The 115,343-nt window shown below is 34.8% G+C and carries 112 protein-coding genes, 4 pseudogenes and 2 riboswitches (2 of these 118 cut by a window edge); of the genes and pseudogenes, 82 read left to right on the top strand and 34 right to left on the bottom strand.

From position 1 onward, the window contains the following. On the bottom strand, positions 1 to 1,339 hold the 5' portion of the coding sequence (locus ACZ76X_RS03940) for a YfcC family protein (protein WP_479849614.1). The gene continues 92 nt to the left of window position 1, outside the view; the window shows 1,339 of its 1,431 coding nt (coding positions 1-1,339); it begins with the start codon at positions 1,337 to 1,339; the stop codon falls past the left edge of the window. A 200-nt stretch (positions 1,340 to 1,539) separates the two neighbouring features. On the opposite strand from ACZ76X_RS03940, the gene rraA reads away from it, so the two are divergent. The 7 genes from rraA to ACZ76X_RS03905 all read left to right on the top strand — a co-directional run bounded on the left by rraA (position 1,540) and on the right by ACZ76X_RS03905 (position 9,154). Then, positions 1,540 to 2,019, top strand: coding sequence for a ribonuclease E activity regulator RraA (gene rraA / locus ACZ76X_RS03935; RefSeq protein ID WP_088609512.1), 480 nt, complete (start codon positions 1,540 to 1,542; stop codon positions 2,017 to 2,019). Positions 2,020 to 2,357: 338 nt separating this feature from the next. After that, complete coding sequence (locus ACZ76X_RS03930; protein ID WP_479849613.1) at positions 2,358 to 4,145, top strand: DUF4430 domain-containing protein; 1,788 nt, start codon at positions 2,358 to 2,360, stop codon at positions 4,143 to 4,145. A 57-nt stretch (positions 4,146 to 4,202) separates the two neighbouring features. Further along, positions 4,203 to 5,033: a DUF4430 domain-containing protein gene (locus tag ACZ76X_RS03925; protein WP_479849612.1), complete on the top strand. Its 831-nt coding sequence runs from the start codon at positions 4,203 to 4,205 to the stop codon at positions 5,031 to 5,033. A 27-nt stretch (positions 5,034 to 5,060) separates the two neighbouring features. After that, positions 5,061 to 5,939 carry an energy-coupling factor transporter transmembrane component T gene (locus ACZ76X_RS03920; RefSeq protein WP_479849611.1) on the top strand — a complete coding sequence of 293 codons (879 nt, stop codon included), beginning with the start codon at positions 5,061 to 5,063 and terminating at the stop codon, positions 5,937 to 5,939. Further along, positions 5,912 to 7,573, top strand: a complete 1,662-nt coding sequence (locus tag ACZ76X_RS03915) for an ABC transporter ATP-binding protein (RefSeq protein WP_479849610.1) — start codon at positions 5,912 to 5,914, stop codon at positions 7,571 to 7,573. Before ACZ76X_RS03920 ends, ACZ76X_RS03915 begins: the two co-directional genes overlap by 28 nt. Beyond that, positions 7,546 to 8,247 (top strand): ECF transporter S component, encoded by a 702-nt coding sequence (locus tag ACZ76X_RS03910; protein ID WP_479849609.1) that lies wholly within the window; start codon positions 7,546 to 7,548, stop codon positions 8,245 to 8,247. Before ACZ76X_RS03915 ends, ACZ76X_RS03910 begins: the two co-directional genes overlap by 28 nt. A 184-nt stretch (positions 8,248 to 8,431) precedes the next feature. Then, complete coding sequence (locus tag ACZ76X_RS03905; protein WP_479849608.1) at positions 8,432 to 9,154, top strand: YwiC-like family protein; 723 nt, start codon at positions 8,432 to 8,434, stop codon at positions 9,152 to 9,154. A gap of 32 nt (positions 9,155 to 9,186) precedes the next feature. Here ACZ76X_RS03905 and ACZ76X_RS03900 read toward each other — a convergent pair whose 3' ends face one another. Then, entirely contained in the window at positions 9,187 to 9,378 is a 192-nt protein-coding gene (locus ACZ76X_RS03900; protein WP_000544998.1) for a hypothetical protein, read from the bottom strand. Positions 9,379 to 9,500: 122 nt separating this feature from the next. Further along, a riboswitch (SAM riboswitch) is annotated at positions 9,501 to 9,599 on the top strand. 102 nt (positions 9,600 to 9,701) lie between these two features. Between ACZ76X_RS03900 and ACZ76X_RS03895 the strand changes: the two genes are divergently transcribed. The 4 genes from ACZ76X_RS03895 (at position 9,702) to ACZ76X_RS03880 (ending at position 11,551) form a co-directional block, all read left to right on the top strand. Next, entirely contained in the window at positions 9,702 to 9,959 is a 258-nt protein-coding gene (locus ACZ76X_RS03895; RefSeq protein WP_479849607.1) for a hypothetical protein, read from the top strand. 253 nt (positions 9,960 to 10,212) lie between these two features. Beyond that, positions 10,213 to 10,602, top strand: a complete 390-nt coding sequence (locus tag ACZ76X_RS03890) for an SWIM zinc finger family protein (protein ID WP_479849606.1) — start codon at positions 10,213 to 10,215, stop codon at positions 10,600 to 10,602. Positions 10,603 to 10,625: 23 nt separating this feature from the next. Continuing rightward, positions 10,626 to 11,201 (top strand): NAD(P)H-dependent oxidoreductase, encoded by a 576-nt coding sequence (locus ACZ76X_RS03885; RefSeq protein WP_001101667.1) that lies wholly within the window; start codon positions 10,626 to 10,628, stop codon positions 11,199 to 11,201. Beyond that, a complete protein-coding gene (locus ACZ76X_RS03880) occupies positions 11,198 to 11,551 on the top strand; it encodes a group-specific protein (protein WP_479849605.1) in 354 nt (117 codons plus the stop codon). The genes ACZ76X_RS03885 and ACZ76X_RS03880 overlap by 4 nt, the downstream gene beginning before the upstream one ends. Before the next feature lie 40 nt (positions 11,552 to 11,591). On the opposite strand, the gene ACZ76X_RS03875 is transcribed toward ACZ76X_RS03880, so the two are convergent. Next, the gene (locus ACZ76X_RS03875) at positions 11,592 to 12,938 is read right to left on the bottom strand and encodes a short-chain fatty acid transporter (protein WP_479849604.1); all 1,347 of its coding nucleotides are present in this window, start codon (positions 12,936 to 12,938) and stop codon (positions 11,592 to 11,594) included. A gap of 405 nt (positions 12,939 to 13,343) precedes the next feature. Between ACZ76X_RS03875 and alo the strand changes: the two genes are divergently transcribed. The 5 genes from alo to ACZ76X_RS03850 all read left to right on the top strand — a co-directional run bounded on the left by alo (position 13,344) and on the right by ACZ76X_RS03850 (position 17,670). After that, entirely contained in the window at positions 13,344 to 14,882 is a 1,539-nt protein-coding gene (alo, locus tag ACZ76X_RS03870; RefSeq protein WP_479849603.1) for an anthrolysin O/cereolysin O family cholesterol-dependent cytolysin Alo, read from the top strand. 240 nt (positions 14,883 to 15,122) lie between these two features. Beyond that, positions 15,123 to 15,875 carry a DUF7225 domain-containing protein gene (locus tag ACZ76X_RS03865; RefSeq protein WP_479849602.1) on the top strand — a complete coding sequence of 251 codons (753 nt, stop codon included), beginning with the start codon at positions 15,123 to 15,125 and terminating at the stop codon, positions 15,873 to 15,875. A gap of 435 nt (positions 15,876 to 16,310) precedes the next feature. Then, positions 16,311 to 16,868, top strand: coding sequence for a TetR/AcrR family transcriptional regulator (locus ACZ76X_RS03860; RefSeq protein ID WP_479849601.1), 558 nt, complete (start codon positions 16,311 to 16,313; stop codon positions 16,866 to 16,868). A 14-nt stretch (positions 16,869 to 16,882) separates the two neighbouring features. Beyond that, a complete protein-coding gene (locus ACZ76X_RS03855) occupies positions 16,883 to 17,245 on the top strand; it encodes a DMT family transporter (protein ID WP_479849600.1) in 363 nt (120 codons plus the stop codon). Next, positions 17,242 to 17,670, top strand: coding sequence for a YvaD family protein (locus tag ACZ76X_RS03850; RefSeq protein ID WP_479849599.1), 429 nt, complete (start codon positions 17,242 to 17,244; stop codon positions 17,668 to 17,670). The genes ACZ76X_RS03855 and ACZ76X_RS03850 overlap by 4 nt, the downstream gene beginning before the upstream one ends. A gap of 155 nt (positions 17,671 to 17,825) precedes the next feature. Here the strand turns inward: ACZ76X_RS03850 and ACZ76X_RS03845 are convergent, their stop codons facing one another. Further along, positions 17,826 to 18,371: a transcriptional regulator gene (locus ACZ76X_RS03845; RefSeq protein ID WP_000066854.1), complete on the bottom strand. Its 546-nt coding sequence runs from the start codon at positions 18,369 to 18,371 to the stop codon at positions 17,826 to 17,828. A 122-nt stretch (positions 18,372 to 18,493) separates the two neighbouring features. Between ACZ76X_RS03845 and ACZ76X_RS03840 the strand changes: the two genes are divergently transcribed. The 3 genes from ACZ76X_RS03840 to ACZ76X_RS03830 are packed head-to-tail and all read left to right on the top strand — an operon-like array spanning position 18,494 to position 20,420. Beyond that, positions 18,494 to 18,733: a PLD nuclease N-terminal domain-containing protein gene (locus ACZ76X_RS03840; RefSeq protein WP_087958979.1), complete on the top strand. Its 240-nt coding sequence runs from the start codon at positions 18,494 to 18,496 to the stop codon at positions 18,731 to 18,733. Continuing rightward, on the top strand, positions 18,730 to 19,635 hold the full coding sequence (locus tag ACZ76X_RS03835; protein WP_479849598.1) for an ABC transporter ATP-binding protein: 906 nt from the start codon (positions 18,730 to 18,732) through the stop codon (positions 19,633 to 19,635). Before ACZ76X_RS03840 ends, ACZ76X_RS03835 begins: the two co-directional genes overlap by 4 nt. Then, the gene (locus ACZ76X_RS03830; protein ID WP_479849597.1) at positions 19,632 to 20,420 is read left to right on the top strand and encodes an ABC transporter permease subunit; all 789 of its coding nucleotides are present in this window, start codon (positions 19,632 to 19,634) and stop codon (positions 20,418 to 20,420) included. The genes ACZ76X_RS03835 and ACZ76X_RS03830 overlap by 4 nt, the downstream gene beginning before the upstream one ends. Positions 20,421 to 20,841: 421 nt before the next feature. On the opposite strand, the gene ACZ76X_RS03825 is transcribed toward ACZ76X_RS03830, so the two are convergent. The 3 genes from ACZ76X_RS03825 to ACZ76X_RS03815 form a co-directional block, all read right to left on the bottom strand. Next, complete coding sequence (locus tag ACZ76X_RS03825) at positions 20,842 to 22,101, bottom strand: serine hydrolase domain-containing protein (RefSeq protein WP_479849596.1); 1,260 nt, start codon at positions 22,099 to 22,101, stop codon at positions 20,842 to 20,844. A 100-nt stretch (positions 22,102 to 22,201) separates the two neighbouring features. Then, entirely contained in the window at positions 22,202 to 23,401 is a 1,200-nt protein-coding gene (locus ACZ76X_RS03820; RefSeq protein WP_048525207.1) for an MFS transporter, read from the bottom strand. Between the two features lie 15 nt (positions 23,402 to 23,416). Next, positions 23,417 to 23,833 carry a MarR family winged helix-turn-helix transcriptional regulator gene (locus ACZ76X_RS03815; RefSeq protein ID WP_139365427.1) on the bottom strand — a complete coding sequence of 139 codons (417 nt, stop codon included), beginning with the start codon at positions 23,831 to 23,833 and terminating at the stop codon, positions 23,417 to 23,419. Positions 23,834 to 24,007: 174 nt separating this feature from the next. On the opposite strand from ACZ76X_RS03815, the gene phaZ reads away from it, so the two are divergent. The 7 genes from phaZ to ACZ76X_RS03780 all read left to right on the top strand — a co-directional run bounded on the left by phaZ (position 24,008) and on the right by ACZ76X_RS03780 (position 29,266). Then, entirely contained in the window at positions 24,008 to 24,925 is a 918-nt protein-coding gene (gene phaZ / locus ACZ76X_RS03810) for an intracellular short-chain-length polyhydroxyalkanoate depolymerase (protein WP_142337414.1), read from the top strand. Positions 24,926 to 24,985: 60 nt separating this feature from the next. Beyond that, the gene (locus ACZ76X_RS03805; protein WP_479849595.1) at positions 24,986 to 25,219 is read left to right on the top strand and encodes a hypothetical protein; all 234 of its coding nucleotides are present in this window, start codon (positions 24,986 to 24,988) and stop codon (positions 25,217 to 25,219) included. A gap of 113 nt (positions 25,220 to 25,332) precedes the next feature. Then, positions 25,333 to 26,529 carry an MFS transporter gene (locus ACZ76X_RS03800; protein ID WP_098668448.1) on the top strand — a complete coding sequence of 399 codons (1,197 nt, stop codon included), beginning with the start codon at positions 25,333 to 25,335 and terminating at the stop codon, positions 26,527 to 26,529. After that, a complete protein-coding gene (locus tag ACZ76X_RS03795; RefSeq protein WP_098668447.1) occupies positions 26,513 to 26,713 on the top strand; it encodes an NETI motif-containing protein in 201 nt (66 codons plus the stop codon). The genes ACZ76X_RS03800 and ACZ76X_RS03795 overlap by 17 nt, the downstream gene beginning before the upstream one ends. An 83-nt stretch (positions 26,714 to 26,796) precedes the next feature. Continuing rightward, positions 26,797 to 26,955 carry a hypothetical protein gene (locus ACZ76X_RS03790; protein WP_479849594.1) on the top strand — a complete coding sequence of 53 codons (159 nt, stop codon included), beginning with the start codon at positions 26,797 to 26,799 and terminating at the stop codon, positions 26,953 to 26,955. 295 nt (positions 26,956 to 27,250) lie between these two features. Then, the gene (locus ACZ76X_RS03785) at positions 27,251 to 28,486 is read left to right on the top strand and encodes a CapA family protein (RefSeq protein ID WP_479849593.1); all 1,236 of its coding nucleotides are present in this window, start codon (positions 27,251 to 27,253) and stop codon (positions 28,484 to 28,486) included. A 48-nt stretch (positions 28,487 to 28,534) separates the two neighbouring features. Beyond that, a complete protein-coding gene (locus ACZ76X_RS03780) occupies positions 28,535 to 29,266 on the top strand; it encodes a M15 family metallopeptidase (RefSeq protein WP_098668445.1) in 732 nt (243 codons plus the stop codon). A gap of 356 nt (positions 29,267 to 29,622) precedes the next feature. Here ACZ76X_RS03780 and ACZ76X_RS03775 read toward each other — a convergent pair. Beyond that, positions 29,623 to 29,910: pseudogene (locus ACZ76X_RS03775) on the bottom strand (S-layer homology domain-containing protein); the annotation flags it as partial. Between the two features lie 194 nt (positions 29,911 to 30,104). On the opposite strand from ACZ76X_RS03775, the gene ACZ76X_RS03770 reads away from it, so the two are divergent. Further along, positions 30,105 to 30,437, top strand: a complete 333-nt coding sequence (locus ACZ76X_RS03770; RefSeq protein ID WP_098668444.1) for a DUF3895 domain-containing protein — start codon at positions 30,105 to 30,107, stop codon at positions 30,435 to 30,437. A gap of 97 nt (positions 30,438 to 30,534) precedes the next feature. Here ACZ76X_RS03770 and ACZ76X_RS03765 read toward each other — a convergent pair whose 3' ends face one another. Further along, positions 30,535 to 31,242, bottom strand: coding sequence for a DNA alkylation repair protein (locus tag ACZ76X_RS03765; protein WP_479849592.1), 708 nt, complete (start codon positions 31,240 to 31,242; stop codon positions 30,535 to 30,537). 469 nt (positions 31,243 to 31,711) lie between these two features. Between ACZ76X_RS03765 and ACZ76X_RS03760 the strand changes: the two genes are divergently transcribed. From ACZ76X_RS03760 to ACZ76X_RS03745, 4 genes are all read left to right on the top strand, one after another. Continuing rightward, entirely contained in the window at positions 31,712 to 32,170 is a 459-nt protein-coding gene (locus ACZ76X_RS03760; RefSeq protein ID WP_479849591.1) for a hypothetical protein, read from the top strand. A gap of 365 nt (positions 32,171 to 32,535) precedes the next feature. Next, a complete protein-coding gene (locus ACZ76X_RS03755) occupies positions 32,536 to 34,311 on the top strand; it encodes an S-layer homology domain-containing protein (RefSeq protein WP_479849590.1) in 1,776 nt (591 codons plus the stop codon). A gap of 302 nt (positions 34,312 to 34,613) precedes the next feature. After that, entirely contained in the window at positions 34,614 to 35,363 is a 750-nt protein-coding gene (locus ACZ76X_RS03750) for a DnaD domain-containing protein (RefSeq protein ID WP_479849589.1), read from the top strand. Between the two features lie 72 nt (positions 35,364 to 35,435). Next, positions 35,436 to 37,829, top strand: coding sequence for a penicillin acylase family protein (locus ACZ76X_RS03745; protein WP_479849588.1), 2,394 nt, complete (start codon positions 35,436 to 35,438; stop codon positions 37,827 to 37,829). Positions 37,830 to 38,228: 399 nt separating this feature from the next. On the opposite strand, the gene ACZ76X_RS03740 is transcribed toward ACZ76X_RS03745, so the two are convergent. The 3 genes from ACZ76X_RS03740 to ACZ76X_RS03730 all read right to left on the bottom strand — a co-directional run bounded on the left by ACZ76X_RS03740 (position 38,229) and on the right by ACZ76X_RS03730 (position 42,238). Continuing rightward, positions 38,229 to 40,016 (bottom strand): response regulator, encoded by a 1,788-nt coding sequence (locus ACZ76X_RS03740; protein WP_479849587.1) that lies wholly within the window; start codon positions 40,014 to 40,016, stop codon positions 38,229 to 38,231. Between the two features lie 114 nt (positions 40,017 to 40,130). Then, complete coding sequence (locus tag ACZ76X_RS03735) at positions 40,131 to 40,709, bottom strand: sensor domain-containing protein (RefSeq protein ID WP_479849586.1); 579 nt, start codon at positions 40,707 to 40,709, stop codon at positions 40,131 to 40,133. Between the two features lie 203 nt (positions 40,710 to 40,912). Further along, entirely contained in the window at positions 40,913 to 42,238 is a 1,326-nt protein-coding gene (locus tag ACZ76X_RS03730; protein WP_479849585.1) for an erythromycin esterase family protein, read from the bottom strand. 343 nt (positions 42,239 to 42,581) lie between these two features. Here ACZ76X_RS03730 and ACZ76X_RS03725 point away from each other — a divergent pair, with 343 nt between their 5' ends. The 7 genes from ACZ76X_RS03725 to ACZ76X_RS03695 all read left to right on the top strand — a co-directional run bounded on the left by ACZ76X_RS03725 (position 42,582) and on the right by ACZ76X_RS03695 (position 49,470). After that, positions 42,582 to 43,463 carry a CPBP family intramembrane glutamic endopeptidase gene (locus tag ACZ76X_RS03725; RefSeq protein ID WP_479849584.1) on the top strand — a complete coding sequence of 294 codons (882 nt, stop codon included), beginning with the start codon at positions 42,582 to 42,584 and terminating at the stop codon, positions 43,461 to 43,463. 455 nt (positions 43,464 to 43,918) lie between these two features. After that, positions 43,919 to 44,986 (top strand): glycoside hydrolase family 113, encoded by a 1,068-nt coding sequence (locus tag ACZ76X_RS03720; protein ID WP_479849583.1) that lies wholly within the window; start codon positions 43,919 to 43,921, stop codon positions 44,984 to 44,986. A gap of 89 nt (positions 44,987 to 45,075) precedes the next feature. Then, positions 45,076 to 45,267: a DUF378 domain-containing protein gene (locus ACZ76X_RS03715; RefSeq protein WP_000670803.1), complete on the top strand. Its 192-nt coding sequence runs from the start codon at positions 45,076 to 45,078 to the stop codon at positions 45,265 to 45,267. A 210-nt stretch (positions 45,268 to 45,477) separates the two neighbouring features. Further along, a complete protein-coding gene (serC, locus tag ACZ76X_RS03710; protein ID WP_479849582.1) occupies positions 45,478 to 46,560 on the top strand; it encodes a 3-phosphoserine/phosphohydroxythreonine transaminase in 1,083 nt (360 codons plus the stop codon). Positions 46,561 to 46,572: 12 nt separating this feature from the next. Continuing rightward, positions 46,573 to 47,745, top strand: a complete 1,173-nt coding sequence (locus ACZ76X_RS03705; RefSeq protein ID WP_098524122.1) for a 3-phosphoglycerate dehydrogenase family protein — start codon at positions 46,573 to 46,575, stop codon at positions 47,743 to 47,745. Positions 47,746 to 47,758: 13 nt separating this feature from the next. After that, positions 47,759 to 49,006 (top strand): DUF1015 domain-containing protein, encoded by a 1,248-nt coding sequence (locus ACZ76X_RS03700; RefSeq protein WP_479849581.1) that lies wholly within the window; start codon positions 47,759 to 47,761, stop codon positions 49,004 to 49,006. 86 nt (positions 49,007 to 49,092) lie between these two features. Next, complete coding sequence (locus ACZ76X_RS03695; RefSeq protein WP_479849580.1) at positions 49,093 to 49,470, top strand: hotdog family protein; 378 nt, start codon at positions 49,093 to 49,095, stop codon at positions 49,468 to 49,470. 200 nt (positions 49,471 to 49,670) lie between these two features. On the opposite strand, the gene ACZ76X_RS03690 is transcribed toward ACZ76X_RS03695, so the two are convergent. The 3 genes from ACZ76X_RS03690 to ACZ76X_RS03680 form a co-directional block, all read right to left on the bottom strand. Next, positions 49,671 to 50,066: a DUF3224 domain-containing protein gene (locus tag ACZ76X_RS03690; RefSeq protein ID WP_479849579.1), complete on the bottom strand. Its 396-nt coding sequence runs from the start codon at positions 50,064 to 50,066 to the stop codon at positions 49,671 to 49,673. Positions 50,067 to 50,195: 129 nt separating this feature from the next. Next, positions 50,196 to 51,227 carry a S66 family peptidase gene (locus ACZ76X_RS03685; RefSeq protein WP_479849578.1) on the bottom strand — a complete coding sequence of 344 codons (1,032 nt, stop codon included), beginning with the start codon at positions 51,225 to 51,227 and terminating at the stop codon, positions 50,196 to 50,198. 625 nt (positions 51,228 to 51,852) lie between these two features. Next, positions 51,853 to 52,326, bottom strand: coding sequence for a hypothetical protein (locus ACZ76X_RS03680; protein ID WP_479849577.1), 474 nt, complete (start codon positions 52,324 to 52,326; stop codon positions 51,853 to 51,855). 450 nt (positions 52,327 to 52,776) lie between these two features. On the opposite strand from ACZ76X_RS03680, the gene ACZ76X_RS03675 reads away from it, so the two are divergent. Beyond that, positions 52,777 to 53,418, top strand: a complete 642-nt coding sequence (locus ACZ76X_RS03675) for a hypothetical protein (protein ID WP_479849576.1) — start codon at positions 52,777 to 52,779, stop codon at positions 53,416 to 53,418. Between the two features lie 175 nt (positions 53,419 to 53,593). Here the strand turns inward: ACZ76X_RS03675 and ACZ76X_RS03670 are convergent, their stop codons facing one another. After that, positions 53,594 to 53,848: a SunI/YnzG family protein gene (locus ACZ76X_RS03670; protein ID WP_479849575.1), complete on the bottom strand. Its 255-nt coding sequence runs from the start codon at positions 53,846 to 53,848 to the stop codon at positions 53,594 to 53,596. A 273-nt stretch (positions 53,849 to 54,121) separates the two neighbouring features. Here ACZ76X_RS03670 and ACZ76X_RS03665 point away from each other — a divergent pair, with 273 nt between their 5' ends. Continuing rightward, entirely contained in the window at positions 54,122 to 54,391 is a 270-nt protein-coding gene (locus ACZ76X_RS03665; protein WP_479849574.1) for a 2TM domain-containing protein, read from the top strand. Positions 54,392 to 54,742: 351 nt separating this feature from the next. Further along, a complete protein-coding gene (locus tag ACZ76X_RS03660; RefSeq protein WP_001968754.1) occupies positions 54,743 to 55,582 on the top strand; it encodes a YitT family protein in 840 nt (279 codons plus the stop codon). A 195-nt stretch (positions 55,583 to 55,777) separates the two neighbouring features. On the opposite strand, the gene paiB is transcribed toward ACZ76X_RS03660, so the two are convergent. From paiB to ACZ76X_RS03645, 3 genes are read right to left on the bottom strand one after another with little or no spacing between them, the layout of a single operon-like run. Further along, the gene (gene paiB, locus ACZ76X_RS03655; protein ID WP_479849573.1) at positions 55,778 to 56,401 is read right to left on the bottom strand and encodes a protease synthase/sporulation negative transcriptional regulator PaiB; all 624 of its coding nucleotides are present in this window, start codon (positions 56,399 to 56,401) and stop codon (positions 55,778 to 55,780) included. A gap of 23 nt (positions 56,402 to 56,424) precedes the next feature. Next, positions 56,425 to 56,943: a spermidine/spermine N(1)-acetyltransferase gene (gene paiA / locus ACZ76X_RS03650; RefSeq protein ID WP_479849572.1), complete on the bottom strand. Its 519-nt coding sequence runs from the start codon at positions 56,941 to 56,943 to the stop codon at positions 56,425 to 56,427. Between the two features lie 25 nt (positions 56,944 to 56,968). Next, positions 56,969 to 57,421: a MarR family winged helix-turn-helix transcriptional regulator gene (locus tag ACZ76X_RS03645; RefSeq protein ID WP_098253956.1), complete on the bottom strand. Its 453-nt coding sequence runs from the start codon at positions 57,419 to 57,421 to the stop codon at positions 56,969 to 56,971. Positions 57,422 to 57,535: 114 nt separating this feature from the next. Between ACZ76X_RS03645 and ACZ76X_RS03640 the strand changes: the two genes are divergently transcribed. From ACZ76X_RS03640 to ACZ76X_RS03630, 3 genes are all read left to right on the top strand, one after another. Beyond that, complete coding sequence (locus tag ACZ76X_RS03640; RefSeq protein WP_479849571.1) at positions 57,536 to 58,201, top strand: YczE/YyaS/YitT family protein; 666 nt, start codon at positions 57,536 to 57,538, stop codon at positions 58,199 to 58,201. 80 nt (positions 58,202 to 58,281) lie between these two features. Further along, complete coding sequence (locus tag ACZ76X_RS03635; protein WP_479849570.1) at positions 58,282 to 58,959, top strand: response regulator transcription factor; 678 nt, start codon at positions 58,282 to 58,284, stop codon at positions 58,957 to 58,959. A gap of 1 nt (position 58,960) precedes the next feature. After that, entirely contained in the window at positions 58,961 to 60,337 is a 1,377-nt protein-coding gene (locus tag ACZ76X_RS03630; RefSeq protein ID WP_479849569.1) for a sensor histidine kinase, read from the top strand. A 136-nt stretch (positions 60,338 to 60,473) separates the two neighbouring features. Here ACZ76X_RS03630 and ACZ76X_RS03625 read toward each other — a convergent pair whose 3' ends face one another. After that, on the bottom strand, positions 60,474 to 61,733 hold the full coding sequence (locus ACZ76X_RS03625) for an MFS transporter (protein WP_479849568.1): 1,260 nt from the start codon (positions 61,731 to 61,733) through the stop codon (positions 60,474 to 60,476). 216 nt (positions 61,734 to 61,949) lie between these two features. Then, positions 61,950 to 62,573 (bottom strand): ArsR/SmtB family transcription factor, encoded by a 624-nt coding sequence (locus tag ACZ76X_RS03620; protein WP_479849567.1) that lies wholly within the window; start codon positions 62,571 to 62,573, stop codon positions 61,950 to 61,952. 185 nt (positions 62,574 to 62,758) lie between these two features. On the opposite strand from ACZ76X_RS03620, the gene ACZ76X_RS03615 reads away from it, so the two are divergent. Then, entirely contained in the window at positions 62,759 to 63,823 is a 1,065-nt protein-coding gene (locus ACZ76X_RS03615; RefSeq protein ID WP_479849566.1) for an ABC transporter permease, read from the top strand. Continuing rightward, positions 63,823 to 64,494: an ABC transporter ATP-binding protein gene (locus tag ACZ76X_RS03610; protein ID WP_000202604.1), complete on the top strand. Its 672-nt coding sequence runs from the start codon at positions 63,823 to 63,825 to the stop codon at positions 64,492 to 64,494. Before ACZ76X_RS03615 ends, ACZ76X_RS03610 begins: the two co-directional genes overlap by 1 nt. Before the next feature lie 46 nt (positions 64,495 to 64,540). Here ACZ76X_RS03610 and ACZ76X_RS03605 read toward each other — a convergent pair whose 3' ends face one another. Then, positions 64,541 to 65,659 (bottom strand): LPXTG cell wall anchor domain-containing protein, encoded by a 1,119-nt coding sequence (locus tag ACZ76X_RS03605; protein ID WP_479849565.1) that lies wholly within the window; start codon positions 65,657 to 65,659, stop codon positions 64,541 to 64,543. Between the two features lie 150 nt (positions 65,660 to 65,809). Beyond that, positions 65,810 to 66,403, bottom strand: a complete 594-nt coding sequence (locus ACZ76X_RS03600; protein ID WP_479849564.1) for an AAA family ATPase — start codon at positions 66,401 to 66,403, stop codon at positions 65,810 to 65,812. Positions 66,404 to 66,736: 333 nt separating this feature from the next. Here ACZ76X_RS03600 and ACZ76X_RS03595 point away from each other — a divergent pair, with 333 nt between their 5' ends. The 7 genes and pseudogenes from ACZ76X_RS03595 (at position 66,737) to cuyA (ending at position 74,872) form a co-directional block, all read left to right on the top strand. After that, positions 66,737 to 67,210 carry a DUF4188 domain-containing protein gene (locus tag ACZ76X_RS03595; protein ID WP_098669683.1) on the top strand — a complete coding sequence of 158 codons (474 nt, stop codon included), beginning with the start codon at positions 66,737 to 66,739 and terminating at the stop codon, positions 67,208 to 67,210. 194 nt (positions 67,211 to 67,404) lie between these two features. After that, positions 67,405 to 68,319, top strand: coding sequence for a class I SAM-dependent methyltransferase (locus ACZ76X_RS03590; RefSeq protein WP_479849563.1), 915 nt, complete (start codon positions 67,405 to 67,407; stop codon positions 68,317 to 68,319). Between the two features lie 146 nt (positions 68,320 to 68,465). Then, positions 68,466 to 69,260, top strand: a complete 795-nt coding sequence (locus ACZ76X_RS03585) for a MerR family transcriptional regulator (RefSeq protein ID WP_431070606.1) — start codon at positions 68,466 to 68,468, stop codon at positions 69,258 to 69,260. A gap of 109 nt (positions 69,261 to 69,369) precedes the next feature. Continuing rightward, on the top strand, positions 69,370 to 70,203 hold the full coding sequence (locus ACZ76X_RS03580; RefSeq protein WP_479849562.1) for a CPBP family intramembrane glutamic endopeptidase: 834 nt from the start codon (positions 69,370 to 69,372) through the stop codon (positions 70,201 to 70,203). Positions 70,204 to 70,531: 328 nt separating this feature from the next. Then, positions 70,532 to 72,070 (top strand): annotated as a pseudogene (locus ACZ76X_RS03575) (serine hydrolase domain-containing protein). Between the two features lie 196 nt (positions 72,071 to 72,266). Beyond that, positions 72,267 to 73,505, top strand: a complete 1,239-nt coding sequence (locus ACZ76X_RS03570; RefSeq protein ID WP_479849561.1) for a DUF4073 domain-containing protein — start codon at positions 72,267 to 72,269, stop codon at positions 73,503 to 73,505. A gap of 371 nt (positions 73,506 to 73,876) precedes the next feature. Beyond that, positions 73,877 to 74,872, top strand: a complete 996-nt coding sequence (gene cuyA / locus ACZ76X_RS03565) for a D-cysteate sulfo-lyase (protein WP_479849560.1) — start codon at positions 73,877 to 73,879, stop codon at positions 74,870 to 74,872. A 167-nt stretch (positions 74,873 to 75,039) separates the two neighbouring features. Here the strand turns inward: cuyA and ACZ76X_RS03560 are convergent, their stop codons facing one another. Beyond that, on the bottom strand, positions 75,040 to 75,330 hold the full coding sequence (locus ACZ76X_RS03560) for a hypothetical protein (RefSeq protein ID WP_479849559.1): 291 nt from the start codon (positions 75,328 to 75,330) through the stop codon (positions 75,040 to 75,042). A gap of 73 nt (positions 75,331 to 75,403) precedes the next feature. Between ACZ76X_RS03560 and ACZ76X_RS03555 the strand changes: the two genes are divergently transcribed. From ACZ76X_RS03555 to ACZ76X_RS03540, 4 genes are all read left to right on the top strand, one after another. Next, positions 75,404 to 75,826, top strand: a complete 423-nt coding sequence (locus ACZ76X_RS03555; RefSeq protein WP_479849558.1) for a hypothetical protein — start codon at positions 75,404 to 75,406, stop codon at positions 75,824 to 75,826. Positions 75,827 to 76,869: 1,043 nt separating this feature from the next. After that, a complete protein-coding gene (locus tag ACZ76X_RS03550; protein WP_479849557.1) occupies positions 76,870 to 78,315 on the top strand; it encodes a L,D-transpeptidase family protein in 1,446 nt (481 codons plus the stop codon). Positions 78,316 to 78,648: 333 nt separating this feature from the next. Continuing rightward, a complete protein-coding gene (locus tag ACZ76X_RS03545) occupies positions 78,649 to 78,864 on the top strand; it encodes a hypothetical protein (RefSeq protein ID WP_098671258.1) in 216 nt (71 codons plus the stop codon). A 203-nt stretch (positions 78,865 to 79,067) separates the two neighbouring features. Next, positions 79,068 to 79,697 carry a LysE family translocator gene (locus ACZ76X_RS03540; protein ID WP_479849556.1) on the top strand — a complete coding sequence of 210 codons (630 nt, stop codon included), beginning with the start codon at positions 79,068 to 79,070 and terminating at the stop codon, positions 79,695 to 79,697. A 390-nt stretch (positions 79,698 to 80,087) separates the two neighbouring features. Here ACZ76X_RS03540 and ACZ76X_RS03535 read toward each other — a convergent pair whose 3' ends face one another. Next, on the bottom strand, positions 80,088 to 80,420 hold the full coding sequence (locus ACZ76X_RS03535; RefSeq protein ID WP_461302001.1) for a DUF1904 family protein: 333 nt from the start codon (positions 80,418 to 80,420) through the stop codon (positions 80,088 to 80,090). Between the two features lie 933 nt (positions 80,421 to 81,353). On the opposite strand from ACZ76X_RS03535, the gene ACZ76X_RS03530 reads away from it, so the two are divergent. The 3 genes from ACZ76X_RS03530 to ACZ76X_RS03520 all read left to right on the top strand — a co-directional run bounded on the left by ACZ76X_RS03530 (position 81,354) and on the right by ACZ76X_RS03520 (position 83,763). Beyond that, positions 81,354 to 81,800 carry a MarR family winged helix-turn-helix transcriptional regulator gene (locus tag ACZ76X_RS03530; RefSeq protein ID WP_479849555.1) on the top strand — a complete coding sequence of 149 codons (447 nt, stop codon included), beginning with the start codon at positions 81,354 to 81,356 and terminating at the stop codon, positions 81,798 to 81,800. A 32-nt stretch (positions 81,801 to 81,832) separates the two neighbouring features. Next, a complete protein-coding gene (locus ACZ76X_RS03525; protein ID WP_479849554.1) occupies positions 81,833 to 82,777 on the top strand; it encodes an acetyl-CoA carboxylase carboxyltransferase subunit alpha in 945 nt (314 codons plus the stop codon). A 326-nt stretch (positions 82,778 to 83,103) separates the two neighbouring features. Next, positions 83,104 to 83,763: a protein kinase family protein gene (locus ACZ76X_RS03520; RefSeq protein WP_479849864.1), complete on the top strand. Its 660-nt coding sequence runs from the start codon at positions 83,104 to 83,106 to the stop codon at positions 83,761 to 83,763. A gap of 284 nt (positions 83,764 to 84,047) precedes the next feature. On the opposite strand, the gene ACZ76X_RS03515 is transcribed toward ACZ76X_RS03520, so the two are convergent. Then, on the bottom strand, positions 84,048 to 84,425 hold the full coding sequence (locus ACZ76X_RS03515) for a hypothetical protein (RefSeq protein ID WP_479849553.1): 378 nt from the start codon (positions 84,423 to 84,425) through the stop codon (positions 84,048 to 84,050). Between the two features lie 103 nt (positions 84,426 to 84,528). Next, positions 84,529 to 84,896, bottom strand: a pseudogene (locus ACZ76X_RS03510) (hypothetical protein). 356 nt (positions 84,897 to 85,252) lie between these two features. On the opposite strand from ACZ76X_RS03510, the gene ACZ76X_RS03505 reads away from it, so the two are divergent. The 3 genes from ACZ76X_RS03505 (at position 85,253) to ACZ76X_RS03495 (ending at position 87,089) form a co-directional block, all read left to right on the top strand. After that, positions 85,253 to 85,414, top strand: coding sequence for a hypothetical protein (locus ACZ76X_RS03505; protein ID WP_029442740.1), 162 nt, complete (start codon positions 85,253 to 85,255; stop codon positions 85,412 to 85,414). Between the two features lie 297 nt (positions 85,415 to 85,711). Beyond that, complete coding sequence (locus ACZ76X_RS03500; RefSeq protein WP_479849863.1) at positions 85,712 to 86,098, top strand: DUF1259 domain-containing protein; 387 nt, start codon at positions 85,712 to 85,714, stop codon at positions 86,096 to 86,098. Between the two features lie 286 nt (positions 86,099 to 86,384). Then, positions 86,385 to 87,089, top strand: a complete 705-nt coding sequence (locus ACZ76X_RS03495) for a YwbE family protein (protein WP_479849552.1) — start codon at positions 86,385 to 86,387, stop codon at positions 87,087 to 87,089. Between the two features lie 184 nt (positions 87,090 to 87,273). Here the strand turns inward: ACZ76X_RS03495 and ACZ76X_RS03490 are convergent, their stop codons facing one another. Then, positions 87,274 to 87,867, bottom strand: coding sequence for a hypothetical protein (locus tag ACZ76X_RS03490; RefSeq protein WP_479849551.1), 594 nt, complete (start codon positions 87,865 to 87,867; stop codon positions 87,274 to 87,276). Positions 87,868 to 88,247: 380 nt separating this feature from the next. Between ACZ76X_RS03490 and ACZ76X_RS03485 the strand changes: the two genes are divergently transcribed. The 3 genes from ACZ76X_RS03485 (at position 88,248) to ACZ76X_RS03475 (ending at position 94,098) form a co-directional block, all read left to right on the top strand. Beyond that, positions 88,248 to 89,726: an MDR family MFS transporter gene (locus ACZ76X_RS03485; RefSeq protein WP_479849550.1), complete on the top strand. Its 1,479-nt coding sequence runs from the start codon at positions 88,248 to 88,250 to the stop codon at positions 89,724 to 89,726. Between the two features lie 496 nt (positions 89,727 to 90,222). Continuing rightward, a complete protein-coding gene (gene cypD, locus ACZ76X_RS03480; RefSeq protein WP_479849549.1) occupies positions 90,223 to 93,420 on the top strand; it encodes a bifunctional P-450/NADPH--P450 reductase in 3,198 nt (1,065 codons plus the stop codon). A gap of 372 nt (positions 93,421 to 93,792) precedes the next feature. Continuing rightward, positions 93,793 to 94,098 (top strand): monooxygenase, encoded by a 306-nt coding sequence (locus ACZ76X_RS03475; RefSeq protein ID WP_479849548.1) that lies wholly within the window; start codon positions 93,793 to 93,795, stop codon positions 94,096 to 94,098. A 132-nt stretch (positions 94,099 to 94,230) separates the two neighbouring features. On the opposite strand, the gene ACZ76X_RS03470 is transcribed toward ACZ76X_RS03475, so the two are convergent. Further along, the gene (locus tag ACZ76X_RS03470; protein WP_479849547.1) at positions 94,231 to 94,713 is read right to left on the bottom strand and encodes a PRK06770 family protein; all 483 of its coding nucleotides are present in this window, start codon (positions 94,711 to 94,713) and stop codon (positions 94,231 to 94,233) included. 299 nt (positions 94,714 to 95,012) lie between these two features. Between ACZ76X_RS03470 and ACZ76X_RS03465 the strand changes: the two genes are divergently transcribed. The 4 genes from ACZ76X_RS03465 to ACZ76X_RS03450 all read left to right on the top strand — a co-directional run bounded on the left by ACZ76X_RS03465 (position 95,013) and on the right by ACZ76X_RS03450 (position 97,774). After that, the gene (locus tag ACZ76X_RS03465; RefSeq protein WP_479849546.1) at positions 95,013 to 95,342 is read left to right on the top strand and encodes a 6-aminohexanoate hydrolase; all 330 of its coding nucleotides are present in this window, start codon (positions 95,013 to 95,015) and stop codon (positions 95,340 to 95,342) included. A 526-nt stretch (positions 95,343 to 95,868) separates the two neighbouring features. Next, positions 95,869 to 96,729, top strand: a complete 861-nt coding sequence (locus ACZ76X_RS03460) for a hypothetical protein (RefSeq protein ID WP_479849545.1) — start codon at positions 95,869 to 95,871, stop codon at positions 96,727 to 96,729. A 355-nt stretch (positions 96,730 to 97,084) separates the two neighbouring features. After that, entirely contained in the window at positions 97,085 to 97,327 is a 243-nt protein-coding gene (locus ACZ76X_RS03455) for a hypothetical protein (protein ID WP_479849544.1), read from the top strand. Positions 97,328 to 97,372: 45 nt separating this feature from the next. Continuing rightward, positions 97,373 to 97,774: a hypothetical protein gene (locus tag ACZ76X_RS03450; protein ID WP_479849543.1), complete on the top strand. Its 402-nt coding sequence runs from the start codon at positions 97,373 to 97,375 to the stop codon at positions 97,772 to 97,774. Positions 97,775 to 98,044: 270 nt separating this feature from the next. On the opposite strand, the gene ACZ76X_RS03445 is transcribed toward ACZ76X_RS03450, so the two are convergent. Further along, on the bottom strand, positions 98,045 to 98,437 hold the full coding sequence (locus tag ACZ76X_RS03445; RefSeq protein WP_479849542.1) for a VOC family protein: 393 nt from the start codon (positions 98,435 to 98,437) through the stop codon (positions 98,045 to 98,047). A gap of 111 nt (positions 98,438 to 98,548) precedes the next feature. Between ACZ76X_RS03445 and ACZ76X_RS03440 the strand changes: the two genes are divergently transcribed. From ACZ76X_RS03440 to ACZ76X_RS03425, 4 genes are all read left to right on the top strand, one after another. Continuing rightward, positions 98,549 to 100,858 carry an AAA domain-containing protein gene (locus ACZ76X_RS03440; protein ID WP_479849541.1) on the top strand — a complete coding sequence of 770 codons (2,310 nt, stop codon included), beginning with the start codon at positions 98,549 to 98,551 and terminating at the stop codon, positions 100,856 to 100,858. Positions 100,859 to 100,933: 75 nt separating this feature from the next. Beyond that, a riboswitch (SAM riboswitch) is annotated at positions 100,934 to 101,035 on the top strand. A gap of 88 nt (positions 101,036 to 101,123) precedes the next feature. Further along, on the top strand, positions 101,124 to 102,329 hold the full coding sequence (locus ACZ76X_RS03435; protein WP_479849540.1) for a M20 family metallopeptidase: 1,206 nt from the start codon (positions 101,124 to 101,126) through the stop codon (positions 102,327 to 102,329). A 181-nt stretch (positions 102,330 to 102,510) separates the two neighbouring features. Next, positions 102,511 to 103,077 (top strand): TetR/AcrR family transcriptional regulator, encoded by a 567-nt coding sequence (locus tag ACZ76X_RS03430; protein WP_061657268.1) that lies wholly within the window; start codon positions 102,511 to 102,513, stop codon positions 103,075 to 103,077. Positions 103,078 to 103,135: 58 nt separating this feature from the next. Beyond that, on the top strand, positions 103,136 to 104,992 hold the full coding sequence (locus tag ACZ76X_RS03425) for an alpha/beta fold hydrolase (RefSeq protein WP_479849539.1): 1,857 nt from the start codon (positions 103,136 to 103,138) through the stop codon (positions 104,990 to 104,992). Positions 104,993 to 105,086: 94 nt separating this feature from the next. Here ACZ76X_RS03425 and ACZ76X_RS03420 read toward each other — a convergent pair whose 3' ends face one another. Continuing rightward, on the bottom strand, positions 105,087 to 105,632 hold the full coding sequence (locus ACZ76X_RS03420; protein WP_479849538.1) for a dihydrofolate reductase family protein: 546 nt from the start codon (positions 105,630 to 105,632) through the stop codon (positions 105,087 to 105,089). Positions 105,633 to 105,984: 352 nt separating this feature from the next. Here ACZ76X_RS03420 and ACZ76X_RS03415 point away from each other — a divergent pair, with 352 nt between their 5' ends. From ACZ76X_RS03415 to ACZ76X_RS03380, 8 genes and pseudogenes are all read left to right on the top strand, one after another. Further along, the gene (locus ACZ76X_RS03415; protein ID WP_479849537.1) at positions 105,985 to 106,494 is read left to right on the top strand and encodes a DinB family protein; all 510 of its coding nucleotides are present in this window, start codon (positions 105,985 to 105,987) and stop codon (positions 106,492 to 106,494) included. 490 nt (positions 106,495 to 106,984) lie between these two features. Then, a complete protein-coding gene (gene arsR, locus ACZ76X_RS03410) occupies positions 106,985 to 107,311 on the top strand; it encodes an arsenical resistance operon transcriptional regulator ArsR (protein ID WP_479849536.1) in 327 nt (108 codons plus the stop codon). A gap of 60 nt (positions 107,312 to 107,371) precedes the next feature. After that, the gene (locus ACZ76X_RS03405) at positions 107,372 to 107,809 is read left to right on the top strand and encodes an ArsI/CadI family heavy metal resistance metalloenzyme (protein WP_061656578.1); all 438 of its coding nucleotides are present in this window, start codon (positions 107,372 to 107,374) and stop codon (positions 107,807 to 107,809) included. Positions 107,810 to 107,827: 18 nt separating this feature from the next. Continuing rightward, positions 107,828 to 108,868: an ACR3 family arsenite efflux transporter gene (gene arsB / locus ACZ76X_RS03400; RefSeq protein WP_046954878.1), complete on the top strand. Its 1,041-nt coding sequence runs from the start codon at positions 107,828 to 107,830 to the stop codon at positions 108,866 to 108,868. A gap of 25 nt (positions 108,869 to 108,893) precedes the next feature. Then, positions 108,894 to 109,298, top strand: coding sequence for an arsenate reductase (thioredoxin) (arsC, locus tag ACZ76X_RS03395; RefSeq protein WP_479849535.1), 405 nt, complete (start codon positions 108,894 to 108,896; stop codon positions 109,296 to 109,298). A gap of 141 nt (positions 109,299 to 109,439) precedes the next feature. Further along, positions 109,440 to 110,270 carry a GNAT family N-acetyltransferase gene (locus tag ACZ76X_RS03390; protein ID WP_479849534.1) on the top strand — a complete coding sequence of 277 codons (831 nt, stop codon included), beginning with the start codon at positions 109,440 to 109,442 and terminating at the stop codon, positions 110,268 to 110,270. A gap of 56 nt (positions 110,271 to 110,326) precedes the next feature. Continuing rightward, entirely contained in the window at positions 110,327 to 111,310 is a 984-nt protein-coding gene (locus ACZ76X_RS03385; protein ID WP_479849533.1) for a phosphotransferase, read from the top strand. A 54-nt stretch (positions 111,311 to 111,364) separates the two neighbouring features. Further along, positions 111,365 to 111,964: pseudogene (locus ACZ76X_RS03380) on the top strand (DJ-1/PfpI family protein). 95 nt (positions 111,965 to 112,059) lie between these two features. Here ACZ76X_RS03380 and ACZ76X_RS03375 read toward each other — a convergent pair. The 3 genes in view from ACZ76X_RS03375 to ACZ76X_RS03365 are tightly spaced (at most 58 nt apart) and all read right to left on the bottom strand, a layout consistent with a single transcriptional unit that may run on beyond the window. After that, a complete protein-coding gene (locus ACZ76X_RS03375; protein ID WP_479849862.1) occupies positions 112,060 to 112,665 on the bottom strand; it encodes a response regulator transcription factor in 606 nt (201 codons plus the stop codon). Next, positions 112,643 to 114,232, bottom strand: coding sequence for an ATP-binding protein (locus ACZ76X_RS03370; RefSeq protein WP_479849532.1), 1,590 nt, complete (start codon positions 114,230 to 114,232; stop codon positions 112,643 to 112,645). The genes ACZ76X_RS03375 and ACZ76X_RS03370 overlap by 23 nt, the downstream gene beginning before the upstream one ends. 58 nt (positions 114,233 to 114,290) lie before the next feature. Further along, positions 114,291 to 115,343 carry the 3' portion of an FtsX-like permease family protein gene (locus ACZ76X_RS03365; RefSeq protein WP_479849531.1) on the bottom strand. Its footprint extends 924 nt past the window's final position, so only the last 1,053 of its 1,977 coding nucleotides appear in the window; its start codon lies off the right edge, out of view; its stop codon occupies positions 114,291 to 114,293.

Below are 115,343 nucleotides of genomic sequence, written 5' to 3'. Positions count from 1 at the left end.
TCCATTTTCCGTAAGAAATACCGCTCGCTGCGAGAACGCCCATTAAAACACCGGAAGTTGGATTAAGGCAGTTCACTACTCCTTCGCCAAGCATAACAGCTTGTACTGTAACTTGGCGTGTAATGTGCATGAAATCGGCAAGTGGAGCTAATATCGGAATGAAAATAACAGATTCTCCTGTCCCGGATGAAATGAGGAAATGTAATGCGGCACTACTTACATACATGCCAATAACGCCAAATACAGGGCTTTGTCCTTCGAGAGACTGTGCGAGCTGATTCACAATTGTATCAAGTAATTTGCCTTGTTCTAAAATGACTGAAATACAACGAGCCATTCCAACGATCAAAGCACCGTATATGAGATTTTGGCAGCCTGTTAGAAAAGTAGAAGCGATATCGTTTGCTTTCATGCCACCTATTATTCCCGCTGTAATTGCGATGAAAATAAAAGTAGCGGTCATTTCGGCATCTGTCCAATGTAGACGGAAAGCACCTATTAAAAATGCAATTAATGATAAAGCTGAAACGAGTAAAATTAATTTGTGACGTATTGTCCAAGGAACTTCAGTTTTCTCTATTTCTTTCTCGCTTGAAAGAGCATTACTTGGAAACCAGTTATCTCCGAGTATGCTTCCTTTAATCGATTTTTTTAATCGTTTTACATACCAATTAATATAAAGGATGGTAGCAAGTAAAAAGGATATATAGATTGCTGTGCGTAAACCAATTCCTGAAAACATTGGAAGTTCGGCGATTTTTTGTGAAATGCCTAAAGGTGAGGGAGATAATATAGTAGCATTAAAACCAGCATAAGTGCCTAAATAAATAATTGCTACGCCGACGATAGCATCCCATTTCAATGTGCGAGCAACGATGATGCCGATGGGGATAAAGCCGATAACTGAGTTAACGATAATGCCAGTCGTTCCGAGAATAGAAAAGAGTGCGGCGACAATACAAATGAAAAGTAATTGCTGATTACGAAATTTGTTAATAACATGATAGATTAAACCGTCAAGAGCGCCTGTTTTTTCAAGAATGGCAATGGCTCCACCTGTAAATAAAATTAAGAAGATGATAGGAGCAGCAAGTGTCATTCCTTTTTCAATAGCGGTAAAAAACGAAACAAATCCTACCGGCGATTGTGGAACAGAATGGTAACTTCCTGGTATTGTCGTTGTAACAGTACCGTTAGTAACTCTTTTAAACTCTCCAGCAGGAACGAAATAAGTAGCTATGGCACAAAGTAAAGCAATAAAAAATAATAGTACGTATGCGTCAGGCATTTTAAACTTTCGTTTACTTGGCTGCTTTTTTACCTCGGTATGTAATTGCATAAAAAACCTCCTTTTTCACTTAGTTATTTTTTAATATTCTGAAATTTATCTGTGGAATAGATTATAATAAAGGTAGCTTCCTAAGGCAATAGTTTTTCTATCCTTTTCCCGCAATACAAATTCTTGCAACATTAGACAGGGAAACGAAAAGAATCCAAGAATATGTTATATAGAAAGAATAAGGAAAAGAGGGGAAAAAGATGTGGAAAACTACGGATCTATGTGATGAGTTTGAAAAAGAATTACAAATATGTCGCCAGTCTTTTCGATCTTTTGGGAAGAAAGAACAATTTCACGGGAAAATTGCAACGGTGAAAGTGAAGGATGATAATGTACTAGTGAAAGAAGGATTGCAAACACTACCAGAAGGAACGGTATTAGTTGTTGATGGCGGTGCGTCTACGAATTGTGCGTTACTGGGCGATAATTTGGCAGCTATTGCGGAGGAAAGAAAGCTGGCAGGGATTATTGTGAATGGATATGTTCGTGATTCTAGTGAACTAAAGAATATTAACATTGGTATTTTAGCGTTAGGAACGATGCCAAATAGAAGTATAAAGGAAGGAAAAGGAGAGCGGAATATTTCGTTGCAATTTGGGCAAGTAGAATGGAAGCCGAATGAATACGTGTATGCGGATGAAGATGGCGTCATTATTAGCGAAAAGAGTTTGCATCGTTAAAGGCTAGTAAGTTACTATTCTTAGAAAATAAATCCGATAAAGCATGGACAAAATTCTTTGTCAATAGTAAAATAATACAGAAATTTATAATTAACAGAATGTATAGGTTTATCGTTTTACGATAACTGAAATGGAAGTAAGTAGTGCCTAGAAAAGTGAATGTTATCACAATGATACGTTCATAAACAAAATTATTTTTCCTATACAAATATAGCCGCGAATGATGCGGGTAGGAGGTGTTGCACAGTTTGTTCGACACTTACAAAAAAAGAGTGTCAATTGCACGCCCTTGAAGGGTCTTTTTTTGTGTGAATAGTAGTAAGGGAGGAAATTTTGGGATGGCAATGTTGAAAAAATGGCTGCTTACGTCGTTAATGGCAGTTACACTTGTATTTGTTTCTTTTGCGAATACAGTACATATTACGTTTGCTGAAGGAAATACAGCAAAACTTGCAATTATTGGTGAATCACAAAAGGGCATTATGTTATGTCCGAAAGAAGAGCAGATTACAGATGGGGAAACAGCTTTAAGTTTGCTGCAAAAAGTCATGGGGGACAAAGTAACAGCAGAGACGATGTCGTTTGGAACGTATGTCAAAGGCATTGACGGCTTAATGGCTGGAGACACAAGCGGCTGGACGTACGATGTAAATGATACATCTGCACAAGTTGGGGCAGATAGTTATAAATTAGAGTCTGGTGATGTTGTTGTTTTCCGCTTTGTTTCAGACTGGAGCAATATGAGCCAGGAAACATTACAGCAAACATTAGATAAATTTGGTACTTGTAAAACTGTAGAAGAACCAAAGACAGATGACCAAAAACAAGAAAAACCAGAAGAACCAAAAACGGATGATCCGAAACAAGAAAAACCAGAAGAACCGAAAACGGATGATCCAAAACAAGAAAAACCAGAAGAACCAAAGACAAATGATCCAAAATCAGATGGAACAAAAACAAATGATGAAAAGGTAGAACAACCAAAGCAAGAGAACATTCAAATTCCAGCAGCGCAAGTAAATGACGCAATCTCTAAGACATCTGAAAAAATGTTACAAGATGGAATTGAAAGTGATTGGGTAGCTTTAGGTCTTTCTCGTTCTGGAAAGAATGTTCCAATTGAGGCGAAATTAAACTATGTTAAGTCAGTAACTGAAAAAGTAGAAAAGCGCATTAACCGTTTTTCAGCGACAGATTTAGCTAGAACAATTATTATGATGAATGCAATGCAAGCAGACCCTACAAAGGTTGGCGAACATAATTTAGTTCAAAAATTGTACGAATCAGATAAAGTGAATTCTGTTACAGGTTATACATTTGCTTTACTTGCATTTGATACGAAGAAATATGAAGTGCCAGTGAATTCAAAATGGAATCGAGTTGCTTTAGTAGATGCGCTTTTAAACGCACAGCATACAGATGGCGGCTGGACTTATGATAGCGCAAGTAGTAAAGACAGTGCTAGTAGCGTTGATGTAACAGGTATGGTTTTATCAGCATTAGCTCCTTATCAAGATCGACCAGATGTGAAGCCAGCTGTAGAAAAAGCTGTTGCCTATTTATATAAAGAACAGTTAGACAATGGTGGTTTTTCTGCTGATGGACAAGAAAACTCTAATAGTGTTGCGCAAGCAATTATTGGATTATCACTTGTGAAAAATGTAGATCAAAACCGTCTACATAAGGCAGTGCAAAATCTATTGTCATATCAACTTCCAAATGGTGAATTTAAATGGTTACCAAGTGATCAAAACGGTAGCGGAATGGCTACAGAGCAAGCATTATTAGCTTTACTTCAGTTTAAAGATCTTGGGAAATCGATTTATGACTGGTCAAATGTATCTGTTCCTGAAATCGATACGAAACCAAATGTGGATGCAGAAAATGTTGTAGTAGAAAAAGAAGTTACTGAACAACCAGAAGAACAAAAACAAGTACAACAAGAAACGAAAGATGACACGCTAAAAGTTGTTGTTGATAACGAACCAGTTAAAAGCAAAAAGTCAGGAAACGGTAGCACGTTACCAAAAACAGGAGCCTCTTCTCATAGTGCAGCTACAGAAGTAGGTATGGGTGTATTATGTATTGCTTCTGCATATGTATTATGGAGACGTAAAGCAGCTTAACAAAAATTAGGAGCAATTATTTGCTCCTAATTTTTAATATGAAAGGTGAGAGACAACATGAGTAAGATGAAGTGGTTTATTTCTTTAATGCTTTCACTTGGGCTACTTGCCGGATGTGAAGAGGCAGCTGTAAAGCCTGAGAAAAAAGTAGAACCAAAGCAAGAAGAGGTAGCAAAACAAGAAGAGAAAAAAGTTGAAGCGAAACCGGAAGAAAAGCCGGAGGAAAAACAAGCTGAACAAGAGCAAAATAAGCAAGACGAACAGAAAGAGAAGCAAGAGCAAAAAGTAGAAGAGAAGCCGAAAGAAGAAAAGCCACAAGCACAACCGGAAGTAAAGAAAGAAGAAAAACCGCAGGAACAGCCTGTCGCTACTAAGCAACCAGAACAACAAAAAGCACAAGAAGAGAAACAACAAGAGCAGCAACCGAAAGCGCAAGAAGTAAAAGAAGAAGCAAAGGTTGTGAATCAGCCGAAGGAAACACCGAAGCAGGAGCAAAAGGTTGATCCGAATAAAGAGGAGAAAACGATACCAAATCCGGCCGTTCCAACTCCTGAACCAAAAAAACCAGATCCAGTACCACCAAAACCACAAGCAAAACAAGTCACGATCTCAGTAAAAGGTGATAAAGGCTACTTATTGGGTGCGAGAAAAATGGATATACAAGAAGGCGATACAGTTTATAAAGTATTGCAACGTACAGGTTTAGATGTGGATGCAATGGGTTCTAAAGGTGATATTTACGTAAAAGGTATTAATGATTTATATGAAAAAGATGTAAACGATAATAGCGGATGGAAATATCGTGTAAACGGTTCGTTTCCAAACTATAGTGCGGGTGTAGTTACAGTGAAGCCCGGAGATACAATCGAATGGGTGTATGTATACTAAATTAAGAAAGGCATTCGGTAAAGGACTATGAAAATAAGTTTTTCTTCTTTACATCCTTTTGTGAATTTTTTCTATTATATCGGGGTGATGATACTATGTATGATGTGTCTTCATCCTCTTTTTTTAATTGGGGCAATACTATTAATTGTCATAATCAATATAATGCAAGGGAATAGCGAAAAGATAAGAAAGTTGTTACCGAGCACATTTGTTTTCTTTTTTATGGTCATTTTATTTAATTCGTTATTAACACATAGAGGTCGAACTACATTATTTTGGTTAGGTGATAGCCGCATTAAGCTTGAGGCGATTATGTTTGGAGTAGTAATGGGATTATTACTAGTTGCGATTATGTTTACGTTTGCTTCGTATAATGATATTATTTCAAGTCATAAATTTTTATATTTGTTTTCTAGAATTTCACCGAAAGTAGCATTGTTAACGATGATTACGGTGAGGTTTGTTCCTTTGTTTATGAGGCGATTACAGAAAATAACACTCGTCCAAAAAACAAAAGGTGTACAAGTAGACGCAGGTTCCATTGTGGAACGGGTGAAAAATGGTATGCAATTGCTGCAAGTATTATTAATTTGTTCGTTAGAAGATGCACTGCAAACGGCAGATTCTATGCAAGCTCGTGGATTTGGTGTAACGAAGCGTACGACGTATATTCGGTATAGAATGGAAAGGCGAGATTGGTATACGCTCAGTTATTTAAGTATTCTACTTATCATTGCTATTATATGTAGTACGTATGGCGGAGGGAAGTTAATCATTTATCCGAAAGTCGAATCTATTTTGTTTCAGCAATACGATGGAATGATGTTTGTCGTACTTACGATGTTTATTAGTTTACCAATTATAATGGAAGGAAGGGAATGGATATGGTGGCGCATGCAGAAATAAACAATTTATCATTTGTATATGCTGATGAAAACGAATATGCGTTACAGCATATTTCTCTTTCTATTCAAAAAGGAGAGTTTATTGCACTTGCCGGCGGATCAGGCTCTGGGAAGACGACTTTATTGAAACATTTTAAAAAGGAATTACTTCCAATCGGTACACGTTCAGGAGAAATTTTTTATGATGACGTTTTATTAGAGGAAGTACCTGATTTATTATCTGCGCAAGAAATTGGCATGGTATTTCAAAATCCAGAAAATCAACTCGTAATGGATACAGTTATTCAAGAATTAGCATTTTCTTTAGAAAATATCGGATTACCATCACATATTATTCAAAAACGAATAGCAGAGCTTATTAGCTTCTTAGGATTTCAAGATTTATTGCACCAATCTGTTCATACGTTATCTGGCGGGCAAAAGCAGCTTGTCAATTTAGCTGCGGTATTAGTTATGCAGCCGAAATTATTATTATTAGATGAACCGACAGCACAATTAGATCCTATTGCTGCGAAAGAGTTTTTAGGATTGTTAAAACGTATTAACGAAGAACTTGGCATTACGATTGTGTTAAGTGAACATCGTTTAGATGAAGTAATACCACTTGCAACGCGCGTTATTTGTATGAATAACGGCAGAATCTTGTATGACGGTAGTCCGAAAACGGTTGTAGCGAACATGTGGGAAGTAGAAAAATTCCGTCCGTTTATTCCGCAAATTCCAAGATTGTTTTTAGAATGGAATGCGAAAGATATTCCGTTTACAGTGCGAGAAGCACAAATGAAAATGAATGATTTTTCAGCGATATCATATGTAAATAAGCCAATAGTACAAGGTGAAAAGCAAGAAGTCATTTTAAGTGCAGAGCATATTTCGTTCCAATATGAAAAAAATAGTCCGCTTATTTTACGAGATTTAACTGTATCGATTGAAAAAGGAAAATGGGTAGCTCTCGTTGGAAAGAATGGGACAGGGAAGTCTACGCTGTTAACGATATTAGCTGGGTTGCAAAAAGCGAGAAGAAGGAAAGTAAAGTGGAATGGGAAAGTGATATATAAAATTGATTCGAAAGAACGATTTAAAAGGATTGGGTATGTATCGCAGCATCCATATTATCATTTTACATTTGATACAGTGTGGGAAGAAGTGTATGAACGTGCACGTGAATTATACCGAGAACAAGGAAAAGAAATAGCAGAAGATATGCTAAAACAGTTTTGGTTGAGCTCGCTTAAAGAACGCCATCCGCATGATTGTAGCGGGGGTGAGCAACAACTACTCGCGTTATGTACGACGTTATTATCAAAGCCGACTTTATTATTACTGGATGAACCGACGAAGGGGTTAGATCCATGGAAGAAAGAACGAGTAGGAGAGCTATTTAGGAAATTGCAAAAAGAAGGTACAACAATTGTAATGGCAACGCATGATATTGAATTTGCAGCGAAATACGTTGATCAATGTATGATGTTATTTGACGGAGCAGTCATTATGAATGATGCACCGAAAGAATTTTTCAGTGGTAACTTCTTTTATACAACCTCTATCAATCGATTCATTCGAAAAGAGTTGCCATATGCATTAACGTGGGAGGATGTGTACGAAGCGTGTCCAAACGATATGTTGCATTCATAATATGTATTTTTGCAGTTATAATAGCCACCTTGCTCGTTACGACACTTATCATGGACGGTTATTACATGTTAAGTAGTTTGTTTTTATTAGTTGTTATTATGTTACCGTTCTATATCCGGTTTGAAAGAAAGGCGTTTGTTTCACGTGAAATTGTTCTCGTTGCTGTGTTAGCAGCAATTGCAGCAGTTAGTCGCGTACCATTTTCTCTTTTACCAAGTGTACAGCCGACTTCTTTTGTCATTATCGTTTCTGCAATTGTATTTGGAAGTGAAACTGGTTTTATGATCGGTGCAACAGCGGCTATCGTATCTAACATCTTTTTAGGACAAGGTCCGTGGACGCCGTGGCAAATGTTTTCGTGGGGGATGATTGGTTTTATAGCTGGGTTATTACGGAATACATTTTTAATGAAAAAGCTATGGGGAAGACTTCTATACGGATTGTTTGTTGGATTTTTATTTGGCTGGATTATGAACTTATGGGGGCTTCTCGGTTTTATACGTGAGGCAACGTGGGAAGCAGTCGTTTCATATTATATTGCAAGTTTTTATTTCGATTTGAGTCATGCCATTTCGAATGTTATTTTCTTACTACTATTTAGTACGTCTTGGATTACGATTCTTACAAGATTTAAAAAGAAATATGGCATATTAGATAAGCATAACATGGCATAGAAAAGCATACTCATATAAGGTAGGGTCGCGACTTACATATTCGTTTGCCTCATTCATGCTTCTTACATATTGTAAGGAGCATTTTTTATTGTCAAAAAATTGATCCAATATACTTCCGTTATTATATGAGATTATTTGTATAATAGTAGGTGAGAAATGTTTTCGAAGAGGAGGTGTATAGTTAATGAGGTTAGTTATTCCGAAGCAACACGGTGCATGGGCCATGCTCGTTATACCATTTCTATTAAGTGTCATACTTGGGAAACCTACTATGTATCATATTCCGTTGTTTTTAGCTTGGTTCTTTATCTATTTAGCTACGTATCCATTTCTTACGTACATAAAGCAAAGACGAAAAAAAGAGTATTTACATGCTACAATTGTATATTTGATCATTGCGTTCGTATTTGGAATGATTTCTCTATTATATGAATGGCGCATTCTTTTATTCGTAGTATTCATGATTCCATTATTTATAGTAAATATGTATTACGCTCATCAAAAAAATGAAAGAGCATTACTAAATGACATCAGTGCGATTATTGTTTTCTGTATTGGTGGTTTAGTTAGCTATTATTTTTCAATGAAACTTATAGATAAAACAGCATTATTTATTGCGCTTATTTCATTTTTATATTTTTTAGGAAGTACGTTTTATGTGAAAACGATGATACGCGAGAAAAATAACCCGAAGTATCGGCTTATATCATGGGGTTATCATATTCTATTAACAATCATTGTATTTGCTATCAATCCGTTGTGTTCTCTTATTTTTATACCGAGTGTCATTCGAGCAGTTATGTTATACGGTAAAAAGATTTCTATTATAAAAGTAGGGATTTTAGAAATTGCTAATTCTGTATATTTTTTAATCATAACGGTAATAATTATGAAGTATGCCATTTGAAAAAGCTTCCCACCTTATGATGGGAAGTTTTTTCAATCTTGTTCTAAAATGTGAACCGTGTAATCACAACGTTGAATAGCTTGTTCGATCGCATAAAGAGATTGTTCAATACGTGCGCGATTAAAATCTTTTTCAACAGTTTGTAGTGCAGCTTCTAAACAATGTTTTGCTTCTTGTAATGATTGAAATGAGTCTTGTACATATCCGCGAGCATTTTCGTGCATTTCATAATCCTCCTTGCATGTTCATATATGTATAGTATGAACAGTAAGAAGCAAAATATAATTTGTTATATTTGTTTGACAATTAAAATGAAATTACGTATAGTAAGAATTAAGTGAATATTTTCTTATCCAGAGAGGTGGAGGGACTGGCCCGATGAAACCCAGCAACCGCGATGCAGGTGCTAATTCCAGCAGAACATATTTGTTCTGGGAGATAAGACGAAGATATATACGTAACTTCTTCTTATCGGAGAGGTTTTTTTATTGCAAAAAAACCGATTACGAAAAAATTTATATTAAGAAGAAAGGGGTTGCGAGCTACTGTGATACTCGAAAAATACGTAAAACTGCGTAGTACAGTTTATGAATATATGATAGAGCAGGATAAGCCAATATCATTGTTAGATATTCAAGAACATATCGTTTCGCATCATGAAGGAAAATTCACGAAAAAGATGTTACATCAATTTTATTTATCAAGACTATTAGATGAACTGAAACTGGATGGGAAAATTACATTAGCTGATGAATATCTCTATACGGAAAAAGGGGTATTTTATAAGGCGGGAAAAGGGAGCTAAGCTCTCTTTTTTTTGAAGTATGTAGAGTAAAAGACTGCTTAAGCAGCCTGATACAGGGAATGGTGTTGAGTGTGTAGTGTCAAAGATTGAATGTGCCTGAAAGAGGCACTTCATATCGGCTGCAAATGAAAAGAGACACCTTCGCCGAATAGGTGTCAGTTGTTTTGTCATATAGACTTGCTATTTGACAGTTATTAGAATAACATACAGGGGTTGTGGAAGTCAAAAGGGAATTAAAGGAAGAGGTGTTGTTATGTACGCTTGTTTATTACATGATATAACGAAATGGATACCTAAGTACATTATGGATCAAGGGTATGAATATTATGAAGAAGGACATGTAGATGATGTTGAAATACAAGACAAGAAAATATTTGCTTTCGTTACTGGAAATGCAGGAAACTATGAAGTGATTATTGATCTTGAAGATTTTACAGAAAGTAGCTGTGAGTGTCCATATGAAAACTATTGTAAACATATGGCGGCAGTTGTTTATGATATTCAAGGTGCTGGTGAAAGTACGGTGAAAGAGAAACTGAAAGATTTAGACAAGGAAGAGTTGCTTACCGTATTAAACCGTTTATTACAAAGCTCAAAAAACGTACAAATTGTAGAGAAGATGTTAAAGAAGGGGAAACTTTAATTTATAGAGGGAGTTGTTATGTATTGAATGTACTAATTGTATACGCTCATCCTAGTCCTTCAAGTTTTAACGCGGCGATTTTAAAGCATGTACAAAAAGGATTACAAGAAACAAACCATTCGGTTACGGTACTTGATTTATATAAAGAACAATTTAATCCCGTCCTTGTATTTAATGAAGAGAAGAAAAGGCGTGATTTAGTAAATGAAGAAGAAACAGCTCGGTACAGAGCGTTAGTAGAAGAAGCGGATACTCTTCTCTTCATTTATCCAATATGGTGGTGGGGGATGCCAGCTATTTTAAAAGGATTTATTGATCGCATTTTCGTTGCTGGTTTTGCTTATAAATATGAAGGTGCCCTGCCGAAAGGGTTACTAAAAGGTAAGAAGGCATGGGTAATTAATACGTTAGACTCACCGTTATGGTACGTCGCACTACTATATCGATCAGCCGATTGGATTATAATGAAGAGAGGTGTTTTACGTTTTTGCGGCATTCGCGATATAAAACGATCTGTTTTTCAATCTGTGAAAACGAGTAAACGAGAGAAGCGGGAAAAGTGGTTATTACAAATAGAAGAAAAGGCTCGTACGTTATGAATGAAATGGAACGTATTATAAATTGTTGTCAGTATGATAATGAACTTTTTCGTACATATATGAATTGCTTAATTCAATTGAAGAAATGTAGTGAAACGTTTCAACAAATACAGATTCAATTAAGAAATGATTATTTAATAAGAGGAATTTGTGAAAGAGAAGTGGATGAGGTAGTAAGAGGAAGTAAAGAATATGAAACGTATTTTCTTCCTAAAGCGCTGCAGTGGAATTTCCTTAAAAACAATCCACATCTAATTGAAAAAGTATGTGGAGATTTTTTTGCATTTGAGGCATTACATCTTACGGAGATAGAGTGGAGAACTATTATAAATTGCGTGGGAAATAAATGATTTATTGTGTAAAAAAGCTAGTATAAAACTAGCTTTTCGTTTAAATAAATAAGAAACATAGACTAATGATAAATCCTGCATATAGTAAGTTAACAACGCAAAATCCCATAATGTCACGGGCACCTAAACTAGCTATCGCCAATGCAGGTAATGCCCAGAATGGTTGAATCAAATTCGTCCAAGCATCGCCCCACGCAATTGCCATTGCTGTTTTTGCAGCAGGTACACCAAGTTCAGCGCCAGCTGGAATCATAATGGGGGCTTGCACAGCCCATTGACCGCCACCAGATGGAACGAAAATATTAACGATGCCAGCACTTAAAAAAGTAAAGAGCGGGAAAGTCGTTTCGTTTGAAATGCTAATAAAGAAATTCGAAATAGCCCCTCCAAGTGAAAGTCCTTCACTATTTGCTCCAATCATCATTCCCATAATTCCAGCATAAAACGGAAACTGAAGTAAAATGCCAGAAGCACTTTTTGTAGAATCTGAAAAAGCGCGAATATATTGAATCGGAGTACGGTGGAAAATAAGCCCAGCAATTAATAACATAAAAATCACGATATCTAGCGTAAGGTTAAAGCCTTTCGTATAAAAGTAATTGAAAATATAAATAAGACCTAACAAGCCAACGCAAAGTGTAATAATGATGCTATTTTCCATTTTTTCAGCGAACGTATTGTTTCCTACTTCTTGAGCGGCAGCCTCTTCATGGAATACGCTAGGATCTACAGTTATCGTATGTTTTTCATCTGGATGCATCGCTTTATTAATGAGAGGCATCGTAACGAGAAAAATAATAACTGGTACAAGTGCGTATGGTGAGAATAACGTTTCTGTTATTGGAATCGCTTCTTTAATACTTCCAGCTGTCGTTTTAATTAACGTTTCACCGCCAGTTGCTAACGTAAGAGGAATAGAAGCAGAAAGCCCCGCATGCCAAATGAGAAATCCAGAATAGGAAGAGGCAATGGCTAGTCTATAATCTAATCCTTCCAGCTGCCTTGCTACTTCTTTTGCATATAAAACAGATACAACAATACCAAATCCCCAATTTATGTATGCCCCTAGTAAACTAACGATTGAAATGGCAATAATACCTTGTCCATTCGTTTTCGGTAACCTTGCAGCTTTCGTTAATCCTTTTTTAATGAGGGGAGCATTTGCTAAAGCCGATCCTGTCACGAGTACAAGCGCCATTTGCATAGAAAAGGCGAGAAGTCCCCAAATTCCATCACCCCAATGAGTGATCATTTCCACCGGCGTTTGGTGCGTTGCAAACATGCCGAAGAAGATAACAAAAACAGTTAATAAACATGATAAAATAAACGGCTCTGGCAAGAAACGTTGCACTAAGGCGACGCAACCATTGGTAAAGGAACGAAACAAAATAGATCAACCTCCTTATGTATGTTTATTACAATTATTCGAGGTTGATTCGTTCATAACCTTTTAGAATTAGAAAATTCTGATATTTATAGAGGGGTGAAATATTGTTAAGAAGAGTAGTATCCCATCACCCAGACAGAAAAAGTTGCTTTCCTCAATATGAAATATTGCATATAAAAATGAATTGATGCAAATGTAAAAGCTTATTATAATGAAAGCATAAATATACAACACATCTTAATACAGCAAAGAGGAGGAAGTAATATGGAAATCGCAATGGCAGTTTTAAAATTTTTAGGTGGAGTAATTCCTTTAGTCCAAGAACTTTTAAAAGCGTTTATGTAAGTGTATTAGTTAGCTATCGTGTATCAATCTATTATTATATCTTATTAAAAATAGAACGGGGTGATTTTTCTGAATAATAAGAAAAATACCAAGAAAAGAAAGTTCCTTGCATGTTTATTAGTTAGTCTATGCACGATTCATTATTCGTCTATTTCTTTTGCAGAAACACAAATCGGTAATGCAAATGATATAAATAAAAATGCTAGTAGCATCGATACTGGTATAGCAAACCTTACATATAATAATCAAGAGGTTTTAGCTGTAAATGGTGATAAAGTTGAGAGTTTTGTTCCGAAAGAAAGTATCAATTCAAATGGTAAATTTGTAGTAGTGGAACGCGAGAAAAAATCACTTACAACGTCACCAGTCGATATTTCGATTATTGATTCTGTAGCGAATCGCACGTATCCAGGAGCTGTACAACTTGCCAATAAAGCTTTTGCAGACAATCAACCGAGTTTATTAGTGGCTAAGAGAAAGCCTTTGAATATTAGTATAGATTTACCTGGCATGAGAAAAGAAAATACAATCACTGTCCAAAATCCGACATATGGTAATGTAGCTGGAGCAGTAGATGATTTAGTATCTACTTGGAATGAAAAGTATTCCGCAACACATACGTTACCTGCAAGAATGCAGTATACAGAATCTATGGTTTATAGTAAATCACAAATCGCTAGTGCTCTTAATGTTAATGCGAAATATCTTGATAACAGTCTGAACATTGATTTTAATGCAGTTGCAAATGGAGAGAAAAAAGTGATGGTGGCTGCATATAAGCAAATATTCTATACTGTAAGTGCTGAACTACCTAACAATCCATCCGATCTATTTGATAATAGTGTTACTTTTGATGAGCTAACTCGTAAAGGAGTAAGTAATTCAGCTCCACCTGTCATGGTTTCAAATGTAGCTTATGGTAGAACGGTTTATGTAAAATTAGAAACCACATCTAAGAGTAAAGATGTACAAGCTGCTTTTAAAGCTTTACTTAAGAATAACAGCGTCGAAACGAGTGGACAGTACAAAGATATTTTTGAAGAAAGTACCTTTACGGCTGTCGTATTAGGCGGAGATGCGAAAGAGCATAACAAGATTGTTACAAAAGATTTCAATGAAATCCGAAACATCATTAAAGATAATGCTGAATTAAGTTTTAAAAATCCAGCATACCCAATTTCATATACAAGCACTTTCTTAAAAGATAATGCAACAGCTGCTGTTCATAACAATACAGATTATATCGAGACGACAACTACAGAATATTCAAGTGCTAAAATGACACTTGATCATTACGGTGCTTACGTTGCTCAATTTGATGTATCTTGGGATGAATTCACATTTGATCAAAATGGGAAAGAAGTACTAACACATAAAATATGGGAAGGTAGTGGCAAAGACAAAACGGCTCATTACTCTACAGTTATCCCTCTTCCACCAAATTCAAAAAATATAAAAATCGTAGCAAGAGAATGTACAGGTCTTGCATGGGAATGGTGGAGAACAATTATTAATGAACAAAATGTTCCGTTAACAAATGAAATAAAGGTTTCAATTGGAGGAACAACATTATATCCAACTGCTACTATTAGTCATTAGGTTGGAGTAAAGCGCCCTGTTTATAGGGCGCTTTTTATTTAGTTGAAAGTATATCGGTGTTTCTCCCCATTCAATTTATTTAATAGACTATGAAATTTAAGCAATTAAATGTAAAATTCATATAGAAAGTTATATAAATTTCTAAAGGATTTTAAATATAATATCCCACAATTAGGCCAAATTATAGAGTGAAGTTCTACTAGGTATAAAAATATTGAGAAATACGAGGAGAGGGTTACATTGACTATTTATGAGCAATTTATAGAGGCTCTTAAAGAAAAAATAGGTGATACTTTAACATCTGTAGAGATAAAGGCCAGATTAATAGCAAAATTTAATACGAAACCGAGGAGTATTAATCCGGCTGATTATTGTTATAACCGTTATAACAAAGGGAGGGCTGTTAATAAAAATTTGTTTATATATATAAACAAAAAAACTTATAGATATATAGGTGAAGATTATCCTTATACTGGATTAGTTTTTCACAAACCTAAAGGGGCAGAGTGTGAATCTGTTGTAGGTGAGTGGGAAAATGGGAAACTTCTTTTCTATAAGGAGAAGGATAAAATAGGAATCTCACAAATTAAAAAGTTATATGAGGAATACTTTGAAATGTTAAGATTTGAAATGAATATTCTTGGTTGTAAGGCGACTGAATTAAGACATCTTATAGGTCGTCTAGGTGAATTTTTTTGTGTCCTTTACACGAATGGTGAGCTATCCAAAGTGACGAATCAGCATGGATATGATGTCATTAAAGATGGACGAAGAATAAGTGTTAAAACAACTGCCCAAGAAAAAGGGTTTATCACGATCAATCAAAACACATTTGATCAATTTGATGACTTCTTCGTAGTTCAGTATAAAGATGATGATTTGAAACTATTATTTTATGGGCCAAAGGAAGAGATTCCATCACTTAGACCATATGGGAATACTTATGAGGTTGATATAAATTCTTTAAAAAGAGTAGAAAAGACACTCGTATAAAGGTGTCTTTTTCTATAGTCTTTTAGCAGAAGCAAGCAGCTTTAAAGATGATGATTCAGCTTTGTAATTGTTATAGGAATCATATAAAAAAGGATACTTGGAAAAAGACTACTATTGAATTTATAACCATTTTTTTATTACTCATTAAAAAGCATTAATGCTCAGTGACTGATATTTTCTACCCAGACTCATCAATCAAGAAAAGAATATAAACCAATATAGCCTTATAAAGCTGTATTTCGCTTTTTAAGGCTTCTATACATTCATTTTATTGTTGAATATGCAGGTATGACCATCATTGCTCTCATATTTCAGCTCTTTTGAGTTGTTGAATCAGAAAATTTAAAATAAACATTGTGTAGGTTGTGTTAAATATTGTAAAATGAAATGGTACTAAAAAAACCAAAATGGTACCAATGGTTTAGGGGGCGGATTATGAAACAAAGAATAGTAACAGAAACAAGTCATCAAATTCAAACGAAGGGGTTTACATTTACAATTAGTGATTTAGCAAAACAATTAGCTGTGAGTAAGAGGACAATTTATGAGCACTTTTCTTCAAAAGATGAAATAGTAGATGAAGTTATTCGTCATGTAATAGAAAGTATTCAAGAAAAGGAAAAAAATATAGCTGAAGATGATGCATTACAAACAGTTGAAAAAATAAGACTCATCTTAATTTGTATTCCGCAACAATTTCAATTCATGGATGCACGTTTATTAGTAGAACTAAAAAAACATCATTATAATCAATGGTTAAAATTAGATCAGTTTTTACGTGAAGGTTGGTCTACTGTAATCAGTTTATTAGAAGAGGGAATGAGAGAAGGAAGCATTAGAAAGATTCAAATTCCATTTTTTATTGAATTATATTTGGGAGCACTGAATCGCATATATGATCCTATGTTTATTGAAAAGAGTAATTATACATTAGGGAGTATACTTGAGTCTATTATGGACATGTTGATCTATGGAATCTCTAATTCGGAGTAAAAGGTGGGAGAATAGTGCAGTGGATTTATTTATGCTTAGCAATTTTATTTGAAGTAGCGGGTACAACTGCAATGAAACTATCTGATGGATTAACGAAACTTGTACCAAGCATACTTATTTTTTTATTTTATGTAGTAAGTTTTGTATTTCTGTCATTCGCATTAAAGGGGATGGAAATGTCTGTTGCCTATGCGGTTTGGTCAGGTATGGGAATTGTAACGATTACAATAATTGGGTTCTTTTATTTTGGAGAAAGTATCAATGTAACTAAGATACTAGCAATTCTCTTTATTTTAATTGGAGTTGTAATTTTAAATTTTAATAGTACGGCACATGAAGCGAAGAAAAAAGAAGTAGTGGAGGAACGTATACATTGAATCGTTTAAAGTATTTTTTTCTTATTACTGATTTTGGGTTTGTTGTATATTGGCTCATAACAATTTTTCATATGATTCCCCAAGAATATTTGTTTAAAGACTACCAAGATCCTATTTTAGTAGCATGGAACTGGTCTTTTTTACCCTTGGATTTGTTAATCTCGTTAACGGGATTTCTAAGTTTGTATTTACATTCTAAACAAAAACATATTTGGAGCCACTTTGCGTTCTTATCATTAATTTTAACTTTTTGTTCAGGATTACAAGCTCTAGCATTTTGGACAATCCGTTTAGATTTCGATATTTCTTGGTGGATTCCTAATTTATATTTATTAGTTTACCCATGCTTCTTGTTAAAAAGTGTTTGGAGAGAGTGTGGATGGTATGAGACGAATATGAGAAAAGAAAGAAAAGAATTCATTTAATATAAGAAAGACAGGATCTTTAAGCAGATTCGAATTTCTAAATCAGTTTTTTTCGCCAGCCATACAGCAGAAGTCAAAATAATTTTCGAACTGAAGATAGCCGATGATTCCTATGGTAAGGAAGCATCGGCTTGTATTATGTATATTGAGTTAGTTCACGTTTCTGGAATAATTGTAATAGCGACGGTCCGAACTGGAGCCTCTATTTCGTCATCTTTACTTTGGCTATTGTAGTATTTAATCATTAATTCGTTAAGTTCGTTTTGAAATTTTCCAAAGTGTTCCTCGTCTAGCTTTAATTCTACTACAGAAAAAGTAGCCTTATCTTCTTGACTGTTTTGTTCTTCTAATTTCTTAAGGTAACTTTGATATTGTGTCATAAGTGATAACTGGTAATAGGAAATGTAGTTTAACTTTTCATCATCAGATAATCCTTTCCATTCACTTCCTTCAATTTTTGCATCTTCTTCATTGATTGCGTAATATTTTTCAGAAACAGATTTCACCTTTTTTTCTTTAATTACATGGACGATACCAGAATCAACCATTGTTTGTAGCTGCCTATATAGTGTTGCTTGAGGTACATTTTTAATGATTTTTACCATTTCTAATGGTGTTAGCCCATCTTCTTTATTTCTCATTAACACTTGGCAAATTTTCATTCTTACCGGATGCATTAAAATTTCAACTTTATTACTCATTATATCACCTTATATATCGTTTTTTATTCTCATTATAAATAATGAGAATAATGATTGCAATCCATCTGTTTTTATTTTATCATTATCAATAATGATAATGAGATTTAGAAGGAGTGATGACAATGAAAATACATTATGGATTGAATGATCTTAAAGACATTGATATTATGGCTTTTCTACCCATTATATTGCCAGTTATTGCAGTGGGGGCACTTTTAGTTTTAATTGCATTCATTGATTTATATCGACATAGGAAGACAAGAAAAAATGTACTTGTATGGACGTTAATTATTCTTTTCGTTAATATATTGGGACCTATCTTGTACTTTGTTATAGGGAGAAAGGACAGTGGGAAATTATGAAATTAGAGATTAAAAATGTAACAAAATCATTTAAAGGGAAAATTGCTGTCAATAATTTCTCGATGGAATTGCAAGCGGGGGAATGCGTCGGATTAATTGGACCAAACGGAGCAGGGAAATCCACATTAATAAAAGTAATTTCGGATATTACTAATCCAACTGCTGGTGAAGTTTTATTGAATGGGATAAAAATATCAAAAATGAAAAGTGAAATTGGTTATCTACCTCAATATCCTAATTTTTTTCATTGGATGACAGCGAGAGAAACGCTTACGTTTATGGGCCAACTTTCGGGGTTGAAAAAAGAAGAATTGTCAAAGTCGATTCCGAAAATGTTGGAGAAAGTTGGACTAAAGGGAGAAGAAAATACAAAGGTTAGTACATTTTCTGGTGGAATGAAGCAACGACTTGGTATTGCACAAGCATTATTGCATAAACCTTCGCTTATTGTCATGGATGAACCGGTATCCGCATTAGATCCGATCGGCCGGCGGGAAGTATTGAATCTGATTGAAGAAATAAAAAAAGATACAACCATTTTATTATCAACCCACATCTTAAGCGATGCAGAAGAAATCTGTGAACGACTTGTCATTATAAAAGATGGAACAAAAATAGAAGACACAACGATTACGGAGCTTTTACACCGTAATCGTGAAAATAAATTAGTTATTGAAATAACAGCTAAAGATCAAAAGTGGATTGAAATTGTGAAAAAATTACCGTATGTGAAGAACGTAGAAGTGGTTGGGCTTAAAATCAAAGTGAAGGTTGAAAGTATCGAAATAAACAAAAATATGTTATTACAAAATGCACTCGAACATGAAGTGGACATCGTTAAATTTGAAATGAGCAACGATACTTTAGAAGAGATTTTCTTGAAATTGGTGGTGCAAAAATGAATAACTCAATGGTATTGATAAAAAAAGAATGTGTTCAAATGTTACGTGATTTTAAGATCATTTGGCTACCAATTGTTTTTATATTTTTAGGTGCAACACAGCCGATAGTAACTCATTATTTACCATCAATTCTAGAAGCGTTAGGTGGAGGCCAGGGAATTACAATTGATCTGAGTATGGCAGCGCAAAAAGGGGGCGAAGTATTAGCGACTACCTTGGGATCCCAGTTTGACCAGCTTGGACTTATGATTCTAGTGATTTCTATGATGGGTGCAATTCAAACAGATAAAGCTAATGGTATGCTGGCCTTTATTTTAACAAGGCCCGTTACTGTTACTTCATATGTAGGTGGGAAAATAGTGTCAAACTATGTAATGGTAGCGTTTAGTGTAACAATTGGATACGTAACTTCTTATCTATATGTAAATTTTCTTTTTACTGCCGTTCCATTTGCACACCTAATTACTGGATTACTATTTTATCTAATTTGGGTTCTTTTTATCGTATCTTTCACAACGATGATAAGTGCTATTTTTCACAGTCAAGGTATTATTGCATTAATTTCAATTGCGTTCCTTTTAGCCTGCAGAGTAATTGTCGGTTTGAATCCAATAATGGATCGGCTTAATCCAGCCGGTATGAGTAAGTATGCAATGGAAACGTTAGTTACGGGGGGCGTAAATTCAAACGCAATAATTACTGGATTACTAACTATAGTGTGGATTTTATTGACACTCTTCGTAACGTATTATTGGATTGCTAATAAAAAGTTTCATTATGAATAAATGTGATGAGGGTAATGGGTTTAAATAAAACACCCCAACAATAAAAAGCTTCCACTACTGTGGAAGCTTCTCTAACTGAAAGTGTTGGAATTACTACGAGAACAGTGGTGCCTTATGAATAAGGGACAATAAAAAAACTTCTGGATGCAAGAGGATTTTTTTATTGGGAATAGTAAGGATGAGGGGAGGTGCATTACATATGGGAAAAGGTAGAAGTAATAATGCTGGTAAAAAGCAACCAAATTTCGATGATTCATCTAATTTCGCTAAACAAAGTCAACCGACAGAAAAGAAGAAGAAATAAAAAAAGGAGCTCTCTTTATCAAGAGAGCTCCTTTTTTAGATATATGGATGTTTCAACACAACAGATTGTGTGTTCAATCAAATAGTCATACATGTAAGGTTTAAACTCCTGTCTCCACTACTGTGAAAGCTTTTCTAAATGATGCGCAATATCAATATACATATTTGAGTAAACTGAATGGATTTCATTACTTGGCGTAGCGTTAGAAGAGAAGTGGACAATGACCATGTTTGCTTTTGGATCGATGTAAAGTGTTTGTCCGTAACTACCTAACACTTCGAAAGCACCTTGTTCATTGTGCGGAATCCACCATTGATTATGATAAGAAATGGAAGCTCCAGGGCCAACTGCAAGTTCACCTTCTTGGACATTTTTTATATCTTCAGTAATAGAAGAAGGGAGAATTTGTTTTCCGTTATATTCCCCGTTGTTTAATAGTAATTGTCCGAATCTAGCCATATCTCTAGCATTTGCATTTAATCCAGCACTTGCTTGTTCTACTTTCGTTTCATCTGTAACGTAATACGCGTTTTCTTCCATACCAATTTGAGACCATATGCGCTCGCTAACATTTTCAGCTAATGATTGACCAGTGATCGTTCGAATCACCCAAGCGAGTGTTTCTGTCGATCCGTTATTGTAAGAAAAGGCAGAACCAGGTGGTGCAGTTTCTTCTGCTTCTTGTAACATATCATAAATTTTCATTGGACCATCGTAATTTTTACCTCGAGGTAAAATATTGCTCGCCAAGTATAGTTGTGCATCTTGATTTTCTAACGCTGGATGTTCGTATCCGTGAGTAGGGTACTCTGCAGACACTTGCATGTCCATTAATTGCTGTAGTGTTGCTTTTCCGAATGGTGTATTTTTTAATTCTTTTATATATGTGTCAGCTGTTTTTTCTAAGTCAATACGGTTTTCTTCAGCGAGAGATTGTATTATTGCTCCGGAAAAAACCTTCGCTAATGACGCCATACCATGAGGTTCGCTCTCGTTATATCCATTGAAATATCGTTCATATACAAGTTGTCCATTATGTACAACGACAAAAGCATCCGTTTTATTATCGTCTAAAAGTTTTTTTAGAGGAATTGTATTTCCAAATCTACGCTCTACAGCAAAATCGTCTAAGTTTTGCAATGCGGTAGAGAAGTGGGAAACGTGATCCGGGTTATTTTTCACCTCGTTAATTAAAGTGAATTCTTTCATATGTGTATACGACCAACGTAAGTACGGGTCATCTAACCAATTTTTCTTCGTCACGTTATTTTTCGATGGGATTGTTTTATTATGTTTGAAGTATGTAAAACCGAGCCCTGTAATTACAAATATGAATGTGATTATGAGTAAGAGTAGGGGAGATTTTTTTAGTTTCATAGCGGTCCCTCCTTTTTATTTCTATTATAAGTATACGCTTCTATTGAAAGAAATACAAAATAAGGAAAGTAAACGGGGAAGTTTACTTTCCTTATTTATGTTAAGCGGAAACTTTTCCGTCTGTATGTTGTTTCTTGAATTTTTGTTTTCGTCCGTGTAATCCATAATAGAGAAGTAAAGTAAACGCAACGATAATAGCTGCGATAAAATACATATTATGGTAACTCGATTTCGCTGCGACGATACCTAAAATGAAAGAACCAAAGCCAATACCACTATCAAAGAATGAGAAGTACGTAGCTGTCGCAGAACCACGTCGATGGTTTGGAGCGGCAGAAATCGCAATCGTTTGGAAGCTAGGAATTAATGTTCCATAGCCTAAACCGATTAACATACCTGCGCCAAGGAACCAAAATGAAGTTTGTGCTTGGCTTAAAATGAACATCCCAATTGTGAAAATAATGATAGCTGGGTAAACAAGTACATTTTCACCGAAGCGATCAAAAATCTTACCTGTAAATGGACGAGAAATTACAACAACAAGTGCGTATAAAATAAAGAAGTAACTTGCAATGTCAGCTAAACCGAGCTCTTTTGCATAAATAGGAATAAAGGATAAAATGCCACTATAAGAAAAGGCTAAAACAAATCCTGTCAGAGCGATCGGAATAGAAGATGGTTCAAGTAAGTCTTTCCATTTCATTTTTTCTTGTTTTTGTTTCTTTACTGGTGCTTCATGCGGAATATTTACAAGTAGTCCTAATAAAAATGCAAGCAATGAAAATACGGAACAAACGATAAATAATACTGTAAATGAAAAATGAGAAATAATTGTTAAACCTAAAAAAGGACCAATTACCATCGGCAAACTCATGAATACGCCGAAATAGGCAAGTGCTTCGCCGCGTCTATGAGCTGGCGCAACATCTGTGACAATCGTACCCGTTGCAGTTGTTGCCATACCGAACCCAATACCATGTAAGAAGCGAAGGGCAAGTAATAAAAATAAACTTTGCGCACCGAAATACATAACAGTAGCGGCTAAAAATAAAGAAAGTGAAATAAATAATATTTTCTTTCTTCCTAAATCATCGAGCCATTTTCCTGTAAATGGTCGACATAAAACAGATGAAATAAGAAATACAGTTGCAACTAAACCAATTTCCTCAGGTTTTCCTTTTAGACCGTCTATTACATAGACAGGTAAAGTAGTCATAAGCATATAAAATGTTAAAAAGAGAAATAGACTACTAAAACAAGTTCCGAGGAAATCCTTCGTCCAAAGTTTCTCACTTTGCATCGTCATCCCTCCAATTTAATCTAAGTTTTTAATAATTTGTTGTAACACTTGAAATGCTTGATGTAACTCATCTTCGTTAATACCTTCTAGCGTCTTTTCTTCAAAAGTATCAACTTCTTCTTGCCATACCGGAATCATTTTTATCGCTGTTTCTGATAAAGAAATAAGCTTCTCACGGCGATCTTTTCCTTCTGTACGAATAATCCATCCCATCGTTTCCATACGTGTTAACGTACGAGTCATCGTTGGTGATTCAACATTTAAATACTGGCATAACTCTGTTTGTGTACAAGAACCAGTTTGATTGATGCGGAAAATAACAGCCCATTGCGCACTAAATAACCCAGTGGGAGATACGCGTTCATTAAATTTCTTCGTAAACTTGCGAGAAGTCTGGCTGACAATGTGAAAAAAATGTTGTTTTTCGTCCATGTATTTTGATCCTTTCAAATTAGTTACCTAGCTAACTATATACTTTTTCATTATAATTGTCTAGTAATAGACATGTTGATTTATGTAAAAATTTCGTATAGGTTTTATGTTGCGAACGTATATTCTACATGCTATTCTTTAATTAAGTAAAGAATTTTCTTTCTATTAAAAAGAATGGGGGAACTTGTGATGATTAAGCCTGCAACAATGGAGTTTGTTTCACTATCGAACGGAGAAACGATTGCGTATCAGGAAGTTGGAAGGCAAAATACAGAAATTCTTGTACTCATTCACGGGAATATGACGTCGTCACAACATTGGGATTTAGTTATTGAAAAGCTGCAAGATCAATACCATATTTACGCTCTTGATTTAAGAGGATTTGGCCAATCAACATATAATCAATCGATAGATTCATTACAAGACTTTGCAATAGATGTAAAACTATTTGTCGATCAATTGAAGCTAGAGAAATTTTCATTAATGGGCTGGTCAATGGGCGGTGGTGTTGCGATGCAATTTACAGCGAATCATCCAACATTTGTAGAAAAGTTAATTTTAGTAGAATCAGTGGGCATGAAGGGATATCCAATTTTTAAAAAAGATATAAACGGGCAGCCAATCGTATCAAGTTTAGTAAAGACGAAGGAAGAGGTTGCACAAGATCCCGTACAAATTGCTCCAGTGCTAGACGCGATAAAAAATATGAATAAATTATATTACCGTACAGTATGGAATTTATTAATATATACACATAATCAACCGGAACCGGATCGTTATGAAAAGTATTTAGACGATATGTTAACGCAACGTAATTTCGTAGATGTAAATTATGCGCTCATTACATTTAATATTTCGGATGAACATAACGGGGTTGTAGAGGGGAATAAGCAAATTCATCATATTAAAGCTCCAACACTTGTCGTACAAGGTGACAGAGATTATGTCGTACCGCAAGTGGTCGGTGAAGAATTAGCAAAACATTTACCGAATGCAGAGTTGAAAGTGTTAGAGGATTGTGGTCATTCGCCGTTTATTGATTGTTTAGATGTATTTATAAAACATGTAGAGGATTGGTTAGAAGAGAAATAATCCCCGAAATGAAAGGTATTGCATATACTATAACATTGTAGGTAAAAGGGGAGATTATCCATGCATCATCCGTTCTTAATTGCGCATTCGCCATATAATCATCATATATATACAAAAATAATGATAGCTCCGATGTATATGCAAGTTTCACCAGCTGTAGTCCCTTTACAAATGCAATACCCGCAGCCACCAATTGCTCATGCACAGCAATACGTGTATGAAACTGCTTTTTATAAACATCCGTATTTCAAGCAATTCCATAACAATGTGAAAGCACAAGTTTGGGAAGGATAAGAAGCTAAAAGGTTCATTCTTTTAGCTTCTTTTTAATTGCGAATATTCGTACACGTATTTGAAGAAACAGTTTATAATGAAAGGTGGAAAGCGTGAGAAGGAGAGGGAAAGGGATGTCGATGCGTTTTACTTTTTGGATTATGGTTGGGATTGTAGCAATCTCAGGTTTATCACAAGGGATGCTTTTACCGGCCATTGCAATGATTTTTGAACAAGAAGGGGTTAGTTCAAGTATTAACGGTATTCATGCGACGGCACTATACATTGGGATATTAGTTATTTCGCCGTTTCTTGAAAAGCCGATGCAAAAGTTTGGAATGAAGCCAATTATCGTCATTGGTGGGTTTCTCGTTATTATTTCATTATTCTTTTTTACACAAACTTTTTCATTTTGGGTATGGTTTATTCTTAGATTTGTAGTTGGAGTCGGAGATCATATGCTTCATGTCGGAACACAAACATGGATTACGACAACAGCAGACCCAAGTAAAATAGGGAGACAAGTATCGATATACGGTGTATTCTTCGGAATTGGTTTTGCCGTTGGTCCGTATTTAGCAAGCACTGTTCAGTACGGTCTTGCAACGCCATTTATTATATCCACTATACTGTGCTTAATAGGTTGGCTATTATTACTGCCGACGAAAAATGCATTCCCGGCGCAAGATGAAAGAGAAGTGAAGAGTGAATCATCATTTTCTCGTTATAAACAAGTTGTTGGATTAGGATGGATTGCACTGCTGGGACCACTTGCATACGGCGTACTGGAAGCAATGTTAAACAGTAACTTACCAGTATACGCGCTTCGTAAAGGATGGTCTGTTTCAGAAGTATCCTTCTTATTACCAGCATTTGCAGTTGGGGGCATTATTACACAAATTCCGCTCGGTATATTAAGTGACAAATACGGAAGGGACCGTATTTTAACGTGGACGTTCTGCATAAGTACGGGCATTTTCTTGCTGGCAGCCGTATTTGATCAATATTACTGGATCGTCTTTGCCTGCATGTTGTTAGCTGGTATGGTCATTGGATCGTGCTTCTCGTTAGGACTTGGATTTATGACAGATTTATTACCGAGACACTTACTACCAGCAGGTAATATCTTATCTGGAATCGCTTTTAGTTTAGGAAGTATACTGGGACCTGTATTAGGAGGCGTATTTATAGAAAAAATACAGTATACAAGCTTTTTTATTGCGGTTATGATTATAATAGGAATTCTCGCAATGTTATATATCGTCTACATGAAGAATCAATTCGCATCAAGAAAAATAGAAAGTAGGTTAGGGCATGACAAAACAACCTAAGAAAAAGAAATTTGAAGTACTCGAAAACGAAACAATTACAGATTGCTTAGCACGTATGGAACAAGAAGGCTATGCACCGTCTCGTCGTATGGAAGAACCAATCTTTCATGAAGTGAAGAAAAACGGCAAAACAGAAGTTGAACCGTGCGGTAGGAAAATTGTTTTTGAAGGGAAATTGAAGTAATCTAATAAAAGTTCTTCTTTGTGGTATAGAGCCCTCCAAATCGTTTGAGTTGGAGGGTTTGTTTATATTGGGCGGAGAAAGGATTGCTACTTTTTCCGTATATTGCTAAAATAAGTTCTTGGGGCTTACTTGTTGTTAACGGTATAATAATTGTCGCTCAACTTAAAGAAATTAGTTACACAGATTTCGCACTAACTAAAGAGGGGGCGGCAGCAATCTCTTATTTTTGGAGCCACTCATAAACGTAAAGCAAGAGAGAAGGATATATGAACTATTCGCCTCTCTAGTTTAGATTCACCTGCTATTACAATTGGAACTAGTATATCAAATTCAACATCCTATTGGATAATGTTTTTCTAGCTATCTATTCATTCTGATAGAAATAATAGATTGTTAGAAAGTGAAAAAGATTATCCGTATATTCCGAAGCAAATTTAATAGAGTGTTTTCAAAAATTAAGTGTAAAACAAAAATACGCTGTTTTAAAAGTTATTTGTTAGAATTGGTTATTAGTAATAAAACAGAAAAGAGGATTACATGTTAGATAATTTACAGAGAAATAAAAAGCTTTTTTTAGTATGTTTTATTTTTTTATTGATTTTAACCGCTTGTGACAATACAGATATTAAGACATCTAAAGCTTCATTACCACCGGCTCAATCAAAGGCAGATACATCATTAAAAACACCGAATTGGGTCGATAAAAGTCCTATTCAAAAATCCCCTAATTTTATTGAAGATAAAAAAGTAAAATCGGTAGTGAATTTAATAGCAACGGGTGATAATTTATATCATGACGCAGTAATTAAAGATGGAAAACAAAAAGATGGTTCATATGATTATAACTATATTTATGAAAATATAAAAAAAGCTGTTCAATCAAGTGATCTTGCTATTGTGAACCAGGAGACTCCAATTGCAGGAAATCATCTAAAAGTACAGGGATATCCTACTTTCAATACACCTGAAGAAGTAGGTCAATCTTTAGTGGACACTGGATTCAATATAGTGACTCAAGCGACAAATCACGCTATGGATATGGGTATTAAAGGTGTGATGAATACAAGAGAATACTGGAAGAAATATCAGGATGTTATCCCAGTAGGCATTAATGAGAGTCAAAACGAACGCAATGAAATAAAAACGATCACCAAAAATGGTATTCGCTTTGGGCTACTTAATTATACATATGGTACGAATGGAAATAAAATTCCAGGTGATAAGTCTTGGGCATTAAATGTAATTGATAAAAAAGCGATACAAAATGATGTGGAAAAGGCAAAGAATAATTCTGATATGGTGATTGTTATGGTGCATTGGGGAGTAGAATATACTTTTACGCCTTCAAAGCAACAAAAAGAAATTGCTCAATATTTAACAGATTTAGGCGTAGATGTAGTGATTGGAAATCATCCACATGTAATCCAACCAATTGAGTGGAAAGAAAATAAAGATGGACATCAGACGCTAATCTATTATTCTCTTGGAAATCTTATTTCTGCTCAAGAAAAATTAGAAACATTGATTGGAGGACTATCGTATATACAATTTGTTAAGTATGAAGATGAAACTTTTGGTATACGACAAGCTGCAGTTGTACCGACAGTAACCGACTATGCTGATGGTAAGAAGCATTTTAAAATTCAATTTTTAAAAGATTATTCAGATGAAAATTCTAAAAAACATGGGGTTAAAGAATTTGACGGCCCTGTTTCTTTGAAGGATTTTAAGGATATTCCTAAAGAAGTGTTGGGAAATTGGTATAAAGACTAATAAACAAAAAGGGAATGAGATACAATTAAAAAAATTATAATTTTAGCATTGGTATTGGCATTGGGATGGAGCCTTGCTGCTTGTAGTGGAAAACAAACATCTCAGGAAACTACTAATCATAATGATAAAAATAAAATTGATATAAAAGCGAATAAAAAAGATACTTTACCTATTTCTGATCTTAATGATTGGAGAATTATTCTTGTAAATAGAGAACATATGTTACCAAAGGAACTAGGGATTGAATTAACAAGTATCACCCAAAGTGCTAAGCCAAATATGAAAATAGATAGCAGAATTGCAACTTCCTATCAGGATATGGTAACAGCTGCAAAAAAAGAGGGCATTAATCTTTATTTAAGGTCAGGTTATCGAGCTATAAAATTACAACAAACTTATTATGATGCTTCAGTTAAAAGCTATAAATCTCAAGGTTTGTCGGATACAGAGGCTAGTGCTAAGGCATTGGAATATCTTCAGTATCCTGGCGCAAGTGAGCATCATACTGGATTAGCGTTAGACATTATTTCAGTTGAATGGCAAAATACTGTAGAAGACTTAAATGCAAAATTTGAAACTACCGATGCATTTAAATGGTTAGATAAAAATGCTGCAGAGTATGGTTTTATTCTTCGCTATCCAAAAGATAAAGAGGAAATTACTGGCATTAAGTATGAGCCATGGCACTATCGTTATGTAGGAAAAGAAGTTGCTATATATCTAAAAGAAAAGGGATTAACTTTAGAAGAATATTGCGAAAAAATCAAGTCTGACAAATAAAAGTACACTTTGATTCTATTAAAAAGCCAGTAGACATATTTCTCCTCAATAAAGGAGATAAATTATGCATTGTCACTGGAAAAGTTGGATCTGAAGGATGTCTCCATCTTCCTCTTAGTATTGCGAAAACTGTGTATGATAATGTAAGTACGTATGAACCTATGTATGTATCAAGAACTTAAAGTTATAAAAGAAGCAGTGAAAAAGGATCTGATATTCATATCAGATCCTTTTTTCATTCGTAACATGGAATACTTGCTTACATGGGTTAGGTATCCCTGGTCTTACCTTCATAGAAGGAGCTGAAAAACTAAAAGACGAGTACAGGTTTATATATTTATATTGTTTGTAACTTATTAACAGTTTTCATTTTTAGATATTTCGGCGCGTTGAATATAGCCATCAGAGAAGCTGAAATAAAGAGAATAGCTTCCTCGATTATATATGAAGCCTTCACTAGTTATATCCTCTCCGATTCCATATGGCTCACCAAACCATCCTTTTCATTCATTAATAGTGATATCCATTTTCACTGAAATATATCTAGCGTCCGAAGGGTACATGTCAATATTATAATCGCCGTAAACCGCTATATTAGGTGCATCACATTCTGTACATGGTGCTTTTTTCAAAACATGTGGTAGATACAGTAAAACGTTCTGTTTTCCAATCTACGATAGAAAACAGAACGTATATTTGGTATAATCAAAACATACTATATGAAACGATGTACATGAGTTTGAGATTTATGTAAAAAGGTAAGTAATACATAACAATAGCTACGATATAGGATTCAGTTCATGTTATACAAATTAATCGTTAGAAAGGAAAAGAAGTAATGAATCAAATTTCATTTGAAGATTTATTTGAAGAAGAAAACGAGAAAGAAAAGGTGGAGGTAGCTGAAATTCCAGTACCTTTATCGCCATTACAAAAAGATATATTGGAATTAATGGATTCTGAAGAAATAAGTGCTCTTGAGCTATGCGAACAATTAATACGAGCTGGAAAAATATCAGATGAAAGATTCACAACCAATAAGCCTAAAGCATATGGAGAAGTATGCTTATTATTAGAAGGCTTTGTTAAAGAAGGAAAGCTTATTTTTGTTAAAAGTGATGAGAAAAGAGATAGGGTTTATAAATTGAATGAAGAAATGTTTAACGGATAAGGTGTGCAGGGGGAATGAATAATTTCCTAGGGAGTTCATTCGTTTTTCACATAAAAAAGGTGTCAATCTTGCTTAGATTGCCACCTTTTTTAATCATTTAACATCTAACATACTTACGTTTGAAACCAAGTCTTCCTCTATCAAGTTCTTTCTGAATACTTTCGGAAGCATTTAGCAAACTGCTCTTTTTATTTTCACGTTTTACTTCAACTATACCAACTTCTTTTGCAATCTCGACTGCCTTTTCGTGTAGTGGTACATATGAAATTGCTACCGTGTTTAAGAAATTATTCATAGCGGATTTAGTTCGTTCTGGCGAATCATGAATCGTATTTTTTACCATTTCAAGCATAGCGGAAATTTTGCTTTCGGAAAATTCGTTGTCTTTACGATTTCCTAAAAGCCAGCAGTAGCAACTCCAGCCAGCAGACATTTTAAGCTCCTCACCACTTGCAATCCATGTATCAGCAACATCTTGTGCAATATCTGACTCCGATAAAGTTACTGCTACGACATAATCAGATAGCATATAAAAATACGCCCCATCCATCCAGCGATTAAAATCCGATTCACTCATAGCTTTTGGATTTGCGATAATGCCTGCAAAGTACATAGCATCGTAGTTGCCTGTCGCATAAAGTTCTTCAGCTAATTCTTGATTTATTTTTATTTTCTTAGCAATTGGTTTCATAGCACCTGTAGCTACGCCGAAAACTGGCTCGTGTGCGCCATTAGATATGTATATTTTTTTCGTTCTTTCTTTACCAAGGGCTTCAAGCTCTTGCATAACTGTTTTAAAATTCATAGCTGTACACTTCCTTCCTTAATATAAAGACCATGTTAATTGTGAGCATCTAGTTTATCCCGCTTTAACGGGCAGTAAGACCCCCAACTTAAAATTCAGCGGAAGCAAAGAAGTTAGGTGGGGGTCGGGCTGCCCGTAAAAGCCCGATTGGTGAGGACTGATTAAAGTTTCACTTTATATCTTTTATCATGTTTTCCATACTTCCTAATTTTAAGTCTTATGTGAGTAGGATGTCTACTTTCTATAATTTGTAGATAATGCAGGTAGTGATTTTGAAAGTCTAGCTATCTATAATTGTAAGGGGACTATATGGGAATAAAAGGGAAGTGAATACAGAGGGATAGCTTATTACATAAATTTTGAGGATGAAAATAATAGTTAACCTTTGGCTCTTTCTCGATATTATTATGTTATTATTTGGTAAGGGGATAAATGGAATTTAAAGTTAAATATGTGAGGCTGATTCTAAATGATAAAGAAATTTACTAGAGTAGTACTAACTACAGTGATGCCAATTAGTCTTATCATGGGTTGTGGGAACGCTGAAAGAACTAAAGCAGAAGAACCGAAAGCGGCACAATCGGAGAAAAAGGACTATACGGATTACTCATATGGAAGCAAAGGTATATTAGTAAGTGGAAAAGCGAAAGAACGTCAACAATACGAGGTTGGATTTATAGATGACAACAAGTTAATAGGAATTGATGAAAATATTGAGGACTGTTTGATGTTAGATAATAAAGATGAAGCAAGTCTCGTTTGGAAACAAATAGAGCGTGGATCCATTATTGAAGTGCAATATGGTAAAGATCGCAATGATATTGTAGGTGTACAATTAGTAGCAGATCGTGAACCATACGAAATTAGTGATAAGTTTGATCGAAATACGATAAATGAGATTGTTGAAAATGTTAAAGGGGATTTGTAATAGAAGCTAAAATAAAAAATATAAAGAAACAGGATTTATTTAATAGATACATAGTAAATATGAAAAATTATAAAGGTCCTTCTTGTTGAAGAAAATCAGTAAAAGGTATCCTAATCTATTTTTAAGAAGTAGTAGTGTGTATGAGGATAAGTGCTTTTGACGACAATTGCAATTGGTTATAAAATAATGTCTGTTAAGGAATTTTCTAGAAACTATAATTCGCCTGCTAGGGATAAAATGAGGTGTTTATAAAAAAGGTGGAATAAACATATTTTTATACATAGTAGATTCATAGTCTTTCACGAATGAGAAAATAAAGGGAGGTTAGGATACATACACGAACTGTGTAGGTATTTCATACAGCAATGAATATTAAAAAACGAGTAATCATACTATCAACAAGTTTAGTAATGTTAGGGAGCGCACCTTTAGTGATATCAGCAGAAAAGAGTAAAAATCTTCAAACCGATCAACTTCGTATCGCACAAGGGGAACGTGGAACGGGTGGATTAAGTTATTCTGATTTCAATCTAGAAACTCCAGACCACATGCAAATTAATGAAGCAGAAGTATCAGAAAATGAGGAAATTCTTCTAGAAGAATATAAGCATAAATATGATGAAACAGAAGAGTTGCATAAAATGAAAGAAGCGAAAAAAGGCCAAGTAGCGGAAGATGAAGCTATTTCAAATATTGAAAAGGCATTTGAACATGTAGACGGTCGAAATGATGGTTCTACTCGCGAAATGAAGCCAGTTGAAAAGCCAAGAGCTGTTCAATATAGTGCATCGATGATGAAGAAGAAATATGGAACACTTGCAGGTGTACCGTTTGTAGAGTGGATTGTTCCAGCAGGAAATCCTGATATTCGTCCTGCTAATCCGATGAAAGCACGTTATATTACAATTCACGAAACTGCAAACACTGCCCGTGGTGCAAATGCTGAAAACCATGCGAAGTATTTGTATAAACAAGCAACAGAGGGGACGTTCCGAACAGCCTCATGGCATTTTACTGTAGACGATAAACAAATTTATCAGCATTTACCAACAAATGAAAACGGTTGGCATGCAGGAGATGGTGATGGTTCAGGAAATAGAGAATCCATCGGTATTGAAATTTCAGTTAACCAAGATGGAGATTACAATAAAGCGTTAGAGAATGCAAAGCGACTTGCAGGATATTTAATGAACAAAGAAGGTATTAGCGCGGACCATATTTATAGACATCAACAATGGAGCGGAAAAAACTGTCCTAATATTTTAATTTCTCGTGGGAATTGGGCCGGATTCGTACAAGGTATTCAATGGTATGCAAATGTTAACGCACAAATTGATTCGCCTTTACAAGAAAGAAACGAGCTATTTGATTCAAATGAATATAATCCAGCTGAACCTAATATGGAGCTTGTAGTAAATGGTGACGGTATAAATGTGCGTAGCGGTGCAGGACTTGAATATCAAACCGTTCGTAAGGCTTCAAAGGGAGATCGTTACAAAGTGTTAGCAGTTAAAAACGGTTGGTATAAAGTAGGTAATGATGAGTGGATTTTCTATAACCCAAGTTGGACTAAGATAAACTATAATGTGCCAAATAAAGAAGTACAAAAACCAAAAGATGATATTACAGGTGGATGGTTTGAAGGGCATATTCGTAAGCTGAACAGCCTCGGAATCATGCACGGTGAAGGAAACAGTGTATTTGCACCTTATCGTAATGTAACGAGAGCTGAGTTTGCGACATTAATCGCCAATGCTCTTAAACTACCAGAAGGAAATAAGTCATTTGTAGATATTAACAAAGCACACCCATCACTTCATGACGGTATGAAACGTAGTGCAAGTGCAGGAATTATTAGCGGTCGTGGCGGGGGGATTTTTGACCCGAACGCACCAATCACTCGTGAAGAAGCATCTATCATGATTGACAACGCATTACAGTATAAAGGTGTTACAGGTGAATTAGTCGCATTACCATTTAGGGATAAACATTTGATCACATATAAACAGCCCGTTCAACGATTATATAGCTTACAGGTAGTTACTGGTGTTGGAAATAATGAGTTTAATCCTAAAGGTACAACAACTCGTGGTGAGGCAGCTGCCTTTTTAGTAAAGATGTTAAATGTAAGTCAAAAATAGAAAGAATGTTAAAGGAGCTATCCAAAATGAGAATTTGGAGCAGCTCCTTTTTATATTAGCCGCTATTAAGCCCCTTCCAAGCCCCTTATAAGCCCCTACCAAGTAATAAATCACTAAGAAAAAACAAAACAAAAACAAAAACAAAAACAACTACAAGAACAAAAAAGCGTGAAAAAATAAAACCAGTGTTGTAATAGTTAAAAAAATTTGGAATTCAAATGCAAAAACAAGGGCCTCATTCCTATATGTATATTGAAGGGTTGAATTCTGTCTTTTTATGAATAAAAGGAGGAGGGAAACATATGGCGGTGTACCGTAATGTGCAGGTGAACTTTTGGCAAGATGAATTCATATTAGATTTAACGCCAGAGGAGCGTTACTTTTACATATATTTGTTAACTGGTACGAAAACGAAGCAATGTGGAATTTACGTATTACCGAAACGTTTAGCTGAACTGGAAACAGGCTACAGTATGGAGACTGTTGAGAAGTTGTTAAATAGGTTTGTTGCATATGGAAAGATTTTATATGATGCGGAAACGAAAGAGTTATACATACTAAATTGGTTACACTATAACCCTATTTTAAATACGAATGTAGAGAAGTGTGTGTTACGTGAGTTAAAGACTGTAAAAAATAAAGAATTCATACATATGTTTTTACGTAAATGCCTGGAAGAAGAATGGAAGATTCCATTGTTATTAAAGCATTTTGGTATGCCGAAAGAAGAGGATAATAGTAGTTTAGAAGTAGTTGCTGAGGAGAAGGAAGAGATAGAAGAAGATACTCCGCATAGCGAAGTTTATAAGTTTTACGAACAACATATAAGTAGTTTATCTCCCTATATCGTGAAGGAATTGAAAAAGTGGATACAAAAAGTTTCAGGAGAGAGAGTATTGGAGGCTCTTAAGATTGCGTTTGAACAGAATAAGCGAACGTTCGCTTATGTGAAGGGGATTTTGAGGAATTGGTGTGAAAAAGGGAGAGCAGATTTCCTTGAAGTAAGGGAAGGCGTACATAAGGGAGATGTATGTAGTTTATATGATCCATAGTATGGGTTTTTCTAATTTTCTAAAAGGTTCTTCCTTAAATAAAAGCGAATAGTTTGAAAAGGGAGGGGTTATATGGAAGTTGTTATAAAGAAGAAGCGAACTAGAAGGAAGAAAATTTTTATTTGGTCTAGTAGTATCGTTCTTTTGTTAGTTATTTGTACAGCGATTTTTTTAAACATATATACGCTTAGTTCTGTACCAAAGATAGATGGGACGATAAAACTAGAGGATTTACAACATGCTGTACAGGTAAAGCGGGATAGTAAAGGGGTACCACATATTAAAGCGGAAAATGCACACGATTTATATTTTTCGCAAGGGTATGTGCAAGCGCAAGATCGTTTGTTTCAAATGGATTTAAGCAGAAGGCAAGCTTCTGGGATGTTGAGTGAAGTTGTAGGGGAAGTAGCTGTTGATCGAGATAAGTTGTTTCGAACGCTCGGTTTACGGCGAGCAGCAGAAGCTTCTGTTAGTCAATATAACGGGGAAGCGAAATATGCCCTGCAGTCATTTGCTGATGGGATAAACGCTTTTATACGCGAGGCAAAAGAGGAAAAGAAATTGCCAGTTGAGTTTACTATATTAGGCTATGAACCTGCTGAATGGTCCATTGTTGATACGTTAACGATTGGAAAGTATATGGTGTTTGATTTAGGCGGACATTGGCACGGGCAGGCGTTTCGATATTGGGCGCTGAAAAATTTACCGAAAGAGCAAGCAAATGAGCTATTTCCTACATATCCGAAAGATGCGCCTAGATTGCTAGCTGAACTGGAAAATACAAATGTGGACGTAGCACAAAGTTTTGCAAAAACGATCATTCCGCCAGAGTTTAATGGTAGCAATAACTGGGTCATAAGCGGTGAGAAGAGTGCGTCTGGTAAGCCGATTTTAGCGGATGATCCTCATTTATCTCTTGCGACGCCTTCAATTTGGTATCAGTCGAAACTTGAAATGAAAGATTTACATGTGAGTGGCGTTATTTTCGCGGGGGTACCAGGTGTTATATTAGGACACAATGACAAAATAGCATGGGGTGTTACGAATACAGGTCCTGATGTGCAAGATTTATATATTGAGAAGCGGAATCCTAATAATGAAAATGAATTTTTGTATAACGATAAGTGGGAGAAAGCTACAGTTGTTGATGAATCGATTAAAGTAAAAGGTGGGAAAACAATTCCGTATAAAGTGATGGTTACGAGGCATGGTCCAGTTATTTCAGAGTTTGCGGATAAAGGGAAAGAGAAAACGAAAACGGTATTCGCTTTGAAATGGACTGCTTTGGAGCCTTCCGCTGAATTAAAGGCGGTATTAAATATGAATAAAGCGAAAGATTGGAATGAGTTTGAAACGGCACTTCAAGACTTTCATACACCAACTCAAAACTTTGTATTTGCATCAAATGACGGCACAATTGCTTATAAAGCGAATGGAAATATACCAGTGCGTAAAAAAGGCGATGGGAGTTTACCAGTTCCAGGATGGACAGATGAATATGAGTGGGAAGGGTATATCCCATATGATCAACTGCCAAAAGTAATCAATCCAAAGCAAGGATTTATTTCAACGGCGAATAATAAAATTGTGGATGATAACTATCCGTACCATATTAGTAATACGTGGGCACAGCCATATAGGCAAATGCGTATCCAAGAGTTTTTACAAGAGAAGGAAAAGTATACGGTGAAAGATTTAGAAGAGTTACAGATGGATCAAAAAAATTTATACGGGAAAGAATTTGCTCCTATATTGTTAAAAGAGTTAAATAAAGCATCTTTAAATGAAGTAGAGAAAGAAGGCGTAAAACAATTAACAAAGTGGAATTTTTACGATAGTAAAGATGAAGCGGCACCACTAATATTCCATTTGATAATGAAAGAGATTTCGAATACGTTATTTTCAAAAGAAATACCGAAAGATGTGATGGAGTTATTTGAAGGGAAGTCACAAGTTGTTGATGAATTGATTCGAAAAGAAGTAGCAGGAGAAAATAGTGCTTGGTTTACGAAGTACGGAGGCTTCACGAAAGTTGTGCATACATCGTATGAAAATGTAATGAAGAAATTACAGAAGGAATATGGACCGAATGTTGCGGAGTGGAAGTGGGGCGATTACCATCAACTTGCTTTTACACATCCAATCTCAAAATCATCTAGTATGTTAGCATTACTAGCATTTAATCGCGAAAAACCAGTTCCGATTGGCGGAAGCCAAGTTACCGTTCAAGCAGCGAGTTACGGAGATAATGGTATTGTCAATCATGGAGCTTCATGGCGATTCGTAATTGATACGAAAGATATGTCAAACGGTTATCATATCGTAGGGCCAGGACAATCGGGACATTTTAGAAGCGATTGGTATCATGATCAAATCGATGATTGGGTAAATGGTGAGTATCATACGACTACATTGAATACGGATGGGATAGAGGGGAAAGTGTTAACTTTAGAGCCGAAGAGATAATATTTTCACTGATGAAAAATTATAAATTAGAATATAACCCAGTTCTTAAGTAATTTTAATAGCCTACTATCAGTTAAGTGGATAGTAGGCTATTTTAGAGGATTAGATTCAATGATTTTATCCCACTTTAATGAGCAGTAAGACCCCCATCTCAAAATGCAGCGAAAGCAAAGAATTTAGTTGGGGGTCTTACTGCCCCTAAAAGTCCGATTGGTGAAGGCTAATAATCAGTGGGGGATGAAGAAAACCCCCACTGATTAAAGTTTCACTTTATTATGACAAAACAGTCAGCGTTTTAACATTTACTTATACGATAACGGGCTTTATTTACTCTGTTACAAAAGAAATCACACAAAGCATTTTTTTCTTTGTTACTCATATATATCGCAAAACATTTTATTATTCAATAATTCCAATTTCTAGAGCCTTTTGGACAGCTTCTTCTTTGTTACGGACGCCTAGTTTTGTATAAGCTGTGGAAGCATAATTTCTGACCGTACCACTCGATAAATATAATCTTGATGCTATGGTAGTGTATCGAAGTCCTTTTGCTACTAGCTGCAATATTTCTATCTCCCTAGCTGTTAGCTCATAAGCGGTTGCTTTTGATTGCGGTGTCTCTTTTTGCTCATCAAACTTCTCAAATATTTTGTGAGACATTCCCTGATTAATTAATGTCCCACCTTTGTGAATAAGTCGGATCGTATTAGCTAGCTCCAACGTTTCAATAGATTTGAGTAAAAAACCATCTGCACCGTTGCGAAGCGATTCCAATGCCTGTTCGGTATCCTGAAACGTTGTAAAAATCAATACGCGGATATGTGGCCATTGTTGCTTAATCTTTTTGGTTGCTTCGACTCCATCCATGTGCTGCATATCTAAATCCATAAGTATAACATGGGGTTGAAGGCGCCCACACAAATCGATGGCTTGATTGCCATCTTCAGCCAAACCGACTACATGTAAATCTTCATATCTATCGAGTAGTGTCCTCAAACTTTCCCGAACAAATGGCTGATCGTCTACAAGTAACAAACGAATAAGTCCGTCTTTTATTTCAGTTTGTCGCGGTATGGTACATGTAACAAGCATTCCTTCCTCTGGCTTTGTATATACAGACAAATGACCTTGCAAGTTCATTGCCCGTTCTTTCATCGCATTCATACCGAAGCCTTCCTGCCATTCTACATTTCCTTTTCCATTATCTTGAACTTCTAACCTCGTATATTGATCGTCAAACTGCAATGAAACTATAATTTCAGTCCCCTGACCATGACGTACTGCATTCGTAAGGGACTCTTGTAAGCAACGAATGAATGCGATCTTCGCTTGCCGAGATAGTTGATATTCCTCTCCGAATGTCCTAAAATTTACATTTACCTGAGCGTGCTCCTGAAATTCGGCTCCAAGATTTTGTAGAGATTGAATCAAGGAAGGCGATTGACACGGAGAATCCATTTGATGTAGGTAACCTCTCACGTCCTCGATGCTTTTCCGTCCCATTTCAAGCAAAGAATCTAGCCTCTGTATACCCATTTCAGTAGCAAGTTCGGTACGCAACGTTTCCATCCCCATAATAATAGAAGTATAAGCGTGACCAACTGTATCATGAAGCTCGCTCGACAACCTGTTCCGTTCTTCTGCCAGTGTAATACGTTCAATCTGAGACATATATTGCTCAAGTACTGCGTTTTGTTTACGAATTGCTTCATTTTGCTTATGATTGACGATTAATAAATGGAAAGCGAAGCCCATTACATAAGCAAGTCCATAGTAGGTAACCATAATCCAATAGTTATTACTTGGCGCAACCGCATAGAAAATTCCAGTTGTTATAAAAACTGTTATTGGAGCTGTCCAATAATAGGATAAATGCTTACTATTCGCAGCAATCAGAAAAACTGATATAAGAAATGTGTTGTAAGCTTCCGGAAATAATGAGGTTAAATATATACATAGTCCACCATATAGCAGTATGTCTGTGAACAAATAATATCTATAATTGAATAGTAAGGCTACCCATGGAACAGAGAAGGCAATAATTTCCCAAAGAATAATAATCCAAAGTGGCAATGTTAAATTATCCTGAAAATCGAATGTGGTTATGGCGATAGAGACACTAATAAGTATACGGACTCCTAACATAATCCAATCGTACCAAAACCAATACTTAACCATATCTAACAAGTTATTTACCCCCTAAGTAGCCTACCTTTTTACTTCCTATATTATAAATTAATCCTTCATACATTGTTATACTTTTTAATTTTACGCTGCAATCCTCTCACAGAGGACAAACTTCTATCGATTTAGTCGCCGGATCATGCTACGTGTATAGCCCCCAATTTTCTTAGTCAAACCATCTACTACTTTACTACTTATGGCGGTAAATACTATACCCATAAGCATTACAAAGAGTGATTTGGAAAACGTATCTATCTGTATGAAAATAATATTCATTTCGATGTAGCGATACAGTAGTGGTGCCAACAGGAACATAAGTGGCATTACATAAAAAATGGTTGCGCAAATGATACTAAAAATGCCAATCACAAATTTCTGCATTAACCAAAAGACAGCAGACCAAGTGCGATGATCAGTAAGCACTAATTTCACCTGAGTCCAGTTCGATGTATCTATTGTTATACTTCTATCATAAGAGTCTGTTGAAATATCTGTATAAATTTTCGTTTGTATGCGCTCGAATTGGATAAAAGGTGTAGTAGTTTGTAGTACGCGTATAACTAGTGGAATCCCAATTACCGTAAATGAAAGGGTGAAGCTGAATAGCAGAGCTATTAGATAAAAACAAAAATAAAACAATCCTGTAACGAAAGTTAGCAATAAAAAATAACCATTCTGGATGAATCTTGATTTCATAAAGTTCTCGCTCCTATCTATGTAATAACCGAATTGTACTGCTTTTTTTGTCATTCTCACTAGTGTGAAAATGTCATATGACATTTCTAAATGATGCTAAAAAGGGGAGAGTAACATACTTCTGGTTAAAAAAAGATGCTTATATGAATCTCCATAAAACAATCCCGTTCTTGCATCTGCAAGAACGGGATTGTTTTGTACCTTTATTTAATATGAGATGGACTTGTTTTTCGAATATGAAACATAATATCAAATTGCTCAAGCAATGACGTATTAAAGTATGCCGATTCGTTCGGTAAAAGTCGTGCCCCTATACTTAGTAATGGTCTTTTTGCTTTAACCCATTTCTCTGCTGGTCCTTTAAGGTGACGATTATCTAATAAAAACATGTTATATGGTACTTTTCCGAGGGTATAATTGAAACTATTTACATCTTGTGGAATCGGATCCGTTATAATCTTATCTCCGGTGTCGTTGTATAAGGTGAAATTCCCCTCAGTAGTTGTACTGCCAATTGTGACATAATTCTTGTCTAAACGTTCCTTCAAATTCTGCCCCGCAGCATAAGGGTATAATTTCTCATCGATAATTCCTTTAGCTATATGAATATTGTGTCCCCATACCATCGTTTTACCACCCAATGTCTCTTGTGCCCACATTACATGATCTGCCAAGTATTGCTCATGTAGCTTTAACATACTTGGATAGTCGTTAGGAATTAGCATTGTAGTAAATTTCTCTATTGCACTTGCCGTTGCTTTCGCCCAGATGTACTCGGGCGAAACTAATTCTGTTTTGGCTTGCCCATTCTCATCTTTTAGTAATTGGGCTACTCTCTCAGCATTTGCTTTGAACTTTTCTTTTATTTCAGGAGCAAGGTCCATATATTCCTGTAAACCTCCATTAAAAGCCGACAATTCTTTATAATTTTCTTCTACTTCTGCCAGCAAATCTGGTCGATGCAGCCTTACATAATCAATTACTTTATTAAAGCAGCCTTGGTCCAACTCCTTTAAGTCGAGCCCAATAAATTGGATCTTTTTTTTATTGGATGGATCAGCATTATAATCTTTCATCCACTCAATCATGGCTATAATTTCATCAGTAGGATATAAATAATTTAAAAATTCCCTAGGGTTTCCTTTTCCTGTTTGGATATATTCATTTAGTTTTAAGCCGTTTCCCCAATCTTCTTCCATTGTGAAATTTGTAAAACCCATCTCAGTAACCAAATATTTCACAAGGCGAAACTTCATAGTAAAAATTTCAGAGCTTCCATGAGTAGTCTCTCCTAATCCTACATATTGTGCGCTCCCAATCATTTTCTTAAGTGGTTTTAAATCCTCAAATGATTTTGACGGCTCTATCGTTTTTAATGGGTAAGCCTGTGATTGTATGGATTTAACTATATTTTTTTGTATTGATTGACCTGAATTTTCGACTACTACTGTTTGAGCCTTTCCTACTTCTACACATCCTGTGACTAATAAAGCTGTACTAACCATTGCAATTATTCTTTTCTTATTCATTTTTTTCCACCTCAATTGAATTATTTGTAAAAGCAAGATTGATTCATGTACTTGCACGAATCAATTGCCTTAATTCAATTGTTATCTATCCCATATCATATTTTCTAGTTACATATTGTCATAAAGTTAATTGACACAGGTCATATGCTAATCATTACACTTTTGTACTATCGGCTATGACAACTTATAAATAATAATTACATGGATGAGTCGTAAGTAAGACTAGACTATAAATTGGGGAGGGAGTTTAAAGATGAATGAATCTGTATACAAAAATGTTTTTATTCTAAGTTGTGTCTGTAGAAATGACAAGAAGTAAATGAAAGGGGAAGGGCGGATTACAATGATATTACACGCAAAATCGTTCCATAATAAAGATAAAATCCAACGTGCTAAAATAGGACTTCAACTCTTTCTGAGTATCTTAATCATTACTTCTATTATTTTAAATGTAGGAGTAATAATTACGGAAAGTAGGGCGCTTATTGTGGTATATATGTTTACCCCAGCATTATCTTCTATTTTGACTCGCATAATACTGAAAGAAGGGTTTAAAGATGTATCTTTTAGTCTCGGTAACTTAAAGATATGGAAGGGGATCGGTTTTGCTCTGCTAATCCCTATGATTATTTGTGGAATTACTTATTCTATCGCCTGGTTGAGTGGAATTGCAGGGTTTCAGTATCCCGAAGGTGGTATGATGTTAGAACCGATCTACAATATGCTTGGGCTTCAGTATGTAACGGCACCATTCAGCTTCATTTATCTAGTAGTATTGAGCGGCATTTTCGGAAGTTTGCTTAACTTAATCCCAGTTTTGGGAGAAGAAATGGGTTGGCGAGGTTATATGCTCACAAGGCTAGTCGATGCAAAGTTTTCACGGCCCATCCTTATTAGTGGATTGATTTGGGCAACGTGGCATGTTCCAATAGTTATTGCTGGTCTATATGTAGCGGGACCATCTGTCGTTCTTTCAGTACTTGGTATCTATCTTTGTATTGTACCATTCGGTTATATTATAGCTTATTTACGACTTATCACAGGTAGCATTTGGCCTTCGGTTATCATCCATGCTACTTGGAATGCCATTATTCAAGGACCTTTCACACGTGCAAGTACAGGGTATCAAACTGAGATTTGGATTGGTGAATCTGGCTTGATAACCGCTATTATTATATTAATTACTGCAATAATTACGTCTCGAATGGTAAATTTCACGAAATAGCATACGGATGTGTTTTAAATTCAATTAGTGAAAAATGACGAGGCGCAATTATGAATGCTCAAAGACATGAAAGTAATACAAATGAAGTAAATGTAAAAGTAATGGTCAGGTTATCAGAAAAAATTCAATAACTTCAATTGTCAAAAGATGAAAAAGGAGCGGAAATATGCTCCTTTTTTATTTACCTTACTATTTTTAGAAGGTTAGTATGAATAAAATATAGATAAAGGGTAACTAGCATTTTTATTTTGAAAATTTATCCCGCGTTAACGGACAGTAAAACTCCCACCTCAAAATTTAGTTGGAGCAAAGAAGTTAGGTGGGAGTCGGGCTGTCCGTAAACGTCCGATTGGTGAGGGCTGATTAAAGTTTCACTTTATTGGGATTTTTTCTGGAATATTTGTGAAATGTTGTATAAAATAATCAGGAAAGCCAAAAATTAATGGGGGAAAGTTGTGAAGAAAAATAAGAGTTTAATAAGTTTTTTAGGAGTGTTTATTATGCTGTTTTCTTTTTGTTTTCAAGGAAATGTACAGGCAGATGTAAATACTGTTCAATCTGGGAAAATCAAATCAGGAAATGTAACGGTATGGGAAGTTGGAAATGTAGCGAAAGTTTTAGCTGATGTAGAGCGCTTAAATTTAAATACAGTAAATGTACCGATTCAGGTAGATATTCCGAATGTGACTTCTACGAACATGGTAATTAATCAAGCGCAAAAGCAACAGGCTATTCTTTTAATTCAAGAATTATTAAAGCGTAATATTCAAGTTATTGTGGAACCGTTCCCGTATATTCAGCAAGGAAATGTTGGGGAAACGGAATGGAATCCAAGTAACATTAATGATTTCTTCTGGAATTGGAAAACGGTTATTTTGCAAGATATCTTTCATTCGATTACAAGTAAATACAATGTGTACGGAATCAAGATTGCTTCTAATTTCGTGAATATGGAATATGCAGAAGGATATTGGAGCGATACGATTGATTTCGTTCGTCAGCAGTATAAGGGAAATGTTTTGTATCAAATGAATTGGTGGTTAACAGCAAGCTTTGATCCTTCTTATGAAGCGAAGTTTGTAGAGAAAATCAATCGTCCGTATTTAAAAAAGGTGGATATTGTTAGTATCGATAGCTGGTTTGAAGTTTCGGGAAAAAGAAATCCATCATACGAAGAAGTAAAGCAAAGTTTATTTGCCACAACAGTGTATAATCGTGGACAAAATGTTGTGCAGCAGTTGGAACAATTACATAATGCAACAGGAAAACCAGTTTACTTTGGTGGATTTAACGTTCCGGCACGTGAACTTGGACTGCAGAATCCGTGGAATCCAGATGTTTCTAATGTGTTTTCAAAGGACGTACAATTAAACGGATGGCGCGCTTACCGAGAGGTATTAGAACCGAAACCATATTTTAAAGGTTTTTCAATTTGGTTTATTGGCTCTCATAATAGTACGCATGCGTATCAAATACATAGTAAAGAAGCAGAGGCAGTTATTAACGGCTGGTACCGAAAATAATTTTTATAAAATAGGTCAGTTTTAGATTTTACCACATATATTTCTAGTGAAAGGCCTTTCACCATCTTATCACCTAGGGGGCAATCATAATGAAATTTTTGTCTTACCTTACAGTAATTTTGGTGATTCTTGGCGGTTTGAATTGGTTGTTTGTAGCGTTAGATTACAATGTAGTTGAGAAATGGTTTGGTTCTATGCCGGCGCTTGTGGACACTATTTATTGGCTCATTGGTCTTTCTGCTATTTATCAAATTTTTGATCGGTTCTTCACGGACAATTAGCAATTATACTTTATTACTAGAGTGTTAAGTACGATTATGTACTTAACACTTTTTTGTATGTTTATAAAAAATAGTTTGCACATGCAAGCGATTCCATTGCGTCTTACGCCGTAATAATAGAAAACAAATTGACCACGTATTATATTTCAGGTTATAATTCAGAAAGTTTAAAAATTAATAAAAATGAGAAATAGGGAGGTTTTCAGGGTGATGGAGAGAGTGTATAATTTTTCAGCTGGACCATCAATACTCCCTTTGCCAGTTTTAGAGAAAGTGCAAAAGGAGCTTGTAAATTATAACGGGACAGGCATGTCTATTATGGAAATGAGTCATCGATCTTCTTATTTTCAAAGTATTATAGATGAAGCGGGTAACCTCCTTCGTGAATTAATGAACATTCCTAATGAATATGAAGTTTTGTTTTTACAAGGCGGTGCTTCATTACAATTCTCTATGGTACCGTTAAATGTAATGCATACGTATAAAAAAGCAGGGTACGTATTGACTGGCTCATGGTCTAAAAAGGCGCTGCAAGAAGCTGAAAAAGTAGGGGAAGTACAAGTGATTGCTTCTTCTGAACAAGCGAAGTTTACTACAATTCCTAAATTGGATGGTTTACTGAGCGATGAAAAACTAGATTATGTACATATTACAACGAATAATACAATTGAGGGGACGAAATATGTGGACATTCCACATGTAGATAAAGTACCGCTCGTTGCGGATATGTCCTCAAATATTTTATCAGAACAATACGATGTTTCGAAGTTTGGTCTTATATATGCGGGAGCGCAAAAGAATTTAGGGCCAGCGGGCTTAACGATTGCTATTATAAAAAGAGATTTAATTGGGGGAGCAGATCGCTCTTGTCCTACAATGTTAAACTATGAAACTTACAGTAAAAGTAACTCCTTATATAATACACCGCCGTCCTTTAGTATTTACGTAACGAAACTTGTACTAGAGTGGCTGAAAGAGCAGGGCGGGGTATCTGCGATTGAAGAACAGAATAGAATGAAATCTTCACTTCTTTATAATTTCTTAGATGAATCAACATTGTTTACTTCACCGGTTGATCCTACGTATCGATCACTTATGAACATTCCGTTTACAACACCGTCAGAAGAGTTGAACAATGAGTTTTTACAAAAAGCGAAAGAACGCGGCCTTGTTACGCTAAAAGGACATCGCTCAGTCGGTGGTATGCGCGCAAGTATTTACAATGCGATGCCAGCGGAAGGTGTACAGCAATTAGTAAGTTACATGAAGGAATTTGAGCTTGAGAATAGATAGGGAGATGGGGATATGTTTCGTGTTCAAACGTTAAATCAAATTGCAGAAAAAGGTTTGCAAGTACTTAGCGGAGATCGCTATGAAGTAGGGGAGAGAATGGATCATCCAGACGGCATTTTACTTCGCAGCTATTCTTTACATCAAGAAGAATTCTCAAAAGACTTAAAGGCGATTGCGAGAGCTGGTGCTGGTGTAAATAATATTCCTGTCGAGCGATGTACAGAAAAAGGGATTGTAGTCTTTAATACACCAGGAGCGAATGCCAATGCAGTAAAGGAACTTATTATCGCCAGCCTGATTATGTCTTCACGCAACATTATTAACGGAGTAAGCTGGACGAAAAATTTAGAAGGTGAAGAAGTACCGCAACTTGTTGAATCAGGGAAAAAACAATTCGTTGGATCAGAAATTGCAGGGAAACGTCTAGGTGTTATCGGACTTGGCGCAATTGGTGCTTTAGTTGCGAACGATGCGTTAGCTTTAGGAATGGACGTCGTCGGATATGATCCTTACATTTCAGTTGAAACAGCTTGGCGCCTTTCTACACATGTGCAAAGAGCATTTAGTTTAGATGAAATTTTTGCAACGTGTGATTATATTACGCTGCATATTCCTCTTACGAATCAAACGAAGGGGATTATTGGTGAACACGCTCTAGAGAAGATGAAAAAAGGTATGCGTCTATTCAATTTCTCAAGAGGAGAACTTGTAGATGAAAAAGTTCTTCAAAAAGCGTTAGAAGAAGAGGTTATTGCGCATTATGTAACGGACTTCCCAAATGAAAATGTGATTAAAATGAAAAACGTAACAGCGACGCCTCACCTCGGTGCATCTACGTCTGAATCGGAAGAAAATTGTGCAATAATGGCAGCGCGTCAATTACGTGAATATTTAGAGACAGGAAATATTCGTAATTCAGTAAACTATCCAAACGTAGAGCTTCCTTATATCGGAAAGAAACGTATTACGATCATGCATCAAAACGTTCCAAACATGGTAGGACAAATTACAGGATGTTTAGCAGAACATCATATTAATATTGCCGATATGATCAATCGTAGTAAACATTCTTGGGCGTACACAATGATTGATATTGATAACGGAATTGATGATATAATAAAAGAGAACATTGTGGAAAATATAAGCAAAATTACAGGTGTTGTAGCCGTTCGAATGATTGTGTAAAGGAGAGAGGAATTTGGCAAAAATCCGACCGTTTCGGGCCATTCGTCCAGTAGAAGAAAAAGCAGCAGAAGTTGCAGCTTTACCGTATGACGTATTAAATAGTGAAGAAGCAAGAGAGGTTGTAAAAGGGAATCCGTATTCTTTCTTACACGTTGATAAAGCAGAAATTGATTTAGATCCGGCACTTTCGCCGTACGATGATCGCGTATATGAAAAAGCGGGTGAAAATTTAAATCGATTTATACGAGAAGAAGTATTCATTCAAGACGAAGAGCCAGCACTATACATTTATGAACTGACGATGCAAGGAAGAACGCAGTCAGGCCTTGTCGTTTGTACATCTATTGATGAGTATGAAGATGATACAATTAAAAAACATGAAAGAACACGTCATGAAAAAGAACTAGATCGCATTCGCCACGTAGATGTGTGTGACGCGAATACAGGTCCTATCTTTTTAACGTATCGCACAAAAGAAGAGATAAAGCGTTTCATTGCCAGCTGGAAAGAAGAACATGCGCCAATCTATACATTTACAGCAGAAGACGGTGTTAGGCATGTCGCTTGGAAAATAGCTGATGAAGAAGTAATTGCAAGTTTAGTAAACTTATTTGAAGATATTCCTAATCTTTATATCGCAGATGGACATCACCGTTCTGCATCAGCTGCAAAAGTTGGGCTCATGCGAAGAGAACAATATCCGAATTACACAGGAGAAGAAGAGTTTAATTTCTTCTTATCTGTTTTATTCCCTCACGATGAATTATCCATTTGGGACTATAACCGGGTTGTGAAAGATTTAAACGGCTTATCAGAACAACAGTTTTTAAAACAAATAGCACAATACTTTTATGTAGAAGAAGCAGCTGTTTCGCCGTATAAACCAAATGAGCCAAAAACATTTGGAATGTATGTAAGTGAGAAGTGGTATAAGCTTACTGTGAAAGAGGAAACGTTTGATGCGAACGACCTTGTAAAAGGTTTAGATGTATCTATTCTGCAAGATCATTTATTAAGCCAAGTACTTGAAATACATGATCCGCGATCTGATTCACGCATTGATTTTGTCGGAGGAATCCGTGGTTTAGAAGAACTAGAACGCCTTGTAAATAACGGCGAATATAAAGCAGCGTTCTCACTATATCCGACATCAATGGAATCTTTATTAGCAATCGCAGACGCCGGGGAAATTATGCCACCAAAATCAACGTGGTTTGAACCGAAGCTGCGCAGCGGGTTGTTTGTACATTCTTTAAAGTAAATATAGACTTCTTTAGTTTGAAAAACCGAAATGATTATAGTTTCGGTTTTTCTTATTTTAAAAGAGTTTTTGAGGAGGAGCATGGGATGAAATTACAAGTAGGCGAAAAAATCACCTTTGAACGAACGTTTACAAAAGAAGATGTTGTGTTATTTACAGAAGTATCGAAAGATGAAGGTGCTCATCATGTTACACCAGATGAGCAGGGGAGATTTGTTGTACAAGGGCTTTTAACATCAACACTACCTACAAAAATTGGCGGAGATTATAACGTACTAGCTCGCAAGATGGACTTTGAATTTTTACGTCCTGTTTTTAGCGGTGATACGATTCGCTGTGACGTAACCATTGAACAATTTGAACCCGATGAAAAAAATCGTACAAAGATTATGGCGATGTTTATATGTAGGAATCAACTTGAAAAGGAAGTTATGAAGGGGAGTTTTTCGGGGATTATTCTTTAGTTAGTAGGAAAAGTAATGAATAGGTGCGGAGCCGTGTCACTCGGGCTTAGGTTCTTAATTCCACCATAACGAAAATGATATGCATTGCTGAATACTGATAATATACTCTGTTCATTCTTAACTTGAATAAGATCGTCAACAAAAAGGACATTCCGAGTATTACAAGAAATGTCCTTTTCACTAAATTATAAGGTATTTTGCTAAAATTCAAACTCTAAAATCAGTTTACTAGTTTGACCTGTAAACTGATAATGATAGGATCCTCTCAGGTTTTCTAAGTTACCGGTAGCTTTAATAATTGTTCCTGGGGAATCTAAATTTCCTTTATCAAATATTCCTTGCTCTATAGCTGTAAATGTCCCTTGTTGCCCCTTATAAACTCCTTCAAAGTGTAAAAATCCAGAAATTTTAGCAGTAGCTAAGTGACCATCATTTATATTTGAGTCTACATAATATAATAAGTATTCAACAAAAGCTTTTCCTTTTAGTTCCCCATCAATATCATATTCAACATGGGCAATATTAATAGGGAAATCTTTTCTAGTATCATCGATTGGTTTTTCATCCCACTTACTTACTGTAAATGTTACTTCCATACACGTAATCTCCCTCCGGTTATATACTTTTAAAAAGTATCCATTCACATTCATATCTCATAGGAGTGATTTTATTTATCACGCATTTAACGGGCAGCCCGATTGGTGAGGGCTGATTAAAGTTTCACTTTATTCCACGCCACTCTCTAAAATAGAGAAAGATCCATTTTTACAATCAATTTCTGCCAACGCGCCGTAAGGTAAAATAAACTTCGGTTCGGTATGACCAAAATTTAAATTATAAAGAATTGGCAAATCTTCTAAGTTATATTCTTTCATAACTTTTAGTATTTCATGTTTATATTCTTCATAATACATTTCGTCTTTTGGTTTACCGAAAATGATCCCTTTTGCTTTTTGGAGAATGCCTTGCGCTGCGTAATTTCGTAAACAATACTTTATATAACTTGGTTCTGGATGGTCTTCAGAAGTTTCAAAGAAAAGGATACTATTTTCCCAATGTTTTTTCTCTGGCCAAATCTCCGTTCCTTTTGCAAATTCCAGTACTTCTATACAACCACCAATTAAGCGTCCTAGTACAGTAGTAGAGCCTTGAAGTACCTCATATCCTTTATTTTGCTGCATCGTACGTCTTGTATCTTTATTTATCTCTATCCATTCTAAACGCTCACTCGTCCATTCAGGAGCTGGTTGAATTTCACCAATCATTTCATTGGAAAAGAGAGTTCGCTTTACCATTTCAACCGTATATGGATTCATCTCTATATTTTCAGCAAAATCCGTTAAAATGGCTGGACCGTAATAGGAGGAAATTCCTGCTTTATGACAAAACAAGTGTGAAACGGTAACGTCAGAGTATCCCATAAAAATTTTCGGGTTTTCACGGATCACATTAAAATCTATATAAGGAAGTAAGCGAATGCTATCCTCTCCGCCAATATTTGCGATAATTGCTTTCACGCGCGTATCTTGAAATGCAGTCATTAAGTCTTCCGCACGAGCTTGTGGGTTGTTATAAATGAATTCGCTACCTTTTAAACTATTCGGCATTGGAACAACCGTAAGACCGAAAACTTCTTCTAATCTCTTTACTCCTTGTTCATATCGCCATCTTATTTCAGAATCACCTGCGCCTCCCCACGAAGGACTTACTGTTGCCACGATATCACCTGGCTGTAATCTCTTTGGTTTTTTTAACATGTTAACTCCGCTCCTACATAATGTAATGGACTACAATTATACAAACTGTAGCATTGAAAATATGATGCATCACATTTATTTCTTCATCATCATTCCGTTTACCTGCTGGTATTCAAGAATTCAGTCTTAGTGTTGAATTGCATTTGAGAATTACAGTATGCAACATTGCATGAGAAAGAGGGTTGCTATTTTCTACAATCTGTAACTGTAATGATTATAAGTTGGTCGTATTCAATCCGAAAAATAAAATTATTATGAATGGAGAGGTTACAGCTTTTCCTGAACAAGAAAGCTATCGTCTTTAGGCACTTAATGGATCCGGGGTGTCACTAAAAATCGCAACGTTCGTGGTGCTAAAGTGTCTGAAGTATAGGTAGTTTATTCGATTTTTGTTGGGATTTTTAAGGGAGTATTCTTTAATTATTAGATAGAGAGATAAAATAAAAAATACACCTAATTACTAGGTGTATTTTTTAGACTTGAAAACCACATATGTATTGGAAATTTCTCTTGGGTAGAGTGTATCACAATAGAAATCATGTATATACATAATATTCGTTACATCGAATGGTTTCCTTGTAAATATATGAAAATGGTAAACTAAATAGATTTCAATTTGGGTAACTTAAATACCTGTATCATGTTCAGAATTAGCAGGAGCACCGCCAGTATTGCCATGAGCTTCAACTTTGGGAGCAGGGAAATGTGTATGCCCTTCTTGTTTCGGAGCCCCACCAGTGTCACCGATGTTTAATGCAGGAGCCCAAGTATCCGCATGTGAATCTAATTTTGAGCTTAAATCAGCATGTGTCTCTTGTTTCGGAGCCGGCGTATCACCAACATTATAAGCAGGAGCGCCGCCGGTATCGCCAATATTGAAAGCAGGAGCCCAAGTATCCCCTTTATTATATGATGAAATAGGAGGTCTTCCATGATCATAAGCAGGAGCGCCACCGTAGTCACCATGATTTTCTAATTTCGGAGCAGGAACATCGCCATGCTCCGCTTTCACAACGCCGCCATCCCCAATATTTAAACCAAAAAGACCAAAGCTAAACACTGATAACCCTACAACAGCTGTACTAATTTTTCTTTTCAATCTATCTCTCTCCTTTTGCTATGGTTTTCCATTTTGTCTAAACGTGGTAGATAAAATGAAATGAATCGTAAAAAATTACCAATTATATTACGATATACGAATAATTCTGTGTAATATTTTGTAAAACCTCCTTGAAATTTGAATTTTATGAAAATAAAATTCGACATGGTTCATTTTTCAACTAGTTGAATAAATTTTGATTGAGTTTTTATAAATCTATTCGTTAACCTTAGGACCGAAAGTAGTTCTTAATTTCTTTATACCGTGGTCATAAGGTTATTTTAGCTTTGAATTAAATTAAAGCCCTCTTGCTGTATATTTAAAAATTACAGTATGCAACATTGCATAAGAAAGAGGGTTGCTATTTTTTATCAACTGTAACTATAATAGTTACAGGTTGGTCGTATCCAATCAAAAAAATAAAATCATCATGAATGGAGATGTTTCATAATGGGTATGAAAAAAATAATTTTAGCAGGTGCTTTAGGTATCGCAGCATTATCAGGAACGAATTTACCAGGATTAGAAGTAACAAAAGCGAGTGCAGCTTCTATTGAATCGAATTTCTCGACGTTAGAAGGGCGAGTAGTAGAAGTAGATAACGGTGTAATTGTTGTTAAATCTAAGCAATATGAAGAACCTGTTAGTGTGTATATAGACTCTCTTTCAAATGTGAAAGTAGGAGATGAGGTTAAAGCTACTGGATCTATGATGCGTAATTTTACAGAATATATGGTTGCAACTGCAATTGAAAATACAACAAATAAGTTAGGCATGCACATGAAAGAAGATGGCTCACCTGATTATGTAATTGGGGAAGTATCAAAGGTAGGAACGATGGAAGATGCGGAAGCCGGTGCTACTAAATATGTCGTAGTGGAGTATCCATCGCTAAACGGGAAGAAAGTGATTATTGATGTTTTCTTAACAAAGGGGCAAGTATTTCATACGGGCGAGAAAGTAAAAATTGATATGAAGTATGTAGGCTGGGGTGGCAGTTCTATTAACTGGAACACGGTTGATCATATCGAAAAAGTGTATGAGGTAAAGAGCAACGTTGAAAATAATGATGATGTTTGGATTTGGTCTTAATTAGCATTCTGTAATTAACAAATATATCCCTTAGTACCCAGCAAATGATCATGTGTATGACAATTTGCTGGGTACTTTTTTTCATTTTTACATCATTGTATCTATAATAATTTTTAAAATGCAGGTATCAGTTGAATCGAATAAACTCATATATACAATTGCTTTATCCTATTGCTTATGCATTGATTTTATTCAAAATTGAGACTCTATTGGTCGTAAATAATAGATAATTTTGTTTTACTGTTCTGATTAAAATCCGGTCTGTTGTAGCGTATGCTGTTCCAATTCGGATTACGTTTTCTTCTTCTACACCAGCATAGGTTTCATCTTCTGTAACTTCAATAATTTCACTTAATGGAATTTGAATCTTAGCTAGTTGCCATGAAATAATTAATTCTCCATCTGTATTTTTGACATCGATACCTAGCATGTTACCAAAACCTTTCTGTATGAAAATATCTCTATTAATTTTATTATACAGATTTAAAGGTTTTATTTCTATTGTGAAATTTGATTTTTTAATTTTTTACAAGGTATCGTACTACGAACAAAAAAGGGTATCCAATAGCACCTGCGATTCTCCTGAAATGAAGACGATCTTTTTTATTTTGTGAATTTTTGAGAATAAGAGATTTTTGATTAGAATATGATGTTTAAATCGGAGCGAATTTAAAAAATACAATGATGAAAGAGGTGTATATATATGGAGCAAGATGAGGTTTATTTACGAGCTAAAAAAAGGATGGAGAATTTAAAAGCGTTTTATATTCATTTAACGGTTTATATTCTAGTGAACTTAATGCTTTTTATTATAAATATAATCTCTGATTCAAGTAAATTATGGTTTTTATACCCACTTGCAGGTTGGGGGATCGGTATCGTCATACACGGTTTGACAACTTTTCCAGTGGGGATATTCGGAAAAGAGTGGGAAGAACGAAAGATTAAAGAATATATGGAGAAAGATAAGTAACTTTATTTTTGGAATGCATCAATATAAAATTTCATATAAATCTTTATAATTAAATCCTTGATGCGAAGTCTATTCTATGGCTTCGCCTATTTGCTTTGTATTCAAATTTTGTGCGAGTGAGAGTGTTTATATTCTTTTTTAGGCTGAATGGTTTGTGAAATCAAAACTTTATTTGTAGTACATAATAAATACAGTTGTTTTACTTTTTTAATTACATGTAGAAATAGGATGAGGCTAACTTATTACCCTATACTAAAATAAAAATAAACCACTGTTCGATTTGAATATTCCACGTTATAATGGTGAGAGTTTATGACAGAATAAATATTTACATAAGAAGTGAGGTACTGTATGAAAAAAAGAACGACAGACATTATTTTTATTATTATTGGTGCATTTCTTTTTGCGTTAGGTGTCAATTTGTTTGTTATCCCGAACGAGTTTGGTGAGGGTGGGGTAACAGGTATCACGATTATTACGTACTATTTATTTGAATGGTCACCGGGCTTAGTTAACTTAATTTTAAATGCGATTTTGTTAATAGTCGGTTATAAATTTTTAAATAAAATCACAACAATTTATACGATTATCGCTGTAGTTACGAACTCGCTATTTCTTCATTTAACAGAAGGCTGGACGATTGCTTCGGATGAAATGCTCGTAAATGCCATTTTTGGAGGAATATTTATTGGGTGCGGGATTGGTCTTATCATTCGCGTTGGAGGAACAACGGCAGGTACTACCATCTTAGCAAGGATGACACATAAGTATTTAGGTTGGAGCATTAGCTACGGTCTACTGTTCTTCGATTTAATCGTTGCGTTTTCATCTTATTTCATCATTGGTGCAGAAAAACTGATGATAACAATTATTATGCTATATGTAGCAACGAAAGTAATGGAATTTGTAATTGAAGGTTTAAATCCGAAGAAGGCTATTACGATTATTTCTGACAACCCTAATGAAATCGCCGAGAAGGTGACTACATTAATGGGCAGAGGGGTTACGGTGTACTCAGGTCATGGTTATTACACGAAAACGCCGAAGGAAATTCTTTATGTTGTTATTAATAAGCAAGAAGTAGTGAAGCTAAAACGGATTGTTCAAACTACGGATCCGGCTGCATTCATTGCTATCCATGATGTTCGTGATGTGTTCGGAGAAGGGTTTGTTGATATTTCGAAGGCTTAAAAATGGTTTTTGATTAAAATAATCTTAATACTAAAACGTGAGAATCTATTTTGAATAGTCTTTGTTCAAAATAGATTCTTTTTTATTAAACACCATTCACTTTAAGTTCAAACTTTTACATTTTAAAGAAAATTGCCGATAGAACACTCCAGTCTGTTCTTGAATTTTGAAATGTGAGAGTTGAATAAAGATGGATTATATGTGATTTTTTAATCTACTTCCCATGAGTTCCGCCATTTGTTTTGCATCTGGATTCTCTTCATCGTACAATTTCTCAATAATGTTAATATAATCCGTCTCATTTCGATTTTGACTTAATTTATATGCAGCCTGGATTTCTCCCACCTTAATCTTAAATCCAACTATACCTTTCAGTTCATTTTCTAAGAGAGTAGGGGAAAGTTTATCCCATAATACTGGATTTTCACGATGCCCTTCATATTTTTTCAGCATTGTTGTTAATTCACCTATTAATTCCTCTTTATCTAAAATACTTGCTTTACCATATATATGGACTGCTTGATAATTCCATGTTGGAACTTCTTCATGTTCATACCAAGAAGAAGAGATGTAAGAGTGTGGTCCTTGAAACATTACAAGAACATCTTCACAAGTTTCAAATGTTCTCCACTGAGGATTCCCATAAGCCATATGTCCAGTGATAAAATAGTCATCACCTTTTTTAGTTAATCCAAAGGGCAAATGAGTTGCGATTGGTTTTTCTTTTTCTGTTGTGACGATTGTTCCAAAAGAGTTTTTTTGAACAAAATCCCAAATTCCATCAACATTTGTGACTTTAAAATACTTTGGAATATACATAATAGCCCACCTTTCAAAAAAAGTTATATGAGTGTTTTGATCATTATAAGATCAACTTGTTCGTCATCGCCCATATAAAAGGAATGAGAGCCAGCTTGTACAAAACCTAACTTCTTATAAAAAGCAATAGCATTTTCATTTTTCTCCCATACGCCTAGCCAAATATTCTTTTTATTATGTTCCATTGCAATTTCAATAGCATTATTTAGTAGATATTTACCAAGACCATGTTTTTGAAAGGAGCTCTTTATATAAATTCTTTCTACTTCAAGTGATTCATTGCCCATTTCTTCAGACTGAGCATCATCAATATTGACCTTTAAATATCCAGCAATTTCATCGTTAAAGTAGACAAAAAAGAATTGAGAAGAGATATTGGATAATTCTTTTTCTAATTGTTTTAAGTTAAATGCCTTTTCCAAATAGTGATTCATATTTTCGGGTGAATTCTGATGTTTAAAAGTCTCATTAAATGTTTCATAACTAATTTCTTGAAGTCTGTGTATATCTTCAAGGGTGCACATTTCTATATGTGTAGTCATTTGAATAGTTCGCTCCTTTATATAATCAATAATTTCTCTTATTTCCCTTTTTTACAAATTCCCAATCTTTTTCTATATTTTTTCTTACTCTTTGAAGAAGGTTAGAAATAGTTTCCGCTTCTGTTTCCGAAAATCCCTCTAATGCAACAGTATTGGAATAATCATTTTCTCTTTTAATAAAAGGATAGACGTTTTTTCCTTTTTCTGTTGGAAAAAGTTTTTTGATTTTTTTGTTAGATCCATCTTCTTTCTTTTCGATAAATCCATTGATTTCAAGCTTTTTGATGGCACGGGCTGCGGTTGTACGATCTACTTTTATCATCTCAGATAGCTTTTCTTGAATGATTCCTGGATTTTCACATATTCGCACAAGGTACAAATACTGACCTTTTGTAAGCTCATATTCTTTAAATTCTATATTACTAATAGAATCTAATGCCCTTGCAATCATGCCAATTTCACGAAGAATTTCTTTCATAATGAACTCCTTATCTTTTGTTTTTATTGCAAATGCAACAATTTGAAGTTACATTTAATATAAAATATTTTTATTGTAAATGCAACAAAAATGATGATGAAGAGGTTGATTAAAATGAAGTATGTTTTTTATGTATTAGGAATTTTAATATTAACCCTTGGTATTTCTCTAACAATACAATCAGATCTTGGCACTTCACCTTTTGATGCACTTTTAGTAGGACTTTCTTTAAATGTGGGGCTTACTGTGGGAAGCTGGGAAATAATAATAGCTTTATTATTAATATGTTGTAATTCGATATTAAAAAGACGAAGACCAGAGGTACTAGGGTTGTTAACAGCATTCATAACGGGTATTGGTATTGATATGTGGCTATTTTTATTACGTAATTTAATTATACCTGAAATAGGGTACAGTAAAATGATTTATTTTGGTATCGGATTAGTTATTACAGGATTAGGAACTTCAATATATTTACAAACAAATTTTGCACCCATTCCAATTGATCGATTAACCTTAATCATACAAGAATTAACAAAAACGAACATCTTTATTTCACGAACATTTATTTACCTTATATTCTTGATAATAGCAACGATTTTACATGGACCAATTGGTATTGGAACTATATTAACTGTTTGTTTAGGTGGGTTATTACTAAATTCCTTTATCCCACTCACTAAAAAAGTATTAGATCACTTATTGGTACACCAGAGTAGATTACCAAGTTATAAGAAAAATAAAGCAGCTGACCACAATGATAATAAAAGCATTTTCTAAGGAATCCTTTTCTTTTTCTTGCAAAAAATTCAATTGTTTCTTAAGGTAAGGATGTAGAAGGATGAACAAGAGAGGGTTTAATGAAGATGATACATATTTTATTAGCTGATGATGATAAGCATATTAGAGAATTGTTGCATTACCATTTACAAAAAGAGGGGTTTAAAGTTTTTGAAGCAGAAGATGGAAAGGTAGCACAAGATGTTTTAGAGAAAGAAAATATCCATCTTGCGATAGTAGACATTATGATGCCGTTTGTTGATGGCTATACGTTATGTGAAGAAATCCGGAAGTATCATGATATACCGGTTATTTTATTAACTGCAAAAGATCAGTTAGTTGATAAAGAAAAAGGATTCATTTCTGGTACGGACGATTATATTGTAAAACCATTTGAGCCAGCTGAAGTCATTTTCCGTATGAAAGCATTACTACGTCGTTATCAAATGCTGAATGCTGATATGATTACGCTGCACGGAACGACTATTGACCGAAAAGGGTTTGAAGTGAAGTGTAATGGTCAAACGATTTTACTTCCGCTGAAGGAATTTGAATTGTTATCACAACTAGCTAGTTATCCAGGAAGAACATTTTCAAGAGAAGAATTAATTGAATTAGTATGGGGAATGGATTTTGAAGGGGATGAACGAACGGTTGACGTTCATGTGAAGAGGCTACGAGATCGCTTCTCAAAACGAACGGATGATTTTCAAATTACGACAGTACGTGGACTCGGTTATAAGTTGGAGTTGAAATAAAATGAAATCATTATATTCTAGATTTGTTTTTATGACGGTTGGAATCATGCTACTTAGCAGTATTATCGGTTTTTTATTAACAAATGTGTACTATCAAGTGAAGTTAAAACCGTACAATAGTGAAAAGATTTTAATGTATGCGGAAGAAGTAAAATCGTTATATGAAAAGCAAAGTGAAGAAAATCAAGAGGCATACTTACAGTCTATTGCGAAGCTAGGATATGAAATTTATATTGTCGATGATCAAAAGAACGGAAAGCGTATCGGTAATGCGTTTCGTAAAACGACAATAAGTGATGATATCGTTCATAAAGTATTGCAAGGAGAAACGTTTAATGGTGTTTCTACGTATCCAACGCGTCTTTTCATTACAGGATTTTTCGATAATGAATTAATTAATAGCGTCGGTGTACCAATGCAACACGGTGATAAACAGTACGCTTTATTCATTCGCCCTGACATTCAGCAACAATTTGGTGAGATGCGAATTTTTCTAGCGGTTTTACTAGGGTTTATCGTACTATTAAGTATTATCTTTATCGCAATCGCAGCAGGTTATATCGTTCGTCCTATTCGTAAATTTACAAAGGCCACGCAAAAAATTGCGAGTGGTGAATATGAAATTGAATTAGACGTAAAGCGAAAAGATGAAATAGGGACGTTATCTACAAGTTTCCAAAAGATGACGAAAAGTATAAAAGAACTAGATGAAATGAGACAAGAATTCGTTTCGAATGTTTCACACGAATTTCAATCGCCGCTTTCTTCTATACAAGGGTTTTCGAAAACATTGCAAACAGAAAAGATGAGTGCGGAAGAAAGAAACCATTACTTACAAATTATTGAGGGCGAAAGTAAGCGAATGTCTAGTTTATGTAAACAGTTACTTACGCTAGCTTCATTAGATAAAGAAGAGAAAGTGTTGCAAATAAAAGAATTCAATCTACAAAAGCAAATTAAAGACGTCATTTTTATGCTCGAATGGAAATGGCGTGAAAAAGACATCGCCGTTGAATTTGATGTGCCGGACATTACAATACGAGGGGATGAAAATTTACTTCATCAAGTATGGAGTAATATCTTTACGAATAGTATTAAGTTTTCAAGCGACGGCGGGACCATTGAGTTTTTTGTCGAAGAGTTAGAGTCTAGTATCATGATTTCTATATCAGACAACGGAATCGGTATGGATAAAGAAGAAATGGACCGTATATTTGATCGTTTTTATAAAGTGGATACTGCAAGAGCGAGAAACGTAGAAGGTAGTGGCTTAGGATTATCCATCGTGCAGAAAATTGTTGAACTGCATAACGGAAATATTTCAGTGTATAGTACGAAAGGGGAAGGGACTACTGTTCAGGTGGAGCTTCCGAAATAGAGGAAAGAGGCTGTTTTTGAAACAGCCTCTTCTTTTTGTCGATAAGTCGATATAATCGGAAAATCGCTGATATATTTTGAGTTGCGATATATTTGAAAAATCGCCGATATAAATTTTTACGTAACCCTCACTTCAGCTATAAAGCCGCACCTTTCCCGCGCTCTACTTTAAACTGCACCCCAAAAGTATCCGCTGTAATCTCATCAGCTTTTGGCAGTGCTCGTAATTTCGGATGAAGTAGCCATATGAGCGAAATAAATAAAATCCCGATGCTAGCGAGCGCGAAAATGAGTTGGCTACTAAATACATTTGCGGCGTATCCACCAATTAAAGAGCCGAACGGCATAGCGATTGTGCCCATACTTCGCATAACTGAGTTAATGCGTCCAATATATTGGTTTGGAATTACAATTTGACTAATTGTCGCAAATAATATGTTCGTGGCACCAATTGGAATCCAAGCTAGGCCGAATAAGAAAATAGACAGCCATTGAAACGGTACAACCGTAGAGAAAAACCAAAAGATAGCACCAGTCGCAAAGCCAATAATAGAAGTGCGGCCAACATTACGTTTGCCAACCCATGAACTGAATAGCGCTCCAATTAAACTACCTGCTGATATAGCTGCTAAGAAGAAACCATATGATTTCACGCCTCCTAAAGAATCAGCGAAAGAAGGGAGTATTGCCATTGTCATACCGATTGAAAAATTAGCAACAACTGAGCCGATTAAGAATATGCCCATTAATGAACGAAAGACGATCGAAAAACCTTCTTTTAAATCAGTGAAATATTGTTTCGTTGAAAGTGATGTGTTCGTTTCGGTTTGCTTTGGCATTTTCAATGAAAAGAACAAAAGCGCAGTAATCGCGAATGTAAAGGAGTCGATTACATATAAAGTGATTGCGCCAAATAGTGCTACTAATATGCCAGAAAGCGTTGTGCAAATTAAATCGATGCCTTGATATGCAAATGAGAAGAGAGAGTTTCCTTTTAATAATTGTGTTTTATGCAGTAGAAGTGGTAAAGCTTTTGACTGTGCAGGATAGGCGAATTGTTCGATAAAAGCTACGATGGGCATGATGATGAGTAGTAGTTGGACTGTTAATAGGTCGAAGTAGTGTGTAATAGGGATGATTAATATAAGAATGCATTGCAAAACTTGTGTAATGACGAGGGTGTTTTTTATTGCCCATCTATCAACGAATGGGCCGGTAAGGAATTGTAATGCAGAAGGTAATAATGTAAGGAAACCAGCCAATCCAGAATAAAAAGGATTACCACTCAGCTTATATACGAGCCACATCGCGGCTACATAGTATAAGCTATCTCCTATGTTTGTAAAAATTCTCCCTAAAAACAGTAAGAGGAAATCCCGGTTTTTTAATATGTCCATTTAATCTACTCCTTTATAATAAAGTGAAACTTTAATCAGTAGGAGGTTCATCCCCACTGATTATTAGCCCTCACCAATCGGACGTTTACGGGCAGTTAATCTCCCACCTAACTTCTTTTTTTAGTTGAATTTTGAGGTTGGAATTTTACTGCCCGTTAATGTCGGATAAATTTATTCGGTAAAATAAATTTGACCGTTGGTGTAAAAAAAATCATATTACGATTTTTCTTCCTTTTTAACAAAGCGCTGCATTGCTTTTTCATCGATTTGTAGTGCAGTAGTAGAGATGTAATAAGATTTCCTATTTGGATCTTTATCTGCGTCTTTTGCGATATCATTTAATTCAGCCATTAATTCATGAAACTTTTTCACCCACACTTGAAATTGTTCCGGCGTAGCATCAAACTCCCAGCAAGATGAAACGTAATTCCACTCAGCCGGGTCTTCGCTTTCTTTTCGTAATATAAAAGCTTCTTCAGGAGCAGCGAGAATATGGTTTTTCGTTGTTTCTGCCATTTGTAAAAAGATTTGGCGACCTGATTCGCTTAACATTTCTAAATGAGGTAATAGGTCTGCAGCAGGGGTGAAGCCTCTAGCGACAGATTGATAGAACTTTTGAATGATGCCATTCTTTTCTTCTGTATAAACAATTTCTATAAAACCATTCTTTTCTAATTCTTTTAAATGATAATGAATTTTCGCCCTTGGAATGCCGAATTTCTCAGATAGTAATTGTCCTGTATAAGGACGTTCGCATAGACGCATCATCATTTCGACACGTAGTGGATCGCTTATTGCTTTTAGTTGGCTATAAGTAGTGAGTGTTAACATGGGCTTCAAAATGATCAACTCCTTAAATGAAATTACTCGGTCAAGATTATTTGACTGAATTGTACCAAGGATTCCAACTGTTTTCAATACTTTCTGAAAATTTAATCTTACTCTCTGTAATCTTCTGTTCATATTCCGTTCATATTTCTTTTTTATGATTAGTGCATAGAAAGAAAGAGGAAGGAGCGAGCGAAATGTTTTTAGCTCTGCGTGAATTAAAACAATCAAAATTACGATATGGATTAATCGGACTGATTATGGTGTTATTATCATTTTTAGTTCTTGTTATTTCAGGATTAGCAAATGGACTATCATATGATAATGCTTCATCGATTCAAAATATGGAGGCAAATAAGTTCGTTTTAGCAGATGATGCGGAAAATAAATTACTTCGTTCACAAATTAAGAAAGATGATGTAGATAACGTAGTCAATCAAGTAGGCGAGAAAGAGGCCGTTCCGTTTCGTGTGAAAGTTTCAACGTATGAAAAGAAAGATAGTTCGAAAAAAGTGGATGTTGCTATTTTCTCAAGTGAACGTGATTCATTTTTAGAACCGAACATTGTAAAAGGTGAGAAATTAGGCACAGCAAACAATGAAATGGTTGCTGACGAATCAATTAAAGAAAAAGGAATTGATATTGGAGATACAATTATTGATCCTGTTTCAAAGAAAGAATTTAAAATTGTTGGATTTACAAAAGATCAAATGTTTAGCCATACACCAGTCGTTTATGTAAATGAAGACGTATGGGGCGCTATTTCACAACCAAACCAAAAAGATTATAGTGCAATTGCACTTAACACAGATAAAGAGATTAAAAATGCACACGTAATTGACAAAAAAGAAGTACTGCAAAGTATTCCAGGATTTAAAGAAGAGCAAGGAACATTAACGATGATCATTGCATTCTTACTAGTTATCGCTGCGTTACTAATCGGCGTATTCTTCTACGTCATTACACTGCAAAAAACACAGCAATTAGGCGTATTAAAAGCAATTGGTACGAAGAACTCTTATTTAGCAAATAGCTTAGTCGTACAGGCGTTATTCTTATCAGTCGTTGCGATGGTAATCAGTATTGTTCTTGTACAAGGATTAGAACAAATTTTACCAGCAGGTATGCCATTCTTATTAACAATACCGATGATTGCACAATATGCAGCAATCTTTATCGTCATTAGTATTTTAGGAACACTTATTTCGTTATACCAAGTATTAAAAGTTGATGCGCTAGAAGCAATTGGAGGCGGGATGTAATGACTTCATTATTGAAATTAGACAAAGTAAGTAAAGTGTACGGAGAAGGGAATACGGAAGTAACAGCCCTTCATCCGATGTCGCTTGATGTGAAAGCTGGAGAGTTTATCGGAATCGTCGGTCCTTCTGGATCAGGGAAAAGTACGTTATTATCAATCGCGGGTGCTTTATTATCACCGTCGAAAGGGGATATTTACATTCGTGAACAAAATATTACGAAGCTATCAGAAAAGGAAATGACAGACATTCGTTTGAAAAAAATCGGCTTCATTTTCCAGTTCGCAAATCTCGTTCCATATTTAAATGTAAAAGAACAATTACTTTACATTGCAAAGCTTAAAAAAGAAAACAAACAAGAATCAGAAAAGCGTGCGGATCATTTATTAGCAGCATTTGGATTAGGGGAAAGAAAAAATCATTATCCAAATCAACTGTCTGGCGGAGAAAAACAAAGGGTAGCAATCGCTCGCGCGTTTATGAACAATCCGGATTTAATATTAGCGGATGAACCAACGGCTAGCTTAGATTCAAAACGTGCACGTGAAGTTGTAGAAATGATGAAACGTGAAGTGAAAGAGAGCCAAAAAGCAGCAATTATGATTACGCACGATGAAAGGATGCTTGATGTATGTGATCGTATATTGACGCTAAGAGATGGAAAGTTAATATAAAGAAAAATGGCCAACCGTACATGCGGTTGGCCTTTGTATAATTGCTTTATTTTGAGAATAAAGTTTTAATTTTATTTCGTGTAATTAATAAAACGCCGCCTAATACAGATAACATGCCTAAAGCCATATTGTTTGATTGCTCACTACCAGCGTTAGGAAGTTCTTTAGCATTGTTATTTACGTTTGTAGTATCAGCTTTTGTTTCTGTTTGTTTCGATTGAGATACTTCATTAATTTTGTTATCTACATTTTGCTTCGTAGTATGTACCTCAGCTAATTTGTCTTCAATTTTTTTCTCAGTATGTTTAAAGTCGTTGATTTTAATATCTAAGTCTTGTTTTTTCTTTGTTAAATCATCTGAAACAGTTTGTTTCGCTTGTTTAATTTCGTTAATTTTATTTAGTAAATCTTCTCTAGCTTTTTGTAATTCAGCTAGTTTGTTTTTTACATCTTGTTTCGCTAGTTCTAAGTTAGCGGAAAGACTATCTAAATTGCCTTTAATTTTCTTAAGTTCCTCTAACGTATTCCCAGTATGCGGCTTATTTTCTTTTAGCTCAGCAAGTTTGTCCTCAGCAGTTTGTTTTGCTTTCTTTAACTCAGCTAATTTTTCATCTACCTGTTTTTTAACTTCCTTAAGTTCATTAACCTTTTGATCAATGTTCTCTTTATGTTGCTTCATTTCATTCACTTTTTCATCGACAGTTTGTTTATGTTCTTTAATCTCATTCACTTTGTTATCGATATTTTGCTTATGTTCTTTCACTTCAGCAACTTTATCTTCTACTTGTTTTTTATGCTCTTTTATTTCAGCGATTTTATCTTCGGCGATTTGCTTGTCTTGCTGAAGTTTTGCATCGAACTCTTCTTTACGTTGCTTAATTTCGTTAATTTTTTCATCAGCAACTTGTTTACGCTCGTGTAGTTCATTCACCTTCGTATCAACATTTTCCTTAACTTTGTTAAGTTCATTTAATGTTTGATCCACGTTTTCTTTGTGTTGCTGCAATTTCGCATCTAACTCTTGTCTATGTTGCTTAATTTCAGCTAATCGATCTCCTGTACTTTGCTGAGGAGTAGCATCAGTTACTTCTGCATGGGCAGAGTTTGCGCCAGCAATCATTGCCAGAGCTAGTGTAGACGCAGCGATTGTTTGTTTTGTTTTCATATTTTTGTACCTCTTTTCTTTCATATGCATGAGCTGTTTTGTGTAAAATTGAGCATATAGAAGTAGATTATCTTATCATTATATACCATGTAGGATGTCTAGAGGAAGTATTTGCATAATAATCTATCATTATGTAATTATAAAATTCTCTTATTTTGGAGTAGGGGACAAATCTTTAGCTAGACGAACAATTTCTTCAATAGTAAAGTTTACATCTTTATTATTGCGAATAACAAACAAATAATCAGCCTCATTTTCTACAGGATCTACGACATCTTCGTGAAGTGATTCAGTTTGTTGTCGATCGAGTACTTCCTTGAAATTAGAATATCCACCTCTAAAAATATTCGTACTTCGCGTGCTTCGAGCTACTCTTTCGCAAAGGACATCATCTGGAATGTCAAAATGAACGAGTATACGTACATATTCCTTTTGCTGAAACAATTCATTTAGCAAATACATCCGGCCATTTCGACTTCTATTTGAGCTGCAAATAATAAGGTGTAAACTCGTATGTTCTTTTGCATAATCAACAATGAATTTCGAAAGACCGTGTTTAAATGTATTAGCGCCTTCAGCCGGTTGTAACTTTTCATAATGCGTATTAATAAATTCAGCTTGGTTATCTTGATCCATAACGAAAGAGTGGGGTAACTCATTTTCTAGTTCTTTAGCAAATGTAGTTTTTCCGCTGTGTGTTTTTCCTACGGTAATGATCACTAATCGTTTCATATTGTCCTCCATATGTATTGTTATCATTTGGGGTATTCGGTGTGAATCGACAATTTTCCTGCTGGGGGATATGCAAAGTGACTGAGTAGCAATAGGCTGAAAGTTTTACGAAAAAAATATTCTTTTTAGAAAGAAGGCAGTAATGCTATCGTTACTGAAATATATTATAAAAATGTTCTTGATGAAAAGGAGATTTAATAATAAAAAGGTAAAAACATATATCTTTTATTTTTAAATATAGTCTTTCATAATCAATGTTGCACCAATTGGAAAATTCATGGAAAAGTGTTATGGTTTATTTGGGAACTGTACATTATTTGTTTTCAGTAAAAAAGGGGGATTAAAGTGGGAGCTAAAATTTTTAACGGCAGGCATATAGCTAATAGTAAGGATCAAGAATTTGTTGTTTTTATTATTGGTATGCGTATTAATAACCTATTGAAATTTTGGAAGTGGATACCAGTTTTTAATGCTATGGGACCTATGATTAAAGAATTGTATCAAAACCCACAGTGGGGTTTCTTACATACAGAATTCTTCTTTAGTTGGAGAAAGGTTGTATTAATTCAATACTGGAAGGGATTCGATGAATTAGTAAACTATGCTCACGGAAAAAATCATTCAAATGCTTGGAAATCATATAATAATAAGATTAAAGATAATGGGAGTGTTGGTGTTTTTCACGAAACGTATCGGATAGAAAAAGGTGCTTCTGAAGCAATCTATGTTAATATGCCAAAAACAGGTTTATCTAGAGCTACCGAACATATACCAGTATCTCAAGATACTAATACCGCTCAAAAAAGAATGGATAAATAATTCGAAAACTTGTGTATATAATTACGTTTTTTCTGCCAGAGAATATACAAATTATTAGAGTGGTAGCAGGCTGGAAACTTGACAAAAAAACTTATTTATGCTATAATTTACCAATATAAAAATAAAGTGTATAATAGGGTTCTCCTGGCCAGGGGAACCCTATTTTTGTTGTGAAAATGAAGGAGTGTATGTGCGTGAAAAAAGGTGAAGCAAGTGTAACGTCGCTAGTATCAGCTTTCGGAAGGGCGTATCACAGTGAATTTGATCGTCCTAAAATCTTTGATGATTATGTAGCTAAAGATTTCATTCCACAAAAAGAACGTAACGATATTGAAACGAATATGGTTCAAGGAATACATTTTTTTAATACAGACATTGCACAGAAGTTTCAAGACAATCCACAAGAAATATTAAAATGGATTACACAAGTTCAATTATCACCAACACCTTTGGCACGTGCGGCATACTGTGAAAGAGTATTACTACATGAGATTACATTAGGTGCAAAGCAATACGTCATACTTGGTGCGGGCTTAGATACGTTCAGTTTCAGACATCGAGAATTAGAGAATGAAATAGAAATATTTGAAGTAGATCATCCTTCTACGCAAGCATTTAAGAAGGAGAGAATAAAAGACACAGAACTTGAAATTCCAAACAACCTTCATTTTATTTCGATGGATTTCACGAAAGGATTTTCCAGTGAACAGTTACGGAATGAAGGATTTGAAAATAAAAAGACTTTCTTTAGCCTATTAGGTGTTACGTACTATTTAACGAAAGAGGAGTTATCTAGTTTAATAGAACGTTTATTTGCGATGGTTCCAGAGGGGAGTTCTATCGTATTCGATTATCCGGATGAAAACTTATTTACCGAAAAAGGATTCTCCAATCGAGTTGAGAATATGGTGAAAATGGCTGCAGTAGGCGGAGAACCGATGAAATCGTGTTTTTCTTATACCGAAATGGAAGCATTGTTAGAGAAGGCAGGCTTACTCATTTATGAACATTTATCACCAGAGGATATTCATACTTTATATTTTGAAGGACGAAATGATTATTTAAAAGCTTTTGAGACGGTGCATTACGTGCATGCGGTGAAGAAGTAGCGGGTTAGTAGGCATGGGGAGAAATCTCTGTGTCTTTTTTGTGGGAGAACAAGGGGGGAATATTAACTAGGAAGGGAAATTCGGTAATGTAAAGAATATGAAGTATGAATGTAATGAATTAAGTAGAAATGATAAAGGAGAGCGTAATGTACACAATTGGACAAGTTGCTAAATTTTTAGATGTATCTAGAGATACTTTAAAGTTTTATGAGGAAAAAGATTTGGTCAAGCCGAAGCAAAATACTGAGAATGGATATAGAAAATATAATCATTTTGATATATATGATATAACAACGGTCAATTTCTATAGGGAAATGGATATCGAAATAAAAAAAATCCAGGAATTAAGAAAAAGTAAGAGTATAGAGGAAATAAAATCACTGTTGGAAGAGAAAGAACAAGAAGTTTTAGAGGAGATAGAATATAAAAAGCTTCTTTTAAAAAAGGTTCAAATTGTAAAAGAAGATTGTGAAAAAATAAAGCAATTCTTAGGTAAATACGTAGTAAAAGAAATGAAGCCTTTAGAAGTAAACGGAGAAATAGAGCATTTTACTGCGTATGATGAATATGAATCTTTGAAAAAGAACAGAGATAACTTAAAGAAGGCAGTTACTTTAAACTCTTTACGAAGAGTTATACATTTCAATGAAGAAGGTATTATAGAAGATAAATTTATTATTGTAAGAAAAGTAGAGGACTCTGATAAAAGAGTGGAAGGAAAAATTCTATCGCATCCAAAATGTATTTATACAGTTATTGAAGATGGAAGGTGGGCAACTGGTGGGGAAAGTATTGATCATAATGTGGAATCTAGTTTAAGAAAAGCAGCGATAGAACAAGGGCATGAACTTTTAGGGCTAGTGTATATAAATATATTACTTACCACATATAAAGATGAACTTGAGCGTATATTTTTAGAAATTTATGCACCTGTAAAATAATGCAGACATGTATTGACCTGTGAGTAACCCCCAGGTTTAAGCTGAAAGTATCTGTAAATATAAATACTATTATGTTTACGAAATATTTAGTTTGAAATGGGGATTGTGCATGAATAGGGAAAAGAAACTAAAAAAACCAGTAGTGAGTTTTATCGTACTAACCAATATCATTTTTTTGCCGCTTTTCTTGCTTGTAGGTGCTATAAGTATGCTAGGGTTCCCTACATGGATCTTTGATGTAATGTTTTGTATATCGTCTTGGTCCTCAACTTTTGCTTTTGCAATGCTATTTAAAAAAATCTATCCGGGACAGAGTTTTATACAATTTGTAAAAGACAAGTTCAAGGACAAACTTAAAGTTTCTGCCCTTCTTATTGTGAGTGCGATTCAAACTTTTATATTTTTAATGATTTTGTTTGTTATGTCTAAAAATAGTGAAGTAGACTCAATTTTTACTGTCTCTTCATGGGGCATGCTAATCTATTTCTTTGTTAAAAACTTTCTTGCGGGGCCATTGGGAGAAGAACTAGGATGGAGAGGCTTTGCACAAATTGAACTTCAAAAGAATTATTCACCATTAAAAGCTTCGCTAATTATAGGGTTTTGGTGGGGAATGTGGCACCTACCTATATGGTTTACTACAGGATTTGTGGGAATTGACCTAATTAAATATATTCTATTTTTTATGATCTCTATTATATCTATAAAAATTGTCATGACTGCATTTTACAATTTAAATCAGAATTTAATGATCCCAATCATCATCCATCAATTTTTTAATTTTTTTATTGGTATCTTAAACGGAAATTTAATCGATTTAATTATGTATAACGCGATTTTTTATTTAGTAGTTGCAGTTTTAATGATCACTTTAAATCCAAAGAAAGTATTGTATGGAAGGGAAGGTACGAATAGTATTAACGGGAAGTTTCATAGGGTATAGTAATTTAAAGTAAAGGAGAAATAGAAGATGTTTAAATTACAAGAGAAATGTAATGGTGTGAAAATGTTTACTACTAAAGTAGGAGAAACTGCAGTAGGTCAACTAAATTAGTATCCTATAGTCGTTAACTTAAACAATACATAACTTAATGCCCATTTTTTGTATTAAATTCACTGCTCTCGAATAAAGAACAGTCCACCCTAAATATGTAGAACTTTGATTTTTATTACAAATTTGTAAGGTTAAGTAATGAAAATCGATAGAACTAGATATGTGAATAGGATACTCTGATTGTTGTGTATAATATTCTGAAAAAGAGGTAGAGCAAATGAAGAATAGACAAAAAGCATCGATAATATGCAAAAGTATTTTATGTTTCATCATTTGTATATTCATTGTGAATGAAGCATGGTTTACAAATGTGGTGAGGGCAGAATCGGGCACGCTGACTGATAGGAGTATAGAGGATTTCAAAAAAAAGCTGGATGAACAGGTACCAAAATGGCAGGAGAATTATGAGGTACCAGGGGTTGCAATAGGGATTGTACATGAGGGACGTATTGCTTATACACTTAACTACGGTTATGTAGATAAAAAGACAAAAAAAGCGATGAGTGATGATACTTTGTTTCAGGCTGGTTCCATATCTAAAAGTCTTACAGCGTGGGGAATCTTGCATCTTGTAGATGAAGGACGTTTATTACTAAATGATCCCGTTGAAAAATATCTGACCAAATGGAAATTACCTAATTCAGAGTTTCATAATAATGAAGTCACAATAAGAAGATTGTTAAGCCATACAGCAGGGCTGTCTGCACATAAAGGATACCTTGGGGTTGCACCAGGGAAACATCTTAATTCTATCGAGGAGTCTCTGGCTGGAAAAGGATGACTTAATGAACCAGTGGAGGTGACCAATAAACCAGGTTCAGAAACAATTTACTCTGGTGGCGGATATACAATTTTACAACTTGTAACGGAAGAAGTTACCGGAATACCGTTTGATCGTTATATGGAAGAACAAATTATGAAACCTTTAGGAATGAAATCTAGTTCATTTTACAACGTCCTGAAAACCATAACCTTTCAAAAGCTTATGGATATTTTGGAGAGGAGCTCCCTAGTTACCAATTTACCGAACAGGCTGCTGCAGGTCTCAAGACAAATGTTACGGATATGATGACATTGATACTTGCAAGTATGGATGCACATAATAAAGGGAATGGTGTCATCAAAAGTGAACGTGTTACGGAAATGCAAAAGCCGGTATTAGGGGAGAATGGTTTAGGTATATTTGAAAAAAACTATCTAATCAATGGAAATTACTTTATCATTCTGGTGACAATCGAGGCTGGCATTCTTTTTATGGTTTTATTCCTAATACAAAGGATGGATTGGTAATCCTTACGAATAGTGAGGGTGGTATAGACTTACGACAGGATATTTACCACGCATGGATTGAATATGAAACTGGAAAATTACCTGAAAGTTACTTCTCTCTAGCTGAGCAGAGAAAAAACAACTTCATTACATCAATTGTTATTGGAGCCACACTTGGTTTATATTTGCTGCTATTTGTAATTAGATTGTACAAAGGTAGAAGAACTTTCATTTTTAAGCAAGAGAAGAAATCCTACATCGGATTAGTAGTTAGGACATTTTTACTTATTATTACTGCTATCCTCGTTTTTTGTGCTACCTATTTGTGGAGAGTTTTCAGCTTGAATTCCGGTAATACAATAAATTTTATTCTAATAATGGTAGGGATTATAACATTATTAATTAGTGGATTTTTCCCGGAAATTAGAAGTAATAAAAACAACGTATGAAAATAAAAGATTTAACATCAAAATTTACATGTATGTAATGTAAAATGCTAGAAAGCTAGATTGGCGTGAATCGCTAATTGTGGTTTGCAAAAAATGACAAAATCTCTTAAAAAACACTTAACTTTTAACTCCATCTATCTTTACAATCCCTCCTTATAATGTGAATTGGACAAGCACCTAAGAGAAAGCAGAACATGTCAGTTTGTACATTCTATTATTAAGGGGAGAATTTGTATGAAAAAGACAGTTGCTTCGTTAGCAGTTATGGCGGCATTATTGCCGACGTTTTCAGCACATGCGGAAGGGAAAGAGCAAGAGCAAGTTCGAAAATCAGCTACAACTTTTAATGTGATTAGTGATATTCAAGGGGATTTAGGGGATTTTGATCACGTATTAAAAGATATGAACAAAGTGACACCACTTTCTAGAGCGCTTATTATGAATGGGGATATAACGCCAACGGGACAGCAGTCACAATATGATGATGTAAAGCGTGTGCTAAACAAAAATAAGCATCCAGAAAATGTATGGTCAACTGTTGGGAATCATGAGTTTTATGCTGGTAAATGGACAGCTGATGGGAAGCTATCTCAAAGTACATGGCCAAATGGTGTAACGGAGGAAACGCTATTCAACCGCTACTTACAATTTAGCGGGCAAGAAAAGGTATATCATAAAAAAGAATTAGACGGTTATCCGCTTTTATTTTTAGGAACGGAAAAATATATGAAATACCACGATTCAAAAATGTGGGATGAAGTATATATGAGTGATGAGCAATTAGATTGGTTAAAACAAAATTTAGAAGAATATAGCCAAAAAGATAAAAATAAGCCGATCTTCATTTTCTCTCATCATGTTTTACCTGATACAGTATCTGGATCGAGACAATCACCGTACTTACAAGATTATTTAAACGTCGATAAGTTGTATGATATATTAAAAGACTATCCGCAAGTTGTTTTCTTCACGAGTCACACGCATTGGGATTTAAACTTGCCAGACTGGGCTGGTAAAAAGAAAATTGCAGGCGGAGATAAAAAAGGATTTACTGTAGTAAATACAGGCGGAATTGAAACGGGCTGGATGTCAGCCGGACCAAATGGCGGAGAGAAGGCTGCTCCTGATGGCTATTCATTTAAACAAGGGCTGCAAGTGAAGGCATACGGTAATGATGTAATCGTAACAGCTTACGATTATAAACGTGATAAGGATATAAAGAAGCTATTAATTAGTGATGCGAAGGCCACACAAATGGCACCAAATGTAACGGCAGATGATAGTAAAAATGTAATCATCGGTGCAACGGAGTATATGGAGTACTCTGTAGAAGGAACGAACGAGTGGCTGAAGTATAATCCAGGAAATCCTCCAAAATTTGATGGGAAAAAGACTGTATACGTACGACATAAAGGCGAAATGAATTTAGAACCAGGATTAACGCAGCTACTTCGATTTTCGGCAAATAAGTGATTGGTAAGGGCCTACTTTTTTATGAGTGGGCTCTTTTTTCTTTGTCGCTTTTTGTCGGTAAGTCGATATCTTATGTCGAATCGTCGATATATTGAAAAAATCGTTGATATATTGAAAAAATCGTTGATATATTTCAAGTTATGAACGATATATTTGAAAAACCGTCGATATAAATTTCATGTACCGTAATAAGGTTAAAATCATTATTATAATTTCATGTACCGTATTGAAGATAAAACCTTTAATACAATTCCATTCACCAAAACCGAATTCCAATACATTTTTACCCCAGAAAGGTGACTTCATCATTTTTACATGTAATAATAGTATCGTTACATACATTGTGAAAGAAGTACAAAGGAGCGTTATTCATGAATTTAGCTAAATTTCCGAGAAAAAAATATACAGAGTCATATACACCAATTGAGAAATTAAACAATTTTTCTGAGGCACTTGGTGGGCCGACTATTTATTTTAAACGAGATGATTTACTTGGTTTAACAGCTGGTGGTAATAAGACGAGAAAGTTAGAGTTTCTAGTTGCGGATGCACAGGCAAAAGGTGCGGATACGTTAATTACAGCTGGTGGTATACAGTCCAATCATTGTCGTCTAACACTTGCAGCTGCGGTAAAAGAAAAAATGAAATGTATTCTTGTATTAGAAGAAGGGCTTGAGCCAGAAGAGAAGCGAGACTTTAACGGAAACTATTTCTTATATCATTTACTAGGTGCTGAAAATGTAATTGTTGTACCAAACGGAGCAGATCTTATGGAAGAGATGCATAAAGTCGCGAAAGAAGTTAGTGAAAAAGGTAATACACCATATGTAATACCAGTTGGTGGATCAAATCCTACTGGTGCAATGGGATACGTTGCTTGTGCGCAAGAAATTATGGCGCAATCATTTGATCAAGGAATTGATTTCAGTTCAGTCGTTTGCGTAAGCGGTAGCGGCGGTATGCACGCTGGTTTAATTACTGGTTTTTCTGGAACACAAAGTAACATTCCTGTAATAGGAATCAATGTAAGTAGAGGAAAAGCAGAACAAGAAAAGAAAGTAGCAAAACTTGTAGAGGAAACGGCAGCTCACGTTGGTATTCCGAACTTTATCTCACGCGAAGCTGTCACATGCTTTGATGAATATGTAGGACCAGGTTACGCATTACCAACGCCAGAAATGGTGGAAGCAGTGCAATTACTTGCGAAAACAGAAGGTATTTTACTCGATCCAGTGTATACAGGTAAAGCAGTAGCTGGACTAATTGACTTAATTAAAAAAGGTACATTTAATAAAGAAGACAACATTTTATTCGTACATTCAGGTGGTTCACCAGCTTTATATGCGAATACATCTCTATTTGCGTAAGTGTGAAAAGCATTGGGTATCCAATGCTTTTTTGTTATATAATGGAATTTTCGGGAGGTGAGGAGAGCGTATATGAGTTCAAATGTAAATTGGATTATATAAACGATACTCAGCATTGCTATTTTACTAATTTTATTTGTGGCTTATGGAGTTTATTTATATTTCAATTAAGTGAAATGGTAACCAAACCAAAGGAAAAATAAAATAATTGCTGTGTTAAATAGAGTAAAACATAAACCGATAATGGCTAAAATTTTCTTCTCAGCTCGGCTCCCCAAAGAGATAACTGATAGTATTATTGCTATAACAGCGGAAGCTAATATGCAATAGGCGAAAGGCACAACATATTCTACTCCAAATCTGTCTAAAATAGGTGTGAAGAGAAAGAGATTAATAGTAACGAATATACTTACAAGAAGAAACGTATAACTTTTCCAACTATATGTTTTTACCTGCATGGAACGACACTCCTTCCTCTTTATTATTTATTTTACAATGTAAGATATTTTGTATTGAAAAGAGGGTATTCATATGAAAGTTAGACATTGGTCTCTTGTTTTTATTAGTATCTGCATATTCATAATAACCGGCTGTTCAAATACACTAGAAAATGAAGGTCAAAGAATCGAAGTGCAAAAACATATTGGTGATAATGAATATGAAGATCTTAAAGTACTGAAACATAATAATGAAGTGTTGCAAGTAAAGAAAATGTTAAATGATACTACTTTTGAAAATAAAAAAGTGGAAATGTCTCGTCCAGCGGATTATCACTTTACTTTTCAATTTAAAAATTCGAAAATAGAGGCGAAAGCTGTTTTGTATCAAATTTGGATAAGCACGAATAAGGATAAAATAGAAATTAAGGCGGGGGATAATCGGTACGCTCAATTAGAAGGAAAGTATGCAGCCACTTTGTTTCGGATTGTTACAGGGGAGAAGTTAGCTGAATAAACGTATATAGGGTTATAGGAATTCAGTTCGTATTTTTCATTTTGAGAGATAATTAGTTTTCAATAATTATAGCTATATATTTATATTGGAATAAATATTGAGAATCGGATAAAATGGAAATTGACTTGATGTGCATGAGGTTTTACGTTTATCCCGCATTAACGGGCAGTAAGACCCCACCTCAAAATTTAGCGGAAGCAAAGAAGTTAGGTGGGGATCGGGCTGCCCGTAAAAGCCCGATTGGTGAGGGCTGATTAAAGTTTCACTTTATATGCGGATTAATGTGTCCATTAATCCGTCAATGAATAATAAACCGAGGAAATATATTGTTTTTAGAAAGATTCGATGTTATGTTTGATTTTCTTAATATAATATTTCGTTTATATAGGAGTGACTATTTGAAGAGTGGCTATTTGAAAAAAATAATATTATTGGTTGTATTGACTACATGCTGCCTCACTATTGCAGGATGTTCTAATAATAGGGTTGCAACAAAGGATGAGTCTAAAACTTCAACACCTGTAAAGATTAAACGTATCAATAAAGCGTGGTACAAACATATATAATAGTTTAAAGAATCTTGAAATTGTTGATGATAAAGATTATAAGGTGAAATTAGTTAGGCCGATAGTAGAGTTTGTGAAACTTGGTGAAAAGCGGGATGCATAGTTCGCATTTAAATTAATAAAATATTCACCAAAAGGAGTCTACATGTAGAACCTTTTTTGTGGATATTTTTCATAAATAGGAGGCATTCTATGTTGCTTGTCTTTAACTTAAACTTTCTGAAAATTATTTTGCTAAGTTAAATATCATCCTTCAAAATTCAGGAAATGTGGAGGCATGTAATAACTCGATTGGTGTGGTCTTTTTTCACTTTATCTACCATGTTTATATATCTTTCTATTAAAAAATCTAACTTTAATCGATTAAATGGAATAAAACTTAGTTAAAAACAATGAAATTTCAGGAAAAATAAGGTACACTAATCAATGGTTTTGGTTTAAAATCAATTGACGTTTATGTATACGGGGGAAAGATTGATGAACAATAATTCAGTAAATGAATCTGTTGAAGAAGTTGAGAAAAAACGGGTAAGATCAAAAAAACGTTTTACAAATTGGAAGCTAATCGCAGCGGGTGTCGGTGTAGTTGCACTTCTAATTGGGGGGCTGAGTTATTATCAGGCAACTCACTTCAATTCGAATGTTACGATTAACGATACAAAAGTCGGTGGTTTGAGCGCTGATCAGGCAATACAGAAATTAAAAACATCTGGATTAGCAAACAAAGTCTATATTGATCAACAACAAATTTTAGATGAACAAGATACAAAAACAGAGCTAACGGAAAAAGATTTGCCACAAGTTAAGAAACTATTAAAAAGCCAGTGGACATTTTTCCCTTCCGCAAAGGAAAAAGATTATTCATTGCTACCGAAAGAAGTAGATCAGTATCGTAGTGAAACGATGAAAAAACTTGTGGAAGAAAAGCTTGTTTCTATGAACGAAAAGTTAAAAGCGCCTCAAGATGCTATGGCGAAGCTCGAACAAGGAAAAGTTGTTATTTCGAAGAGCGTTGATGGAAAACAGTATGACGTAACGAATCTATTAAAAGATTACGATAAGCAGAAGCATAAAAGCGAAATTCATTTAAAGTCTGCATACATACAACCTATTAAAGAAGATGATCCAATCATCAAAAAAGAAGAGAAAGCATTACAAAATCTTCTTACGCAGTCTGTTGATTATAAAGTGCAGGATGAAGTGTATTCATTAAAAGCAAAAGATTTAATTCAAAATGCTACTATGTCAAAGGATATGAAAGTAACAATCGATGCGAGCGACATTAAGAATAAGGTTGCTGAAATTAATAAGGCTAAATCTACATTACATAAAGACTTCGCTTTTAAAACACATTCTGGCTCGGTTATTTCAGTAAAGGGACAAGGATATGGCTGGGCACTAGATGTGGAAAAAGAAACAAAACAAGTTCAACAAGCTTTTGAGAAAGGCGAAAAATCACTTTCTGCTTCTAATATTCACGGGAATGGTTGGGAGAAGGAAGGGATTGGTTATAAAACAACATCGAATAATGGTATCGGAGACACATATGCAGAAGTTTCCATTGCAGATCAGCAAATTTGGATTTATAAAGATGGGAAATTAGTTGTCACAACAAATGTAGTAACGGGTAAACATAGCACGGGTGAAGATACATCCCCAGGTGTATGGTACGTTTTATATAAACGAACTCCATACACGCTAAGAGGTAGTGCAGTAGGGAAAGCTGATTATGCAGTGAAAGTAGATTACTGGGTTCCATTCACAAATAGCGGTCAAGGATTCCATGATGCTGGCTGGCGAAAAGACTGGGGAAATAACGCCTATTTAACAGGGGGATCTGGCGGGTGTGTAAACCTTATGCCTAACGTTGCAAAAACTGTATATGATAGTTTGAACACGTATGATCCAGTTATTGTGTACTAGAAAATAGCTACGTATCAAGAAATAAATAAAGCGGGAAATCTTACTTGACGGTATAGGAAAAAAACACCTCTTGAATTTGCATACGAAGTATGTAAATTCAATGGAGGTGTTTTTATTTGAAAACAAGAGTTCATTGCTTATAAGAAACAAAGTAGGAAGAGGTTGGGATGAAGTAACAGGTATTCCAAAAGTCAATAAAATTGACATTGAATATCATTTTCACTTATTATGGAATCATTGCATTTAATTAGACATGACTTTTTTATTCATATAATAGATTTCTAATAAGTTGTCCCATTTAATAATTTAAACGTAGGAAAGGGTAATAGAAAAATGAACTGGAAAAAAGGCGGATTATGGATTATTATTTTTTTCATTGTAAAAGGTACAATTTCAACACTGTTAATCGTTACAGGTGCTAAATATTTTGATTTATCATTTATGCAACTTTTCGTACTAATACTGGTCTTATTACTGATTTCTCTCATAAGCCGAAAATTGTTGTATAGACATAAACAAAACAAAAAACAAAAAGAGCTAAATATATAATGAACCCCCAGAAACCTTTGGATTTCTGGGGGTTTACTTATTCAATAAGGGGGTCCGCAATACGAATGATACACGCCATCAGTTTTACTGGTTATAAATCAAAAACGCGATAATTTTATTGAATAAATAGAAAATACTGTTCTTTTTCTTTTATTTCATTTAATATCAATAAGGGCACCAAAAAAATAGATAGGGGTGCTAGAATGTACGGTATTATTAATTATGAAGTGTTTTTATTAACAGGGATTCTACTAAATCTAATTCCTGGTGCAGACACCATGTATATTGTGGGGAGAAGTATTTCACAAGGTAGAAAAGCAGGTGTGTATTCTGTTTTTGGTATTATTACTGGTTCTTTAGTTCATACGTTATTGGTTGCTTTTGGTTTGTCTATTATACTTACAAAATCCATTATATTATTTAACACCATTAAGGTTATAGGTGTTATTTATCTTGTATATTTAGGAATTAAAATGATACTTGATAAGACCAATGTAGCTTTTCAAGCCTCATCCAATAAATTGAACATTGGAAAGATATACTTACAAGGACTTTTAACAAGTCTTACGAATCCAAAAGTCTCTTTATTCTTTATTGCATTTCTTCCGCAATTTATAGATACAAAGGCTTCAGGTCCTATGCCTTTTATCATTTTAGGAATTACTTTTACAGTAACTGGACTATTGTGGTGTTTATTTGTTGCTTTTTTCTCTTCATATGTCACAAAAAAATTAAGAGGAAATCAAAAGGTAGGAATGATTCTAAATAAAGTAACAGGGATCATTTTTATTGGTATGGGGTTAAAATTGCTTCAAACGAAGGCTCCACAATAAACCTGAATAATATAAAAATGCCCCCCATTCAAGAGATGTTACCTCGGGTGTAAGCTAATTTCTATATACTAAAAAGTCCCTTCAATTGGAAGGGGCTTTTTGCTTTATCAAAAATTTATCCCGCATTAACGTGCAGTAAGACCCCCACCTCAAAATTCAGCGGAAGCAAAGAAGTTAGGTGGGGGATCAACTGCCCGTTAATGCCCACTTGGTGAGGGCTGATAATCAGTGGGGATGACCCCCCAATGATTAAAGTTTCACTTTATTTCTTCACAGTTAGTTGTCTATGAGAATAGATTTCATTTTTTGTGTTTGGATATTCGCTTTTCTAAGCTTGATGGCAATGTGGTTCTACCCCTAATAAACCGTACAAAAATCTTTCAAATAGCTCTAACTTGCACAATGCTTCCCGTTAATATAATACGCTGATTCTGTGAAAACCGTAAATACAACCTCTACTTCTGGAATTCCAAAATCCATTACATATGTAGTAATGGCCTTGGCAAATCGATCACGAATTTCCTGTCCACGCTCGAACCATTTCACTTCAATAAGAGGAAACGCTTCTATTTCTTCTCCATTGAATACAAACGTAGAACTTGGTAGTTCCAACGTAAAATTATCCGTGCCACACTCACAAATCTCTGCGAGCTCTTCTACTAATGGCTTGCTTATGCGTTTTAATTGTTCAGTAGTAATTCCACGAAATACAACATGTGGCATATGAATCCCTCCGTTAGATAGCTTTATATTTGCTCACATCATAACACAATTTATTTTACTGCACTAACATCTATTGGTATATTTCAATGACATTTTTAAAAATAATCATATGTTATTGAAGCAATACGTGTATTGTAACTATTTAAAACATTTGAGAGCTCGGTAATTGGGTAAATAAAAAAATCCTTATCATTCTCCCTGTAAGGAGGCATTGGGGGAGTCCTCTGTTAGGAAAGGGATAGTACGCTTATATATTTTAAAAAGAAAAGACACCCTAAGATGCCTTCCTCCGACTTGATAACCAATTTAATTTTAATAACATTGGATTCCTATCCGAATGCTATTTTACCACGTTAAGCAATGTTGGTCATTGAGAAAGTCAAATACGTAGTGTTCATATATAGTGACATCTAGGAGCATGCAAAATTTAATACAGTTTTTTATTTATCCAACAACAAAAAAGAATCCTAAAACCGTGCCGGGATAGGAATGTATAAAAAAATGCATAGATTGATAGAACAAAGAAAAGAGGCTTCCTTGTAAGGGGAAGGCGCCTCCTTGTCCTTGCTACTGATAATAATGCGTTATGTAGACAATATTTGTATAGATAGGATATATAGTCCATACCCATCAACTTAAGAATTTAGAACTCCCCCAAAAAATTATGAGTTTTTTGTTACAAGTTATCACAAAATTTTCGTTTTTTGGTAGTTTTATTTTCTTAGCTTGATTGCGATGAGCGGTCCCCCATAAAGGCCCCTGATACATAATTGATGTTCTGCCATTTGTAGAAAACAATCCACTTATACCATTTTAACAAGAAGAAATATCTCGTCCATGTTGTAATATTGGCTTACGTTAAGCTTGTGAAAAAACATATTCATGTATAATACAATTGATGTATGATACATTAGTTGTAGGAGGGTGAACTATTTGAAAAGAGAAGATGCCTTAAAACTAAGAACAGATATTAAGAAAATGATTATAATAACTGGGGTTTTTGAATCTCAAAATTTGTCCAATGGACCATTTGAAAAACCTTTACCAACTTCTCAAATGATGGCGTTAGAGGAACTAGAGGTGGAAAAATTAACTGTTTGGCAACTATCCAATAAACTTAGATTAGAGACTTCAACTGTAAGTAGGTTGGTAGATAAGTTAGTAAAAAAGGGGCTTATTTATCGTGAAGTAAATGAAAAAAATAGAAGAGAACTTTTTCTGCACCTCACAGAAAAAGGTCACATAACTGTTAATTGCTTAAGAGAGCAATCCATTACATTTTATCAAAGTATTCTCAATAATTTATCAGAATCAGAACAAAAAATAGTTGTGGATGGTTTTGAATTATTTATTAATTCTATTTCTAAGCCTCTTGATTAGATTGAGGTAAATCATAACATTTGGAGGGTAAAATGAGTTTGGATTTTGAACGTCCTATTATTGAATTAAAAGAGAAATTTGATGAATTAAAGAAAATTATGAAAGAAAATAATGTAGATTTATCGCCAGAAATTCATGTATTAGAAAAACGTTTAAATAAAATGCAAGATAAAATTTATTCTAATATTACACCTTTTCAACGAGTTCAAATTGCAAGGATACGTAACCGGCCCACCACATTGGACTATATACCTTTATTGTTTACAAACTTTCTCGAACTTCATGGTGATCGATTATATGGTGATGATAAAGCAATGATAGGTGGTATTGCAAAATTTAAAGGGATGCCCGTTACGGTTATTGGTCATCAAAGAGGTAGAAATACAAAGGAAAATATAGAAAGAAATTTTGGAATGGCACATCCAGAAGGTTATAGAAAAGCGCTAAGACTTATGAAACAAGCTAATAAATTTAATCGCCCTATTATTACATTTATTGATACAATAGGCGCCTATCCAGGGAAAGGGTCTGAAGAACGTGGGATTTCTGAAGCGATAGCTCGAAATCTATTTGAAATGGCTACACTTAAAGTGCCAATTGTTTGTATTGTAATTGGAGAGGCATCAAGTGGTGGAGCTCTTGGCATTAGTGTCGGTAACCATATCCATATGTTAGAGTATTCATGGTACTCGGTAATTTCGCCAGAAGGAGCAGCATCTATCCTATGGAAGGACGCTAAGTATGCTCCAGAAGCTGCTGAACATATGAAAATTTCAGCAAAAGATTTAAAACATTTAGGAATTATTGATGAAATCATTCCTGAAATTAAAGGTGGAGCACAAAATGATATAAAATCACAGGCAAAAGTGATTGAATCTGTAATCGAATCATCTCTAAAAAAATTGATACTATTATCCTCGGAAGAGCTTATACAACAGCGGTATGAAAAGTATAGACAAATAGAGAATTATAAATGAAAATATTTAAAGTCCGTATTACATTTCGGAGGATTATCGTAAAAAAATTCTAAAAATTTTGCAAATAACCTCTTAAACTGGGATATGCTGATACTATTACACTACAAAAAGTGTATGATCGGTATGGAAAAGGAAAATTTGTTCAAATGGAAGCATTATCACATACCCATCAATTTAAGAAATTGATTGTTCCCCAAAACGAAAAAATGAGCTGAATTCTCACAAATAACTGTAAAAATGTAGGAATTTCGGTATGGGGGTATCTCAAAGGCTTAGGTTGATGGCAATGGGGTGGGTCCATTTTTAGCAAAACCGGAGTGGAAATGATGAGTATAAACAGTTTTGTGGGATTGATAAAGGATGAATTATTAAAAGAGGTAAGCATAAGAAGTGAGGATGAATTCGAGCCTGTAGTAGTTAAAGATATTCCTAGACTTTGGAAGTGTTTAGGGATGGGGAATTATGCCGCAGTATTTATGCATAAAGAATATAAAGATTGGGTAGTGAAAGTTTACGCGCGAGAAGGAGAAGGAATTGAAAAAGAGTCAGAAGTATACCGAAGAATCGGAAATCATCCTTCTTATTCGAAGCTTATATATAAAGGAGAAAATTTCATAGTATTGAAACGTTTAAAAGAAATTACCTTATACGATGCTATTCATAAGGGGATTAAAATTCCTAAACAGGTAATCCTTGATATCAATGAAGCTTTAGAGTATGCAAGGGCACAAGGATTAACTCCTTGTGACGTTCACGGGAAAAATGTGATGATGGAAAACGGAAGAGGATATGTAGTCGATGTATCTGATTTCTTAAAAACAAAAGAAGATAGTAAGTGGAGAGACCTAGAAAAGGCATATTTTACAATTTATTTGCCCTTCATTTATAAATTCCCTTTCCCTATTAAAATACCGTATTTTATGTTAAACATTGTTAGACGTTCGTATAGAAAATATAAGCAGTTTAAAAAGAAATTTAAATGGTAAAAGGACCACATACTTATCTATAGGTTAGATAAGTGAACCACTAGTAAACAAAAGGACCGTACATTTTAGATATGTCTAATATGTACGGTCCTAATTTTATAACTTTATGAAGTAATCAGTAAGCTTTACATTTTCTTTTTCACGCAATTACTTATTTTCTTCCTCAAACCCTCTATTCTTTTTTTTGTTTATTTCGCAAGAATTGATGCGTTATTTGAGCTCTGTTTGGTTATACAGTGTGGTTTTACTACTCCGGATTCTATTTGCCACACTCTTGAAGTTAATTATATTTTTCGACGTACGAAATAAAAAGATAAGGCCCCCATAATAACAGGTGCAACGAAATAAAAGAAATGGGAAAAATTAAAAGAAAAAAGAAAAAGAAATGGTATAAGTGTATAGATAACTGCTTGTCCTATAAATACAGGAATTCCAAATTGAAATTCTCTACATCGCTTGATTTTCCTGTATAACACTTCCCCGATTAGACAAGCTATAAGAGCTGGTATACTGCCATAAGTGAAGATCGTGTTAATGAATCCTAATACAACGTTCGGGTGAATAAAGCTAGGATGAGAAATATATGAAATCAAGAACCATCCAAAAATAAAAGCAAACAGACTTGCAGCATAACTAATTACAAATTTTATCAACGTAATCATCCTCACAGTTTTCTAAGATTAACTCCATTGTATGACATGAAATCCTATTATTGGTAGCGAGAAAAAAGCGAATCCCTACTCTAAAAAGTATCCACTCAACCTTCTATACTTGTTTTATTTTCTTTGCTCTAGCAAACTTCCAAAAAGCTGCAAGTAGTATGAGCAGCGGTATTCCCTGAATAAAGAGAAATCCTCCCAAAAAATAAAGTGCACGACTAACGGGAGGAGGAGCTGTTGCCGACTCACCCGCGAAATAAGCCCCATAATTAGCCGCTACACCTGCATAATCAGCTATCCCACCTATAAGAAAAGCCGCTGGAATTATGATTAAATTTATCCCTAAACAGATCATTATTGAAGATAGGTTTTTAGCCTTAATTTTTGGTGAAACAGACAAAAAAATAAGAATATTGCAGTGCCGTTTATAAGAAGTAGTGTTATTATAAAAAAATTCCCATAATATCCCTCCATGATTTTAATTGTACTATCAGCAAGAATAACTTTGTATAAATTTGGATGGATAGGGTCTTCATGTGAGGTTAACGTAACGTCTCATTAACAGTAGTCAATGATGCATATAATTTTCGTTTCTGCTTTCTTATCTGATCTGGATAGCGGTGGGTGAGTCGGAAATTGTGAAACACACTCTTAAGTTATTTAATATGAAAAAATGAAATTCTCCTTCTGTAATTTATTCAAATGACTCAATCTCCGCATCTTTTGAATGCCCTGAAAGTGCTAAACATAAGCAAAATAATTAACTATCCCATGCAAGAAAGTTAGGCTAGTTAATCGCATATGTTTTATGGAAGGGATGTGATTGAACTATGGAACGGCCGAATTGGGGAATTGGAGGATTAGTATTCGTTGGCTGCATGTTTCTTGGCGGAGGAGTAGGGTCTATGTTAGGGAATGCCCAAACAGGATGGCTAATAGGAATGGGAGCTGGATTTCTTGGGATGGCTTTAACGAGACTGATTAGAAAGTAATATAACCGGATTCTGCTTCCGGTAAATAAGGAAATATGTATGTAATACATGGCATAATAGCTTTATAAATTATAGTTAGAACCTTCTCTTTTCTAAATTTCTCCATACATAGATATGATTCTCGAGTTGGAGTATGGCACCTTAGGGTGTTTTTTTTATGCTTTTTAAAAATGCCTTACCATATAATAGACTTCGTTAGATTCCGATAATCTTTTTTGTAATAGTATAGATTCATTACCGTTTCAGACTTAAGTATTCATTCATAACCTAACAGTAAAAGGGGGGATGATTCAAGATATGGCGTTTAATGATGAATTAATTTGTCAACAGTTTGCAAGAATTATCGGTGGTCAAGAAGGATTCGCCGGTGGGAAATGTGTGGCAACAATAAATCGGGATGAAATACAAGCAACTATTTTAGGAAAACGTTTTAGAGTAACAACTTCTTTCTCGTTTGAATCACGAGATAATAAAACTGGACGTGCATTATGTCTAGGACGTGTAGCGCTCTTGCAGAAGGAAGTCAATGGATTTGTTGCTACAATTATTAAACAAGGAATAATCGTTTCGTCTATACACAATGAGTGGTTATGTGATGATCCAAATTTGATTTACGTTAATATTGAAGATGTTGATGATCCGCTAAGTTTTGCAAGGAAAGTTAGAAGAGCGTTATGTAGTTAACCGATTTTTTTAGTTAAATGTGCAATAGAAAAGGATCTTCAATTGAAAGATCCTTTTATGCATAAGATGAATGTTTTTCCTTTTGTTTCATTAATTAAGTCTAATTGACTAGCAAACGAACGTAATTTCTGTGCACGAATCGATATAATAATCTTCGCTTTTATTATAGAGTCAGTCTTTTAGTAGAAATTACATATATACGACAAATTGCGACAAAGAAATACATATACTTTTGTTATGCTATGAAAGTTATTGATTTGTAATGTATATATAGGAGGATTTTTAAATGTTAAAGAAATTGTTATTATGTGTACTTATGAGCTTGTGTGTAATGGCTATAAGTGCTTGTAAAGGTGATGAAGAAAAAGTAAAAGTAGCATCAGATGAGCAAAAAATAGATGAAGATAAAAAAGTAGCGGAGGAAGAAAAACGTAAGCAAGAAGAGCAGCAAAGAGTAGAGGAAGAGAAGCGTAAACAAGAAGAACAACAAAGAGCAGAAGAAAAGAAGCGTAAGCAAGAAGAGCAACAAAGAGCAGAAGAAGAGAAGCGCAAGCAAGAAGAACAACAAAGAGCAGAAGAAGAGAAGCGCAAGCAAGAAGAACAACAAAGAGCAGAAGAAGAGAAGTATAAGCAAGAAGAGAAGTATAAGCAAGAGGAGCAGCAAAGAGTAGAAGAAGAAAAGCGTAAGCAAGAAGAGCAGCAAAGAGTAGAAGAAGAACGTAAACAACAAGAGCAGAAGACTCAGCAACAACAGTCTATACAGCAAGAGAGAACGCAAAAACAAGAAAAAACAACACAAGCAACTGGTGGGAAACCAACAAGATCACAAATTTCAGTTGGTTCACATGTAGTTATTCAATTAGATAATGACTATAGTAAAACTGTAAGTGGTGTTGTGAAAGACATTTTGACACATAGTGAAACACATACATACGGCATTAAAGTTCGATTACAAGATGGACAAATTGGCCGTGTTCAAAGTGTTAATTAGTGAAAAAAGATTTGACTACTTTGCAAAGAAATAAACATTACAAAAAACCGGTTCTTTCGTAAAGGAATCGGTTTTTTGTAATTTGAAAGGAAGGGAAACGAACTTGGAGGGAGTACTGGAACCATACAATACATACATTGAAGGGCATGTTTGAGTTATGGATCTATCCTCCCGTTCTAATGAATTAAAAGAAGAACTTCCCCATACTCATTAGACTACTAAGCATACCGATTCCATTCATGGTGCCTTTTCCTAATGTAAGTAAGTTTCCAAACATTCCTGGCTGACCGTTATTCCCCCATCCCATAGGACTTACCTGTCCTCCCCATCCTGGAGGATTTCCAAAAATACCCCAGTTATTATTGGTATTAAATTTAAAAGCTTTAGCTGGTGGCGATAGTAAAGCGGGGAGATGACCTTGTGCGAACATCCCTGCATGATTGAATGGTTGGGCCCAGGGTAAGGGAGTTTTTTGGAAATTACCTACATGGCCTTGTAATGGCGTCCAATTAGCGGGATGTCCTTGTGGCATCATCCCTGCATAATGGATTGGCTGACCTAAAGAGAAGGGAGGAGTTTGAGGATTGAAACCCGTATAATAGGTTGGCGAATCCCAACCAAATGGATAGCCTCGACAACTCCAATTCTCAGGAATCTTCAAATCATTCATTCCCTCAGCCTTAGTGATTTGGGGCTGTAAATATAATGATGAAATTGCAATTTGGTTCGTATATTGCTCACTGTTGCCCTCTGAATTCAAATACCAATATTGGTACATAAGTTTATTCCCTCACTTTAAAAATGTAATGTTAGACTTAGCCTATGTAATATTCCTTTTTATGGATGGTTACATAACTAGATTTACAAGCCTGTATTTAGAGGAATGGGTGTAGGTTTAGTTGATTTATCCTACTATTTGTGGGCAATAAGACAACTCCACTTCAAAATGTAGCCTAATTTTGGTTAGCAAACGCGTTTATAAAGGTTTAATCAATAAAAAAGATTTAAAAATGTTATGTTGAGCAAGTAGAATTACTAAAAAGAGAATATCCAGTTGAAGAGTATGGCAAAATACTGCAAGGATAATATATTCTTGTGCAGATATGAAAACAATTTAAACGAATTAATGGAATATATAATGAAGGGGTAAATGAATATATGAGTGAAACATTACATAAAAGAAAGCCGCCATATTTAATGCTTGTAATCCTTTTTATTGGAGCATTTGTTTCATTTCTAAATAACTCGCTTTTAAATGTAGCTTTGCCATCGATAATGAAGGATTTAGACATTCAAGATTATTCAACGATCCAGTGGCTTTCTACAGGGTATATGCTTGTAAGTGGTATATTAATTCCAGCATCAGCATTTTTAATAACCCGCTTCTCCAATAGGAGCTTATTTATTACATCTATGTTGATTTTTATTTTTGGTACAGGCTTAGCGGCTTTAGCACCTAACTTTAGTTTATTATTGACTGGCCGAATGGTTCAAGCAGCAGGTTCTTCAGTCATGGGGCCTCTGTTAATGAATATTATGCTAGTAAGCTTTCCGAGGGAAAAAAGGGGAACAGCAATGGGGATTTTTGGGTTAGTTATGATTACAGCCCCAGCAATTGGACCGACACTATCGGGTTATATTGTAGAGTATTATGACTGGCGTTTGCTTTTTGAAATGATATTACCGTTAGCAATCATTAGCTTACTGTTAGGAATTTGGAAATCGGAGAATGTCATGAGGCAAAATAAAAATGCAAAACTTGATTATCTCTCATTATTATTATCTTCTCTCGGTTTTGGTGGTCTGTTGTATGGATTCAGTTCTGCAAGTTCCGATGGTTGGACGAATAAAGTGGTCTTAACAACTTTAATTATAGGCGCTGTTGCCTTAACTGCTTTCATTATACGTCAATTAAAAATGAATGAACCGTTATTGGATTTACGTGTTTACAAGTACCCAATGTTTGCACTTGCGTCTGTAATTGCAATTGTCAACGCAGTGGCCATGTTTTCGGGTATGATTTTAACCCCAGCTTATGTACAAAACGTCCGCGGTATTTCACCGCTGAGCTCTGGGCTGATGATGCTTCCAGGTGCGGTAATCATGGGGATTATGTCACCAATTACAGGTAAACTATTTGATAAATATGGCCCTCGTATTCTTGGTATAGTAGGACTTTCCATTACAGCCGTTTCAACTTATATGCTGGCAAACCTGCAGCTCGACTCTAGTCACACGCATATTATTCTTATTTACACACTGCGGATGTTTGGGATGGCGATGGTGATGATGCCGCTTATGACAAATGGTCTTAATCAATTGCCAACTCGCTTAAATCCGCATGGTACAGCTGTTAATAATACAGCTCAACAAGTATCTGGGTCAATTGGTACTGCTATTCTTGTTACGATTATGAATTCTGTAACAAAAACAAAAGCTGAAAGTTTAATGGCTGATGTAGATCCAACAACCTTCACAGAAGCTACGAAGGCAATGTTAACTCAGAAGGCTTTATTATCCGGAATTCAATATTCGTTCTATGTAGCGCTTGGCATGAATATTGTTGCACTACTTTTAGTTTTTTTCGTGAAACGTGTAGATACAAGTGCGGAAGCTGTCGAGAAGTTAAATCGGTAGAGAAAAATAAAACTTTAGATCATGATTCTTATAAGTTTTTACTGTTTAGTTAGACTATGAAGAAATGCGAATTTCTGCTGCTAAGGCGCTGGTCTTTAAAGCTGGAAAAGAACCACTGAAATAATTATATATAGTAAAAAGGATCTGATATTCATATCAGATCCTTTTTTATTAGCGACACAGTATACTTATTTATTTGAATTGATATGAGAAACTACTGCTTTTCCTAATACTACAACCTTTAGCTTTCAATTTCTGATACACATTATCATAATACACTTCATTTTCATTTAGTATTTCTTCTGCAAGTTATACATGTAATAGCAACAAACAAATTAGGTTACGAACCTTATAAGTAATATCATAATCGTGAATAGTTAGGGAAAAGATAAAATAAGGTAATCAATTACATATCTTTATCCCAGGCGATTCATTGCTATCTTCTTTTTATTGAATGGGATATTTTATTTCATGTTTTTTTGAAAGGGTGTTTTTAATGGATAAAAAAGTATCTGCCATTCCTCAACCGAAAACATATGGATTGCTGGGGAATCTCCCATTAATCGATAAAGATAAACCGACCTTATCTTTTATCAAGATAGCGGAAGAGTATGGTCCCATTTTTCAAATTCAAACTTTAAGTGATACCATCATTGTCGTTTCTGGACATGAACTGGTAGCAGAAGTCTGTGACGAAACACGGTTCGATAAAAGTATAGAGGGTGCTTTAGCGAAAGTTCGTGCCTTTGCTGGAGATGGATTATTTACAAGCGAGACTCATGAGCCTAACTGGAAAAAAGCTCATAATATTTTGATGCCTACATTCAGCCAACGAGCAATGAAAGATTATCATGCTATGATGGTTGATCTTGCCGTACAACTCGTTCAAAAATGGGCACGGCTTAATCCGAATGAAAGCGTAGATGTACCGGAGGATATGACTCGCCTTACATTGGATACAATTGGTTTATGTGGTTTTAATTATCGATTTAATAGCTTTTATCGTGAGACCCCTCATCCTTTTATTACTAGCATGAGCCGTGCTCTAGATGAGGCGATGCACCAATTACAGCGGCTGGATATAGAAGACAAACTCATGTGGAGAACGAAACGTCAATTTCAGCATGATATTCAATCTATGTTTTCTTTAGTAGATAATATTATTGCTGAACGTAAAAGTAGTGGGAATCAGGAAGAAAATGATTTACTTTCTCGTATGTTAAATGTGCAGGATCCAGAAACTGGTGAAAAATTAGATGATGAAAATATTCGTTTCCAAATTATCACTTTTTTAATAGCTGGGCATGAAACAACAAGTGGATTATTATCTTTTGCAATCTATTTTTTATTAAAGAATCCAGATAAATTGAAAAAAGCTTATGAAGAAGTAGATCGTGTTTTAACAGATCCTACTCCAACATACCAACAAGTTATGAAACTTAAGTATATACGGATGATTTTAAATGAATCGCTACGTCTATGGCCTACTGCTCCAGCATTCAGTCTCTATGCAAAAGAAGATACAGTGATTGGTGGGAAATATCCAATTAAGAAAGGAGAAGATCGTATTTCTGTTCTTATTCCACAGTTACATAGAGATAAAGACGCGTGGGGAGACAACGTGGAAGAATTCCAACCTGAACGATTTGAAGAGCTGGATAAGGTTCCTCATCACGCTTATAAGCCATTTGGAAATGGTCAACGGGCATGTATCGGTATGCAGTTTGCACTTCATGAAGCAACACTCGTAATGGGAATGCTTCTTCAACATTTTGAATTCATTGATTATCAAGACTATCAGCTGGACGTAAAACAAACATTAACGCTAAAGCCTGGTGATTTTAAAATTAGGATTCTACCCCGAAATCAAACTATTAGCCATACTACTGTTCTTGCGCCTATAGAGGAGAAACTGAAAAACGATGAAACCAAGCAGCAAGTTCAGAAGACTCCTTCTATTATTGGAGCCGATAATCTTTCGCTTCTTGTTCTGTATGGATCGGATACAGGGGTAGCAGAAGGTATTGCAAGAGAACTAGCAGATACAGCTAGTTTAGAAGGTGTTCAAACGGAAGTGATAGCTCTTAACGATCGAATTGGAGGTCTACCGAAAGAAGGAGCGGTTCTTATTGTAACTTCTTCTTATAATGGAAAGCCGCCAAGTAATGCAGGACAGTTTGTGCAGTGGTTGGAGGAATTAAAACCGGATGAGCTAAAAGGTGTTCAATATGCAGTGTTTGGTTGTGGAGATCATAATTGGGCGAGTACTTATCAACGAATTCCAAGATACATTGATGAGCAAATGGCTCAAAAAGGAGCAACAAGATTTTCTAAACGCGGGGAAGCGGATGCAAGTGGTGATTTCGAGGAACAGCTCGAGCAATGGAAACAAAGTATGTGGTCTGATGCGATGAAGGCATTTGGATTGGAACTTAACAAAAACATGGAGAAAGAACGCAGTACTTTGAGTCTGCAATTTGTCAGCCGTCTTGGAGGCTCTCCTCTTGCGCGAACATATGAAGCAGTTTATGCATCTATACTAGAAAATCGTGAACTTCAATCATCTAGCAGTGAAAGAAGCACGCGACATATTGAGTTATCCTTGCCAGAAGGCGCTACGTATAAAGAAGGTGACCACCTTGGGGTGCTGCCAATTAATAGTGAGAAAAATGTCAACCGAATTTTAAAACGCTTTGGATTAAACGGGAAGGATCAAGTCATATTGAGCGCAAGTGGGCGTAGTGTAAATCACATACCTTTAGACAGTCCTGTTCGTTTATATGACCTTATTAGTTATAGTGTCGAAGTGCAAGAAGCAGCCACTCGAGCACAAATACGAGAAATGGTGACATTCACAGCATGCCCTCCTCATAAAAAGGAATTGGAATCATTATTGGAAGAGGGAGTTTATCAAGAACAAATATTAAAGAAACGTATTTCAATGTTGGATCTTCTTGAAAAGTATGAGGCTTGTGAAATCCGATTTGAACGCTTTTTAGAACTTCTTCCTGCGCTCAAACCGCGTTACTATTCTATTTCAAGCTCTCCACTCGTTGCACAGGATCGTCTGAGCATTACGGTTGGTGTTGTGAATGCGCCTGCATGGAGTGGGGTAGGGACATATGAAGGAGTCGCTTCTAATTATTTAGCTCAGCGTCATAATAAAGATGAGATTATCTGTTTCATTCGAACGCCACAATCAAACTTTCAATTACCTGAAAATCCAGAAACACCAATTATCATGGTTGGACCAGGTACTGGAATTGCACCATTCCGTGGATTCTTGCAAGCACGTCGCGTTCAAAAGCAAAAAGGTATGAAATTAGGACAAGCACATCTATATTTTGGTTGTCGTCATCCTGAAAAAGATTATCTCTATCGTACAGAACTAGAAAATGATGAAAGAGATGGATTAATCTCTTTACATACAGCTTTTTCGCGCCTAGAAGGATGTCCTAAAACATATGTACAGCATTTAATAAAACAAGATAGAATCAATTTAATTTCGTTATTAGATAATGGGGCTCATCTTTATATATGTGGTGATGGAAGTAAAATGGCTCCGGATGTAGAAGATACCCTTTGTCAAGCCTATCAAGAAATTCATGAAGTCAGTGAACAAGAAGCAAGGAATTGGTTGGATCGTGTGCAAGATGAAGGGCGATATGGAAAAGATGTTTGGGCTGGTATATGAATGTTTCTTAATTGGATAAGTAATATGTAGCTAATGAACTTCTTATGAATAATTGTTGATTTAAATAATACACTTATTTATAAAAATCCCGTATTTTTATTGAATACGGGATTTTCTTATTTTTAATAAGCTGGAATGATAATGTAGAAAAAGAAAAAATCTCATATGAAACCAAGGCTACATAATCTTAGTTTGAAGGGCATGGTGTTAACCAATTTCTTGAGTGATTTGAAATTTAAACCTTTGCGCACTGGCTGAATAGTTTTTAGCACAGTGTCGAATTGATGGGGGATAGGTATACCTTCTATAACTGCTTGAATGAATCTTACCGTAGAAAAACAATAGGTAATTTATAAATAGGAGTGAGTGAAAATGGCATATTTATTACAAGTTGATTTTCCGTTTGAAGGTCCTTTTGGTGAAGAAATGGAAAAAGCATTTTGGGATTTAGCAAAAAGTATTAATGAAGAAGAAGGATTCCATTGGAAAATATGGACGGAGAATGCAGAAACGAAAGAAGCTGGAGGCATCTATGTATTTGAAGAAAAACAAGATGCTGAAAAATACGCGGAAATGCACAAAAATAGACTTCAAACATTTGGTGTTAAAGATATTAGAGTAAGAATTTTCGCCATCAATGAAAAGTTAACGAAACTGAATCGTGGTTATAGTAAATAATGAGGGACTCAGAATTCAAAAAAGAAGGGGATAATCCCTTCTTTTTTGAATTAATGCTACAGAAAGAATAGCGTTTTTTTATTGTAGGGGCATCTCTTTTTGATAGTTTGATAGCAATGTAACAATACCCCATTATTGTGTTTCAGACTTCCCTTGTTCTAGAATGTATGCTTCTTCTTGTTCCGGTGTCGCTAACTCGTATGCTTGACCAGTGCTGTTATTTTCCCATTCCCATAATAAATTATGCTCTGCAACGGATTGAGAGAAATCGCCTTCATACCAACGAACCAAAATCTTGAGGTACTGTTCTTTATGTTGTAAGGTTCCACTATTACTTTCATCAATTACTCGACGTACTGTTTCGATGTTTTCTGGAGTCATTTTAATGAATCCTTGCTTTTCGTGAGATAATACTTTTTGATGAGTCATTTTGTGCATGGCACTGATTATATGACGATCAGAATTGAGGTCAAGTATTACCTCTTCCCCTTTAATTTTATCAGTCTGTTTTTCCTTAACGTCTGAACCTGCATATGTACCGACTTTGTAACCAGTAAAAATACCAACTGCTATAGCAATAAATAAGCTTGCTGTGATTTTAATCCACTTTTTCAAGCCTCGTTCCCCCTTTTATTGAAGTGTACCATAAAAGAAGAGCTATATATTGCTATCTATCTGTGTGATCTACATAAAGTATCATTCTTGGAAGTTGACCTTGTAGCGCTCTTTTTCGAAATTCACTATGTTTTCCAAAGAAAATAGTGAAAGGCAAGGCGATGAATACATTTACAAAATGACAAAATTGTAAGAATACACGAATGTTTGTAAGAAAGTTCGATGTTTTTCTTTTTCTTTTTTTATTATAGTGAAATAGAAGAAGAAAATATTCTCTTATGTAGGAAAGGAAGATAATAATGATTGATCTATTAAATAAATGGATGTTAGAAAGTACAGGCAATTTTAATATCGTTGTAGGACTTACAGCACTTCTATTTTTGGGTTCAGTAATTGCACTTATTTTTATTTACAAAAAAATTGGTAAACCAGCTGAAAGAACAAATGTTATTTATTTGAAAATTACTTCTCGTATGTTTACTACTCAAATTCTTATGAATGCTATATTTATTTCTTTAGTTGGTAAAGATATTGAGAATTTCCGTCAAATCTTTATATTATTTGAAGCATTTGTATTCTTTATTGGAGCTATTTATTCGTTTAAATTATATAGACAGGAATACAAATGATTCACTTATAAAAACCAGTAGTGATTTTATACACTACTGGTTTTTATTGTTCATTTTCAAATGTAAACTTTTCATTTTTAGTTAACTGCATATTTCATACATATAGGGTTAACAAAACGTCCCATTAACGGTATCAATGAAAAGAGGAAACCATATTCTCACAAAGGAACTTTCTTTTTTGTTATATGGATCTATGTACTTTTTATACATTCCTTTCCTAGCTCAGTTTTAGAGTTCTCGTTTGTTACTGAATGAACTGAAGATCCACATAAAAATTTGCATACTCTTAACCTGTGAATTTTCTAAAAACCTGACGATATCCCTCACATAAATCGTCTTTTGTACAGAAATAATAGAATTGTTGTAAAAATACCAGTCATGTTATTCAGCAATTGTGCCAGATTATAGAGTGATCTTATTAATTGTTTCGTTAAGATTGTGAAGAAGTGTATTTAGGTCATCGTGGCAATTTAGTTGGATGTAAGTGTTATAATATTATTAAAACTTAAGAAATGTAGGGGGAAAAATGAATAGTATGAAAAGACTGATTCAAGTCATCTTAGTAAGTACATCATTCCTGATTCTTAGTGGCTGTTATTTCTCTAAAGATAAACTGAATCAACCCATACAAGAATATTTAAAAACAAACTATGGAATACAAGGGGAGTTTTCTGTTATTCAGACAGATAATAATTGGTTTGGAGGAATTGGCCATCAAACTTATGTAGAAATGAAAAAGCCATATCATGCTTATCCGTTCTTCATGATTGAAAGAGATACTTTGAAAATCTTAAAAGATGATAGTGACGATATCTATCTCGAACAATTCAAGGGGGCATATATTGAGCAACACCCAGAAGTAGTTCAAGTAATTGAACAGATCATAAAAAAATATGGATTAGTGAGATATCCTAATAAATTTATCTCGGTAGAAAATGGTCCTGTTTATATATTTCCTTATGACAACTTTGAGTTTAATATAATTTATTCTCAAGAGCTACTTGGTGATTTTAAAAAGACTCAAAAGATAGATACTACTAAACTTTTACCTACATTAATACCAAGTGACCCCCGACGTGAAAATTATAATGTCAGGTATTTAGGTGTAGTAAATTTTCTATTTAAATTTGACATGTCTAAAAATAAACATCCTATTCCAAAGGCCCAAGATCTAATTGAGGACTTTCAAAAAAGTGGAGTATTAACAAAAGGGATATACAACATTGATATGCTAGTAGATGATTCAAATGGGGGATCGGAATATAATAGTGTAGCTTTGTTTGAAGTCGATGAAGATGGTAAATACACTATAATTGTTACTCCTAAATATGATGAGTTAGATAACTCTTACTTTTACGGAGATTATGCAGCAAAAACTCTAGAATAGAATCTTAGGTTGATTTGTTTAATCTTTTTTCAAAACACGTTTTTAATTTCTACTCGTTTATCAAGATTATTAACACCCATGCATTTATATGAAAATACGTATAGATTAAAAGTGAAAAAAGCTAGTTCTAGAGGAGCTTTAAGATATTGAATTGTAAAGAATAGTATCCTTGTACTAGAAGTATATTTATAGCTTGGATTTATTTTTTCTGACTTTCTATTTTAAATAAATATAAAATAAAAACCATTTTAGCATTCCAAAGCAACATTCCCTATACAAATCTTTAATGAATACAATAATCTATGAATAGAATTAACATTTTATCTATATTAAAACATCGAAAAGAGGTGGGACTTTGAACAAATGGGCTATATTATCTTTAATATGTGTACCGTATGCTCTTTTAACTATAATAAATGAGCATACATTACAAATAGGTGGATCAGCGAATATGTTTTGGAAAATTGGTTTATTTGCACCACTTATAGGCGTTTTATTTTCAGCTGGAGCCAGTAAAACTTACCAACGTGTTATGCTTGCAATATTTAATTTAGGTTACTATTTTGTACTTTACATATATATGATATACACTTTTTAAAATACTTCTATATTTGTTTATGAACATATATTTTAGGAGAAAATCATGAAAAATAAAACATACTATTTATCAATAATTTTCACAAGTCTTGTTTGTTTATTTTTATTTACAAAAGCTTTAGGATTTATCTTTTGGATAAATGGTGCACCAATAGACAAATGGGTAGCTTTGGTTGGTTTATTTACTATTCCGATTTTCATCTACTACTCTTTTCCAGGACGAAATTTTAAAAAAACGGTAACCATAGTTATAATAATAGTTCAAATAATATGGCTAAAATGGGCCATTAATCAGTCCAAATATTATGTACATGTTAACAGTAATAACATTCTCCCATCTCCATATGTAATTCAGGAGACTCCAAATTCAGATACTCCTATTTCTCTTGGTCAAAGACTTTTAACTAACTATACTTTTATAAATCAATTCATTCGCATATATATGTAAGAGAAAATGTCACAGAAAGTGATCGAGGGATTGTTGATTGGATAAAATATTTTGATAGCGAAATAAAAGAAGAAAAAGACGGACGCATCTATATCGAAACTTATAAGGGGACATTATTTTTTAAGTAAATTGTAAAGGGAGAATTCAATTTGAAATCTCCCTTTTACATTGAACCATTCACTACCTACTCTCCAAATATAAAAATATCAATGCTACTGGTTAAAAACAAGGGCCGGAATTCCGGCGCCTTTTCTATCCTAAAGTCTTACTCTATCTCTCCGTCTCAAAAAACTCAATCCATTCTCCATCAGGACCAGCGAAGAATATGTAACGTGTTCCATCTGGTAATGTTTCAATTTCTTCTCCTAGTAGGAAGGTTACGTCGTGTTTCTGTAGTCTTTCGATTTCATCCTCTAATGAATCCACTTTAAAGCAAATGTGATGTACTTTTCCTTCTGCCGGAAGAGAAGAGTTGTAGCCTTCAATTAATTCGAGTATCGTTTCCTTTGATTCTTCCACACCTAAAAAAGCGAGTTTTAAGTCTGGATTCGGGTGTCCCATACGTTTAATGAGCTGTAAGCCAACTACTTCTTCATAAAATGAAATAGATGTTTCTAAGTTTGCAACCATAAGTCCGACGTGTTCAATTCTTCTAACTGGCATGTAGATTCCCTCTTTCTGAAAATTATATACAATATGTTATTGAAAATTAAGAAAATAAGCAAGATAAAAACCTTACAAATTTTAGCGTGTTATATGGTATAGTGAGAAAGTATGTTTGGGGAGAAGGAAGGAGATTATACGATGAATACACCTACTCAAACTCCTTCATTATCGGAAACGATGAAAGAGTGGCATTATGCATTAGCGTACGAAATTAAACATTGGAAAACGATAGGTGGTAGTAAAATTTCTATCATGAACGGTCGTTTTTTATATACAGATTATGAAAGTACAGTATACGTATTTCAGCTTATTTCGGAAGTAAGCTTACCGGAAGGTTCACCAATTCGAATTGAGTTTGATGGTGAGGAAGCGACAGGGGAAGTATTATCTGTACATGGATTAGAAATAGAACTGAAATTAAATGAATATATACAAGGTGAAATACGAGAAGCGGTTTTATATAGTGAACCGTGGCAATTGTTAGAGCAATTACAAGAGCGATTAAAAGAAGCGCGTAAAGATAAGCTAAAACGTAATCGTATAAAGCGTCTTGTTGATGGGACGAGCAGTCCGAAACATATTGAGAAGATGAAAAATCCGAAAAATGAATTGGCGTATCGTTCATTTTACAATCCGACAACGTACGTGTGGGGACCGCCTGGGACAGGGAAGTCTTACAATTTATCACGTATTATTTCGGCCCATTATCAAAAAGGAAAATCGGTACTTGTATTAGCTCACAGTAATGCGGCAGTGGACGTATTAATGAGTGAAGTAACGAAGCAAATTGAAAAGAAAAAGAAATGGACGCCTGGCGAAATTGTTCGTTACGGTTATAGCCAACATGAACATATACGAAATCATGAAACGTTACTTGCGTCGAAATTAGTTGAAACGACGAACGGATCTTGGGGAGAAGAAAGACTCTATTTAGAAGAAACACGCCAAGATCTTCGTGAAAAGATTTTATCGTATAAAGCGACTTCTGCTGATAAGAAGCGTATACAAGAGATTGAAAGTGATCTTCGAAAGCAAAAAGCAAAAATTAAAGAAGTAGAAAAAGAATATATTGAAAATGCGAAAGTAATTGGTGCTACTTTATCGAAATGTGCGATTGATTCACTGATTTATGAGCGTACGTTTGATTTAGTTGTCGTAGATGAAGTGAGTATGGCATATGTTCCGCAAATTGCTTTAGCTGCTTCACTTGGAAAACGTATCGTCGTATGTGGTGACTTTTTACAGTTACCTCCGATCGCGATGGCGAACCATGAACTCGTTCGAAAATGGCTTGGGGAAGACATGTTTTACCATGCGGGGATTGTTGAGTCTGTTAATAAATCAGAAGCACATCCGAACCTCTTTATGTTGCAGGAACAAAGACGTATGCATGCGGATATATCGAAGTTTACAAACTCATTTATTTATAAAAATAGAGTATATGACCATCCGTCTGTTTCAGAACGTAAAGAACTTGCGAAATTACAACCGTTCGCAAATGAGGCGAGTGTTTTATTTGATACGAGCTTAATGGGGGCATTTTCGCTAAAAGATGCTGCATCTGGTTCTCGTTTTAACATTATGTCTGGTTTAGTAGCGATGCAAATGATGTTAATTGGACTGTTAGACGGTGTTCAGTCAATCGGTGTTGTTACACCTTACAGAGCGCAATCCCGCTTTTTATCAACGTGCATTAGAGAAATGTTGCAGAAAACGAAGTATCGTCACATACCTGTTTTAGCAGCGACTGTTCATAAGTTCCAAGGTTCTGAAAGAGATATGATGATTTTTGATACAGTGGATAGTTATCCGCAAGAACGTCCTGGTGTGTTATTCTTTGACCATAAAAACCATCGCCTCGTCAATGTTGCAGTGACAAGGGCGAGAGGGAAGCTCATTCAATTATCTGATTGCCATTATATGCGTAAAAACCTTTCGAGAAAACAAGCGTTATCACAATTAACAGCTCATATAGAACGTCACGGAGATGTGTATGATCGCACGACATCAAGACAATTGTGGGAGCGGAAAATTTCAAAACGTTTACGCTGGTTTATGGAAATGAATCTGGAAGAGCCGAAAGGGTTATTGAAAGATATTTTAGCTGCAAAACGAAAAATTATTATTTCACTTCCAAGTACAAAACAAGCGGACAAACGAGTATGGCAAGCGTTAATGCGTACAAATGCACAAATAACAGTGTATAGTGATGGACCAGTTCCATTAAAAAATGTAAAGTTACAAAGACAAAATAAAGCATTCCCATTTATCGTAATCGATGATGAAATCTTCTGGGCAGGCGCGCCACTCACATCCCAAATGATGTTTGAAGGTAGTACGGAATTTCCGTACGTATGTGCAAGACTGCAAGCACCAGAAACAATTGGTGTATTAAAAGGATTTTTAGATATTCGGTAAATTCGGATAGGAATTCCTTGACTTTTGATCGGAATGAACTTAGAATGAATGTAATTTAATAAAATTTTATGAAAATTCTTATCGCGAGAGGTTGAGGGACTGGCCCTATGACACCTCGGCAGCGGATTCTTTATGAATACTGTGCCAATTCCAGCAAGGTAACTTGAAAGATAAGAAAGAAGCTCATTTTGACTGTATATGCAGAAGCCTCTTTCTATCTTTTAGAAAGAGGCTTTTTTACGTGAAAATATAAGGGGGAAGAGAAATGGAAGCGACTGAAGTAACGTCACAAAGAAAAACAATTGAAGAGAGTATTGAAAGAAATAAGGAAAAGTACATAGAAACAAGTCACAATATTCATGCGAATCCGGAGATTGGTAACCAAGAGTTTTACGCATCTAGAACGTTAAGTTTATTGCTAGGTAGTGCGGGATTTCAGTTGCAGCACAATATAGCTGGTCATGAAACAGGATTTATCGCACGAAAAAGCTCGGGAAAACAAGGACCAGTTGTCGCATTTTTAGCTGAGTATGACGCTTTACCAGGACTCGGTCATGCGTGTGGTCACAATTTAATTGGCACAATTAGCGTTGCAGCAGCGATCGCATTATCAGAAACGCTTGAAGAAATTGGTGGGGAAGTTGTCGTGTTTGGTACTCCGGCTGAAGAAGGAGGGCCAAATGGTAGTGCGAAAGCGAGTTATGTAAAGGCTGGTTTATTTAAAGGTATTGATGCGGCACTTATGATTCATCCGAGCGGAAAAACAGCGACAACGAGCCCTTCACTAGCAGTCGATCCACTTGATTTTCACTTTTACGGAAAAACAGCTCATGCAGCAGCTTCACCAGAAGAAGGAATTAACGCATTAGATGCGATTATTCAGCTGTATAACAGCATTAACGCACTTCGCCAACAACTTCCGTCAGATGTGAAAATTCATGGCGTTATTACTGAGGGCGGAAAAGCACCTAACATTATTCCTGATTACGCTGCAGCAAGATTCTTCATCCGCGCAGCAACGCGAAAAAGATGTGCGGAAGTAACAGAGAAAGTAAGAAATATCGCAGAGGGAGCAGCACTAGCAACAGGTACGAAAGTGAAAATTCATCAATTCCAAAATGAAATCGATGAATTACTCGTAACAAAAACATTTAATGAAGTCGTAGCCGAAGAACTAGAATTACAAGGTGAAGACGTAAATCGGAAAGAAAGATTTGGCATCGGTTCAACAGATGCAGGAAATGTAAGCCAAGTCGTACCGACCATTCATCCGTACATTAAAATCGGTCCAGATGATTTAATTGCACATACGAATGAATTTAGAGAAGCAGCCCGTTCAGAATTAGGAGATAAAGCGTTAATTACATCCGCAAAAGCATTAGCGAATACGGCATATCGATTAATTACGGAAGAAGGTTTGTTAGAGAAGGTGAAGGAGGAGTTTAGAGAGGCGCAGAGGAATCAGGGGTAGATAGTTAAAGGGAGTGGGGGATCCACTCTTTTTTTTTGCGTAACACTGATGCTAAGATTTTTTTGCAGTAAAATCAATATTAGTGGAACTTTTTTTATCAAACTTTTTTCTAAATTAACATAAATACTTGCAATATTTAAATTAGTACTATATAGTTCTAGTTATGACAAAGGTAAAATTAATGAATCAAAAACGTGTGATTGAAGTAGCTGCAACATTATTTTTAGAAAAAGGGTTTGCTTATACAAGTATGGATGAATTAGTACGTGTAAGCAAAGTTTCAAAGTCTAATGTGTATTATCACTTTTCTAATAAGGAAGTACTATTAGAAAGGGTCGTTGATTATTGGATTGAAATGTATCAATCTGCAATTGATGACGTAATTTCTCAGAGCCAATTTTTAGTTGAAGATCGTATCCAACTGTTTTTAAAGCAATTATCACAAGGAGTTCAGTCGAGAGAGTATAAGGGGAGCTGTCCATTTATTACTCTTTATATTCAAAGTCCTACACAGGCCACGCAAATAAAAGAAAAAATAGGTCTTTTTTTTATAGGATTACAAAAGAAAGTTTCTCTATTACTTAAACAAGGGGTAGAGAATGGAGAATTCAGAAATACGATTAATATTGATGAGGTTGCATCCCTTTTTATTACAAATCTTGAAGGAGCGTTATTTATTTCAGAAACATTGAAGGATGCAACTGTAATCACGAAAACAGCAGATCATTTTTTAAAATTGCTTCGATAAAAGAAGCATTTTTTTTACATCAAATTAGTACTGAATAGTACTAAAAAGGGGATCTTATATGAGAACAGTATTTTTAACTGGTGGAACAGGCTTTATTGGAAAGCAATTAGTGAAAGAATTAGCCAAAGAGGATGTTAAAATTCTTCTTTTAGTGAGGTCGAAAAGTAAAGCAATACGCCTTTTTCAAGAAAGAGGCATCTTAAAAAAGGCAGTTATGGACTTTATTGAAGGTGATTTGACGAAAATAGATTTAGGTCTAAGTGCTGAAGATAAGGAAAGGGTATTGAAAACGGATGTGATTATTCACGCAGGAGGCCCCATGGATATTCAAGCGACAAGTAAAGAGGCAGCTTCCGTATTTTTAAATGGCGCAAAACATATTAGTGAATTAGCTAAAAGTATTCATCAATTGAAGGGCTTGCAACAATTTATTCATGTTGTAGGTTATATGAGCCCCTTTGATGATAAAAATAGCAAGATTGCAATTGATGTGTTTAAAGAGGGAAACGATTATTTGAAAATAAAGAATCCATATGAGAGAACAAAATTTTTAGCAGATCTTTATATCCGTCACCAGGCATCAGCAGTAGGTTATCCGCTTTCTGTAATTAATCCGCCAACTGTAGTCGGTAGTAGTAAAACAGGGAGTACAGAGCAGATAGCAGGATTAGGTTTGCTTGTGATGAGTATGCGAAGAGGGCTCATGCCAGTGATTCCTGGAGGTAAGGGATATAGGTTACCACTTATTTCAAACGATGAGCTTGCGAAGTTTATTGTGCAGGTTTTCAGATTGGAGCAACCGACTATTCAAACATATACACTTGTTGAAGACAAACAGCACGATCAGAACATGGCTGAATTATTAAGTATTATGTCGGAAAGTATGAATATGAGGGCACCAAAAATCTCTGTTCCAATGCCACTTATGAAAGCAATTATGAATAGTGGAGTAAGTAAAATAACAAAAATTCCTTCTGATGGACTGAATTTTATTACAAAACGAAAATTTTCAAATGTTTCAGCGAAAAAAATTATGGGAGGAGATTGGTTTAAGAAGACGAGTGTAATGAAATTTTTCCCTGCCGTAGTAGCTGATCTGGATTATCGAATGATGTATCAAAATGGCAAGCATAATCATTTATTTAAACGAACATTATGCGATAACACTACCCTTTACCAATTACAAGGAGAGGGTAAACCGTTTATTTTATTACATGGTTTATTGAGTGATGGAGAGGATTTATTTCCTTTAGCACAAGAGCTTCATGAAAAAACTGGTCAACCTGTATGGATCTTGGATCTTCCAGGTTTGGGACGTTCTCCTTTTAAACGAGATAAAAATCTTCTAAATATCTATTTGAATGTAGTGAAAAAGTTATTGGAGAAAGCTACTAATGGTGCACATCTAATTGGCCATTCATTCGGTGCGTTTATTCTTCTGAAAGCATTAGTACAAGAGTACATAGATAAGAAGTATTTAATTACTTTACTTCAGCCACCTGTTGTTAAAAAAAATGCTAAATTGCTAAATGTTCCTCAATTTATGAACAAATGGACATTAAAACTGGCAACTACTAATTTCATAGGACGATATTTATTAAGTAATGGTTTGTTTGAAAGTATGGAGAGCATCCCTGAACATTATATTGAAAAAATAAGGACCAGTTTTACTTCTCCTAGAATTTTAAATACTACGGTTCAGCTTAACAGTTTACTACTGAAAAATAATCAAGGTGATTTCAATGAAGTAACAAAGTATAATCTTCACATTATTTGGGGGGATTATGACAGAGGTTATTTTGCTCCATCGCATCTTGGTAAGGTTGATTTTGTTCCATATGGCCATCATTTTCCTCTTAGCCATCCGAGTGAAACGGCAACATTAGTAATAAAAAATAGTAATACTAGTAGATGAGAGTGTGGGATAAATTAATATATGTATTATCTTATAAAAAAACTCATCAGGATTCATTCTGATGAGTTTTTTTGTTTATATAATTTATCAATAATTATTCTTTTTTCTCCGGCTGATAGGAAAGAATAACGACACCTGAACTGGTCGTTCTTGTTTCTATAAGTTTTAATGCTTTTGTATTGTTCTGGTCTTTAAAGAGACGCTTTCCACTCCCTACGATAACGGGATTGACTATAAAGTGATATTCATCAATGAGGTCATGTTGCATTAATGTTTGTGTAAGATCACTGCTGCCATAAATTAAAAGGTTCTGACCGGGCTGTTCCTTCAGTTTCGATATTTCTTCTACAATATTACCCTTGATAAGATTTGCATTCCATTCGATTTTTTCCAAAGTTGTTGAAGCAACAAATTTAGGCATGCTGTTCATCTTATCAGCAAAACCCTCTTCATCAGTCATAGAAGGCCAAGCAGCTGCAAAACCTTGATAGGTTACTCGCCCTAGTAGAAGAGCTTCACTTTCAAACAGTAAATTGGATTGAAACTTTGCCACTTCTTCATTGAAGTATGGAGCAGTCCAAGTTGGTTCCTCCATGACACCATCTAGTGAGAGGTACATCGATACAATTATTTGTCCCATTTTGTTCTCCTTTAGTTTTAAATTGAGATTTTTTACATATCGGTAACACAGTTATTAATTCTCCAGCTAGAGAAATTCTCCCTTTTTAATAGTTTCGACAAAATGTGTTTATGTATGTTTTGGAATAACCTAATATATATTAATAACTTTGAAATATTGTATAACTTCTAATTTTTATGCATGATTGATTAGCATTGCTTATTGTGCTAACGAATCAGAATAGTATGGCGACCGACCAACTAAATCGTTGCTTATCCTCAATTATTAGAAGGGAAGTTCTATCATTTCGCGAATTTATTAGACATAGACGAGTGCTATAATTTTCTATATGTACATAAAGAGGTGACTACGCATGAATCAAAGACCATCAGAAGAAGAATACGCGGGGAACTCCGGCGAATATATCCGTTTGGTGCCGGACGGTAACATCATCGATATTCTGCTCGCCCAGGAAAAGAAAATGATCGAGCTCCTGGCATCGTTGACCGAAAGCCAGGCCGCATATCGGTATGCGGAAGGAAAATGGACGCTGAAAGAAGTCGTGGGCCACATTGCCGACGCAGAACGCGTCATGACCTACCGCCTGCTCCGGTTCGCAAGAGGGGACCAGACGCCTCTGACCAGTTTCGATCAGGAATTGTTCATGCCTCCTTTCGGAAGTTGGACAACCGAGCAATTGACCGAGGACTACCGGGCCGTACGGCAATCAACGATCACATTGCTGCGCGGGCTACCAGCGGAGGCGTGGACCCGCAAGGGCACAGCCAACAACCTAAGCATTACGGCGCGCGCCCTCGCGTACGGCATCGCAGGACACGAACTTCATCATATGGGGGTCATCCAAAATCGGTACTTGAGTTAATCGTCGGCTAAGGCCTTTGGAATGGAACTAACACCTTTCATACAACCTTAGATACCGTTCTTATTGGGGCCTGCCCCACAACCATCAACTTAAGGATTTAGACTATTTTTGAAATTAAAAGCACGTTACTATTCTCTTATGTTAATGAGAAAGGGTGACGTGCTTTTTATGAATATGCACCAAAAACAAGAGTTATATTAATTTTTCTCATTTTGGAGTATTTGTTTTTCTTAGATTGATGGTGATGGGGTAATACTCTATAATGGTCAAATTAAAATTAAAAACAGTTATAGAGACTCCATCGCTGGGAAATATTATAACTATTAAGTTGTAAAAAGAACTGTAGTTTTTCATTGTTGAAAAAGCTATGGTCTTTTTTTATTGTAACAAAGATAGGATGCGAGGAAGGTTTTTATAAATCAAAAAAAATTGATAAACTAGTTGCATATAAAACTCATCTGCGTATATACTATAAATATCAAAAAAATTGATGAAGGGAGAGGAACCTACAGTGGCACAGTATTTTAAGTTATATGAGAAAAAGTTTAAAGCGTTGGCTGATCAGAAGCGTTTAGAGATTATGTATGAACTTTGTCAGCGAGGCCAGACTTGTGTATGTGATTTAACAGAGGTTTTTGACATGACGCAATCTAAGTTGTCCTATCATTTAAAGATCTTATTAGATGCAGGTTTAATTGTAAAAGAAACAAAAGGTACGTGGAGTTATTATGATTTAAATGATGCGGAAGTAAATAATTTATTATCAGAAGAATTATGTTGTATCTTTAGAAAAACAGGAAAAGGTAGCTGTTGTTAAAATTTTGCACTATTAATCAAAAAAAATTGATTAATGACATATAAAGAGGAGGAATAAGCTATGAGATATGTTCATATTGGTATAAATGTTACGGATTTAGAGAAGTCTATTGAATTCTACGAAAAGGTATTTGGTGTGTCACCAGTTAAGGTGAAAGTGGATTATGCAAAATTTTTATTAGAGACGCCAGGACTTAACTTCACGCTAAACGTACGAGATGAAGTGAAGGGAAATCAAGTAAATCATTTCGGTTTCCAAGTGGATACAGCTGAAGAGATTACATTGCATAAAGAAAGATTAGAAAAAGAAGGTTTCTTTGCACGTGATGAGATGGATACAACTTGTTGCTATGCGGTTCAAGATAAGTTTTGGGTAACGGATCCTGATGGGAACGAGTGGGAATTCTTTTATACAAAAGCACAGAGTGATGTTCATAAAATAGAAGAGGCATCTTGTTGCACGACTTCTAACGTAGTAGAACAAAATTCTTGTTGTTAATAGGAGATGGAAAATAAAATGAAACGTTTATCTTTTCTAGATCGATATTTAACACTATGGATTTTTCTAGCTATGGCTGTTGGGATTGGTTTAGGGTTTGTGTTTCCTAGTGTAGTAGACGGACTGAATACATTACAAGTTGGCACGACATCTATTCCGCTTGCTGTTGGTTTAATTGTCATGATGTATCCACCATTAGCAAAGGTTCGTTATGAGGAAATGGGGCGCGTATTTAAAGACGTAAAAGTATTGGTTTTATCTTTAGTACAAAACTGGATTATTGGACCTGTACTTATGTTTGTTTTAGCAATTATTTTTCTTCCTGATAAGCCAGAATACATGGTCGGACTCATTATGATTGGTTTAGCACGTTGTATTGCAATGGTAATTGTTTGGAACGACCTTGCAGATGGGGATAAAGAGTATGCTGCAGGTTTAGTAGCTTTCAACTCAGTATTTCAAATGTTATTCTTCTCCGTTTATGCATACGTGTTTGTAACAGTCATTCCAGAATGGTTAGGGATTGAAGGAGCTATTGTTGATATTACAATGATAGAAGTAGCGAAATCCGTATTTATCTATTTGGGAATTCCTTTTATAGCAGGTATGTTGACACGCTTTGTACTCGTTAAGTTAAAAGGAAGACAGTGGTATGAAAAGGTGTTTATACCTAAAATTAGTCCACTTACATTGCTGGCATTGCTATTTACAATCATCATTATGTTCTCTTTAAAAGGGGAAATGATTGTTAGCGTGCCACTAGATGTTGTAAGAATAGCGATTCCGTTATTAATCTATTTTATTGTCATGTTTTTTGTTTCTTTCTTTATGGGAAGAAAAATTGGTGCAAACTATCCAGTGACTACAACGTTAGCATTTACAGCAGGTAGTAATAACTTTGAGTTAGCAATTGCTGTAGCAGTTGGTGTGTTTGGTATTCATTCAGGCGCAGCATTTGCAGCTGTTATTGGCCCGTTAGTGGAAGTACCTGTAATGATTGCACTTGTAAACGTCGCTTTTTGGTTTAAGCGTAAATATTTTAATGATCAACCAGTATAATTTAAAAACAAAGGCGGAAAACAACATGGAAAACAAAAAGACAATCTATTTCTTATGCACAGGAAATTCATGCCGAAGCCAAATGGCAGAAGCATGGGGCAAACAATATTTAGGTGATAAGTGGAATGTATATTCTGCAGGAATCGAAGCACACGGAGTAAATCCAAATGCTATTAAAGCGATGAATGAAGTAAATATTGATATAACGAATCAAACATCAGATATAATCGATTCAAATATTTTAAATACCGCTGATTTAGTTGTTACCCTTTGTAGTCATGCAGATTCTGTTTGTCCTTCGACACCTTCGCACGTAAATCGTGTTCACTGGGGATTTGATGATCCAGCAGGAAAAGAGTGGTCTGAATTTCAACGTGTTCGTGATGAAATTGGAGAACGGATTAAAAGATTTTCTGAAACAGGGGAGTAAATAAAGGTAAGAGCCAATCTTCTATTGTATAGGGAATTGGCTCTTTTTTATTGATTTAAAACAATTATTAAAATGAATAGAGAATATTCTGTCATGGTGGTAAAGTTAGAACAGGGCAGTTTCAGGGGGGGGGCGGAACATATGATTTCTGAATTAAACAAGGATGATTTTTATAAATGTAACGGTTTAGTAAATGCAAAAGGTCAATTAGAAGTAAAGGCTGTAATTGCAGGAGTGAATCCTGGCCGTATATTCGTAGGTAACATCTATTCTCCTAATTCAGGACTTATTTGGTTAGGGAATAACGATGGCTTCTTCTTTATTGGAGATGCTGAAAATGAAAAATTTAATAATGAAATGAATAGCTTTATTGATAATGTAATAATACCTGAGGCTAGAAAGGTTGGACTAACTAGCTTTGAAGGAATCGGTAATCATTCAAAGTGGAATAAAACAATCGAAAGGATATTTCAACAACGTAATTTAAAGAGTTGGAATCAAAGAGTGTATACGCTAAAGGAAGAAGATTATGTGGGGAATCATGAACCTAAAATTGAACAAGGGTATATAGTGTTGAAAATGAGTAAAACTCTTTATGAGAATCAAAGAGATTCATTGAAAAATATTGAGTTTTTACAATCGAAAATTTTAGAGTTTTGGTCTTCAACGGATGAATTTTTTAACGAGGGAATAGGCTATTGTATAGTTTTTGACAACATGATTGTAAGTGTTTGTTTTTCGGGGTTCGTCTTTGACAATATACACTGTATAGATATTGAAACGATAGAAGGTCACCAAGGGAGAAAATTAGCTCAAACGATAGCTCATAGTTTCGTAAAAGAGTGTTTGGAGAATAATATCATTCCATATTGGGACTGCATGGAATTAAATAAGCCTTCTGTGGCCATTGTAGAAAATGTAAGTTTTACAAATGTGTTTAATTATGTAGGCTATTATTTTCCTTTTGAGTAAATGAAGTGTATGTTACAAACCTATCATCGAGGGTTTTTACATGGAAGGAGAATAAGATGAAACAAATAATAAAAGACATATTAATAAATTATTTTAAAGAAATCCATACATTAGTAGTGGAAGAAGAACTACATAAGAATAGCTGGCATACAGATCTACACTATAAAATCATCGTAAATGGAGATCGGTATTCTGCACGGTTTATAAATAGCAATCGAACAATCAATCCGGCCTTTGGGACGTTATCAAATGAACAATTGAAAGAGCAAGTGCGGTTTACGTATTATTTACGAGAGCATGGAATTCCATTTATGCAGATTAAGGAGAATAAGGCGGGGGGTTCCTTTACATGTGTCACTTGGAATGAGGAACAGTACCGGTTTGTATTGTCTATTTGGATAGAAGGGGAACATGTTACTCATTGTACAGAAACGATGGCAGAAGTCTTTGGAAAGGAAGCAAGAAAAATACATGATATTTCTAGTGTGTTTCAAAGCTCGACTTTTCAAAAGAAATCTCATTTAGATGGATATGGTGAGTTTATTAAGCTATTAGAAAATAAGGGTTGTACAAGTAAGGAATTGAGAGGTTATATAGATTTCGCTAAGTACCATATAGAATGCGCGCATAAGAGTAATTTAGAGTTTATTGTACAAACTGATTTAAATCCTTTAAATGTCATATGGAACTCCAATCAACGTGTAAAAGGAATTGTAGATTTTGAATCGATTGGATATATTGATCGTATGGAAGGGCTAGCTTTTTTAATAAAGTGGTATTCCCGGACAGAAGGAATAGAGTCACATGTAGTATGTTCGGAAGTTGCTAGAGCATTTTTAGAAGGGTACGGAGATAGTAACATTTTAACATCAAATGATTATGAAAGACTTTCTTCGTTACTATGGTTATCCGGTAGTTTGAATTGGAATTTTGTTAAAAAGACGTTGAGCCTAATAGGTGAAGAGAGTGCATTAGTAGAACATTTGAGAATTTATAAAAGAAGAGGAGAAAGACTGTCGTCATTGTTAATTTGTAGATAACATTTATTCTTCTAATTTGGATGCGAAAAAGAAAGTATATGAGGTGTTCAAAAAATGAAAATACAAATTGTATTGTTTGATGGTTTTGGAGAACTGGTCTCCTTTGCACCTTTTGAAGTATTGAAAAGAGCGATAGAAGAAGGGGCTCCATTTACGGTTGAACTCGTATCAAGTGTACAGAAACAAGAAGTTACTACTTCATTTGGAGTTACGGTGAAACTACATGATTTTTTGCGAATAGATAATCGTCCAGATTTGTTAATTGTACCTGGTGGAGGCTGGAATCATAAAGCTGAGCACGGGGCACGAAAGGAAGCTGAGCTTGGTACTTTGACTAAAATGATTAGAGAGATGCACAACGAAGGAACGATTGTTGCGGGAGTTTGTACTGGAGGTATGTTACTAGCTGCATCCGGTATATAAAATGATAAAAAGGCGACAATGCATCATTTGACGCAGAGTGAAATGAGTGAATATGGAGCAGAGTTTCTTCCTTATAGAATTGTAGATCAAGGGAATGTTATTACTGCAAGAGGAGTTACTTCAGGAGTTGACTTAGGACTTTGGATCACGGAAAGGTTCGCAAGTCCAAAAATTGCAACTGCTGTTGAATATAGAATGGAATACGAGCGGCGGGGTGTTGTTTGGAATTGATTTGACCGTAATCATAGTTTTCTGCTGTAGAGTGTATTAAATATTGTAAAGGAGAAAGAGCCAACTCATATGAGCAGGCTCTTCATTTTCTATGTTTAATAATTAGGCTGAATATAACCTAATTTTATTCCTTTCGTCACGGCTTCTAAAGAAGAGGAAACATTTAATTTATCAAATACGTGTTGAATGTGATTAGAGATTGTACGTTCGCTAGCGTATAGCATAGAAGCAATTTCTTTGCGCTTATAGCCATCACATAGTAATTGTAAAATTTGTTTTTCACTATGAGTTAATTCTTCAATTATTTCTGTAGAGATTGGAAAATGAAGTGCGCCGTTATTAATGTCATTTAATATTTGTACCAATACTTCGGGTAAAATATTTTTATTAATAAAACCACTCACACCTAGTTTTTGAGCTTCATACTGGTAAACAGGTAAATCATAACCTGTTAATATAACTATTTTTGTATTACATTTACTATCCAAAATCATTTTCGCTACTTCCAAACCATCTTCACTACTGATATTGCTTAAATTAATATCTAGTAAGATAATATCTGGTTTAAACTGATTAATAATTGTAATGAAATTTTCGATATTTTGTAATGAGTGAAAGGCATCTATTTCAGGATAATCTTCTAAGGCTATTTCCAAGCTTTTTGCAAACAAAGCGTGATCATCTATTAATAAAATGTTTATAGGAATCGTCTCCTTTCATCGGAATAAAAATAGTAATATATAAACCAGAAGGATTACTATTTGAAATGGTCATTTCACCATTTAATAAAAGTAGCTGTTCTTTAATTGAATTCAATCCTTTATGATCATTTAGAATGTCTGTGTTGGTAGTTGTTAAACCTATACCATCATCTTTCACAATAAGTTGTATTTCACCATTTTGTTGTGTTAAATGTAAATCTATCTGTGAACAATTTGAATGTTTGAATGCATTCGTTACTAGTTCTTTTAAAATTCGATATACGACAAGCTGATAGGGTTCTACTAAAAACAAGTCGTCATTACACGTAAAGGATATATTAACATGTTTCATTTCATATTTTTTTTGTATCATTTTGAGTAAATTAAGATAATTTTCTTTTAATGTAAGTGTTTTTAATAGAGTTGGATGATACTCTTGCATTTCAATTCGTATTGTATGACTTAAGTTGTCCAGTGTCGCTACGATCATGTCATGAATTTCTTTTTTGTTAGATTTGTTCATCATATTTTTAACAGCTAATATGTCTTGTAGTATTTCATCGTGTAAATAATTAGAAAATCCACTTTTTAATTGTTCTTCTTTCACTATTTGTACTAAGTTATGAATATAAGAACTGTCGGGTAAAGTTTTTAATTCTTTTGTATTCAAATTTGAAATAGTGTTTTTTGTGTCTTGAAATAATAATGTGAAATAAAGCTGAACGAACCATATAATTGTATGTATAAAAATGAAATAAGTCATCATATGAAATTGAAATAGTACCCCAAGTGCACTCATAAAAATAAAAATGCATAAAAACATAAAAATAATCGCGCCTTTTTTTAAGGGGAAATATTGTTTCATAGACATATGATTTTTAAAAGCTATTGCATGAATACTAAATAGGGGGAACAAAATTATTATGTACCATCCTAAATTATTTACGTATTCGGGATTCTTTCCAAATAACGTAACATATACGATAAAAGGAACGATAAGAATTGTAGTAGATTTAAGTAAATGCTTTTTTTCACTTTTACAAACAAATTGTATTCGTTTGTAATGTTGCAGGAACAGAAAAATAATGCAACTAACACTAATAAGCCATTGAAATGAAAATAGAACGGAGAATATTCTATCGTTTATTAAGTATGCGCCTAATGTTAGTAAACATATAAATCGTAAAATCCAATCCTTTTCTTTTTTATAACTATAAATAGAATCTTGGAAAAAGAATAGGAGTATAAATTGCACGATCTTATATAGAATCAAGACACTAAGCAGTGTACTGAATGTACAAAAAATCTGTTCATCATTTAGTGTAAGTAAAAACTGCCAAGAAGTAAAAAGTAGTAAACTCGAAAACTGTGATAATAGAGTATTGTTTTTTAAATTGATAAAACTAATATATGATCCATAAATGGACATGATCGTTATAAACAGTAAAGGGAGTAATTTTGCTGTTCCTATAATATCGTTCATTGAAAATTCATAGCACAAAAAAATAATCATACAAAGTTGATTAATTAAAATTAAAACTTGTTTTTGTTCATAGTACTTTTTCATAAATTCACTTACCTTTGTTAGATTACATACAGATAAAGCTGATGTTTTTTATGTAGCATCAGCTTTCTTTTTTATTGCTAAATATAATTTTATAACATGCTCTTTTTGTTAACAAATAATAAACGATATATACAACAGTAAAAATAATTACTGCAAAAAGAATAGGTAATATAAAGGCACTGCTTTTCCCTAATAAATCATCCATTAACGCGGTTTTATAGGCAACTAATGCAAAAATGCTATGTGCTAATCCTATTATGTAAGGAATGCTAAATAAGGTGAAAATCTCTTTACTTATTATTCTTTTTATCTTCTTTTGGTTATAGCCCATTCTATTTAAGATAATAAATTCATTTTCATTTGACATCATGCTTGAAAGGTTATGAAAATAGAGAATACTACCTGTTGCAATAAAGAAAATGATAGTAACGAAACTAATGAGCAAGAACGTTGAACTATTTTGCTGAATAATATAATCATTTTTTTGATAACTGCTTGTAAAATACATATTATTTTTAAATAGTGGGGCTAAGTTTTCATAAATAGCTTTATTATTCCTCATATCTTTTCCATTAAAACTCACTATCGTTTTTTGTGGTAGCTCTAAAGTGTTTATTTCTTTATACAGTTGATCCGAGATAATAAGCGTTCCCACACTATTTGCAAACCCAATGGGATTAAGTAATGTAGTGTCTTTCACTTTAACGTCTATATTAGTTGTGGGAGTTACGTTTAAAGTATATATTTTCCCTTTATCTAGGTCTTCTTTTTCAGGTCGATATTTTACTAGGATGCTTTCATCTTTAGCTAAATGATTAAATTCTACATTTTTATCTTGAACATGTATTAACTCTCTGTAATTAGACTCAGAGATAAGATCAAATCCGTGCTCCTTTTTTATACTATATTCTTTTGGTAAACTCCCAGAATTAGATTTCACGTTAATAATGGTTGTTTCAGTATAGTTTATACTTTCTTTACCGACAGTGTTTTGTACAGTTTGTAGTGCTTTATTGGCTACTTCTTTATTTTCTAATGGAAATTCAATAGCTGAAGGTACGATACGTTCTGTAGCGGCAACCGGATAGTATAGTGTCAGTAAAGTAGAACT

Source organism: Bacillus sp. BC05(2025) (assembly GCF_056725905.1).
This window is presented reverse-complemented; position numbering and strand designations above follow the sequence as displayed.

Bases quoted from the DNA above. Each gene is read 5' to 3' on its own strand.
- ACZ76X_RS03475 (WP_479849548.1), top strand. From the start codon at position 93,793: ATGGCATATTTATTACAAGTTGATTTTCCGTTTGAAGGTCCTTTTGGT.
- ACZ76X_RS03560 (WP_479849559.1), bottom strand. From the start codon at position 75,330: ATGCAGGTAAAAACATATAGTTGGAAAAGTTATACGTTTCTTCTTGTA.
- ACZ76X_RS03505 (WP_029442740.1), top strand. From the start codon at position 85,253: ATGGAACGGCCGAATTGGGGAATTGGAGGATTAGTATTCGTTGGCTGC.
- serC (WP_479849582.1), top strand. From the start codon at position 45,478: ATGGAGAGAGTGTATAATTTTTCAGCTGGACCATCAATACTCCCTTTG.
- ACZ76X_RS03550 (WP_479849557.1), top strand. From the start codon at position 76,870: ATGAACAATAATTCAGTAAATGAATCTGTTGAAGAAGTTGAGAAAAAA.
- ACZ76X_RS03805 (WP_479849595.1), top strand. From the start codon at position 24,986: ATGCATCATCCGTTCTTAATTGCGCATTCGCCATATAATCATCATATA.
- arsR (WP_479849536.1), top strand. From the start codon at position 106,985: ATGAAGGGAGAGGAACCTACAGTGGCACAGTATTTTAAGTTATATGAG.
- ACZ76X_RS03920 (WP_479849611.1), top strand. From the start codon at position 5,061: ATGAAAATAAGTTTTTCTTCTTTACATCCTTTTGTGAATTTTTTCTAT.
- ACZ76X_RS03420 (WP_479849538.1), bottom strand. From the start codon at position 105,632: ATGGGACAAATAATTGTATCGATGTACCTCTCACTAGATGGTGTCATG.
- ACZ76X_RS03890 (WP_479849606.1), top strand. From the start codon at position 10,213: ATGTACGCTTGTTTATTACATGATATAACGAAATGGATACCTAAGTAC.
- ACZ76X_RS03520 (WP_479849864.1), top strand. From the start codon at position 83,104: ATGAGTATAAACAGTTTTGTGGGATTGATAAAGGATGAATTATTAAAA.
- ACZ76X_RS03535 (WP_461302001.1), bottom strand. From the start codon at position 80,420: ATGCCACATGTTGTATTTCGTGGAATTACTACTGAACAATTAAAACGC.
- ACZ76X_RS03730 (WP_479849585.1), bottom strand. From the start codon at position 42,238: ATGAATAAGAAAAGAATAATTGCAATGGTTAGTACAGCTTTATTAGTC.
- ACZ76X_RS03825 (WP_479849596.1), bottom strand. From the start codon at position 22,101: ATGAAACTAAAAAAATCTCCCCTACTCTTACTCATAATCACATTCATA.
- rraA (WP_088609512.1), top strand. From the start codon at position 1,540: ATGTGGAAAACTACGGATCTATGTGATGAGTTTGAAAAAGAATTACAA.
- ACZ76X_RS03685 (WP_479849578.1), bottom strand. From the start codon at position 51,227: ATGTTAAAAAAACCAAAGAGATTACAGCCAGGTGATATCGTGGCAACA.
- ACZ76X_RS03625 (WP_479849568.1), bottom strand. From the start codon at position 61,733: ATGGACATATTAAAAAACCGGGATTTCCTCTTACTGTTTTTAGGGAGA.
- ACZ76X_RS03815 (WP_139365427.1), bottom strand. From the start codon at position 23,833: ATGGACGAAAAACAACATTTTTTTCACATTGTCAGCCAGACTTCTCGC.
- ACZ76X_RS03600 (WP_479849564.1), bottom strand. From the start codon at position 66,403: ATGGAGGACAATATGAAACGATTAGTGATCATTACCGTAGGAAAAACA.
- ACZ76X_RS03675 (WP_479849576.1), top strand. From the start codon at position 52,777: ATGGGTATGAAAAAAATAATTTTAGCAGGTGCTTTAGGTATCGCAGCA.
- ACZ76X_RS03840 (WP_087958979.1), top strand. From the start codon at position 18,494: ATGAAAATACATTATGGATTGAATGATCTTAAAGACATTGATATTATG.
- ACZ76X_RS03670 (WP_479849575.1), bottom strand. From the start codon at position 53,848: ATGCTAGGTATCGATGTCAAAAATACAGATGGAGAATTAATTATTTCA.
- ACZ76X_RS03765 (WP_479849592.1), bottom strand. From the start codon at position 31,242: ATGAATTTTAAAACAGTTATGCAAGAGCTTGAAGCCCTTGGTAAAGAA.
- ACZ76X_RS03445 (WP_479849542.1), bottom strand. From the start codon at position 98,437: ATGCCAGTTAGAAGAATTGAACACGTCGGACTTATGGTTGCAAACTTA.
- paiB (WP_479849573.1), bottom strand. From the start codon at position 56,401: ATGTATATTCCAAAGTATTTTAAAGTCACAAATGTTGATGGAATTTGG.
- ACZ76X_RS03555 (WP_479849558.1), top strand. From the start codon at position 75,404: ATGAAAGTTAGACATTGGTCTCTTGTTTTTATTAGTATCTGCATATTC.
- ACZ76X_RS03385 (WP_479849533.1), top strand. From the start codon at position 110,327: ATGAAACAAATAATAAAAGACATATTAATAAATTATTTTAAAGAAATC.
- ACZ76X_RS03880 (WP_479849605.1), top strand. From the start codon at position 11,198: ATGAATGAAATGGAACGTATTATAAATTGTTGTCAGTATGATAATGAA.
- ACZ76X_RS03370 (WP_479849532.1), bottom strand. From the start codon at position 114,232: ATGAAAAAGTACTATGAACAAAAACAAGTTTTAATTTTAATTAATCAA.
- ACZ76X_RS03930 (WP_479849613.1), top strand. From the start codon at position 2,358: ATGGCAATGTTGAAAAAATGGCTGCTTACGTCGTTAATGGCAGTTACA.
- ACZ76X_RS03490 (WP_479849551.1), bottom strand. From the start codon at position 87,867: ATGTACCAATATTGGTATTTGAATTCAGAGGGCAACAGTGAGCAATAT.
- cuyA (WP_479849560.1), top strand. From the start codon at position 73,877: ATGAATTTAGCTAAATTTCCGAGAAAAAAATATACAGAGTCATATACA.
- ACZ76X_RS03925 (WP_479849612.1), top strand. From the start codon at position 4,203: ATGAGTAAGATGAAGTGGTTTATTTCTTTAATGCTTTCACTTGGGCTA.
- ACZ76X_RS03690 (WP_479849579.1), bottom strand. From the start codon at position 50,066: ATGGAAGTAACATTTACAGTAAGTAAGTGGGATGAAAAACCAATCGAT.
- ACZ76X_RS03525 (WP_479849554.1), top strand. From the start codon at position 81,833: ATGAGTTTGGATTTTGAACGTCCTATTATTGAATTAAAAGAGAAATTT.
- ACZ76X_RS03465 (WP_479849546.1), top strand. From the start codon at position 95,013: ATGATTGATCTATTAAATAAATGGATGTTAGAAAGTACAGGCAATTTT.
- ACZ76X_RS03860 (WP_479849601.1), top strand. From the start codon at position 16,311: ATGAAACAAAGAATAGTAACAGAAACAAGTCATCAAATTCAAACGAAG.
- ACZ76X_RS03635 (WP_479849570.1), top strand. From the start codon at position 58,282: ATGAAGATGATACATATTTTATTAGCTGATGATGATAAGCATATTAGA.
- ACZ76X_RS03630 (WP_479849569.1), top strand. From the start codon at position 58,961: ATGAAATCATTATATTCTAGATTTGTTTTTATGACGGTTGGAATCATG.
- ACZ76X_RS03460 (WP_479849545.1), top strand. From the start codon at position 95,869: ATGAATAGTATGAAAAGACTGATTCAAGTCATCTTAGTAAGTACATCA.
- ACZ76X_RS03705 (WP_098524122.1), top strand. From the start codon at position 46,573: ATGTTTCGTGTTCAAACGTTAAATCAAATTGCAGAAAAAGGTTTGCAA.
- ACZ76X_RS03545 (WP_098671258.1), top strand. From the start codon at position 78,649: ATGAACTGGAAAAAAGGCGGATTATGGATTATTATTTTTTTCATTGTA.
- ACZ76X_RS03820 (WP_048525207.1), bottom strand. From the start codon at position 23,401: ATGCAAAGTGAGAAACTTTGGACGAAGGATTTCCTCGGAACTTGTTTT.
- ACZ76X_RS03845 (WP_000066854.1), bottom strand. From the start codon at position 18,371: ATGAGTAATAAAGTTGAAATTTTAATGCATCCGGTAAGAATGAAAATT.
- ACZ76X_RS03785 (WP_479849593.1), top strand. From the start codon at position 27,251: ATGTTAGATAATTTACAGAGAAATAAAAAGCTTTTTTTAGTATGTTTT.
- ACZ76X_RS03915 (WP_479849610.1), top strand. From the start codon at position 5,912: ATGGATATGGTGGCGCATGCAGAAATAAACAATTTATCATTTGTATAT.
- ACZ76X_RS03540 (WP_479849556.1), top strand. From the start codon at position 79,068: ATGTACGGTATTATTAATTATGAAGTGTTTTTATTAACAGGGATTCTA.
- arsB (WP_046954878.1), top strand. From the start codon at position 107,828: ATGAAACGTTTATCTTTTCTAGATCGATATTTAACACTATGGATTTTT.
- ACZ76X_RS03450 (WP_479849543.1), top strand. From the start codon at position 97,373: ATGAAAAATAAAACATACTATTTATCAATAATTTTCACAAGTCTTGTT.
- ACZ76X_RS03905 (WP_479849608.1), top strand. From the start codon at position 8,432: ATGAGGTTAGTTATTCCGAAGCAACACGGTGCATGGGCCATGCTCGTT.
- ACZ76X_RS03795 (WP_098668447.1), top strand. From the start codon at position 26,513: ATGACAAAACAACCTAAGAAAAAGAAATTTGAAGTACTCGAAAACGAA.
- ACZ76X_RS03580 (WP_479849562.1), top strand. From the start codon at position 69,370: ATGAATAGGGAAAAGAAACTAAAAAAACCAGTAGTGAGTTTTATCGTA.
- phaZ (WP_142337414.1), top strand. From the start codon at position 24,008: ATGGGGGAACTTGTGATGATTAAGCCTGCAACAATGGAGTTTGTTTCA.
- ACZ76X_RS03640 (WP_479849571.1), top strand. From the start codon at position 57,536: ATGAAGTATGTTTTTTATGTATTAGGAATTTTAATATTAACCCTTGGT.
- ACZ76X_RS03615 (WP_479849566.1), top strand. From the start codon at position 62,759: ATGTTTTTAGCTCTGCGTGAATTAAAACAATCAAAATTACGATATGGA.
- ACZ76X_RS03425 (WP_479849539.1), top strand. From the start codon at position 103,136: ATGAGAACAGTATTTTTAACTGGTGGAACAGGCTTTATTGGAAAGCAA.
- ACZ76X_RS03430 (WP_061657268.1), top strand. From the start codon at position 102,511: ATGAATCAAAAACGTGTGATTGAAGTAGCTGCAACATTATTTTTAGAA.
- ACZ76X_RS03665 (WP_479849574.1), top strand. From the start codon at position 54,122: ATGGAGCAAGATGAGGTTTATTTACGAGCTAAAAAAAGGATGGAGAAT.
- ACZ76X_RS03735 (WP_479849586.1), bottom strand. From the start codon at position 40,709: ATGAAATCAAGATTCATCCAGAATGGTTATTTTTTATTGCTAACTTTC.
- ACZ76X_RS03660 (WP_001968754.1), top strand. From the start codon at position 54,743: ATGAAAAAAAGAACGACAGACATTATTTTTATTATTATTGGTGCATTT.
- arsC (WP_479849535.1), top strand. From the start codon at position 108,894: ATGGAAAACAAAAAGACAATCTATTTCTTATGCACAGGAAATTCATGC.
- ACZ76X_RS03500 (WP_479849863.1), top strand. From the start codon at position 85,712: ATGGCGTTTAATGATGAATTAATTTGTCAACAGTTTGCAAGAATTATC.
- ACZ76X_RS03835 (WP_479849598.1), top strand. From the start codon at position 18,730: ATGAAATTAGAGATTAAAAATGTAACAAAATCATTTAAAGGGAAAATT.
- ACZ76X_RS03405 (WP_061656578.1), top strand. From the start codon at position 107,372: ATGAGATATGTTCATATTGGTATAAATGTTACGGATTTAGAGAAGTCT.
- ACZ76X_RS03750 (WP_479849589.1), top strand. From the start codon at position 34,614: ATGGCGGTGTACCGTAATGTGCAGGTGAACTTTTGGCAAGATGAATTC.
- ACZ76X_RS03725 (WP_479849584.1), top strand. From the start codon at position 42,582: ATGATATTACACGCAAAATCGTTCCATAATAAAGATAAAATCCAACGT.
- ACZ76X_RS03745 (WP_479849588.1), top strand. From the start codon at position 35,436: ATGGAAGTTGTTATAAAGAAGAAGCGAACTAGAAGGAAGAAAATTTTT.
- ACZ76X_RS03515 (WP_479849553.1), bottom strand. From the start codon at position 84,425: ATGATTACGTTGATAAAATTTGTAATTAGTTATGCTGCAAGTCTGTTT.
- ACZ76X_RS03695 (WP_479849580.1), top strand. From the start codon at position 49,093: ATGAAATTACAAGTAGGCGAAAAAATCACCTTTGAACGAACGTTTACA.
- ACZ76X_RS03495 (WP_479849552.1), top strand. From the start codon at position 86,385: ATGTTAAAGAAATTGTTATTATGTGTACTTATGAGCTTGTGTGTAATG.
- ACZ76X_RS03440 (WP_479849541.1), top strand. From the start codon at position 98,549: ATGTTTGGGGAGAAGGAAGGAGATTATACGATGAATACACCTACTCAA.
- ACZ76X_RS03645 (WP_098253956.1), bottom strand. From the start codon at position 57,421: ATGAAAGAAATTCTTCGTGAAATTGGCATGATTGCAAGGGCATTAGAT.
- ACZ76X_RS03900 (WP_000544998.1), bottom strand. From the start codon at position 9,378: ATGCACGAAAATGCTCGCGGATATGTACAAGACTCATTTCAATCATTA.
- ACZ76X_RS03770 (WP_098668444.1), top strand. From the start codon at position 30,105: ATGAATCAAATTTCATTTGAAGATTTATTTGAAGAAGAAAACGAGAAA.
- ACZ76X_RS03485 (WP_479849550.1), top strand. From the start codon at position 88,248: ATGAGTGAAACATTACATAAAAGAAAGCCGCCATATTTAATGCTTGTA.
- ACZ76X_RS03715 (WP_000670803.1), top strand. From the start codon at position 45,076: ATGAAATTTTTGTCTTACCTTACAGTAATTTTGGTGATTCTTGGCGGT.
- ACZ76X_RS03570 (WP_479849561.1), top strand. From the start codon at position 72,267: ATGAAAAAGACAGTTGCTTCGTTAGCAGTTATGGCGGCATTATTGCCG.
- ACZ76X_RS03585 (WP_431070606.1), top strand. From the start codon at position 68,466: ATGTACACAATTGGACAAGTTGCTAAATTTTTAGATGTATCTAGAGAT.
- ACZ76X_RS03830 (WP_479849597.1), top strand. From the start codon at position 19,632: ATGAATAACTCAATGGTATTGATAAAAAAAGAATGTGTTCAAATGTTA.
- ACZ76X_RS03415 (WP_479849537.1), top strand. From the start codon at position 105,985: ATGAATCAAAGACCATCAGAAGAAGAATACGCGGGGAACTCCGGCGAA.
- ACZ76X_RS03390 (WP_479849534.1), top strand. From the start codon at position 109,440: ATGATTTCTGAATTAAACAAGGATGATTTTTATAAATGTAACGGTTTA.
- ACZ76X_RS03755 (WP_479849590.1), top strand. From the start codon at position 32,536: ATGAATATTAAAAAACGAGTAATCATACTATCAACAAGTTTAGTAATG.
- ACZ76X_RS03605 (WP_479849565.1), bottom strand. From the start codon at position 65,659: ATGAAAACAAAACAAACAATCGCTGCGTCTACACTAGCTCTGGCAATG.
- paiA (WP_479849572.1), bottom strand. From the start codon at position 56,943: ATGACTACACATATAGAAATGTGCACCCTTGAAGATATACACAGACTT.
- ACZ76X_RS03760 (WP_479849591.1), top strand. From the start codon at position 31,712: ATGATAAAGAAATTTACTAGAGTAGTACTAACTACAGTGATGCCAATT.
- ACZ76X_RS03800 (WP_098668448.1), top strand. From the start codon at position 25,333: ATGTCGATGCGTTTTACTTTTTGGATTATGGTTGGGATTGTAGCAATC.
- ACZ76X_RS03435 (WP_479849540.1), top strand. From the start codon at position 101,124: ATGGAAGCGACTGAAGTAACGTCACAAAGAAAAACAATTGAAGAGAGT.
- cypD (WP_479849549.1), top strand. From the start codon at position 90,223: ATGGATAAAAAAGTATCTGCCATTCCTCAACCGAAAACATATGGATTG.
- ACZ76X_RS03610 (WP_000202604.1), top strand. From the start codon at position 63,823: ATGACTTCATTATTGAAATTAGACAAAGTAAGTAAAGTGTACGGAGAA.